The organism is Sphingobacterium puteale, assembly GCF_050986225.1.
In the GTDB taxonomy this organism is placed as follows: Bacteria; Bacteroidota; Bacteroidia; order Sphingobacteriales; family Sphingobacteriaceae; genus Sphingobacterium; species Sphingobacterium puteale.
Window position 1 is genome coordinate 6,286,185 of sequence record NZ_CP158959.1, and the last position, 115,343, is coordinate 6,401,527.

Below are 115,343 nucleotides of genomic sequence, written 5' to 3' on the forward strand. Positions count from 1 at the left end.
TTCTTCCAACTGAACAGAAATTACGGCTCCATTAACAGTAATTTCCTTGGCTTTATAACCGATAGAGGAAACAACCAATACATCTCCAGTTTTGGCTTCCAAAGTAAAATTACCTGACACATCTGACTGTGTGCCTTTTGAGGTCCCTTTTACAGCAATGCTAACCCCAGAAATTGGTTTCCCAGTGGCATCAACCACCTTTCCTTTGATTTGTTCTTGATCTCCTTTCAATTCTTTTAGAAATCGACTCGTTAGCCTATTTTCAGAAGAAAAAGCTTGGGCATGCTGCGTTGTACCGGCCAGGACAATGAGTGAGAAAAACAATTTAGATTTCCCTTTTAATCGCGCAACTGTTTTAAAATCAATTATGCTCATATATAGTATTTATTGGTGTATAAAACGATTTAGCTTATTTAAAAACATATTTATTATAGTTAGCATTCCCTCCCAAAATTTTGAGTTGAAAGCAATGATTCTAGCATTTGTACTAAACAAATGCTGGAATCAGTAAAAACCCGTGTTTAACAATCTTAATTGAATATGATAAAGCAATTAAATTGCCCTTTTCACCTAGCAAAATCGGTTTTGCTATACAGGTAAAAAACGCAAAATCTGCTTTTGAAAATTCGATATGATTCTCTCCTTTGGTTTAGTGTTTAGTTTAAGTGTTTGATTCGGACATTAAGGTAGGTATTTTTAAGTTTAAATCAAAAAAAGTTGTTAAAATAAACAACTTAACCCACAATTGCCTATTGCTATAGGGGTAATAACGATGATAACAGGCATTTTAAACTAATACAATAAAAAATGGATTCATTGAGAAGAATCAAATTTCTAATCAATGAATCCATATAATGACTAAGTTTACTATGCCCTATTGATACCCCGGATTCTGGGTCAATTTATTGTTACGCTGTATTTCATCGGGAGAAATCGGCCATAATAGATCGGATTCTTTAAATACGGCTCCAGATGCGTTCTTCGCTCCGATTAATGGAACAAAGTCCACTTTCCCTGCTTCCGTTGTAGAAATCACAGGGAACATTTTTGTCCGTACAATATCATCCCACATTTTATACTCCAAAGGAAATTCGCGTAGACGTTCTTTCCAACACTCTTTCACAAAGTCATCTGCGGACAATACCTGCAATTCGGAAGTAAACTGTGCAACTGTTTTACCAGCAGTATTCGCACGTGCTTTTACCTGTGCTAAATATCCCGCAGCTTCAGCACTTACGCCTGTCGATTTAGCAATACCCTCAGCAGCAGTCAACAATGCCTCCGGATAGCGGTAAAAATTCCAGTCCTTGGTGCCCCGTCCTGTAGTCAGCAATGCCTGCTCATCCACATAGTACCATATCCCCGCATCCTCCGAAGTCCATTTCTTACCGTTAATCGGATTGGTATAAGACCAGTGGTAGAACTGATTTGGCTGGATTCTTAAGTCATCCTTACTATACACATTCAAAAACTGTTTGGTAGGACCAAAAACACGTTCAAATATCGAATAAGTGGTGAATACGGAAACTGCGGACGAGCTAAAAGCAGTAGCTGTGCGCGCTCCGCTATTAGCAACAAGGTCATCAAATTCTTGTGCATAAATTACCTCATCCAGGTCATCGGTCTTACGAAGTAAGTTGTATGCGCTATTTTGGTCAAGATCAATATTTTGTGTCATTTTATGCGGCGAATTCACCACAATTTTAGCTGCTGTGGCCGCATCAGCAAATTTACCTTGCTGCAAATAAACATCGGCCAAAAGCATTGCTGCTGCATATTTTGTAATGCGATGGCCATCCGCAAATTTTTTAGCTGGTAGCACTTCTACAGCACTTTTTAGGTCTGCCTCTATCAATTCATAGACTTTCGCCGCCTCTGTACGTTCTAAATAAAGTGGATCAGTGAGTTTCTCATTTGGAAGTGTATACAAAGGGAGTGCTCCAAATGTTTTGACAAGATAAAAGTAATTGTAGGCCCTAAAGAATTTCGCCTCAGCCAACAAGGTATTTTTCTTAGTCTCATTGACCATGTTTATTTGCGGGATATATTTTACGCCAGCATTGGCAATATTGATGGCTTCATAAGCCTCATCCCAAATGGTATTCATGGTTGGCGATATTACGTTGGCATTTTGCTGCCGGGTCAGCTCACGCGCAAACAAGGTGACACGCTCTTGCCCCTCATAACTATTCGTAAAATACCCAGTCAAAATGGTATTAATGGATGCCGTAGAACCTAGATAGGAACCTGTTGTAGAATAACGTAATGGTGAACCCCGACGGTAAAGTGCATTTACAGTTGCTTCGGCCTGTCCTTCATTTTCATAATAACTTACTAATGAAAGGTTTGATCGAGGATTTTCTTCTAAAAATTTATTACAGGATGTTGCTACCGCCATTCCAGCCAATAACAACATAATTAATTTAGTCTTCATCTTTTAAATTCTATGCATTAAAATGTAACATTAACACCCAAAGAGAATGTTTTCGCTCTAGGATAGGAGAAAAAGGTCATGTTCTGTCCAAATTTTCCATTCCCCTGTGCAGTAAATTGAGAAGTCATTTCTGGATCATACTGAGAAGTACTTTCCGGGTCGTAACCTTTAAAATCTTTTGACGTGAATAAAAATGGATTATTCGCATTAGCATAGATACGTAGCCTGGACAAGCCCATCCGTTTTAGTACGTCCGCATTAAATGTATAGCCAAATTGTATTAAATTTACACGCACATAAGAACCGTCCGCAACCCAGGCATCGTCCACATTGGTATCCTGACCGGCATGTCCTCCATTGGTCAAATAAATTGCCTGTTGCATGGTATTTGGATTTGAGCCGTTATACGCATCGGTTAAAATTTCCTTCAGGCCATTGGTAATGCCAAAACGGTCGTAGGTAGAATGGAAGAATTGTTGCATAACATCTACCCCCTTAACAAATTGTAGATCCAACGTAAAATCGAAATTCTTATAACGTAAGTTATTCACAAAACTACCTGTCCAATCTGGCAGACCTTTACCGATGATTTCTTTCTCGGTTGTACGTTTTGCACGTCCGATTTGACTTAGCGTAGCATTTCCGGCATCCACATCAGCTTGAGTATATACGCCCAATCTTCTGTAACCGTAAAAACTATTTAAGTTTTCACCAACACGGATAACACTATTTGCACCACCGACCCAATCGTTCTTTAAAATATCTGCATTGTTTTCACCCAATTTCAATACTTTATTTTTGTTGTAGTTGGCGTTCAACGATGCTTTCCAATCAAAATTCTCATTGGTCACAATCGTACCGGTGATCATCATATCCAGCCCCTGATTTTGAACGGAGCCAATATTCTTCATAACGGATTTAAAACCGGTGGCTCTCGGTAGCGGAGTCTCCAACAGTAGATCTGTTGTTTTTCGACGGTAATAAGAAACATCAAAATTTAGGCGATTTTGAAGTAACCCCAATTCCACACCAACATCAAACTGTGCTGTTTTCTCCCACTTTAGATCTTCATTTTCAATCGTGCTGACATAAGACCAGGGCGCGCGTGTATTATTCAATAAAATCGTACCGGCATCTACGATTGCCAACGACCTATAGGGATCAATTTCAGAGTTACCAGTTAATCCATAACTGGTATGTAATTTCAGATTACTAATGGTTTGATTCCCTTTCAAAAACTCCTCATTGGACACATTCCACGCTAAACCTAGTGAAGGAAAAAATGCATATTTATTGTTTTTACCAAATTTAGAGGAACCGTCATAGCGACTAGTTACAGTGGCTGAATAGCGATTATCATACGAATAGGCGGCCCTTAAGAAATACGAATTCATCGCCCAATTATTGTAGAAAGATTCAGGTGTAGCTGGTGTCACACCTAAATTCATTCTATTATATTCATAGAAATCATCCGGAAGACCTTCCGTCCTCATTTTGTCATAGTCATAGGTCTTCTTTTGCCACGAAAGACCTGCCATTGCATTGATCCGATGTTTATCGAATTGCTTATTATAGGTCAAATAGGTCTCTTCCTGCCAATACAAGGTATTTGTATGCGTGCGTTCCGCCCATCCATTCGGCCTGGAAATATTATTCAAGAGCTTTGAAGAGTATCCCTTATAATCTTTCCTATGGTGATCAATCCCTAATTGTGTTTTCAGGTCCAACCCATCGGCCAGATGAAATGTCAGTGCCGCATTTCCAAAAATCTGCGTATTATAACGCAAGCGTTTTTGCAAATCCAGAATGGAAACCGGATTTGCCATTCCTTCAAAACTTAATTTTTCGGCTACCGTAGATGAAGCAGAGTTTGTATAGAGTCCATTTTTATCATAAACAGGATACCAAGGAATCATCTCGATCATGGTACGACGCGCTTCCTGCCCACCGCCGTCTTCCGGTGTATATCGACCCCAGGTATGATTGACCGTCAAGTTGATTGCTGTAGAGAGCCATGTAGTCGGTTTTGCATCATAAGCCATTTTTGCATTTATCCGTTTATTCCAGGTATTGTTCATGATTCCCTGCTGATCCGTATAATTCAAAAATGCGCCGACGGATGACTTTTCATCACCTTGTTGTACATTCAATTGGTGATTATGCGAAATAGCCGTCCGAGTTGCCTCGCGCTGCCAATCTGTATCATACAAGGGATTGCCATTTGCGTCAAAATAATCTGGGTCATTGAACCAATCTTTTTTATTTAAAGACCAGGGCGTCCATTTATCATTCTTGCTTTTCAGTACTTCACTTTGATATTTATTTTCATTTTCAAGACCGATCATAAAGGCATCTATCCATTCCTGTGCATTCAGTAGATCCATGTAACGTTGCGCAGAACTTACGCCTGCTGATCCCTGGTAACTGATTGTTCTGGACCCATCTTTGTTTCCGCGTTTTGTTGTCACCAAGATCACACCATTGGCACCACGCGCACCGTAGATCGCCGCCGAAGAAGCGTCTTTTAGCACCTCAATACTTTCGATATCATTTGGATTCAGCAAATTAAAATCTTCCATGACTACTCCGTCCACGACATACAGTGGGTTGGAAGAAGAATTGATCGTCGCCACACCCCGGATAACGACTCTATTCGCGTTAGCACCCGGCTGGCTGGAATTAGAAAAGATATTGACACCTGAGGCTTTTCCTCTTAGCGCATCCAGAGCACTAAAGCTTTGGTCTTTCATCATATCCGAACCTTTGACCATGGCAATGGAACCGGTTACATCTGATTTGCGCATCGTACCGTAACCGACCACAACGACTTCTTCCAATTGGCTCTGATCTTCTTCCAATTGCACGGTGATGGTAGTACCAGCGACAGTCACCTCTTTCGGCTTATAACCGACAGAAGAGACCACCAATACGTCACCGGATTTAGCTTCCACAGAGAAATTTCCCTGTGCATCCGATTGGGCCCCATTTGAGGTCCCCTTAACTGCTACAGATGCTCCTACAAGAGGTTTTCCGGTAGCATCCAGTACTTTTCCTTTCAATTGCTGTTGCAGCTTACGAACTTCTTTTACCAAGGCTTTACCTTCGTAATTCGCTGAAGCAACTACAGCAGCATTGACTTGTTGAAATGTACCAGCAATGACAGCCAATGAGAAAAATAATTTCGATTTTTTCCCAAGCTGCACAAATGATTTTACGTCAACTGTGCTCATATTAATAGTGATTTGGTTTATAAAAACGTTTTAGCAAAAATACTCTAAACGTCTAGTTTAATTTAGTTTTCCCTGTAATCGATTATAATAAAAGGTTTTAGGGATTAGCCCTTCCCTTATGAATTCTTCCAATTTAACAGTATCGCCTCAAAAATGTCGGTTATAATCCATTTTATCAAGCTCCTATAGGCACAAGAAATGCTAAATCGCTTTTGCTTTTCTTGCAAAAAAAATTGGTATGTTAGTTTGATTTATTCGTTTGGTTTATGTTATTTCTTTTCTTTCTTGATTATGTTTTTGCGTTTTAAAATTTTAGTTTAGGTTGTAAGATAGTATTAAAAATTCAAACAGAGAAAGATTTATTTGCAAAATCTTTCTCCGTTAAAATTATATGTTTCCTTTCTTCATTTCGCTAACCGCATAATCAACCGAACGCGCTGAAAAAGCCATATAGGTCAATGAAGGATTTTGTGTTGATGTCGAAGTCATGCAGGCACCATCTGTCACAAATACATTTTTCACCGCATGCATCTGATTCCATTTGTTCAAGACGGATGTTTTCGGATCATGTCCCATACGTGCACCACCCATCTCATGGATATCGAGCCCTGGAGCCTGCCAATGTGTATCTGGGCGAATATTCGTGAAACCTGCATCGGTAAACATCTCCGTCATGACGGCGATGTAATCTTTTTTCATTTTTTCGTCGTTCTCATCATAATCCACCGCAATCTTTAACAAAGGGATGCCCCAATCATCTGTTTTACTGCCATCCAGGGACACCATACCCGACTCTTTTGGTATGGTCTCGCCCATCATGTGCGAACCTACCTGCCAGATCCCAAGCTTCGGATTTAACAGATTCTCTTTAAGTCCCAAGCCCAGGCCTGAGCGATCAGACTCTTTGCTGCGGGATGCACCGAAACCTGCTGCATAGCCCCGTAAGAAGTCTGTCTCCTGTTTATGCAGGTTACGAAAACGAGGGATGTATCCACCTCCAGCAGGGTTTCTGCCTTCTGCGGTATAATCCAATAGTCCCTCGTATTCCGCATAGATACGCGCACTATAATTATGGAAAGCAACATATTTTCCCAGTACCCCACTATCGTTACCTAAGCCATTTGGAAAACGGTTGGATTTGGAATTCAATAAGATCAGATTGGTATTGATCGCAGCTGCATTGACAAAAATCAATTTTGCATAGAAATCAATCTCTTCTTTCGTATTGGTATCGATTACCCGAACGCCTACCGCTTTTCCTTTTTGCTCATCGTATAGGATAGAGTGAACCACCGAATGTGGACGAAGGGTCATATTTCCAGTCTTCGCCGCCCATGGAATCGTGGTTGCATTGGAACTAAAATATCCCCCAAAAGGACATCCTCTCTGGCAGAGCACCCGATTTTGACATTGCACACGACCTTGTTCGATATGAATCTGGTTGGGTTTGGAAAGGTGCGCACAACGTGCGGAAATCACCTTCCGTTCTGGAAACTTCTTTTGTACCTTTTCCTTAAAATATTTCTCAACGATATTCAACGGATATCCTGGCAGGAATTCACCATCAGGCAATTCCGGAAGTCCATCATGATCGCCGGCGATACCGGCAAATTTTTCCACATAAGCATACCAAGGCGCTAAATCTGCATAACGAATAGGCCAATCTACCGCGAAACCATCCCGTGCTGGCCCTTCAAAGTCAAAGTCAGACCAGCGTTGGGTCTGCCTTGCCCACAACAAGGATTTACCACCCACCTGATAGCCTCTGATCCAGTCGAAAGGTTTTTCCTGTATATAGGGATGCTCTTTATCTTTTACAAAGAAATGTGCGGCATCTTCATGAAAAGCATAACACTTGCTGACAATAGGGTTCTCCTCTTTCACTTTATAAGGCATCTCATTGCGATGTTCAAACTCCCAGGGCATCATATTTGTCGTTGGATAATCCTTAATATGTTGCACATCACGCCCACGTTCCAATACCAGGGTCTTGAGTCCTTTCTCACACAATTCCTTTGCGGACCAGCCACCACTAATTCCCGAACCGATCACTATCGCGTCATAGGTTCTATTTTTTTCACTGTCAATATTTAGATTCGCCATGTTGGATTTATCCATTAATTTTGACCGCACCGTTGTACGGTCCCGGAATAAGCTTATAAATCACCTTATTCTTCATCACATATTCTGAATTCATATAACCTTGGATCGCACGTGATTTAAAGATCTCAAAAAAAGTCTTTTCATCCGTCTTATCGGTCAGGTTGGCCAAGGTATTTTCCGTTTCCTTAGCATTGGCCAGATTAAGTTGCTTTCTTAGTTTATTAAAACCAGAGACAAATTTCTCCTGATTTTCTGGCGACTCACAGTCATCCACCATCTTGACCACAAACAGGTGCAGGTTTAGCTCCTTCCCGCCCGGAGTATCCGATTTTGGGATAAGCACATCCACAAGATCTCCTAAAAATTGTTCATCCTCTGCTGATAATTTCAGCTTATTCAACACAATCGATGCCCCACCATCATTTAGACAGGATGACAAAATTGTCAGTCCGCCTGCGATAATGAAAAATTGCTTTATTGCGGTTCTACGGTTCATAATCTGAGTTCCCTTTACAATTCGGTAATATTACATATATCCGAATAAAATTACAAATGCTAAAACGATTAAATTATATGTTTACCCTTTAATCCAGACCGATAAAAGCCGTTTTACCCCCTCTAAGTTTTCCACAATGTTATCAACATCTGTTAGTCTAGCACGTTCCACCTCCTGTTTGGTTACAGCAATAAGCTGTAAACCAGCATCTAAAGCAGATCTACTTCCAGTTATGGTATCTTCGATCGCAACACAGGAGTATCCTGTTAAGCCCAATTTCGTCAACGCCAAACGATAAGGTTCCGGATTGGGCTTCGGGAACTCCACACATTCTCTTGTCACAAAAAACTCAAAGTAATCCAGCAGTTCATGTTTTCCCAAAACAGTATCCACCGTACTACGGTAACTCGAGGTCACCAAACCTATCCGGATGTTATTCTCTTTTAGATAAACTAAAATATCCCTCGCAAAAGGCATTAACTCAATATCGCTCATATTGGAATCTGCATAAGCAGCACGCGTCCTTTTCCACATGTGTTCCTCTGTCGTATCGTATCCATAGTCTTCGACCAGACGTTTTACGTTATGCGCCAAGGTATGTCCCGCAAAATCACGAATCCAATCGTCATAAGTGATCTCCAGATCAAATTCTTGTTTTAGGATTGGCGCCCAGTTTTTAAAATAGAAATATTCCGAATCAATTAAAGTACCGTCCAAGTCAAACAATACCGCTTGTAGTTTATTCATAGTGTTAAAGATACACAAGTCGGCTGAAAAATCCTATCGAAGCAACCCGCAATAAGTGGAATCAGATATTTCATTGTAAAATGTATTCCAAAAACCGATATACACATGATACTCTGCGTTCAAATTCAGCTCAATTGGCACCTCCATTGAACAATGCCCATCGGCTGCATTTGCAATTGCCAACTTTAGTGAACTCAAATCTCTTAAGCTAACGAATGCCAGATTCAACTTATAGATTTCATCATTATAAGCAGAGTTTGGCGTCCATTCCAAATCTATAAGACCATTATTCAAACTTACCTTTGCATGCTTTGGAGATAGTAGTTCTCCTGCAAATACCTTTAGGTTTTCAAAATTCACAACCGGATTATTATCAGCATCAAATGCCACGACCTCGTTGAAAACATGTTTTTGAGCAAGTTGAAATGCTCCATATCTAGATTCTTTGTCTTTTTTTAACCGATAACCAAAATCGAAGACAGGCTTATTTTCCCTACAAAACTCACCTACCAATTTTAGTTTTTGGCGATGTAATCGCTGTCCTTCAGTCGGAGGTTTATTACTTTTCCTCCTTGCACCTCGAATAATCCATTGTCCTTTGAGATTATATCCATATACCGATCCTACTTTGCCCCGAAAACCACCGTTGGGGCCGTCCTCTAATATTGCCATTTGTTAAGTTCTTGGTTTAATTGTCATTTCTCTGTTTTCAGCTTAACAAATAATTCGTATTATAGTTTTTATTAGTCTAGATTTAAGTTAATATTAGCTTAGATTTAATTTAGGTTTTAGTTAGAAAATACCTAAACTAAACCTAACTAAAACCTAAACAAACCCTAAGTAAAACCTATATTAATAAATAAGCTTATAAGCCTGATATCCTCAGTTGTTGTCGATCATTTTTGGATAAGCTTAGGACATTTGCTAAGTTTGTTTTTTCAAGAAACCGAGCGAGCATATTATGCCCATAAATTCGTTGTTCTCTTGAGAAATGTTCCGATATCATTCAGAAAATAGACACGCATGAAATCTTAATGATTTATTCGGCATGAGTATGATAAATTCATCAATGACTAAAAAGTAGACGATGAATAATTACCATCATAATATAGCGCAAAAAATCTGAAAGCTTCATCGCCTTAAAAGACTTACAAAATGAAAATAATTGCCATCGGCCGAAATTACATCGACCACGCGAAAGAGCTCAATAATCCAGTCCCTGAAAATCCCATCATATTTTTAAAACCCGACACCGCGGTCTTAAAGGACAACAAAGATTTCTATTACCCCGAATTTTCCAAAAACATCCAGTTCGAAACTGAGGTGGTGCTCCGCGTTTGTAAAGAAGGTAAACATGTCACGCCAAAATTTGCGTCAACTTATTACGATGCCATTGGTCTTGGAATCGACTTCACCGCAAGAGATGTACAGCAGGAACTTAAAGCAAAAAGCCTTCCTTGGGAATTGGCAAAAGCCTTTGACCACTCCGCTGTAATTAGCAACATGATCCCAAAGGAAGATCTAGCGGATGTGTATGCGATTGATTTCTCTCTGCAACAAAATGGACAAACGGTGCAACAGGGCAACACCAAGAACATGATTTTTTCCTATGAAGAGCTGATTGTTTATACATCAAAGTTTATCACGCTCCGCAAAGGTGACTTGATTTATACAGGCACACCTGTTGGTGTTGGCCCTGTGGCAATAGGGGATCTATTGGAAGGATATATCGGACAACAAAAAATGTTTAGCTGCAAAATCAAATAGAGGAAGTAGACATGATAAAAAAAACGGCATATTTATTAGGTGTATTGACTTTGTGCGCTAACATTGTCCAGGCACAGGATATTATCAAAAGTCGCAACTACCCGCAAAATTATTTCGTACGTCCGATGAATATTGCTCCACAGGCATCGGGATCATTTGGAGAGTTACGTGCAACACACTTCCATGGTGGAGATGATTACCGAACGCAACAACGCATCAATATCCCCGTCCATGCAGCGGCAGAAGGTTTTGTTTCACGCGTACGGGTACAAATTGGCGGTGGTGGCAACTATGTTTATATTGATCATCCAAATGGGTATACTTCGGTATATATGCATCTGGAAAGCTTTAATTCAGATCTTGCCAACATTATAAAAGATGAGCAGTACAAACAAAAACGCTTTGATGTCGATGTATTTCTAAAACCAGACCAAGTCCCCGTCAAAAAAGGTGAATTTATCGCCAATTCCGGAAACACAGGCGGTTCAGCAGGACCGCACCTACATTTTGAAATCCGGGATACCAAAGCGCAACTGCCTCTAAATCCACAATTATTTGGACTGTTGTTTCCCGATGGTGTCAAACCATTGATCCGTGGTATAACTGTTTATGATCTCGGCCGCGAAATTTTTGACGAGAATACGCCACGTAGGCATCAGACCATCCGATCAGTTGGTGACGGCAATTATAGTTTAGCATCTAGCTCCCCTATTCCGGTCAATGGCAACTTTGGACTAGGCATCAACACCGTAGACAGACGCCGCGGTATTTCTTTTACGTACGGCGTTTATTCGATCGAATTATTTCTTGACAACAAAAATATCAGTACCGTACTATTCGAAGCCATCCCGTTTGACCAGACCCGGGCGATTCAATCTTATGTCGACTACCCCTACCTCAAGAAATCGGGCGTCCGCGTACAGAAAAGCTTCAAAGATCCCAATAATCCTATTACGATCTATAAACACCTGGACAACTTGGGTATGATCGAGTTGAAGGACAATGAAGTCCATGACATAAAATATGTCGTCAAGGATGTGCAGGGCAATAAAAGCGAACTCAATTTTAAAGTACAGAACAACCCGTCTTTAGCGATCAGCCGTAAGCCGGCTGAAGGGCTAAAAATGTTTCATTATGCCGATGAAAACAAATATGAGGCTGAAAATGCACGCGTCTATATGGGCAAAAACATTCTTTACAATGATCTTTATTTTAATTATTCCCAAGGGAGCAAACCAGCTAAGGGTTATTCGGCAACGCATTACATCCACAATGGCTATACACCGGTATTTGGCTATTACAAACTCATGATCAAGCCGGACTATAGCTTACCGGAAAGTTTATACAGTAAGGCACTGATCGTCTCCACGGACGGCGGAGCGCAAGGTGGTAAATATGAAAATGGCTGGGTTGTCGCCAATGTGCGTGAATTTGGCGGGTTCTATGTTGCCGTGGATACGATTGCACCTACTATCACTGCGCGGAACCTGACCGACGGCAAGAATGTATCCAGTCAACGCTCCATAGATTTTACCATCAGCGATAATCTCTCGGGCATAGATACCTTCGATGCCTATATCGACGGAAAGTGGGCTTTAATGAAATATGATCCCAAAACAAGACATCTGTGGCATGACTTCGAATCTAATCTCGGCAGTGGCATCCACAGCTTCAAACTGGAAGTGAAAGACAATAAAGGAAATTTAAAAACATACGAAGCCTCATTCAGCAGATAGTTTAATTCCTGCGGGGAGCTGCCTCCGCCATGGGCTTTTATTCCCTGATCTTTTTGTGATCAAGTATAGCGCCCATGAAGGATTTTTATCGGATAATATCGTATCTTAATGGACTAAATAGATTATATATATGGCAACACTAGAAATAGGACAACAAGCACCGGATTTCAGTGCAAAAAATCAAAATGGTGAAACGGTCCATCTCTCGGATTTCAGAGGTAAAAAAGTAATTCTCTACTTTTACCCCAAAGACAATACGCCAGGATGTACAACGGAGGCTTGCAATTTTAGGGACAACTATCAATCGTTGAAAAAAGAGGGCTTTGAAATTATTGGTGTAAGTGTGGATAATGAGACTTCTCATAAAAAGTTTATCACAAAACACGAGTTACCATTTCAACTTCTTGTAGATGAAGACAAAAGCCTTGTTGAGGCATATGGCGTATGGGTAGAAAAAAACATGTACGGAAAAAAATATATGGGTACGGCACGGACGACCTTTGTGATTGATGAGCAGGGTATCATTCAGCACATCATCAAAAAAGTGGACAACAAGAATGCATCCCAACAGATACGTGATTTGAACATTTAGTGGGCTATGTTGATGTCGGGGTTCGAATGCCATTTTATGACGTCACCTTCATCTGGATCGCAATCTGGATCTAATATCTCATATCTAGAATCTTATATCTAAAATCTAAATACTAATATCTATATTTGCCACTTATGAGCAAACAGACAGACGATTTTTTCAAAAGTGTAGTATCACACGCGAAGGAATACGGTTTTGTATTCCAATCGAGCGAAATATATGACGGATTAAGTGCCGTCTACGATTACGGTCAATTAGGTTCTGAACTTAAAAACAACCTAAAGACTTATTGGTGGAAATCTATGGTTCAATTGCACGAAAATATTGTCGGTATCGATGCCGCAATTTTCATGCACCCGACAACCTGGAAAGCATCCGGTCACGTGGATGGGTTCAATGACCCTATGATCGATAATAAAGATTCAAAAAAGCGTTACCGTGCCGACCAATTGATCGAAGATAAGATTGCACGTTATGAAGCAGATGGAAAAACGGCAGAAGCAGCAGGGCTTTTGGAAGCGTTGAATACTGCATTAAACGCTGATGATCTTGCGGGATTAAAATCAATCATTGAAGAACACAATATCGTTTGTCCGGTTTCAGGCACCAAGAATTGGACTGAAGTGCGTCAATTCAATTTGATGTTTGCCACACAAATGGGTGCCATGGCAGATGGAGCAGATCAGGTTTATCTTCGTCCGGAAACTGCGCAAGGTATTTTTGTTAACTTCCTGAATGTTCAGAAGACGGGTCGTATGAAAATTCCTTTTGGTATTGCCCAGATCGGAAAAGCTTTCCGTAATGAAGTCATCGCGCGCCAGTTTATCATGCGTATGCGTGAGTTTGAACAAATGGAGATGCAATTCTTCTGCCGTCCAGGCACCGAATTGGAATGGTACAACAAATGGAAAGAGACACGTCTAAAATGGCATTTAGCGTTAGGATTTGATCCTGCTAACTACCGTTACCATGACCACGATAAATTGGCACATTATGCCAATGCCGCTGTGGATATCGAGTTTAACTTCCCTTTTGGATTTAAAGAAGTGGAGGGTATTCACTCCCGTACAGATTTTGACCTGAAACAGCATCAGGAATATTCCAAAAAGAAAATGCAATATTTTGATCCAGAGATCAATCAAAATTACATTCCTTATGTTATCGAAACTTCCATCGGATTGGATCGTCTATTTTTAACGGTTTTATGTAATTCATTGGTAACAGAGGATCTTTCTACAGCAGAAAAACAAGATTCTCGTGTGGTATTGAAATTCCCGCCAGCATTGGCACCAGTGAAAGCGGCAATCTTACCATTGACCAAAAAAGATGGTTTGCCAGAGAAAGCACGCGAGATCTTAAATACGTTGAAATTGGATTACAATGTTCAATACGACGAAAAAGATGCAATCGGAAAACGCTACCGCCGCCAGGATGCAATCGGAACACCGATCTGTATTACTGTTGATTACGATTCTTTGGAAGACAATACCGTTACGATCCGCCACCGCGATACCATGGAACAGGAACGCGTAGCAATCGCTGATCTTGAACGGATCTTAAATGATTTAGCGGGCTGGAATACCTTGCTAAAAAAATTGCTATAAATTTAATTTGCCCACTGACAGAAAAAAGCGGTCCAAAAGGCAAACAGCAAAATCCCGAGAGTTGAATTTTGATAAGAGACAACATTGGGAAACAACAAAAAAATAGGTGTATCCAAAAAGATCGGACACACCTATTTTTTATATCTATTCAAATTGGCCTATTGGTTTGATTTTTTAAGGTCAGTATTCTACCACGACATTATCACGCCACTTTTCATTTTTAATCACCTGAAAACCCGGATTTTCACTTATTCCATCGAGCAGTTTTCCTTTGAATAGAAGCTGTACGTTATTCCGAATCTCACTGCTCAGCGCAAATGTACGCGCAAGTTCCCCCTTTCTGAAAATACGCAGCTCGTACTTAACCATCTTATTTTCCGGGACATCGCCCATGAACTGATTAAATACAAAGGTTTTTGAATTATTAGTAAAATTAGGTATGACGCTCAACGTGGTATTATCTGATTTTTCATCCACCACCGTTGTGAAAGGATAATATAGGAAAGCATTATGCTGTTGTTTAATTTGAATACTGTCAACAAGATCCAAACCCTCGGTATCCGTACATTCAAATTTAACTTCACTATAGATCCGGCCCATAGTCAATACCCTTTCAAGGGATTCCGTCACGTCAAAAGTATCCCGTACCGCAAATACTACAGCTGACTGCTCACTGAAAGTATTTGAAACCGAAAGACTCCTCAGGTCTGTCACCGAAGCCGGAATCATTAGCGGTGTACCTGAATTTTTGGATAGCAGGCTCAGGTAATAAGTTCCTTTGGACAAAGCGACATTAAACTTTTCTTTTGCATTGAGTGTCCCCGTCTTCACCAGCAGTTTGGTATTGGCGTCAAAGATGTGGTAGTACAATTTATCAGGCAAAACAGATTGATCGGTCGTTCCCATAATTTTGACATTGTCCATTTTAAAAGTCCCCGTACTTTCGTTGTAGTTACTTCCGCCGTTTCTATTTCCCGCAAATAGCGTTAATTTTAACCAGCATTCCTTAGCTGCAGTTAGCGTAACCGAATGGAGCGATTGCTCCACTGCTAGCTTACCTGAAATAGCAAGATCTGACGGGTAATGAATGGTATCGGCTAAGTTGGTAAATGTAACGCCTTGATTGGTCGAATAGCTCAACACTAAAGCTCGGGGCCCAGTGCCCGAACTATTGGCATCAAAAGTCAGATTTGCCAAAGTAGCAATTCCCGACGCCGGTATCTTGATCAGAATCTCCCTGGCTCCTTTGAAGCTAATGCCTTTTCCGGACGTTGGCCAACCGGCGACATAGCTATAGTCGGTTTTACCATTATTGTAATCGATGGCAGCTGCATCCTCAAGCGCTATAGTTGGGTCAGCGTTACCATTATCAAAATTCCAATGGTAGAGGAGTTGATTTTCTGTGACACTTCCGGTGGCCGACGCACTTTTGGACCTGAGCGAATGCGCTTTCAAGGGGCTTACAATCGTTTCAAAATCTTTGATTTTGAATGTTACTGCGTGTGTTTTTTCATTGCTTTCTTCAGGAGGAAGTTTTGCATTTTTCTTACAGGAGGATGTTACGGCTAGAATCACGATGAATAGGCACGAAAAAATTCCCCATGTAGACTGGGTTTTCGTTTTCATAATATGAATGATTTATAAGTTAACTAACCGGCAGATTAAAATTAACTTATAAATCATTAGTCATCATCATTGTAACTAAAAAATTACTTCCGTTCGATCACTCTTGCAGGTCGTCACCTTATCTACTTTTTGGACAAAAACTTTTCGGACAGTCGCGGAGCGATCGAGAACAAGTTTATTATTTGCACCCGTTGGGCGCACATATTCTCCATTGAACGCATCCCATTCGTAAATCGGGCTACCATCTGCATTCAACCAGATATAGTTATAACGTGTATCCGGTTTTTCCTGTACAGTCAACTGCACCTTATTTTTCTTTTTGTCAATCCTGATACGGACGTCCTTGGGTCTTTCTACTTTGGCCAGTGTTTTCAGTAGGATTTCCGATGGTTGTGAGGCTTTGTCTTTCCAATGTGCGACAACATGATATTTTTTTGATTGCGAAAGATTTCGGATGAAGACATTTGTTCCGGTCCCGATAGGTGTACCGGTCGCTGTCTCATACCAGCAATATTCAAGTCCTGCGATGGGCTTTTTGACTGTAAGTACCTGATCGCCCCCAAAACAGGTTTCCAATGTATCTGTCCAGCGATTGATGGGTTTGGCAAGTGCATTGGATTGAAGCTGATTAAGTTTCCATACAATAGAATCTTTATAGTTTAGATAGCTCGGGTTCCGAAGCAGATCTGTCGTATCCTGAATAATTACTTTCAGCTCATTTGCGCCGCTATGCAGCATTCCGGGATCCAGGTAGATCGAATCTATATTTTGGGCAATGGCTTCATTATTTAGAGACCATATCAGCTTAAATGTATTTGGTGAAGGTTTAGCTAAGCGCAAAGTAAATTTCTGCACACTGTCTAAGGTCAGCACATTATTTAATATTGGTTTTACAGCAATAAAGGGACTCGATTTTCGCTTGATTGAAGCCACGAACTGTTCTTGACAAACGGGACAAAACGGGGCCACAAGGTATTGCATTTTGCAGTATTCATGCGGTCTGAACCAAGTTGACGGAGCTCCTTTCCCGCCATAAGAATAGATACCTACGCCGTCTTTTCCAAGCCAATATTTCCAGGGAACAGCATTTACATCAGCCGTTTGGGAACGATTGACAGATTCGATGGCGTATTGGTTGCCTGCCCAATACTCATCAGCCAGCTGGGCGAAGGAGTGTCCGATCTCATGGACTGCAATATCATTACTTTTGAAATTGACCGTTGAAGTTGCCCACTTTCCGCCCGATCCGCCATAAAATGGCGAGTTGACCAATATGACCACCTGTGTAAAGTTTGGGATATGTGTTTTTAATACTTCTTCAATACGGTCATTCTTTTGAGGTACCACGAGACGGTGCAATCCGCCGTTGTCAAAGCTGCTGCCGAAAATTGTTTTGGGATGCGTAATCGGTACCGCATGATCTCTGGTGAATTTATTATAGCGTTTTGGAAATTTACCGAGATCGGTATCTCCCTGTACGCAGTCACTCGCTTTACAGTCATGGGTGGCGCCGGATTCCTCGGATATCGTCCGAATAGCAAACACATTAAAGAAACTGCTGTATTGTTTAAAAGGCTCTATTGAGAAGAAATAGTTTGTGAACTGTTTGGAATCTGCCGCGTAATCCTCTAGCTGATCTTTTGTGTAGCCGTCGCCCAAAATAACCAGGTTCACGATATTGTTTGCTGTTCCTTGATATTGTAAGGTGTCAATCTTGAAATTTTGAGATTGGGCTGTTGCCGGGATCAGATAGCCTAATAACGCAAGCAGGATAAAAATTAATTTTTTATTCATCGGAGTAACAATCGTTAGACTTCAAAATTAGCGTTTTCACTCCCTTAATTTTTAAATTTTATTGCCGAGTGCTTCTCCGATATTGTCCACTGCCCAGAGTTTCACCAGCAATTTTCTGCCCATTCCACTTAAAATACATTCAGATTTAACAGCCACGGCGCCTAATCGCGCATACGATGCTCATGAACATACTCACTAGGTGAAAGTTTTGTAATCTTTTTAAACACCCTGTTAAAATTGACCACGTTGTTGAAGCCTGTTTTAAATGCAATATTGGAAACGCTTTCAGATGATTCGTCAATCAGCATCTTACAGGCTCGTTCAATCCGGATCTCATTCAGAAAAGTGACGTAAGTCTTTCGGGTATGTTTTTTAAAGTACTTACAGAATGCATGTGGTGTCATGTGCGCGACTGCGGCAATATCTTCAAGGGAGATTTTATCGCCAAAATGCTGAAAGGTGTATTGAAATATTTCATTGATCCGCAAACCTTCGGCATCAGAAAATTTCCTTTGGGGGATACCTGTATATAACGAGGTCCATTGATCGACCTTTTTGCTCAAAAAATTAATCAGCTTGACAAAGGATAACAAGCGGTCTATTCCGGCACTTGTATTGATCTGGACAAATTTATCTTTTAATGCGACAGCATGTTCAGCATCCAATTTCTTACTGACATTGATATGTTCCAAAAAATATTTGACATCATCAAATTCAGGGAAATCCAGAAAAGATTTAAAATGTTCATAATCGAAGAAAATATGTATGGCATGAATACCATCCTTGACATCCTCTCCGGTTTTAAACATATGCGGCTCATCTGCATCAACGATATAGATTTCATCCTCTTCAAAACTGTGTGTAAAGTTGCCGATCATAAAGGTCCCCCGCCCTTTTAAGATATAGGTCAATTGGATTTCTTTATGCCGATGGTAATTACTATAGAAGGAGGGCAAGATATCTTCCTGCACACAAATAGATCCTTGATAAACCACCGGAACCGTAAATTGAACAACTTTCATCGTCTATTGAAATAACAAATATTAAACAGTTAATTCAAATATACCATTTTTTAAGACAATAATTGTTAATTTTTATCCAAAAAACTCCTAGACCTGACCAATGAACTGCTATAAAGTGGGGACTTCGCCAGTGAGCGACAAAATTTTGAAGGACTGTGGATTGATCAACAGCCACCGGCCTTCCTTTGGCGGCCTTTATATGTGCAGTGATTTTATAAGCGAATGGTTTCAACAGCGCTTCTTTTTTGGCTTGTTTGCGTTCCGGGAACAAGCAGCTGCTCCCGGAACAATAAGTAGAAAACAAAGATAGTTAACGAACCTGATAGTCCTTATAGACTCCATTTTCAAATATGCGAACATTTCCTTTTTTTCCTTTTATTCTAAGCGCGATAATTTTTCCATTTTCCCAGCTCATATCAACCGTGTAATTTCCTCTGGCCTTCAGTCCTTTGATCTGTCCCTTAGACCAGGCTTTAGGCAGGGCTGGTAGCAGGTGAATGTAGCCATTGTGGCTTTGCATCAGCATCTCTGCGATACCGGCAGCACCACCAAAATTGCCATCAATCTGAAATGGCGGGTGGGCACAGAATAAGTTAGGATAGGTTCCCGCTCCGACACCCTGATATGTTGTTTCATTGGCAAAAGCAGGTTTGAGCAACTGACGAAGAATTTCCAGGGCATGATCGCCATCTTGTAATCTTGCCCAGAACAAGATTTTCCAGGCTCTGGACCACCCTGTCCCTTCATCTCCCCTTACCGCCAGCGTCTTGCGTGCAGCTTCAGCCCAGGCCGGGGTCGTTTGAGGAGAAATAAATGCCGCAGGATACAGGCCATAGAGATGCGACACATGACGGTGTTTGGGCTCAATCTCCAGATAGTCTTCGAGCCATTCCATCACACGCCCAGATTGACCGACCACTACTGGCGGGGGAATCTCTTTTAATTTTTCCTTCAAACTGGCGGCAAAGCTATCTTTGATCGATAGAATAGAATCTGCCTGAATCACTGCCTGATACAGTTCGCGTACAATCTGATTGTCGATCGTCGGTCCCATCACTACCGCAGCTACCTTTCCGTTGGGCAACCGAAACGCATTTTCCGGTGACACGGATGGTGAAGTCACCCACCAACCTGTTTTTGGATCCTGGACCAAGGTATGGTCATAAAATTGTGCTGCCCCTTTGAGTATCGGGTAGATCTCTTTCAGATATCTTTGGTCGCCGGTAAAAAGATAGTGCTCCCAGAGGTGGTTGCATAACCAGCCTGAGGCTGTACTAGCTCCCCAGGAAGCCTGTTCGCCCGGAGCAGAATAGCCCCAAACATTGGTCATCATATACACGACCCATCCGGGGGCATTATAATAAGCTTTCGCCGTTTGCTCACCTGTTTTCGCTATCCGCTTGATCAACTCAATAAAAGGCTGATGGTATTCACTGAGATTGTTCACCTCCACACCCCAGTGATTCATCTGCGCATTGATATTCAGATGATAATCACCATTCCAGGGCGTCTGGATCTGATGAGCCCATAACCCTTGCAAATTTGGCGGAAGGGCGTTTGAAATTTTCGGTGCCGAACTCGAAATATTCAAATAACGGCCATACTGATAATAAATGGCCGCCAAATCCGGATCCTGCGTTGGATCTTTATAAAAATTTGCGATTCGTTCATTGGTCGGAACACGCATATTTGATTTATTCCCAAAGAGGTTAAGTTCAACCCTGTTAAAAATCTTTTGGTACGCATTCACATGATTACTGTACATTTTATCCACATTGGATAACTGCAAGGCAGCAAGAGTCGTCCGCACGGTAACGTTTGGATCTTGCCCATAATAAGAGGTACTTGCCGTGAAATAAATAGAGAGATTACCCTCCGCAGAAACTTCCAGGGCCTGATCTCTTTTACTGACCTTCAGATTTTTACCCTGCACTTTCAGCAGACCGGAAAATTTGAGGTTTTTGTCCCCTTTTCCATCCGGCAGCGACCCTTCAACCAAAATTCCATCGTCCAACAGGGTGTAACGGTCTATATTTTCCTTCCGCTGGAAAGAAATACCGACCGTCTGTCTTGAATTGCTGTTCTGATTCAATTGAATCACACCGACATTCTTGTCAAAGGAGGTGTAGTAGGTACGTTGAATTTTTGTCTTTCCGATACGAAAAGTAGTCTGTGCTGTCGCCGTGGCCAGATCCAATGATCTTGTATAGTCTTCAATAGAAGAAGATGGCAGTTGATATTGCAAAAGTAGATCTCCGAATAACTGATAACAACCATAAGGAACATTAGCGCCATTTCCCAAGCCTGAACCTTTCCCATTGGTAACAAAGGTTTCATTAACCAATTTTTCGGCTTCGTCATTTTTACCTTCTTTCAATAGAGCCTGTATGGCACTAACATTTTTATATGCGTCGTAGTTATTGGGATCCTCTGGACTCCCGGACCACATACTGATCTCATTCAGTACAATTTTTTCCTTCGCTGGATTACCATCAGGCATCATCCCGATCAACCCATTGCCCAGGGGCAGGGTCTCTTCCCATATTTTGGCCGGTTTATTATACCAAAGACCGAGTGGATTTTGCTGTGCAAACAAAAGCGTGGTCTGCGAGACGCAGACCACGAGAAGCATTAAAATTCTATTTCGCATATAGTTCAAGCTCCGCAATTGTCAGCTCATTACCTTCAATAAATTGCTTTGGTTCAAATTTGATAAACTTGGTATTGTTGTTTGTTTCAAAAAATACCTGTTGCAAAATTGGATTTGCTTTGATATTGGAGAATTCGCCTTCCTTAAGGCTTGTCCACTTTTTGCCATCCGTACTGGTAGATATGACATACTTTGTCGGAATACCGCCATTCTTTTTATCCTGACGTGGAAGGAAACCGATACCCGAGGTAGCATCATTCGTTTCAATGATCAGGACACCTTGATTCCCTACAGTTGCAAAGGTATTTGGGTTGCCGTCGGTAATATAGGCCTTATCGGTCGCCGTCCCTACCTGCAATTTAAAGTCCATTTGTTTTTTAAGCTCTTTTGTATCAAAAGCGAATGGTTCATTATATTCCTTAAATAGTCCGAAATCGCTCAAGGTAATTGCTACCGGAGCATAAATATGTAAGCGTAGGCGTGTCGCTGTGGTTGGCTGCTCAAGTTTTATCAGGCGGTTCGCACCGATACTGGTCGCTCTGCCCAATGGTTTCCAGGTATTATCAGCCCACTGCTCGATAACAACACTGTCGATCCGTTGCCCCAATTTGATGTTTTCACGCAATTGAATAAGATCAAATGTCGCAGCAGACTTTAGTTTGATTTCAAGTGTAGCCGATGTTTTCGCATCGTCTGTTGCCCAATAGCTATAGCGGTCATTATCGGTAATCAACGATGTCGCATATGTTTTGGACTCACCATTACGCGTATTTGAAGCTGTAATGGTTGCACCTTTTGCCAGATTTGTACGGAAAGTTTCTTTGATCTTTTTACCAAAAGCCTGTAGGGATTTCACGTCATTTTCATGAAGTGTACCTGAAGGCATTGGCGCAAGTCCAAGATTCATGCAGGCCCCTCGACCAACGGATTTAAGGTAAATTTCAAACAGCTGATCAGGTGTCTTCACACGACTATTCTGCTCTTGATGGTAGAACCAGCCCGGCCGTTGGGGCACATCACATTCTGCAGGGATCCAATATTTTCCATTCCGGTCACCCGATTCCGCATTATGCGATTCGGTCGCACCGGGTACCGCGACCTTTCCATTGAGTCCTATGGGAGTAAACGTCGCCCACGAAGTTTCGGCGGCAAAGCCATGTTCATTACCTACCCAACGCATATCAGGACCGATATCGGAGAATATCACCGCATTGGGCTGAAGCTTGCGCACAATTGGCCAAGTCTTTTCATGCCATTCATAATACGTTGTGCGGTCAATGATCCGTTTTCCTTCATGTCCACCGTAGTAGCCATCGCCGCCATTTGCACCGTCATGCCAAGAAGTAAACAAAGGACCGTAATTGCTCATCAATTCGGTCAGCTGCTGCCTGTAGGCATCTGCATAAGCCGGTGTACCATAATGTTCATCATGACGGTCCCAAGCGGACAGGTACACGCCGAATTTCATCCCATTGCGATGTGTCGCTTCCATAAAATCTCTGACCATATCGCCCTTCCCATTTTTCCATGGTGAGGAGGCAATACTATAGGAGGTCGTTTTTGTGGGCCATAAACAAAATCCGTCATGGTGTTTTGCGACGCTGATCAAACCTTTAAAACCACCATCTGCTGCAGCTTTGGCAATCTGATTTGCATTAAATGCCGAAGGATTAAATAAAGCCGGCTGTGCATCACCATAGCCCCATTCTTTATTTTGAAAAGTTGTCGGGGTATAATGGATCAAGCAGTAGGTTTCCATCTCCTGCCATTTTAATTGACGTTCGGTCGGTAAAGCCCCATAAGGCTTTAAGGTATCCGGTTTTGCGACATGACCGCCGGAAAGTAAGATGGAGGATAATAAGATTGTGAACATATTCTTTATTATAAGTACTCGAAAATTAGGTTGTAAAGTCCTAATATAAGAAGTTTCATAAAATTATCCGTGTAACATTTGCGTACTCAAAGCGGGCGAAAAAACAGCCCAAAAGCATGCTGGGCAAAAAATTGCCCTTATTGAATCATATCAATCGATTGATATAAAACATTTCCTTAAAAGAGTAAAATAATATCTCACAGTATTATCGTTGTGCTTTTTTTTTTAGTATGATCCATCAAACTGAACTTATTTCAGCGTTGAGGTGAAAACAAAAAATACCGATCTGTTATTTATAGAGGATAAAGAAGTTAGCTGTATTACAGCAGGTGGCTGCATGTCATTTGGGCAAGATTGGCATGATAATTACACGATCTGGGGCATAAAAGGAATGTTTATATAGTATTAAAAATAATTATGAAAGTAAATTTAATGATTTTAACAGTTGCATTGGCGTTTTCAACTGTTGCATGCAACACAACAGGAAAAAAATCTGAAGTGACAGGAACCAGCGACACCGCGACCACGGTTCAAAAACCAAGCGTGGTCGATAATGCATCGCTGGAGGGAACTTGGGAGCTTAAGTCACTTACGACACCCGAAACAGCAGGAAAAGGACTCAAAGACCTCTTCAAAGACAAAGTTCCCTCATTGACATTCACAACCAAAGACCACAAAGTAGAAGGTAACAACGGATGCAACGGCATCGGTGGCACTTATGAAAGTGAGAAAGGCAATTCCATTAAAATCGGGGATAAATTGATCTCTACGATGATGCACTGTGAAAATGCGGCTTACAATGAATTTATGAATGGCTTAAAATCTACGACAAACTTCGATGTCAGAGATAATGAATTGACATTTATCTCAGGCGATATTGTCGTGATGCAATTTGTAAAAAAATAAGATTTTATCCATTGAAAAGTGAGAAAAGGGATGTCTAATGATCATCCCTTTTTCCGTTAATGTTACCCATACCGCTTATAATTTCTTCTTTAACGATCCAATCTACAACTGATTTTACTTTTTGGGTAGTCTTCCCCAGTGAAACACGATGCGAGATTATTAAAAAAGCTGTGGTTCCCATGTCTGTTCTTGTCTTAGCACCCGCTCGCCAGATTCAGCAATAGATATGACCGACTTTTTTAGGTAATTATTTTGAGAAAGGGCTCTTGGTAAAAGTTCTTCCAACACCATGAGCCCTTTTATTCTATTCGGCTTTTGATCATAGTCACTAAATATCTCAACAGACTTATGTGTATAAAAACCATGACTTACAACCAAACTATCAAGATTTCCTGCTGTATTATAATAAAATGTTCTGCTGGATAAGAACTGACTGTCCCTAAACATTTGCTCTTCTTTCAATAAATCATCATTATATCCATACTTGTGGATTATGGGCGTATTGGTATTTTCGAAAATTTTTCGTTCAACGATTTTATTTCCCTGATAGCGCAGTTCTTGTCTATTTGAAAAGGTGATCGCCTTATCAAAACTCTTCTTTTCTAGCGTCACTCGATTTCCTTTTACAACAACATCCCAATAAACATTATCTGTAAAAACTGTTCTGGGTACACCAGCGCTAGGCATAAATGCAAACCCACCAATAATGCTGGTCAGTTGTCGCCCCTTATAACTCAACTTTATTTCGTTTACTGTAGGGGTAGGAATTATAGGTAACTCCAAATAATAAATCGGAATTTCCTTAATCCCTTGGCCTAAATTCATTTCTTCATCTTTTGAACAGGAAACAAAAAGGAAGATTCCAAGGAAATAAAACAAATATATTTTTTTCATAAAATAGGGCATTTCATTGCGAATTATACGAATTTAAAAATTTCATCTCGTAACTTTACACATCATGAAAAAAGATCAATCTAAAATCATACGTGAACAGGTCGATCGTTCAGCACTTCGCGAACATTCGACTCCTTTATACCTCACATCAAGTTTTATCTTCGACAGCGCTGAACAAGGTCGGGCGGTCTTTGCTGGAGAAGAAGATGCAATGATTTATTCCCGCTATGCCAACCCCAATACTTCCGAATTTATCAACAAGGTCTGTATTATGGAAGGTGCTGAAGCAGGTTTATCCTTTGCATCGGGTATGGCTGCAGTATTTGCTTCCTTTGCTGCAATTATTGAAAGTGGCGACCATATCGTTTCTTCGCGAGCAATATTCGGATCTACCCATCAGTTGTTTACAGAGCTTTTTCCACGTTGGGGTGTTACCACAACTTACGTAGATGCGGCTAATCCGGAGGAGTGGGAGAAGGCCATACAGCCTAATACGAAGATTATATTTCTGGAATCGCCATCTAATCCAGGACTTGAATTAGTAGATTTGGAATGGTTGGGCAAATTCAAAGAAAAATATCCGAATATCATTCTTTCGATCGACAACTGTTTTGCGACACCATATCTTCAAAAACCGATTCAATATGGTTTTGATTTGGTGATCCATTCGGCCACCAAATATATGGACGGACAGGGTCGTGTTTTAGGGGGTATCGTGGTTGGGAAACAGGAATTGATCGATAAATTGATGTTTTTTATCCGTCACACCGGCCCAGCATTGTCACCATTTAATGCATGGATTATTTCCAAAAGTTTGGATACCTTGGGTATCCGCATGGACCGTCATTGCTCAAATGCACTTGCACTGGCGCAAGCATTGGAAAATCATCCCGAGATTGAAGATGTAAAATATCCTTTCTTGCCAAGCCATCCACAATATGAACTTGCCAAAAAGCAGATGAAAGCCGGTGGCGGCATAGTTACCCTGGTTGTCAAAGGTGGTTTTGAGCGTGCGAAAGCTTTTGTTGACCAGCTGGAAATGATATTATATACATCCAACTTAGGCGACTCGCGATCAATCGCTACGCACCCAGCGTCTACGACGCATTCCAAATTATCAGAAGACGAGCGTTTAAACCTGGGCATACAACCGGGCAGCATCCGTTTATCTGTTGGCTTGGAGGATCAGGAAGATATTATCAATGATATCTTACAGGCTTTAGAGAAAACCAAATAAGCAAAAAAAGCGTGCTGAAGCACGCTTTTTTTGCTTATTTGGTTTTTGGTATCAAGATATGAGACTCATTCCTCATCTCCAATATTCTCCTATTTAGTTCAATGAAGCAATGGCAGCCGCATAGTTCGGTTCGTCAGCGATTTCCGCTACCTGTTCTTCATACAATACTTTTCCATTCTCGTCCAAGGTAATCACGACACGGCTCAATAGACCTGCTAAAGGTCCATCAGCAATTGCCAATTGATAGGCATCAGAGAAATTCGAATCTTTATATTCGGATAATGTCACCACATTGTTCAAGCCCTCAGCGGCACAAAAACGCCCCTGTGCAAAGGGTAGATCTTTCGAGATACATAGTACAACCGTATTGTCCAATTGCGATGCTTCTTTATTAAATGCACGTACAGAAGCCGCACAGGTCCCGGTGTCCACACTTGGAAAAATATTTAACACAATTTTTTTTCCCTTAAAGTCTGCTAAAGATTTATCGGAAAGATCGCCTGCAGTTAATTTAAAATCAGGCGCCTGCTCACCAACTTGTGGTAAGTTGCCTTTAGTATTCACTGGATTGCCCTTAAAAGTGATTGTAGCCATAAAATATGATTGTTTAATTTTAGTTTCCTTGCACTTAAAGGTACGAGCAAAAAAAATATTACACAACATTTATTAATATTAGCCAAACATTTACTATGTTAGCATTGTATTTTAAAGAGGAACGTTAACCAACAATAAACACTAGTATGAAGAAATTATTATTCTCAATACTTTGTGCATCACCATCACTGCTCTTTGCACAAGGGTCTCAAGTGAATACACAGGGCGTACGGGCATTAGGCATGGCTGGTGCCGGATCTGCGCTTTTCACAGACGAAACAAGTATATTCTACAATCCGGGAGGTCTGGCAAAAATGGACCACAATGCAGTTTCTGCAGGCATATCCGCAGTAATGTATCGATCAGCCTTCAAAGAATCAGGAAGCAATCAAGTGTATAACACGCGCTCGCAAGTGACTCCTCCTTTTTCTGTTTTTGCTACATTTGGGCCAGACAACGCCCGTTGGAAGGCTGGTCTTGGTGTATATACACCTTACGGCGGAGCAGTGGACTGGGGAGACAGTTGGCCTGGAAAATACGAGCTCAACCACCTAAAATTGCGCGCGATTTATATCCAGCCTACCATCAGTTATAAACTTACGGATAACTTCAGCGTAGGTGCTGGTTTTGTTTACAACATTGGCATGGTCGATCTTGCACGGTCGCTACCTCTGTTTTTACCTGACGGATCCTCTGCACATGCCAAATTAACGGGTACGGGTACGGGTATAGGTTACAACGTCGGCGCGCATTACAACTTTGACAACAACGTCGCGATCTCTTTATCTTACCGTTCAAAAGTCGTTACAAAGCTGAAAAAGGGTGATGCCGATTTTACGGTGCCTGATGCTGTTGCAGCCTCGTTTTCCGATACCAAATTCAGCGCAGAACTTCCTTTACCGGCATCACTTAACCTCGGCCTCTCCGTTCCGGTGAGTGACAAGGTAGATATTGTTGCCGACGGAACTTTTATTCAATACAACATTTATAAAAAACTGGTCTTTGATTATGCAGACAATACCCCGCTGCTGCAGGATACTGAACAGATAAAAAATTATAAAAATGCATTTTCAGGGAAAGTTGGGGTGAATTATAAAGCAAACGAAAAGTTGGCTGTACGTGCCGGGGTGGGTTATGTAAAAACACCGGTTGGCAAAGACTATGTTTATGCAGAGACTCCGGACAACGACCGGCTCATGGGTGCGCTGGGCTTGTCTTACGCCATCAACGACAAATTCAGTCTTCACGCAGCTTATGTTTTACAAAAATTGAAAGAGCGCACTGTCACAAGCCCGGTCACACAAATCGAGGGCGCTTACAAGACAAACATTCACGCCCCTTCAATTTCATTCACCTATAAATGGTAATATATTATGAAAAGATTTCAAAAAAATATTAAGCTTTATATTGGTTTTGTGGCGCTGGCATTGGCTGCGTCCTGTAAGCCATCTATCGACCTAGATACCAAAGGTGGAAATCCTGAAAATGTGGATTTCAGCAAATATATTGCTGTCGGTAACTCCCTGACTGCTGGTTACGCCAACAGTGGCCTTAGTCTGAAGGGGCAGGAACAATCTTTCCCAAATATGCTCGCGCAAGAGATGAAAAAAGTAGGCGGAGGAGAGTTTCTACAGCCTTATTTTCCTGCGGAAAACTATAATGGCAGCGGTTTTTTATATTTAAAAGCACTGGTCAATGGTCAACCTGAATTAGGCACCGTAACTGACCATCTTGCCATCCGTGGTCAGACCGAAGACAAAAAACCACTTTACATCAAATACACCGGCCCCATTAATAATCTAGGTGTCCCGGGCATGCGATTGGATCTAGCATTTGTTCAGGGTATGGGTGCATTAAATCCCTATTTTGAGCGTTTGCTACCGGACAATGAAACGGGAACCAAAAAGTATGTAGATTTTGCAACGACCAAAGACCATACGTTCTTTTCCTTCTCATTAGGAAATAACGACGTGCTGGGCTATGCCACAAATGGTGCTGTGACGACCGACGCCACAAATACCCTGATTTCCGAGCAAACATTTGCAGGGCTTTATACCGAATTCATAACCAAATTGACAAGCAAAGAACAGAAAGGGGTTGTCGCTACCATTCCGGACGTGACGGCAGTGCCTTATTTCACGACAGTAACACGTCAAGCGTTACTGGCGGGGGTGAACGCTGCCTTAAAGGAACAGGGGAAAGATCCTTTTAGCGATATTTATATCAAAACAAAGACAGTTACAAGGGCAGCAACGGATAAAGATATGTTTATCTTACCGTTTTCATCGGCAGGTTTATTGGGCCGACAAGACCTCAAAGACCCAGCAACAGGTATTGTAAATCCGTACCCTTATGGTTTATTTATACAAAATCCTGTTGGTGACAATTTTGTCCTGGATGAATCTGAGGCAAAAATGGTCCAAGATCGTATTGTTGCGCTAAACACAACAATCAAACAGGTTGCAGACAGTAAAAAGCTTGCTGTGGCGGATATCTACAGTTTCTTGAACAAAGTAAAATCGGGTTATCAGATTAATGGTATAGCCATCAGCAATAAATATATCACCGGTAATATCTTCTCTTTGGATGGGGTCCACTTAACGCCTATGGGTTATGCCATTATGGCTAATGTTTTTGTTGATGCCATCAATGCGAAATATAGCACTAAATTAGGAAAAGTAAATGTCAGCCAGTATGGCGGTGTTGCCTTACCTTAGTGCTATAAATTAGCCAAAAGGATCTAAAAAAGGTCATTTGAATTGAACATTCAGATGACCTTTTTTTGTAAAACAATGCGTATTTTTGTTATACGAAGTCATTCATCGACTTCAAAAAGTTTTATGTTTGTTTAACATTCATTCGCTTCAAAAGCTGGGTCAGACAAATCTGTATAAGAAGACAACACAATGAAAACCAGTACTTATGGCAATAGAGATGCAAAAACAAATACAATACGCGTAAATAATTATTCTTATGAAAGTCAAATTAAACCGTGTCAATCAAGCTGTGCATTTCGAAGCCAGCAGTGAATTATCTACTGTCAAAGTGAATATCGATGGTTCTGAAGCCATCGGCGGCGAAGGCAAAGGTGTCCGCCCCATGGAATTAGTCTTGATGGCATTGGGTTCTTGTAGCGTTTTTGATCTACACAGTATATTGGTCAAACAACGCCAGCAAATTGACGATATCCAAGTGGAAGTAGAAGGAAAACGTCGCGAAGAAATCCCGCAGATATTCACCGATATCCACATCAACTTTTTCCTAAAGGGGGATATTGATGAAGTGAAAGCCGCAAAAGCCGCTGAATTGGCCGTGAAAAAATATTGTTCGGTACATGACATGCTTGCAGCAGGTGGTATCAATATCACTTATTCGCTAAAAATAAACTAATACTTTTATAATGCCTACGCTTAAATCTACAGATTTTAATTCCATCTATGGGTTTAAGCGTAGGCATTTTTTGTGGGCTAAAGTCTTTTTTGCTCTTCAGTCTTGGTCGGCTGATTACTGCTCTTGATTTTTTGGTTTCCGAAGTGATACCGCAGCGTTACATTGACCTTTCTTGTATCTTGGTAATCGTCAAAATAATTGTCCTGATCGGCATACTTTGACGAGATTCTCATTTTTTCAGTTCTGAAAATATCCATAAACGCCAGATTCACTTCCAGCTTCTTATTAAAAAATTTACGGTTAGTCGTCAAGTAAGTACTGGAATAGCCTGTAATCCGAAATGGCCCCTGAATAGTCGGCGAAGTAAAGCTGTTTCCGAGTTCTACATTCCAGCCGGCATTTTTGTCCAGCACATAGCTTGAACTTATATTCCCATTGCCGATGTAAACGTCATTCTTGTGAAGCACGGCATCAGATCCCATAAAATAATTCTCATTGTACATTCCTTCCAGCTGAAGATTTAATCCCCAGCGGGAGGTCAGCTGAACACTCTTGCCCAGATCTATCCCCGCTCCCTGCCCTTTCTTAATATTGGTATATTGAAAGATCAGCTGATGATTGACATTATCCTGCAAGGCGATTTCCATATTAGGCCATTTCTCAAACCGGTAAAATAGATCTACATTCCAGCTATTCTTTGTCCAGGTGAGGTTGAGGTTATGTACAATGGTAGCCCTTAAACGCGGGTCGCCCTGAAAATAGGAGAACAGGTTATAATAAGATTTCGCCGGATTGAGCCATGAGTAAGTGGGACGGCTGATGCGCTTACCGTAGGAAAACCCAAATTGCTGTTGGTCTGCCAATGCATATTGCATATAGAACGTAGGGAATAGCACAAAATAATCCTTCTTGTTGATATCCTTAGGCTCTGAGACAATACCTTCCAAATCGGTATACTCCCCTCTTAATCCTGCTTTCCAGCTCCATTTCTTCCACCCATAGCTAAACGATGTGTACAAAGCCACATTGCGTTCTTTATAATCAAACAGACTGCTCTTGTCCGGTCGGTGCTGTAGTGTACCGGATTCATCATCTGAAAACAGCAGGTCGCTTGTGGTCTTAACGGCACTAAATTTTCCCCCAAATTCTACTTCCAGCCCCTTTATCTTTCCCGTAACGTCCAGCTGCGAGGAAAAAAGACGATTTTTGCTATCATTATCGCTGATAAAACGTGTGCTCGACGGCTGTTCGCCTTTAAAATCCAATGCCGTCAATACATCTTGATCATTGCTGGCATGGCTTGACGTAAAGTAAGAAGACCAATTGATGCTCCATTTGGGGCTAAGTTTCTTCGTCACCTGTAAATAGAGGTTATTGGTCTTGTTGGAACGTTCGTGATCGTTTGTTGTAAAATAACTGGACTCCTGCACCCGGTCTTTGTTATAGATCACCGTAGGCACTTCATAAATACCATAGGATTTCGGTCCATAGTAACCGTTTAAGCCTGCATTGACGGACCATGTCGAGTCTGGCGTATAGTCCATCGAAAGCACATAGCTATTTTGGCTATTATTGGTATCGAAACGGTCCATTGTGCCTTCCCAAGAGGTCTGTTCCTTGGGATAATACACATAGTTTGTTTCATAACGGGCATAGGTACCGCGCCCAAAATTGTATGTCCCCCGTAGATTGAACTTTTCGTTTCTATAATACTGTGTGAGTCCAAACAACTGTTTCCAGGTCGTACTCCTTTCGGCCAGGGCCAACAGGGTACCCCGATAACCATATAATGTAGATTTGGACAGCTTGATGTTAATGACCGTGCTTCCCTCCGCTTCATATTTTGCCGGTGGATTGGTAATCACCTCAATGGATTGTACATCATTACCGGCTGTGTTTTCCAAATAAGTTTTCAGTTCATCACCACTCAGCATTACCTTACGGTCATTAATAAGCAGCATGATCTTTTTACTTCCCCGCACCATGAGGTCCGAACCGCTGGCCATTACCAGGGGAGTCCGTTTGAGAATATCCCAGGTGTTGAGTGCGGAGAGATTACTATTTTGAACATTAAATTCCAGGCGGTCCAATTTACGGATCAATCGCGGTTGCCGACCCACCACATTCACTTCGGCAAGTTCTTTCGCCTTTGGCAAGAGTGTCAACATCAGGGGACTTTTTATGGTGTCGCTGTAAAAAAATATTTCAAGGAATCCGAAGTTTAAATGCGAGGCTTTCAGATAGTATTTGCTATGCTGCAGCAATGACACTTCAAATTTCCCGGCACGATCTGTTTTCGTTTCGCTGATCTGTTGATAGGTACTGTCCAACAAAACAATGGATGCATCAGCCAGCACCTCATTATTACCATCCCGGATCTGTCCTCCGACCTGTTTCGTCTGTGCCGTCACAAACAATGGTGCTGCAAGCAAAAATAATAAGCATTTCATATTTCGGTATCTAATGTTCCAAAATTGTCCATTAATACAGCTAAACATGGTTAATGAAGAGTTAATGCTGCGTTAAGGTTTATGATCTTCGCTAGGAGAGGTTATATTTGTATATGGAATTGAAACCTAAAAATTACATTATCCTTTTCATCCTATTTTTTGCCATCCTCATTGGCATACAAGGTTATCAATTGTACAATACCTACCGACTCAAACAACGTGAAGTATTCGCTGATGTCAAAAAGAACCTGGACAAACTAGAAGACTCCGATTCTATTTTTGACAACAACCTATTAAGCAAGGATATCGCCCGTGACTATTACATTAAACTGGTTAAAAAGGAGATCACAGCAGATGGTCTAAAGAATTTATATAAAACACACGCGCAGAAAACATCCCCAGCGTTAACAAAATATGTTGACAGCATATTCCGGCCACTGGGCATGTATGTCATCCTCAGGCAGGAAATATTAGGCATTTATTATAAAAATGCAACAACCCCACTGGTTCGTGGGCCCATCACTGTTTATACCACAAAGGGCACTTTTCACAACCCTACAGAATTATCCAGCAGTAAATGGCTTACGGAAAAAACTGAAACGAACAAGATTCAGGATAGTATCCAAAGCAAAGAGATTCTATATGTTTTTTCTGTTCCGCGCAAGACTTCTTTTGAGGTGGTCAATCTCAACTGGATTCTATTTAAGGAGCTAACCTCACTGCTGTTAAGCACCATATTGATCCTAGCGGCTTGTATCTGGTTATTTTACCGGACAATTAACAACCTCAGGAAACAGGATAAACAGATCGCTGTATTGCACAATGTAGTGGACAATATCTCGCACGAGCTAAAAACGCCTATCGCTACTCTTAAAATTGCGGCCAAAACACTCCGAAAATCTCCGGATGATCATATCATAGCGGTAATTGAACGCCAGGTAAGCCGCTTGGAACAGACACTGGATCCGCTGAATGAACATCAAACCGCGACGAGTTTAGCCCCAACAACAGCGAAAGAACTCCAGGCAATTTTTAGTGATTTTCAGCTGTGTAATCCAACTGTCAAACTCATTGTGGAACCAAGTCCCAACTTGCCAATTTGCCTTAACCCAATAGATACAGCGACATTATTTTCAAACTTGATGAATAATGCGGTTAAATATGGTGCCACACAACTAAATATCCGGTTTGAGGAACAAAAGAACTATCTATCCATTCAGGTCAAAGACAACGGACAAGGCATGGAAGAAAGCGAGTTACCCTATATTTTCGAAAAGTTTTACCGTATCCAGAAAGACAATATTCATGATACAAAGGGATTAGGGATTGGACTATTTTTGGTTAGGAATATCGTCAAAAAATATGCGGGAGAGATTAGCGTGATGAGTAAATTGCAGCAAGGTACAACTTTTGTGGTGCAATTGCCCCGCTAATTTATCAGTTCGTTGTCCAATATTGCCAAGCGGCGGCAGAGGTTACCACACGAAGTGCCGCAAAGCAGCACTTGAATAAAGATCGTATTATTAACTTTATAATGGATCAGGGAATAAGGACCAGATATCCGTTAGATGAAACAAAGAAATGAAGAATAAACTATTGTTGGTAGAAGATGATCCGGATTTTGGATTTATGCTCAGACAATATCTGGAGCTTTCAGACTTTCAGGTGGAATGGATTTCACAGCCAAATGAACTCAAAGCAGACTTTCAGCAGCTTGTGAGGTATGATTTAATTATTCTGGATGTGATGCTTCCCCAGGTGAGTGGCTTTACACTGGCAAAACAAATCAATACACTTTTTCCGTCACTTCCTTTTATCTTTTTAACGGCCAAAGAGCAGAAGATCGATAAGTTGACCGGTTTAAAAATCGGTGCCGACGATTATATTACCAAACCCTGTGATCCCGAAGAATTGTTACTTCGTATACAGAATATACTAAAACGCAATCAAAAAAATGTGTCCGCGGGTTCATTTCCAATTGGTTCATACCTATTTTTTCCCGATCAACTGTTGCTAAGTCATGCTATGGAGCAATATCGGCTCACTGAGCGCGAAGCCCAATTACTTTTATTTCTTTGTCAACACAATGGTCAGCTCGTGACACGGGAAGATATCCTTGAAAAGGTATGGGGGAGCGCTGATTTCTTTACGGGCAGAAGCATGGACGTTTTTATCACCCGTATACGAAAATACCTGAGCCATGATCCCAATCTCCGCATCAGTTCGAATCGGGGCGTAGGATTTACCATTCATTTTTGATGCGCAGGTTGCCTCAAAGACGATCCCCCCTGCACTGCATAGCGCATTTTAGTTGTTCGATGCGCTCCGTCGATGCATTCAATAGTATTACCCTCTGAACTCTTCCTTTCGTCTGTTCCATAGTTTCTCTGCCCAACGGCCGACAAACCAGAAAGAAACTGCAAGGATCAAGAAAAACACGGCTCTATTGATATTATCCCACAGATATTCCACATAGCGGGTGTAGATATTCAACACCAAAAAGACAAAGCCCACCTCACGGGTGACATTGTCTTTTGCCTTTAATCCATAAATCACAAGAAATGCCGATACAGCAGTGGACAGCATACCCCAATAAAACATGTGATACTGGCGTACGGTAGTCCATTCATAAAAATCCGAATAGTTGCCAAAAATAGACAGTGTCCACAAAGAAACCATGAGGTAAATCAACCCAATGATATAACTAACTGGTTGAAATATCCACAAACGTTCAAACCGTGGCTGTAACCAAACAGCTGCCGCCGTGATTATAGCGCCGAAAATCGTAAAACGTAGGGGATAATTCATTCCCCAGAATTTAAAACCCCAGTTGCTATGGTAAGCTGTCTCAGTAGCAAACCAAACTCCGAGTGCCAATAACATAAACGTCCAGATCAGCTTGCTATCGAGCTTTACGGCGAGAATTCCGTAGATCGCGACGGACAATAAAAACAAGAGCGAATAATGCATGGTATCCTTATCCAATACCTTCCCCATAAAACCAATGCAGGCTGCCGTTCCGAACACGCCGATCAGCATCATGGTCTCCGTGGACAGGTTCTTGTAGGGATAACGTTTTTTGTAGCGAAAGCCGAGCGTGTAAAAAAGGACAGCAACCGCCGCAAAAAAGAAGCAGAATAAAATATTGGGGGCTTCGTAAAGGGTATCGACGAAAGCAAGAAAAGAAGCATCTGTAAACAACGAAAAAACAGCAAATACCAGGGAGGCCAGTGCAATCCAAAAGGCGTAACGGGCCAATTGTCCCCAATCGAAACTTTTGACGTCGAGGCTATCCATCAGTTCATTGGCCTTTTGTTCATCCAATAAATTTTCCTTCTTCCAAAATTGGACGATATCTTCGATGGATTGCTTTTCCTGTTTGCTGACGTCGTATTTTCGCATTGTTATTGTATTGATATTGTAGAACAAAGAATAAGTAACAAATAATTTAATCCGGCAAATTTTCGACTTACCGAAGTATCTCCTTGTTTTATTTTTATTTTTTTGTTCCTGTACAAACTTACGGCTTACAAGTTGTTATAGCCACCTTAGCCGGCCACAAGATAACAATTACCTTCGTAACTTTCTTAGATGCCTCGGGTTGTCGCAGGATATCCAAATCACATCTATATCACATTTTATTCCAAAAGTCAGATATGCTCGCATAATTCCTTTAAAATCTGTAATTTTGCATGTTTTGCATTTTATCCCTTTTACACGGGTTTTAAGGAGTTTTCATGGCAGTAAAAAGAAGCCCAGATCTGGGCGAACAGAATGAAGTTCAAGTATTTGGAGCGCGTGCGCACAATCTAAAAAATATAGATGTTTCCTTTCCGAGAAATGAATTGGTCGTTATCACCGGCTTAAGCGGTAGTGGTAAATCTTCCTTGGCTTTTGATACCATCTATGCGGAGGGCCAACGTCGGTACATGGAAACTTTTAGTGCCTATAGCCGGCAGTTTCTGGGCGGTATGGAACGTCCCGATGTCGATAAGATATCGGGTTTGAGTCCTGTGATTTCCATTGAACAAAAAACAACGAGCAAAAATCCCAGGTCTACTGTCGGAACAATTACAGAAGTATACGATTTTATGCGCCTTTTGTTTGCCCGTGCCGGGGAAGCATTCTCCTATGTCACTGGCAAAAAGATGGAGCGTATGTCTGACGATCAGGTGATCGAACGTATTTTGGATGAGTTTGAAGGCCAAGCACTCAATATCCTCGCTCCTGTCGTGAAGGGACGTAAAGGTCATTACCGTGAGCTTTTTGAACAAATTCGCAAGCAGGGCTATGTCAAGGTACGTGTGGATGGCGAAATATTGGATTTGGTCCCCAAAATGCAGGTAGACCGCTATAAGATTCACGATATTGAAATTGTCGTTGACCGTCTGAAAATAGAACGTGAAGATAAGAAGCGCCTGCAAACCTCGGTGATGCAAGCCATGAAAACGGCAAAAGGCATTATCAAAGTGTCTACAAAAGACAATCAGGAGCAATTTTATAGCCGTTACCTGATGGATGCTGAATCCGGTATCTCTTATGATGAACCGCAGCCAAACACATTCTCTTTTAACTCGCCCTATGGTGCCTGTCCGACATGTGACGGGTTGGGCTATATTTTTGAAATTGATAAAAATGCGGTCATTCCCGACAAGAAGCTCAGCATCCAAAAAGGAGGCCTGGCGCCGTTGGGGCCCACCCGGGAGAACTGGACGTTTGAAGTGCTTAAAGCCGTAGCCAAAAAATTGGATTTTGCCGTCACAACTCCCTTAGAGAAACTTAATGATGAGCAGATCGACCAGCTTTTGTTTGGCAATAAAGAAGAACCGATCATCGTCACCGTATCCTACGGAAGCTACGGCGCCCGTGAATATCGTGTGGAATTTGAGGGGATCTTCAAAATGCTGGAAGAATTTTCAGGAAAGTCTTCGGATGAAGCCCCTTCGTTGGATGATTTCAGAACCAAAGTTACCTGCCCAACCTGTGAAGGAGCGCGGTTAAAGAGAGAATCGCTACACTTTAAGATCGCAGACAAGAATATCCATGAATTATCAACCCTCGATATTTCTGCATTAAAAGAATGGTTCGATCAGGTGGAAAGCAAACTGGACGAACGCCAGCTGGTCATTGCGACCGAAATACTTAAAGAAATAAGGGCTCGTCTGGGCTTTCTATTGGATGTAGGCTTAAACTATCTGACGCTGGATCGTACGGCCAAAACATTATCAGGCGGCGAAGCACAACGGATCCGTTTAGCGACCCAGATCGGCTCACAGCTGGTCAATGTGCTTTATATTTTGGATGAACCAAGTATCGGACTACACCAGCGGGACAATGAACGTCTTATCAACGCGCTTAAAAACTTGCGTGATATTGGCAATTCGGTTTTAGTGGTTGAGCATGATAAGGACATGATCCTTCATGCCGACTATGTGATTGACATGGGCCCTGCTGCCGGCGTCCATGGCGGCACTGTTGTTGCGGAGGGCCAGCCCAAGGAGATTTTAAAATCAGACTCATTGACCGCGGCTTATCTCAATGGGAAAAAAGAAGTTAAAATTCCCGAAAAACGTCGTGAAGGCAATCACAAAACACTGACGCTTCATGGCGCTACAGGGCATAATCTCAAGAACTTGACCGTAGCGTTTCCGCTTGGCAAATTGATTGTTGTATCGGGTGTTTCGGGGTCTGGTAAATCCAGCTTAATCACTGGTACGCTCTACCCGATCCTGAATAAACATTTTTTCCGGGCCAAAGCAACCCCGCTTCCATTCAAAAAGATTGAAGGCCTGGAACATATTGATAAAGTTATTGAAATTGATCAAAGTCCTATAGGCCGTACACCACGTTCCAACCCTTCGACGTATACGGGTGTATTCTCCGATATACGAACCTTGTTCGTACAGCTCCCCGAAGCAAAAATCAGGGGCTATAAACCAGGTCGTTTTTCGTTCAATGTCAAAGGTGGACGTTGTGAAACCTGTCAGGGTGCAGGCTTAAAAGTAATTGAAATGAACTTCCTGCCCGATGTACAGGTTCCTTGTGAAACATGCCACGGAAAGCGTTATAACCGAGAAACTTTGGAAGTACGCTACAAGGGTAAATCTATTTCAGATGTACTGGACATGAGCATCAATGATGCGGTCGATTTTTTTGAAAACGTACCGAGTATTTACAGAAAAATCAAAACATTACAAGATGTAGGTTTAGGTTATATTACCTTAGGTCAATCGTCTACAACCTTGTCCGGCGGAGAGGCTCAACGGGTGAAACTTGCTACTGAACTCTCCAAGAAAGATACAGGAAATACATTTTACATTCTTGACGAGCCCACCACAGGACTTCATTTTGAGGACGTTAACGTGCTTATGGGCGTAATCAACCGATTGGTAGACCGGGGAAATACCGTGTTGATTATCGAACACAACCTGGATGTTGTGAAGTCGGCTGACTGGGTGATTGATATCGGTCCTGAAGGCGGAAAAGAGGGCGGTCAGGTATTATTTGAGGGAACCCCGGAAAATTTAATTAAAAACAAGAAAAGCGAAACCGCACGTTTCTTAAAATTAGAGATGCAATAGGCATTCATTATTGAGGCTGTGTATTTTTTTGCTCTTATGCATTTATCCGGTCCGGCCTATGCTCTGCTTCAGGATGACCTCCTAGCGCAGATTTTAAATAACACCTGATCGGGCCTTTCTTTGACTGAATTTGGTACACGAGCTAAGCAGCAGATTTCATAAAGGTTTTTCGTAACTTTGTATTATATGTCGGATATTATTCAATTACTTCCAGATAATGTTGCCAATCAGATTGCGGCGGGAGAAGTGGTGCAGCGGCCAGCGTCTGCCATAAAAGAATTGATTGAGAATGCCATTGATGCTGGAGCTGACAAAATCAAACTTATTGTTAAAGATGCAGGCAAGTCGTTGATCCAGGTCATTGACAATGGCTGTGGAATGAGTGTAACGGATGCCCGTCTTTGCTTTGAACGCCATGCGACCTCAAAGATCCGCAAAGCAGAAGATTTATTTGCCATCCGTACCATGGGCTTCCGTGGAGAAGCAATGGCCTCCATTGCCGCGATCGCACAAGTCGAACTAAAAACACGCCGTATCGAAGATGAACTTGGTACTGTAGTCGAAATAGAAGGATCAAAAGTTATCAACCAATATCCAGAAGCTGTCGCTGCTGGAACAAATATTTTAGTTAAAAATCTCTTTTACAACATTCCTGCCCGCAGGAACTTCTTAAAGAGCAACTCCGTTGAAATGCGTCATATCATTGACGAATTTCAACGTATCGCTTTGTCCAATCCACAGATTTTCCTTTCACTGCATAGTGATGGGAATGAAATCTATCATTTACCTGCCGAAACACTGAAACAACGGATTGTCCATATCTTCGGGAACAATTACAACCAGCGCCTTGTCCCTGTAGAAGAGGATACTTCCATTATCAAGGTAGAAGGCTTTGTCGGTAAACCTGAATTTGCGAAGAAAACGCGTGGTGAACAGTTTTTCTTTGTCAATAAACGCTTTGTTCGCGACCCTTACCTGCACCATGCGGTGATGAATGCGTACGAGGATATCATGCAGGCGGAGACCTTCCCGTTTTATGTGTTGTTTATTGATATAGATCCTGCCCGTATTGATATCAATGTACATCCAACAAAGACTGAAATCAAATACGAGGATGATAAAGCAATTTACGCCATCATCCGTTCAGCAGTGAAAAGATCATTGGGACGATATAATATCATGCCTTCTTTGGATTTCGAACAGGAGACCAGCTTCTCCAATCTGATCACAAAGAAATCATTGGATGAGATTATTATTCCGACAGTCACCTTCAATCCTGACTTCAACCCTTTTGATACGGACAAATCCACATCTTCCTATTCCAGATCGGATAGCTATGCCGAAGGCTTTGCCAAAAAAACCGGGGGAATACCAAGCAATTGGGATTCATTATATGAAATCGTGGAAAAGGAAGAGTCTGTACAGCTCCCCCTGCATACGAATTCAGAACAGGAGACGGACCGCCCACAGGCTATTCAGGTGGAAGATAAAACTTCCTCCAAATTGTTTTTTCAGCTGCACAACAAGTATATTGTTTCACAGATTCATTCAGGCTTTATCCTTATTGACCAACAGGCTGCGCACGAACGCATTTTATTTGAGCAGTTTCTGGCACAACTCGATCAGCATAAGGGCCTAAGCCAGCAAAGTCTATTCCCGCAAACAATAGATCTCAATCCTTCGGATAATGAATTGATGAAAGATTTATTGGACGACATCAATGGGTTAGGATTTCAGATTCGTGAATTTGGAAAAAATTCCTATATTATTGACGGAATTCCAGCAGACTTGGGGACAGGTTTTGATGAGATAAAAATGATTGAAAAGATATTGGAAGATTATAAGAATAATCAATCCGAGTACAAGCTGTCAAAAAGGGAGAATCTGGCGAAAAGTCTTGCCCGCAATGCAGCGATCAAACCGGGCACACAGCTTGATAATACGGCCATGGCCGAGCTGGTTGACAAGCTCTTTGCCTGCCAATCACCGAATATTTCCATCTATGGCAACCCCGTGATCGTAACATTTACCTTACAGGAATTGGCAGAAAAATTTGGTAAAAACTAGAAGATAAAACTATATGTTTCAACAATTGACACCCGTTATCAAGAATTTACTGATCGTAAATATTGTATTTTACCTTGGATCACAGTTCGTGCCTATTGCGTATAATTATCTTCCGGTTTTCTATCCGGATTCACCAAATTTTAAAATTTGGCAGGTAATTACCCATATGTTTATGCATGATCAAGTAAGCATCGCGCATATTTTTTTCAATATGTTTTCGCTTGTAATGTTTGGTCCTATGATCGAGCATGTCCTTGGCCCCAAACGTTTTTTGAATTTTTATCTTATTTCCGGTATTGGTGCTTGGTTATTGCAAATGGGCGTTCAGGGGGTTGAAGTCTTTAATGCTACTGGAAGTTTTTTCCCTCTGCATCAGGGGCTGGATATATCAAACTTGGATTTTGCCAGTCAAAACTTAATGAAAGAGATATATACCACCCGTATGTTAGGTGCCTCCGGAGCAATTTATGGTGTTCTATTGGCTTTTGCATACCTTTTTCCAAACATACCGCTTCAATTTTTGTTTATTCCTGTACCAGTTAAAGCGAAATATATGATCGGAGGCTTTATCTTGATCGAAATCTATATGAGCTTGTCCAGACCGGGAGATTCAGTAGCCCACTTGGCTCATGTCGGCGGGGCATTGTTCGGTTATTTGCTGCTCAAATTCTGGAAGGTTAGAAAGGGAATCTATTAATAGCGTGTGTAATGAATAACATTGGTTTAAAAGATTTTTGGAGACAAACGTATAAGACCGGTTCACCGATTCCGGTTGTGATCAGTATACAGGTTTGTTTATTTGTCCTCATCTATTTTCTGGACCTTCTTTTTGAGCTGAAACTTGTCTCACAAAGCTTTTTACAGCCGATTGTACAGCATTTGAGTTTACCCAGCAATTTTTCGATCTTCTTAGCACAACCTTGGTCACTGATTTCATCCAACTTTGTCTATGTACAGCTTTTAAACTTGATTTTTGACAGTCTTTGGCTATATTGGGTTGGCCAAATATTCTTCACCTTCTTAAACAAGAGACAGTTTTTCTTTGTTTATATCGCTTCATGGCTCCTCAGCAGCTCCTTATATGTTGGCTTTGGTACGTTGATACCGCCCCCCACAAGCTTGCATTTAATGGGCGGAGCCCATCCGTTGGCGGCTGTTCTTGCGGCAATTGTAACCTTGGTGCCAAACTACGAATTACGGCTGTTGCTTTTTGGTACGGTTAAATTAAAAATAGTAGCCATTGTCTATTTTGCACTGGAGTTTTTATTTTTCACCCTTGGCAATAGACCTGCAGCGATCTCATATTTTGCGGTCGTATTATTTGGTATGGCTTTTACCTATGCCCTCAGATCAGGAATGGACTGGTCTACACTTTTTCAGAAAAAACAAAAAAGACCTGCAAAAATGAAAGTTGTTGTAGGCAATAATATACCGACAAATCGGAAACATCGTTATGACTTACCCAATCAGGATGAAATTGATGCCATCTTGGATAAGATCTCAGTATCTGGTTACGAAAGTCTGACACACCATGAAAAAGAAACGCTCTTTCGAGCAAGCAATAGTGGCGACAAGGTTGATGGATAGAAGGACTTTTTTAAGAAGAAAACTGGGATTTATAAGCAAAACAATGTTTCTGGCGAATATGCTTGCGATCATTGCTTTGCTCATGAGTTATTCAGCGACTTTCATCAATCCGAAATCCTTTTGGCCCATCGCATTTCTGGGGTTAGGTTATCTCCCCATTCTGCTCGTTAATATTGGTTTTATCTGTTACTGGCTGCTTCGCAAACGAAAAATTGCGCTTTATTCGCTGTTCGCAATATTAATCGGCTGGCCATTTCTAACCAAACATTGGAACATCCGCAAAGAAAATCCGCCAGTACCTCCCGAGACAAGGACGCTCCGCATCATGACCTTCAATGCACATTTGTTCAAAAAGGTCGATGATGAAAAAAAAAGCTTTAAGGCTGACGTCGTGCGTATCATAGATAGCATCTCACCGGATGTCATCTGCTTTCAGGAATATATCAGTAAAATAAAAGGAAAACATGTATTTTCGGAGGAGTTCAAGGACAAACTAGGTTACGACTATTTCTTCTTTGAGCCTAGTTCCAAAAATGACTATGAAGCCTATGGCATGGCTGTATTGTCCAGATTTCCCATCTATGATTCCGGAACAATCCGTGACAATGATTACGGCATCAATCGAATATGCTATGTGGACATCAAAAAACAGGATACGCTAATTCGCATTTACAATATCCATCTACGTTCTTTTGCTCTTCAGAATGAAGACAAGGAGTTTATCCAAAACCTGTCCAATAAGAATGAGAACGACAATAGGGCAACCCGTCGACTGAGCAGAAAACTAAAAAATGCCTTTGAGCTCCGCAGTGAGCAGGCGCATTCCTTAAAAAAACACATGAATGATTGTCAATATCCTTACATTGCTGTTGGTGATTTTAACGATACACCCATGAGTTATTCTGTAAATTTAATTGGGGGCGGCATGTATAATGCCTTTAAAGAAAAAGGAAATGGATGGGGCGTTACACACCATGCTCTTTTGCCGATTTTTCAGATCGACTATATCTTTGCCAGCCCCAAATTTGAGGTCATGAATTATCAGGTCGCGAAACAAAAGCTATCTGATCATTATCCGGTATGGTCAGATCTACGGCTTAAACCTTAGGCATCTGATAGCCTAGCGATTTAAGACCTATTTCTATAAATTTATCCCTTCTGTTTTTTATTTTGTAATAGGCTTCCCGACCAAAATAATATCGTCCGACCAAAGCTTCTATATCCGACTGGATCAGATCATGTAGACTTTTTGCTTCACTTGCGTTAACTGAAATCCTTTTCTGCGCATTCAGAAAGGTGATAAATAAATTAAACTCTGCAGCCGGCAAATGGTAACCACTGATAAAGTTTTCGATGGAATATGCCGGCAGATGTTTTGTAAAACGATCGTACACAAATTCCTCAATTGCATTGGAATGAAAGATCTCGCGATACTTAGCACTTGTTTCATTGGTGTCAATCGGGATATTCACATCGGGTAAAATCCCCCCACCGCCAAAAACCAATTTTCCTTTGCTGGTTGTAAACATCTCCTTTTGACGAAATTCCGTATCCAGTGTCCAGAGATCAAATCCGGTCATGTATTTTGCGGCATCAAAATTAGCACGGCTATATTTACGTTGAATACACCTACCAAGCGGCGTATAATAACGTGCCACAGTCAGATTAACAGCCGACCCATCGGAGAAATCAAACTGTTCCTGCACTAGGCCTTTTCCATAGGATCGTCTTCCAACGACAGTGGCCCGATCCAAATCCTGTAAAGCACCGCTCAGAATCTCACTCGCTGATGCTGTGCTTTCGTTGATCAATATGACAACACGCCCGTCACCAAACTCACCCGGTTTCTCTGAGTAATAATCCTGACGTTGTTCATTGGCTCCTTCAGTATACATCAACAGCCTCTTTTCTTTGAAAAACTGTCCAGCTAAGTCTATGGCCGTATGCACAAATCCGCCACCGTTATTCCTTAGATCCAAGATTAGGTCCTGAGCACCGCTTTTACGCATATCAATCAGCGACTGTTTAAATTCATCTGCGGTCTTATGCCCAAAGCGACGGATCTTGATATAAGCAGTCTTAGGCGCGATCATATAAGACGCATCCAAGCTGGTAACGTTGACCTGGTCACGAATGACTTTCAGCGGATTAACGAGAGTACGTCCATCGCGCTGGATCGAAATAAGTACCGCAGTTCCTTTCTTCCCACGGATCAATTTTTCGATTTCCGCCTCGGGCACCTTTTTCCCCGCCAGATCTTTGTTTCCGATTTTTAGAATACGATCACCGATCCGCATGCCACTTTTCTCGGCAGGTCCCGCAGAGACCATACCCACCACCAGCAGTGTATCCTTTAAACGAAAATACTCCACACCTATCCCATCAAAGGAACCTTCCAAAGTCTCCTGTTTAGCGAGTACCTGATTAGGCCGTAAAAAGGTGGAGAAAGGATCCAAACGGGAGACGACGTGCTCTATTGCTTCGTCCTGCACGGTATCAATGCTGATATTGTCTACGTAGTTTTCGGAAATCAGCTGAATCAAGTATTGTAGTTTGTCTGAGTTGCCGTTGGAACCTAAACTGGAAAAGGTTTTTTTCTGGTTGCTCCCTTGTTCTTCGGCATAATTTTGTCCCAACAGCAAGCCAAGAAGCAATACTGCAGCATATGTAGCAGCTACAAAAATATTTCGCTTAATACTCTTTTGCATAGGAAAAATCCAGTGTTTATAAACAGATAAACTGTGTTTGTGTGTTCATGAAATTACCCCCAAAAGTAACAAGTTTATTCGGTTTTACCCGTACACAGCTGCAGAATTTTACATTAAAAACAAAAAATTGTCGTTGACTGTTCATCATTAAAAACTAGTGCTTTCTGCATTGTCAGAAAACACGAAATAACATGCATGAAACTTGCAAATAAGCTTAAATTTATTTTAGTTTGGACTTGGAAAGGAATTTAAAATATGCACGAAATCGAACCTTATTATAATTGGCGCGACTATTATGTCGCCGCAGAAGACGAACAATCACCATTCTATGGTACGGTCTACAGCGAGTTCGATTTCGACAAACAGATTTACAACTTTTTGCTGCATCCCCAATGGGATGAATTCGGGTCGCTCACCCTCTATCTGAAAGTATTATTTGTCGATTATAATAAACAATATTGCATTATCGAATTGATCGGCGAGTGGAATGATGCCATATACAATGACATTATGTTACTGAAAAGAGAACTTATCGATGTTATGATCAGTCAGGGGATAAAATATTTTATTCTTGTCGGTGAGAATGTGTTGAATTTCCATTCTTCGGATGACTCCTATTACGAGGAGTGGTTCCAGGATATTGACGATGGCTGGATTGCGGGTGTGGGCTTCCGTGATCATGTCGTCCAAGAGTTTCAACAGCAGAATATCGACTATTACATCAATTTTGGAGGAGCACTCAATGAACTATCCTGGCGCACATTAAAACCAAAACAAGTATTTCATCATGTGAATGAATCCTTGACAAAACGCCTTGGTTTTTGAGTATTTAGTATTTAGTAATCGTATTTAGATTTTGGTTTTGCAAGCCGATGGCTTACTAATTGTTTCAATTTTTGATTTTTACCTTTTAATTTTTACTTTTTACTGTATTATCCGTTAACTTTGTGATCGATGTGTTGTGTGCCATGCACGCATACCGATTAATTTTTACGTTTTACTTATACAAAACAATATGTCATTCAGAATTGAAAAAGATACGATGGGTGAAGTTCAGGTACCTGCAGATAAATACTGGGGTGCACAAACGGAACGTTCACGCAACAACTTCAAAATCGGACCGGCAGCTTCTATGCCACATGAGATCGTTGCAGGTTTTGCTTACCTGAAAAAAGCAGCTGCTTTTGCAAACCACGAATTGGGTGTTTTACCTGTTGAAAAACGTGATGCCATTGCAGCTGTATGTGATGAGATTCTTGCAGGTAAACTAGACGACCAATTCCCATTGGTGATCTGGCAAACTGGTTCGGGCACACAATCCAACATGAATGTAAACGAAGTTGTTGCAAACCGTGCTCAAGTATTAGCTGGATATAAGATTGGTGAAGGTGAACCTGTATTGAAAGCAAATGATGACGTCAATAAATCACAGTCATCAAATGATACCTTCCCTACCGGAATGCATATTGCAGCTTATAAAGCTGTTGCCGAAATAACTATACCTGGTGTGGAAAAACTGCGCGATACATTGGCCAAAAAAGCTGAAGAGTTCAAAAATGTGGTTAAAATTGGTCGTACACACTTAATGGATGCGACGCCATTGACATTGGGTCAGGAGATTTCTGGTTATGTAGCTCAATTAAACCATGGTTTAAAAGCTTTAAAAAATACACTTTCCCACCTATCCGAATTGGCATTAGGTGGTACTGCAGTAGGTACTGGCTTAAACACACCAAATGGTTATGATGTGGTTGTTGCGAAATACATCGCTGAATTTACAGGTCTTCCATTTGTCACGGCTGAAAACAAATTTGAAGCTTTGGCCGCACATGACGCTATTGTCGAAACACATGGTGCATTGAAACAATTGGCAGTTTCATTGAATAAAATTGCTAATGATATCCGGATGTTGGCTTCAGGCCCACGCTCAGGTATCGGTGAGATCCTTATCCCAGAGAATGAACCGGGATCATCTATCATGCCGGGCAAAGTGAACCCTACGCAATGTGAGGCCTTAACAATGGTGGCTGCACAAGTAATGGGTAATGATGTTGCCATCACCATTGGCGGTACACAGGGACATTATGAATTGAACGTGTTCAAGCCATTAATGGCAGCAAACTTTTTACAGTCTGCACGTTTATTGGGTGATGCCTGTGTTTCTTTTGAAGAGCACTGTGCTGCCGGTATCGAGCCGAACTACAAACGCATCAAAGAATTGGTTGACAACTCACTGATGTTGGTAACTGCGTTAAACACGAAAATTGGTTATTACAAAGCTGCTGAAATTGCTCAAACAGCGCATAAAAACGGCACTACACTTAAAGAAGAGGCCGTACGCTTGGGGTATGTGACTCCCGAAGATTTTGACGCTTGGGTGAAACCTGAAGAAATGGTTGGAAGTTTAAAATAAGCTGTGGCAATAATTTCAACAAAAAATATATCATCAAAAACATACCTATTGGCTTTTGCCATAGGTATGTTTTTCTTTTTTACTGCTTGCAAATTCAATTCGGATATGCAGGGTGAAGGGGCTTCGTTTTTACAGGGCGAATGGATACAGGACAGTATTCCGGGACAAAGTCAAATGCTGCAATATACATTGGCAGAGTTTAAGTTTACCTGTGATTCGGTTTATGCCACCATGCACGTAAACAATAAGGTACAAACAATCCCGGATAGCTGTTATAAAAATGGTGCCTGGACGGAACACGCCAAAGGGATTTATGTCCTGCGCGGTGACTCGATTATTGTAGACGGTATTTATACCAAAGAAAATGGCAAGCAGAAGATTTCAGGCTGCTATCTTTCGGGGCAATATATCCCGCGTTTTAAAGTAGTCTATCATTCTACTGACTCTGTAGTACTGGAAAGCCGGTTTGACCAACGTCCTATTGTGCTCAGAAAGACCAAGGATATCACCTGTGTGCCTAAGAAGAGATATTAGTATTGAGATATTAGACTTTATTTGTTCAAGCCAGCGACTTACGAGCACCGTCTTTAATCCTTGCTCCTTAATCTGTGTTCTCTATGCAAGCCTTTGGCGGGTCTACTTCTACTTTATCTTGATCGATCGGCTCATCTAAAGGTGATTATTACATCGATGGATAAATCAACATGTAATAAACCGTTTTTTATTTTTACTTTTGCCTATCAACTTCCAACCATCCATATGAACAAAGGAATAATTGCCTTAGCTTTTGGAGGACTTGCCATCGGAATGACGGAGTTCACGATGATGGGAATCTTGCCCGACATTGCTAAGGATTTGCAGATCGAAATCCCTACTGCGGCCCACCTTATTGCCCTATATGCGCTAGGCGTGGTTGTGGGCGCCCCTACATTGGTCTTATTTACGGGTAAATATCCTCCCAAAAAGGTCTTACTCTTTTTAATGCTCCTTTTTTTTATTTTCAACGGTTTATTCAGCATAGCGCCGGGACAGTTTCTGATCAGTCTCTCGCGTTTTATGGCTGGACTCCCACATGGCGCATTTTTTGGTGTTGGGTCTGTTGTGGCCGCAAAACTCGCTCCTAAAGGAAAAGAAGCCCAGGCCATCTCGATCATGTTTACAGGTATGACAATCGCCAATCTGGCGGGGGTACCCTTGGGTACCTATCTCGGTCATCACTATTCTTGGCGCCTGACTTATGGTATTATCAGTATACTGGGCCTGATTACTTTCGCAGCAATATATGCCTGGATGCCAAAAATTGAAGCTTCTAAAGGAAATAATATCTTCAGTCAGCTGAATTTTTTCAACAAAAAAATCGCCTGGCTGCTCATGGCGATTATCGCGATCGGTACCGGTGGATTATTTGCCTGGATCAGCTATATTGCTCCTTTGGCCACACAGGTTTCCGGCGTTCCGGCTGACCGTGTGCCGCTGATTATGATATTGATTGGGGTTGGGATGTTTTTTGGCAATCTGATCGGCGGGAAACTAGCCGATACCATTTCGCCAACAAAAGCAGCAATCGCCAGTTTTTCTGCTATGGCACTGTGCCTGGTTATGGTGTATTTTATCTCACCGATAGGCTGGACAGCCTATCCACTGGCCTTTATTACAGGTTTGGTATCCTTCACTATCGGCTCGCCGACACAACTGATGTTAATTCGGGCCTCCAAAGAGGCTGCAACATTAGCTGCAGCAGGCGGACAAGCAGCATTTAATCTCGGCAATACACTCGGTGCATTTTTAGGGGGAATTCCCATTACATTAAAAATGGGTTACAATACCCCTTCGCTGGTGGGTGTGGGTATGGCAAGTATTGGCGCCCTGTTGACCTTGCTTTATCTCAAGGTTTACGACAATAAGCGTTAACAACTAAAAAAAATCAAATGGCCCGAAGTAGTTACATCAGTGTACTGCGTATCATAGCGATCTTTTTGATTATCCTGATCCATTCTTCTTCGGGCTATTTAAACAGCAATGATTTCGATTCTTTCGATTGGAATTATACCAATTGGATCAACAGCTTCTCCCGTTTTGCCGTCCCCCTCTTTGTCATCATCTCGGGCGCATTGCTTTTGCAGAGAGACGAAGATACAGGTACATGCTATAAAAAGCGCCTGTTTAAAATTATTCCACCGTTTATCTTTTGGACCATTGTCTACCTGGTCTATTATTTTATCCGATACATCGATTTCGAGTATGTGGGTTTTCCACAAGTTATCAACATTGTGTTAATTCGCTTAAAGTCAGGAAGCAATGCACACCTATGGTACCTCTACATGCTGATCGGGCTCTATCTAGCAATCCCTTTTTTGCGAAAAATGATCCGAAACTGTTCAAAAAGAGAAATTGAGATTTTTTTATGCCTGTGGTTTGCTTCGCTGTTTTTCAGCAACAAATGGTTTAATGTATACCTTCCGAATTTTGACCTAACCTTCTTTACAGGCTACATGGGTTATCTCGTCTTGGGTTACTATCTCTACAATTATCCACTCCCCCAGTTAAGATGGTCGAGCATGTTGTTCTTTATAGCCTGCTGTCTGATTACAGGTTGGGGCACCTATTGTTTAAGTCTCGAAAAGGGAGAATTTGACCCCACACTATATAATTATCTGTCGCCGAATATTGCATTAAGTGCAGGTTTTTTATTTGTATTTGTTCAATGTTTAAAACTCCCAGAAAGGTTAAATGCATTCTGGGAATTTATCGACATCCATAGTTTTGGCATTTATTTAAGCCATATCCTATTTTTGAACTATATCCATCCGCTCATTCCCTTAGCCACGCTATGGAAAATTCCGGTTGCGGCAATTCTCACACTGCTCTCAAGTGCTCTGTTGACTTATTGTCTGCGAAAGATTCCATTTGGGAAATACGTCAGCGGCTAGTTCAATTTGATCTGGTGTTTATTTTTCGCCTTCGACTTTATTATAGACATAAAGGTGTGCATTGGGGCCGTCGATCTCCTTCCCATCCTGATCCAACCCGATCAATTTATTTTCACCCACTTTTAACTTCATGTTGGTTTCTTTACCGGTCAGATGTACAACCGAACCGTTATCATGCCACATTACTTTACCCGAATCCTCAACTTTGCTGTTCTTATTGATATATTCACTTACGATCAAGAAAGTGTTGTCATTCTTTAACGTAATGTTGGTTTTGATACCTTCACAGTCAGCACAGGGAATTGTTGCTTCGTATTTGCCCGGCCAATCCAAAGAATTCTGAGACGTATGGGTGGTATCTGCTGTCATCGTTGTATGATCGGATGAATCTGACGCTACCACTTGTTGATTTTCCTTTTTTGTCTGATTGCAGGCGCTCAAAGAAAGTGCTGCGAGGCAAATAAATAATACGGATGATTTCATATTTCTGCTATTTTGAGTTAAATCTACCGGATAACAAGCAATTTCGGCGCCAAGAAAATGTTTATCCGAATCTAAAAAATGCATTGTGGTTAAAATAAAAGAAGCGGTATTCAAAAAGTAAAAATGAAGCTGATAGGAATGGTATCGTTTTTCTAAAATTGTAGGATACCCTGAAAAAGGGGAATAAAAAGGACCGCCCAATCGTTGGACAGTCCGAGTTATATGGTATGCTGTACGACTATACATGCTATAAACGTCATCAATTTATAGCATAATGTGCCTACAGGAATTGCATGTCTTATTTCAGACTAGAATGGCAAATCATCATCATCTGATGAGCCAGACAAATCTACGGGAGCAGGCATATCCGCATACCCCGGAGAAGATGGTGCCGGTGCAGCATTCCCTAATTTTGTAACACGCCATGCCACCAATGAATTGAAATATGTCGTCACGCCGTCTTTATTTGTCCATGGACGGCCACGAAGATTAAAAGATACCTCTACCTCTTCGCCAATAGCCAGGTTATCAAAAATTGAAGTTCTGTCTTGTGTTGATTCAAAACGGATATACTCAACAAATTGTGGGTTTTCGGCATAAGCTACAATCATATCACGTTTTTTGAATGATTCTGTCACTTGTTGTGTCGCTCCTATCTCGTGTACTTTTCCTCTAATTTCCATAATCAAAAAAATAAATATTAAAGCGTAAAATTAAGCAATTTTTGAGGAAGAGTTTAATTAACTTTGTACAAAATATGATGGAAGTTTTCAACACCCCCAATAAAGTTATCATTACGTGCAATAAACGCTTATCGCCGTATTTGCAACAGGAAGTTAAAGAGTTAGGTTTTGACATCGTCAGAGCTTTTCCTACTGGAGTCGAATTGAAAGTCAGTGTAAATGATACGATCAAGCTCAATCTGAACTTGCGTACCGCTTCGCAGATTCTATATTCGTTAAAGGAATTTTCGGCCAACAATCCCACGGAGCTTTACGAAGAGCTCAGCACGATTGCCTGGGAAGAACTGATTCAATTCGATGGCTATTTCTCAGTAAGCTCTAATGTGGACAATGAAACAATCAGTACGCCTCTATTTGCAAATGTAAAGGTGAAAGATGCGATTGTGGATCGTATTAAAGAAAAAAAAGGCATGCGCCCGAATTCTGGTCCGGAAAACAACAAAGCCGTCGTACACCTCTATTGGAAGGATGACCGTGCTGAAATTTTCCTTGATACCTCAGGCGAGACGCTAGCCAAACATGGTTACCGCAAGATTCCGGGCAAGGCTCCCATGTTGGAGGCCTTAGCAGCCTCAACAATTTTTGCTTCAAAATGGGATGGCGTATCCGCTTTTGTCAATCCGATGTGTGGATCCGGAACACTGGCCATTGAAGCGGCATTGATCGCTACCAACAGGAAACCCGGACTTCTGCGCATGAATTACTCGTTCATGCATTTCATCGGTTATGACGAAACTGTTTTCTTTCAGGAGCGTCGCTTGTTAAAAGATCAGATCAATAAAAAAGCAACGCCTCAAATTATTGCTTCGGATATCTCCGAAGAAGCGATCAACGTTTCCAAAATGAATGCCCGAACGGCAGGTGTGGAACAATTAATTTCATTTGAAGTATGCGATTTTGCCGAAACACACGTTCCTAAAGAAGGTGGTGTCATCCTATTCAATCCAGAGTACGGTGAACGTTTGGGTACGCATACCAAGTTGGAAATTACCTACAAACGTATGGGTGATTTTATGAAACAGGAGTGCAAAGGTTATAGAGGCTATATATTTACAGGTAATCCGGATCTAGCAAAGAAAATTGGACTCCGTGCGTCCAGACGTATAGAATTTTATAACGGTAAATTAGATTGTAGATTATTAGAATACGAATTATACGAGGGTACTCGCGAAAAAACAAAAGTATTGTATGAATAACATTATTGAACGCACAGTCGCATTTGTGCAAGATCGTTTGAAATTTGCAGAAGCAGGCCATGATTGGTCGCATATTCAACGCGTATGGAACAATACGAAGTTAATTTTAGAAGATGAAGAAGCTGATGTCATGGTCTGCGAATTAGCCGCGCTCTTGCACGACATCGCGGACAGCAAATTCCATGACGGTGACGAAACAATTGGCCCTCGCGTTGCCGGAGAGTTTTTGGCAAGTCTGGAAATTTCCCCGGAAATTATTGACCATGTCAAAAAAATCATCTTTAACATGTCTTTCAAGGCAAGTTTGGGTGAGGTCTCCTTTCATTCCAAAGAGATGGAAATTGTACAGGATGCCGACCGTCTGGACGCCATTGGAGCGATAGGTATTGCACGTGCATTTAGTTTCGGCGGAAATAAAGGCCGGGAAATGTACAACCCCAATATTCCCGTACAGGAATATAAAGATAAGGAAGCCTATAAACATTCTGAAGCTCCGACAATCAATCACTTCTACGAAAAACTACTCTTGTTGAAAGATAAAATGAATACACAGGCTGCAAAAAGAATTGCTGAACACCGCCACCGATATATGCTCGAATTCCTTGATGAGTTCATGGCAGAATGGAATGGTAAAAAATAAATTACAGTTAACAATAACTAAATATAAAAGTGGTATTTTAGATCTTGTGAATCAGGATAAAAAGTACCACTTTTTTTTATGCTGTAAAAATCAGCTTTCAAACTAACACATATGAAAAAACACATTTTTAGCTGTCTGACGTTGGCTATGGTCATTTCATCGACAACATTATTTGCACAGACCAAAGCAATTGCACATCGTGGGGTATGGAAAAACAGTCATCTTCCTCAAAATTCCATTGCCTCTTTAAAAGCCGCACATGAACTTAAACTTTTTGGATCTGAGTTTGATGTACACCTTACGAAAGATAACGTCCTTGTCGTCAATCATGACAATGATTTTTATGGTATCGACATCGCAACGGCAACGTACACCGAACTACTAGCAAAAAAACATCCGAATGGGGAATCTATCCCAACATTGGAAGAGTATATTAAAGCAGGAAAAAAGTTAAAAGGCTTACGTCTGATCTTGGAGTTAAAAACAAACAAACTCGGTGTAGAACGAACGCTTGAGGCTGCAACAAAGTCTGTTGAAATGGTAAAAAATCTAAAAGCAGAGAAAATAACAGATTATATCGCATTCAGTTTTGAGGCTTGTCAAAAGATTCATGAGCTCGCCCCAAAAGCAAATATCCAATACCTAAATGGGGATAAATCACCTGCTGATGTGAATGCTGCAGGAGTCAATGGCCTAGACTACCATTTTTCGGTCTTCAAAAAGAATACGAGCTGGTTACAGGACGCACATCAATTAGGTATGAAAGTGAATGCCTGGACCGTCAATACCGAAGAAGAAATGAGCAACCTCATTGGACAAAAGATCGATTTCATTACAACGGATGAACCCGAATTGTTGCTTCAGGTATTGAAAAAATAAAGTTATCCCCGAAATCATCAGCAACATTACAAACTGAAGATCGTTTTATTTCCTACAAGTCGAATAGAACAAGTTTAGCCTATGGCTTATTGATACGAGACCCAAGATGGGGAATATAAATGAACTTCGGGATTAAACAACGAACAAAATCGGAATACCACGCAGCCATACACCGATAAGCTCAGGTATTCCAAAATAATTATTCCAATATAAAATCTGATAGTCTCATCACAACTGAAGAACAAATTAATATAGATGAAAAAATTATTTATACTCGCTGCGGCATTATGCTTATCATACCTTTCCTATGCTCAGGATTTTATCGCAGCCACATACAATATAAGACAACGAAATACCGTAGATAGTGGTAATATGTGGACCGACCGTAAAGTGCCCCTGACAAATTTGATCAAGTATCATGGTTTTGATTTATTTGGCGTTCAGGAAGCCTTTCATGATCAGGTTCAGGATCTAAAAATATTGCTTCCGGGATTCGACTATGTTGGTGTAGGTCGCGACGACGGCGCACAGGAGGGTGAACACTCCGCAATTTACTACAATACCAATCGGTTCAAAGCCATAAAAAGCGGTACGTTCTGGCTTTCTGCAACAGATACCGAACATCCGAACAAAGGTTGGGACGCGGCCTTACCACGGATCTGTACCTGGGGAATTTTTGAAGATAACGCCAATAAAAAGCGTTTTATCTTTATGAATACACATTTTGACCATATCGGACGTACAGCGAGAACGGAAAGCGCGAAATTGATTTTGGCCAAAGCAAAAGAATTTGCAAAGGATCTTCCGCTAATCTTAACAGGTGATTTCAATGTGGATGAAAAAGACGAAGCCTATTTTACACTCGCCAACAGTAAAGTGGTCACCGATGTCCACGAACTGTCTCCGCTTAAATATGAGCCGAACTCTTCCTTTAACGGCTGGGGAAAAAGTCTTAGGGCATCTGGCCGTATTGACCATATTTTTATCACAAAGCCTTTCCAGGTAAAAAAATATGGTATCCTGACAGATACTTACATGAGTAAATTTCCTTCTGACCACTTCCCTGTTGTGACAACACTTTCATGGAAGTAGGTCTTATAAAATTAAAACTGCTTTAATCCAACAAATAAAAATGCCCTTTTGGGGCGTTTTTACTTTTAGCCCCTTCCCTTTCGATAATAGGCGCCGCGACAATGTAGGACCTTCGTTGCAGAGTGGGATTGTGGCGCATTTACTACGGATACGGACAATCTCATGGAAATAATAGCCGACAATTTAAACTTTTACAAAAATTAACGGTCGATATCCTTAATTTTGACAGTAAAACATATCATGATGAAATTCCCATTACTATATTGCACCCTATTTGTTTCGGGGCTTTTGTACTCCAACAACAGCGAAGCACAGATCTTTAAAAAGATTAATGAGGCTTTGAACAAGGCAAGCCAAGGTCAAACCGATAGCACAAAAACAACGAATACTTCAACTACCGGGTCTTCGACTTCAAGTTCAAATAAATCGAACCCTTTAGCTTCATTATCAAATAAAGATGCTTCATTGGGTATCAAACAGGCTTTAAGCAACGGTCTTAATCTGAGTATTGAATCGCTGGCAAAAAAAGATGGCTTCTTAGGTGATGCAGCAGTAAAGATTTTGATGCCTGCAGAGGCTCAAAAAGTAGAAAAAACACTTCGTGCAGTCGGTATGGGCAAGCTTTGTGATCAATTTATTCAAAGCATGAACAGAGCCGCTGAGGGTGCAGTAAAAGAAGCCGCTCCAGTATTCGTAAATGCACTGTCTAAAATGACCATCACTGATGCGACCAATATTCTATTGGGTAGTAAGCAAGATGCCGCAACAACATTTTTCAAAACAAATACATCTACCGAATTAACGAACAAGTTTAGTCCGGTTATTCAATCGGCAATGGGCGTGAACAATGTTGACCAATATTGGACACAGCTGACCAGCGCCTATAATAACTTGCCATTAGGCAATAAGGTGGAAACAAATCTGACTGCTTATGTTACACAAAAGGCCATAGATGGTCTGTTTATCAAAGTAGCGGATCAGGAATCGAAAATCAGAAACAATATCGGCGGAAGCAGAAATACAAATATCCTGCAGAAAGTATTTGGCTACGCCGACGACAAAAAATAAGCTAAATCCAGGGTTAGTGCCAAAAAGAGATCAAAGAGGGTAGCGAAATATGACCTCATAGTAAACAAGACTTGTCAGTTTATTGACAAGTCTTGTTTGTTTTTGGCCGAAGCCCGTTAGAATTTGTAAATTTGGTCACCCTTATCATATTAGGGCGATAAAAATGAGCACATTTGAGATTAATAACATAAGTGACTTTTCAGTTTCGGAGAGATTTCAACGCTACGTACAGATTGACACACAATCTGATGTAAATTCACCGACATGTCCATCTACCGAAAAACAGAAAAATCTGGGCAAATTATTGGTAGAAGAACTCTTATCATTGGGTATTTCGGATGCCGCTATGGATGAAAATGGTTACATCTATGCAACCATCCCTTCCAATACGTCCAAGAAAGTTCCAGTTATCTGTTTCTGTTCTCATATGGACACCTCTCCGGATTCTTCGGGCAAAGATGTCAAACCTTTGGTACACTACAATTACCAAGGCCAAGATCTGGTACTTCCTGATGATACGAGCATTGTGATCAAATATGCAGAACATCCCGACTTGGCCAATCAAATCGGAAACGATGTCATTACGGCGAGCGGAACAACATTATTGGGGGCAGACGATAAGGCTGGAATTGCCGAAATAATGGATGCAGCCCGTCTATTGATGAAACATCCAGAGATCAAACATGGAGATATCAAGATCTTGTTCACACCAGACGAAGAAATCGGACGTGGGGTTGATAAGGCAGACTTAAAGCGTCTGGCGGCAGATTTTGCCTACACCATGGACGGTGAAAAAGCCGGTACGATCGAAGATGAGACATTCTCTGCCGATGGAGCAACCTTAACCATCCATGGCGTCTCGGTGCACCCGGGTTTTGCCAAAGGGAAAATGCAAAGTGCTATTAAAATCGCAAGCGCCATCATCGATGCATTACCGAAAGACAGACTTTCTCCGGAAAGCACCAATAAGAAGGATGGTTTTGTACATCCTGTGCATATCAGTGGATCGGTTGAAAAAGCGGAAATCCAATTTATCATCCGAGATCATGCAACAGCTAATCTGAAAAAACATGAAGATGAACTGGAAGCCATTGCAAAATCTATTGTCGAGTGTTATCCAAATTGCACCTATACATTCACTGTAAAAGAGCAATACCGCAACATGAAAGAGGTCCTGGATCAACATCCCGAAATTATGGAGATCGGTATGGAAGCGATTACAAGAGCGGGGATGGTCGCAGAAAGACGAAGCATCCGTGGTGGTACGGACGGGTCACGGCTTTCGTTTATGGGCCTTCCGTGTCCCAATATCTTTGCGGGTGGACATGCATTTCATGGAAAGCAAGAATGGGTATCAGCACAAGATATGGAAAAAGCCGTCAAAACAATTTTGCATGTTGTATCTTTATGGGAAGAAAAAGCATAAGTACATTCTAAAATCAACATATTTTTAATGAAAAACGACGTTTTAAAAGCAATACACTACAGAAGATCGGTATTTCAGGCTTCTTTTACCGAAGAAGAAGTAAGCAAAGAGGATATCCTTAGCATTTTAGAAGCAGCTAATGCTGCGCCAACACATAAACGGACACAGCCTTGGCGTTTTGTGATCTTCCGTAAAGAAGGACTTCAACGTTTGGGTACTGAATTATCGCGCATCTATAAATCGGTTACACCAGCGGAGAAATATACGGAAGCGACGGAGATCACCATGGGCAAAAAAGCAACACAATCAAATGTTGCCATTGCACTTATCGTCAATTACACAGGCGAAGTCCCTGAATGGGAGGAATTGGCTTGTACTGCTGCCGCTGTAGAAAATATGTGGCTCGCTGCACATTCGTTGAATATCGGTGGCTACTGGGCAACACCGGGCTTAATCAATCATTTGGGCGGTTTCCTTAATCTGGAAGAGAACCAAAAATGTATCGGCCTGTTTTATTTAGGACATCATCAATCAGATGCACGCGAACCTGTACGTACGCCTATCGAAGAAAAAATTCGTTGGGAAGAATAAGGCACCGCAACATGCGATAAAATTATTAAGGGCTCGAATCATTCGGGCCCTTACTAGTTATTTTGTTTAATACGGTGAACAAAATACACAATATCGTTCAGTACACTAAACAAATTATCATTTTATGGCTCCATTATAAAGAACCTTGCTGTCGCTCAAGTACGAAGCTCCGGCGCATATTCTAATTGTAGATTACAGCGGCAAAGGTTTATTCCCATAAGTAATTGCACTATGTATATTAATATGCACGCCTTCTTTCGGATTAAGCCACTTGGCTGTGAGTTTATGTTTTCTATTGGACAACTGATATTTATAAAACATTTCGTAACGTCTCTTAATTTCCTTGGCAGGCAATGTTGCTGTTTCGATCAGCTGATCATCTATGGAAAAGGCAACTTTGGCTTCATAGTCATCAGGGCCGTCTACATTTGCTCGAAACACTAGGCCAATACCTTCAAAATTGTATTCGTATGTATCTTTTAATTGCTGTCCCAATAACGACTCCACCTTGACAGGATAATGTCCTTCAAAAGATTTTTCGTAGCGCACAGGTTTGATTTGCTGTTTTTTTATGAGGACATCATCTGTCTGAATCTGTCCACCTTGCTTTTTGATCATCGCGAGAGCATGCTGATAGCTTATATCGTAGATGTTGTTTAACGAGATGCTTGTAAAATCGAAATTGCGATCCAAAACCGGCCTAAGTGGCGACTTCCATTTTTCCGGAATCTGATCATAGCCATACAGTGTACCTAGGATGCCTGCAACGGTTGAAGGATTACAGTCTGAATCCTGCCCGCATCGGGTCGCGATATCGATGCTCTTAAAAAAATCACCATCACCGTATAGTAGTCCGATCACGACATAAGCGCTATTTATTTTCGCATCAATATTATATGGAGCCAATACACCATCTGGTGAGCCAACTTCGTTACTCCATTTTTGCTCACACTCCTGCCAGGTCTTCCGCCAGTCATTCGGATATCGCTTATGCCATTTAATGATATCCGCAATACATTTGTGAAAATCACTCTGTGCAGGAACTGCCGTAAGTGCCTGATCAATTATTGTGGGAACATCTGCGGATGTAAAAGCCAAAGTATACATTGTGGAAATAAATACACCACCATACCAACCATCACCATAATTCATAATATGCCCTACTTTGTCGGCCAATTTTGCCGCTGAAGCGGGCATGCCGGGATACATAAGTCCTATAAAATCGGATTCAATCTGAAAGTCTATATCGTCCGCGTGGGGATTGTTGGTCCAATGCCCCGACTTCGGTGGTTTCAATCCTTGTAGAACATTGTAACGCCCCATCTGGTTTGCCGCCCACAATTGATAACCTTTATTGGCAAAAGCTTCCGCAAAATATGTAGCTGGGGCTTCCACGCCATGTTTATCGATCACTTCAACAAAGGTGAGATCCATGTATATATCATCATAAAGTCCCGGAAACTTATCGTAATAGCCCGAAACAACCTGATCATTCCACGGAATAGGTACAGTATCTGGAATCATTCGCCCTAGGTATTGAAATTCTGTGGGGCCACCATAGGTACAGCCGATCACCTGTCCAGCCCAGCCTCCCTTTATTTTATCCCGCAATGCTGTCTTGGACAGCAATATATCTTTGGATGTTTTAGTTTGTTGTGCCACAGCACTAAATACTGTTCCGGCACAAAAACATAAAATAACATAAAGTTTCAACCATTTAGTTTGTCTCATACTGATCATGCAAATAATAGATTTATAAACGTTTTATCCGAATATTGCGGAAAAAGACCTCAGATCCATGCCCCAAAAAGCCGATGTGTCCATTGCTACGTTTCAGCCCCGGATGATCCAATTTATCCATTGTTCCATTTTTGGTTGCTTCCTTTAGGTCTCCATCCACGATCACCTGCCCGTTTAATGTTATTTTAATTTTTGAGCCATCAACACGGATCTCCTCCTGATTCCATTCGCCAAGCGGTTTTAATGCTCCCCTTTTTGCAGGAATGATACCATAAACAGATCCATGGTACTGATAAGGGGCTAACTCTTTGTATACATCCGCATCATTGTCCAAGACTTGGATCTCCTTGCCAACATAAGCCGCGTCACCTTCCAAGGGGGCATGAATCCCGATTCCATTATTGGCAGCTGGCGTCAATTTAAATTCAAAACGGTAGATGAAATTATCATACTCCTCTTTCGTATAGAGGTTGGTTCCGGCTTTTTTTTCAGGATTGGAACGGATAAAACCATCTGCGGTGATATCATAGGCTTCAGATGGAATCCATTGATCAAAATTCCGTCCATCAAAGAGCATGGTAAAACCTTCTTTTTTTTCTGATTTACTGAGCGTTGAGATCTGCTTTCCAGTAGCTGTTTTTACGGTTCTACCTTGTTGAGCCACGCATAGATTCTGCATTGCAATAAGGATTACAAGAACAGCTAGGGTGGTGTTAAATAACTTCTTCATTTTTTGTATCTATTTGGTTTTTCTCGGTTTTACTTTTCTTATTTCATCTGCTTTTTTCTGCCTTTCAACAATCAGGTCACAGACTTTCTTGTAAATTGCTCTATTTTTGGGATCGGCACTCGCGGCCAGTTTCATCATCGCATCTCCACCTTCATAGTAGGCCATTGCTGCATGTTGGAGGACACCATGTTTCTCAAAAGCGTCTATATAGGCCTGTAGCCTTTTTTCGAAATTAGTTTGTTCTACACGGCTATCAAATTCCATTTCCATACCCATACCATGAGCTTTAGCAAAGTCACAGGCTTCATCCAAACGGCTGTCTGGAATATTTTCTTCAAAAAAGTGGTTAGGCTGCTGATAGGCTGCATCAAAGCCCACTTTTTGCCAATCACCATGACCTTCAGCTTTCCAGTAGGGGATCCAATAGAATTTCAATCCTTTCTGCTTAATATATGCTGCAATGCGCGGGATAAGATGTTGACCATCTGAATTCTGTTCGGCTACCCAGTAAAATCCAGCGAAATCTAACTGGTCTAATTGTGATTTTTTCCAATAGGCCAATGCGGTATCGATATACCATTTACAGGCATCAAAACGATCATCTTCATTGGTAAACGAAAGTTTCCTGCCATTAAGCTCTCCCCAATCTTGTTGTCCAAAAATAGGTTCTGGAAGGGTCAGTACAACTTTGCGACGTTGCGTAGGACGGATCCCCTGCTTACTGAGATCCTTTAATACTTCATTCAGTGCTGGTACTGCCTTTTGCTTTTCAAAATTGCGGTCAAGCAACCAAGCCCATTCTTTTTTTCCGGTATGTTCCTTTTCATATCCTATTGAATAGTCTTTCCCTTTACCGTCTTTGAATTCGATAAAAAGAAAACCGTCAAATAAAAAATCAACTTTTCCCCGCTCTTTTCTATAGACATAATGTGCTATCTGCTCAGGATTCCAATCAGGCCGATGTACACCACCTTGATAGATCAATGCCAGATCAGTAATATAATCTGTCTTCGGAGATGACAACGGCAGATATTGCTGCGCACGAACAATATAAACACAGCATATGATAGCAATCAATGATATGGTTTTTCTCATCTTTTATATAATTATTTTTGAGTATTCTGTTTAATTGACACAAACGGGCACTTCCATTATTTTCAATTCCTAGGGTAATAACATCGAAAAGGTTAATAATACGCAAGAATAATACTGCCCGCATGATCCGCATTCAGGTCAGCCTGCCTACCATCCTGCAGATAGGAGATGCCCTGCCCTTTTTCAACAACCCTATATTTCTTTCCATCGAGTTCTTCGGGCAATTTTAATTTAGACTGCCCCTGTTGCTTACAATCAATAAATAGAAAAATTTCTCCTTTTATTATCCCCATATAAACGAGATTTCTTCTATCATTCACGAGCGGGGTAAACCAATTGTACAATCCGCTCCAGCTGAAAACAGCCCCTTTTCTTACCGGTCTATCGGCAATCTGGTTATGGTAAGTTTTGCCATGGGCCCTAACAAATATTTTATCCCCCGCTGTTAGCGACCAATAAGGATCCCGTTCGGAAAAAGGCATCAAATAACTTGATTGACAGATGCCCGCAACCGAATTTCTTTCGATAAAACGATTGAACGAAGGATATTTATTTTTGTACAAAAACAACTCCTCAGGCTCAGGCTGAAAATCGAAATATGAACCATTGGGCGTCATGACTTCTGTCTCTCCGGCAAACATACTCTGCATGCCATAATACCGCTCTATCACATATTCTTTTGTATTTTTATAAGAATGAGACACTTCTACGTATAGCTGTCCTTTTTGTATGGTATAAGTGATGTCTTCCTCTAATAGTATCTCTTTTAAAGCGAGTTCAATTCCATCAGCTCCTTTTGTGGGTTGAAAAGGATCATAGATCTCATTTTTGACTTTGACAGTAACTATTTCTGCTTCCATGGCATCTCCATCCCGAAGTAGTTTTCCATCTGCATAAAATGCAAAACTGATTGTTTTGGCCGTATTGATAGTTCCTTTCTCCATGAAACTGTGATTTCCTCCTACCCAGCCACCGTCCTTCAACATAACCGGCCCAATATTATCTGAGCTAGTTTCATTGAGTACACGATCGACTTTTCGCTCGGGGTAGGCAAGCGGAAAAAGGGTTAAATTATCCGCTAAACCAACTTTAGAAAAGGTCATCAATTCGTTAAACATGCATTTTTCAAAAACAATAATAATATCATTAGAGGTATCAAACTTAGCGCCGATATACAATTTTCCATCCAGCATTTTTACATATTGCTTTGATGATAACATTTCAAATTGCCTAAGACGGTCCACCTTCAATTTTGAAGACGCCGATGCCTGTATAGAGCTACAGAGCAACAGCATCCCCAAAAACAACAGTTGACTAAAATTGTTCAACACTTTATTTATTATTCCCATGTATTGGCTATATGTTGATAATTTAATTGTCGCTTCACGATAATATCTCCTAATCTGTTTTTCATCTTCTGCATTTCCACATCCTTGCTCAAAGACATATGATACCAGGCTCCATCTCCATCATAGTAAGCGATGGGGAGTTTATTCCAAGCTTTCGCATCATCAAATTTCTCCAGATACTCATAGAATTTCTTCCTAAATTCCGGTTGATCAACACGTCCGTCGTATTCCATCTCAAGCGATAGCTTATTGTCCTGTGCAAACCTGATGGCTCCGGTCAGGATTTCCATAGGCGTCTTCACTTCAAAAAAATAGTTAGGCTGCTGATAAGCGACATCAAATCCAATTTCTTTCCAGAACGGAGAATTCTCAGCACCATAATAAGGTATCCAGCTTAAGGGTTCATTTATTTTCTCCAAATAGGCTTTTACTAACCTAACCAGCTCTTTATCATTATGCTTATCGAAAACAGCCTCATGCGTCCAGTAAAAACCTCCAAAATCCAGGTGTTTTATGTTGCTCTTCCTCCAATGTTCGCGTACTTGATCGATATACCAAATCATAGCCTGCGCCCTATCCTTCACATCAGTAAAATCCAACGATTTACCAGACAATTCTCCCCAGTTTCTTTGTTCAAAAATTGGCAATGGCAGAGCAAAAACTGCTCTACGTCTAAATGGGGGAAAGATTTTATTTTTAGCCAGGCTATCCAGAATATGTTCTACAGCCTTAGGCCCCTCTTGCGGTGCGAAAGTCCTTTCCAATAGCCATTGCCAGTCTTTCTTGGTCGCACCACGGCCGCCTCGCAACCCATTATTATACTCGAAATCCACTTGTTCTCCATTAATTTTTGCCGAAAACTCCAGGAATAAGAAGCCATCGTAAAGCCAGTCCGTCTTTTTTTCATTATTTCGATAAACATAATGCTTCAATGCTTCGGCATTCCAATGAACGCGCTGCGCTCCGCCATGGTAAATCAAAGCCAGATCAACTATCTTTTTAGAAGAAGGTACTTTGGGCGCAGTTATCGTCGCTGAGGACAAAACTAATCCTGCACATATTGTAATCAGATATATAACTTTTCTCATAGCGTTCTTTATTTCAACCGAGATTGACGTTTGACGATAATATCTCCCAATAACTTAAACATCTTCTTGAGTTCCGGATCCGAACTGATGGACAAGCGATACCAAGCTCCCCCTCCCTCGTAATAGGCCACTTCCTTCGTATCCCACACGCCGCCATTCTGAAATTGTTCGACATAATCATAAAAGTGCTTTCTATAACCTTCTTCAGCTACTTTTTCATCAAATTCAAATTCCAGCTGCAATCCATGCTCCTTTGCAAATTCAATTCCTCTTTGCAGGATCCACAGACCTGACTTTAGGTCAAAGTAATAGTTTGGCTGTTGATAGGCTTTGGTAAAACCGATTTTCTGCCAATCTTCGGCACCTTCGGCCCAGTTGTAAGGAATCCATATCAGATCATGCTTTTTCTTTTTCAGGAAAGTGCTCACCTGACTGATCAACTGATCGTCTTGGTTCTTGTGGTCAATGGTCTCATGCAACCAATAAAAACCGCATAATTCCATGTATTTGTATTTCTTCTTTTTCCAGATATGCTCTATCTGATCCACATACCACTTTGCAGCAGCAAAACGATCTTTCAGCAGTCCCAGATCCAACTTCTTACCATTAATACTACCCCAGTTTTTATTGCCGTATATAGGGTTAGGCAGCGCAAAGAAAACTTTACGTTTTGTCGGCGGTGGGTAGCCCAATCTCACCAGGCTATCGATTGTGTGTTCTACAGCATCAGGCCCTCTGCCGATCGCAAAGGTTTCCTTTAATAGCGCATCCCATTCTGTCTGATTCGGCACCGAACGATAGGGAAGCTCTACTCCAAAATCATACTCTTTTCCATTTGCCTTAGTCACTATTTCCAAAAAAAGGAAACTGTCAAACAAGTACTCTGGCTTTCCTTCTACTTCCCGAAACACATAGGGTTTCATCTGTGCTGTAGTATACCGAAGGCGATGGTTTCCTCCATGATAGATCAGTGCTAAGTCTGAGACATTTTCGGCTGTGGAAATCTTCTTTTTGATCGGCTTATGCTGTGCCATCCCTGTATTTACAAAAAGCATAACAGCCCAGCATATTAGATAAGTGGTAAGTTTCATTAAAATTTAGTTTTATTTTATTATTGGTTTAAAGGAATCAAACTTGGGATAGGATCTATTTCAATCTTTTTTGCCGCTCCACTATAATATCTCCTAAAGTTTTAGCCATTTTCTTCGTTTCCGTTTTTTTACTTGCAGACATTTCATACCAGCCACCACCACCATCATAATAAGCGACTTGCTTTTTGTCCCATACTCCTTTCTCTTGAAATTTATCGATATAATCATAAAACCGGGAAGCATATACCTCTTGAGCAATGCGACCATCATATTCAAACTCTAGATCCATATTATAACGTAAAGCAAAATCTATAGCCCCCGTTAAAATTGTCATTGGTGATTTTGGATCAAAAAAATAATTTGGCTGCTGATAAGCCCTTGTAAAACCCTGTTCCTTCCATTCATGGGCACGTTGCGCTCCATAATATGGAACCCAGATAAAATCCCTGTTCATTTCTTTGACCAGATTTCCCACGCGATCTACCAAAAGGTTATCTTGATTATAAGTATCTATGGTCTCATGCAACCAATAATACCCCACAAGTTCGATATATCTGTAGTTTTTCTTCTTCCATCTTTCCTCTACCTGATCAACATACCACTGAGCCGCCTTTACACGATCGTCTACCTTAGAAAGGTCCAATGCTTTATTGTCTACCATTCCCCAAGATTTATTTCCATAAATCGGATTAGGGATAGCGAAGATTACCTTCCGTTTGGTAGGAGGAGCATACCCTTTTTGTACTAGACTGTCTATCGTGTATTCAATAGCATCCGGCCCCCTGTTATTTGCAAAGGTTTCATTTAGCAGCCATGTCCACTCCGACTTACCTGGCACCTTTCGTCCCTCGCCTTCTACACCAAAATCAAACAATTGTCCATTGAGCGTTGTATAGATCTCCAGAAACAGGAAACTATCGTAAAGAAACTCCGGCTTCCCGGCATTATCTCTAAAAACGTAATGTTTCATCTGCTCCGGATTATAAGGAATACGTCCGCTCCCTCCATGGTAAATCAAAGCAACATCCGAAGAGCGGGTTGCTGACGGCAGATTTACCTCTTTTATTACTGGTTTTGGATCTTCTTTCGGTTCAGTAGTGCTATCCTTACTACAACTTATACTACCAAACGTCAATATACCAATGACAGCCAAAACCTTTAAATTCCCGATCATATTCATAACTTTTATTATTAATAATATCTCCAAAATGTAATTTCAGCGAATCCCATATCTGTCTCGCCCATATAATTTGAATAGCAAACGATTCGGATATAACGCATATTCGGAATGTTCGTATCAAAGTTTCCATTATCTCCTGCCAGCCACGCAGCTTGGCTTTCGTCTGTACGGGTAAACCCATATAATTTGGTCCATCCGGCCATATCACCATCTGTTGGCTTGTCCGCCCGGCCATAGATTTCATAACGTTTCATCATCCGATTTTCCAATTGCCAATAATGGTTGATCCGATATCGACTCAGCTGCACCGCTTCTCCCATATCAAACGTAACACGGGCCGGCTCGGTCTTACTTCTCAGATCAGAAGACAAGCTTCTCCAATTTCCATAATCATCCCATTGTGTAGCCCACACCCCATCCCAAGCATTCTCGATCCGATAATTGTCCCCTGGTACCATCGGTGCGTCCCCTGGTAATGACATCGCTTTGAACAAAGTTTTATCCATTGGTTTCTCAAAAAGAGGTTTCCGTTCTATCCAGTCTGTACGAAACGTATCAATGCATAGAGAGTCAGGAAGAAACAAAGTCTGATAGCGGTAAGAACTTCCCTTCTTATATTGGGGAAGATTATATTCTCCCGCGTCCGCAGCAATTCTAACCTTGACCAACTTATTCTCTAAATTGGTGTATTCCAGATCTACCCCACAGCTTTGCACATCCGACTTCCCCCATTTCAGTTGAACAGATTCATTTGTCTGAATTTCCTGATTGAGCAAAACCCGGTTCAATAGGGTAGCTCTATATTTTTCGCCATAGCTACGTCCGGTTATATACTGTGGTACAGAGGGACTACCTAAGCTATTATAGTTGATCAACTCAAAATTATAATTTCCCTCGGGTAGTGGATCAAAAAGATATTCGAGCTTCTGTAAGCCGGCCGTTCGATTGACAGGAATAATGACAGAATCTTTACGGCTATTCATATAGATTACCGTCTTCGTGATATTTGGATCAGTAATTATCATCCAAGTCAACTTTAAGCGGTCAGCTCCTGGCAATACTTTGATGGTATCCCCTTTGGCAGCATAAATAAGTTCCTTACCGCCGACAAGGTCTTTATATTCATCCATCTTACTACAGGCCAAGCATAATAATGCTAAGCCACATATTAACATTAAATTTTTCATCCGTATAAATTATTTATAAGTGTCGATCTCATCGGTATAAATGAGTTCGGTTCACTCGGTTTGTTTTTTCGGTTGTGATGAAGCTATCAGATTTAAAACTTGTCATCGCCCCAAAAAGTAATTTCCGCGAAATTCAGGTTTGCTGTACCCGACCAATTTTCGAAACATTTCACCCGGATATATCGCACAGGGGGTAAATCGGCAGAAAAATCGCCATTGTCTCCTGCGAGCCAAACTTCGGCGTCCTCTGCGGTGTAGGACTCGCCGGGTAAGCCCGAGGGTTTCTTCTGCTCATAACTGGTCATTTTCACCCAGCCGTCCCAGCTACCATCTGTAGGCGCATCTGTCCGTCCCCATATTTCATACCTACGCATACTTTTATCAATAAAACGATAGTAATGATTCACCCGAAAACGGCTCAATTTTGCCTTAACCCCAAGGTCAATGGTGATATGTGTTGGTTGACCATCATTAACAGCATTTGTACTTACATTTAACCAATTTCCATAATTATTTGGGTAGGAAAAATCAGAAGACCAGGTACCGTCCCATGCAAAGCGTTTGGCGATATTCCACTCCGTTGTGTAGATGGGTGAGTCGCCTGGCAACGTGAGGTCTTTAAATAACCCTTTGTCTAGCATCTTCTCAAAAAGTGGAGTCAATGTGAAATATTTTTTTTCTGAGGTATGTCCCCAACGATTACGAACAGATAACGCAAACTTCATCGGCTCGGCTTCCATCCCCCTGAATGTATGATTTCCATTTTTCATTTGTGTATAATATCCGCCTTGATAGAGCTTCCATTCCCCACCTTGCTCAACTTCCAATAGGAATCCCAAGTCAGCCCCAGTCGGATTGTCGAATTTCATATTTACACCACCGAAGTCAGCCATAAACTGCAGACTTTTAAATACCTCTTGAAATGGCGGCGATAAAGGTTTTACCTTAACCTCTACTGGCGCCGATTTAATTTCGGCCTTGCTAACCGCATAAATCTTAACCACACGCTCACTATCATCCGATAAGCCTTCTATCTCAATCTTATTATTGTAGGCAGAGCCCTTAAAATACGCTACCCCCCGACTATCTCCCGTTGGAACCTCAGCCATGACATACTGCAGATTATAATCTTTTGGTAGGTTATAGGTCAAAACAGCTCCTCCCGGTGTCCCTGTAATCTTGATATCCGTCACCTGACCATTTACCTCCCCCTCTTTCTGCACTGGTGTATTAAACTCTTCTTGACATCCATAGGAGAGCATTCCAATGAAGCAAAATAATATTAATATCTTTTTCATGTTTTTCTACTTTTATGTGATTACCAACCGGGATTTTGTACGAGATTCTTATTTTTCAGCAGCTCACTGGTCTGAATAGGCCATAGATAATCTCTTGGTGCGATAAACTGCTGGAGGTGCAAGGTACGGGCCTGATAATACTCTAAATCCGTCTTCTGCATGATACTCCAGCCTTTGACAGGACGATTCTGGAACAATTCTGCTTTTTTCCAGCGGCGCAGGTCCCAGAGGCGGGAACCTTCAAATGCCAATTCAATCTCTCTTTCTTGATGGATAATTTCACGTAAGCCATCTTTAGACGCGAACTTATTCGGACGGGTTGAGTAATTGGTCCAAGATTCCTTCACTCCTTTCAATCCTGAGCGGTCGCGAATGATATCTAAGTAATAAATAGCATCATTTCCATTACCGATTTCGTTTAGACATTCCGCATAGAGCAGATAAAGATCAGCTAGACGCATCTCTGGCCAAGGGTAATTCTCCGTGGTAAACGACTGACTCGTGGGCGTAAATATCCAGCCTACAAATTTTTTAATCCAATAACCAGTCTCATTGTAATACATATCTCTTTGCTTGGCCTGAGGTTGGCCCAGCTTCCCGTGGATCTTCCACGGTGTTTTATCGCTTTTATTTGATGATTGCAACCACAGACCACCATCGAAGCCTAAACTGCCATAAAATCGCGGTTCTCTATCAAAATTAATGGCTGCTGTCTTATAACCGACTTCCAGCCGGTACCTATCTTTTTCTATTGGAGTTTTTAGTTCAAAACGCCCTGCATAATCCCAGGTCTTGTCTTCGTCAATAGGCACTCCATTCTCGGTATAAAAACGTTCAACCATATTTAGGGTCACAGAAAAATATGACCCCGCATAGGTCTGTTTGCCAAATTGCGGATCCATCTCATCGATGGCTGCCTTTTCTTGAATGCCGCGGCTATTGACCTTTCCAGACCTACCCCAGATCAACTCGCTGTTCCACTTTTCGGTAATCGCCGATCGTATATGCATCTGCTTTAATGTCTCCGCACTCATCTCAAATAGACCGGGATTGAATTTATGTAGCTTTACGCCCGCAGCGATATCAATCGCCTCTGAACAGGCATCAGCTGCCAATTTCCATTTGTTTGCATCATAGGCAGTCGGAAATAATAACTGTCCATCCTTATCTTTAAATCCGGTATAATCTGGATTACCGTTAAAGAGCGGGCTGGCTGCTGTAGTTAATGCTCTTGCTTTCAGCATCAATGCTGCTACCCTAGTCACGCGTCCTGCTTCGGTGGCCATCTTGTCAATAGAAACCGGTAGATCAGGAGCAGCTTCATCAATCAATGCTGTAATATAGCCGATGACTTTATCCACAGGCTCACGTTTTACTTTTACGGTTTCCAGATCCACATCCATCGGGAAATTCGTATCAACAATCGGAATCGGTCCATACATTTTAAACAGAAAAAAATGATAATAGGCTTTCAAGAACTTCGCCTCGGCTACCCAGCGTTTACGCATTTGTGGGTCCAGATCCAACATGATCGTCGGGTTGGAGGTATTTTCGATAAAAACATTGCAATCCCGGATCGCTTTAAAAAAATCAAACCCCGAACGGTCCCCATTCCAAGCATTCACGTTAGGATTATCAACATTTTGCATTCCCAATGCAATCTGCCAGGGCCACTGGTAACCTTCATGATTGAAACTCCAGGTCCACACATCGTCTGCGCCAAAAAAATAAATACTCTGACCATCCATAGGAGGCAACCAGGAATAGCAGGTGTACAAATAGCGCTCGCCCTCATATTTATTGGCAAAGGCATGCTCAATAGTCGCGACGTTATCGGGCATAATATCCAAATAATCTTTAAAGCAACTATTCAAAAACAGGGGCATAGACAAACCAACCGCCCAGAGAGCGATCTGTTTTCTAAAACCCAAATATCTCCTTGTTTTAAAAATATTTTTTTTCATCTCTATTTCGATTAATTTAGTTTAAAAACCTATTTGGACTCCAAAATTGAACACACGCTGCACCGGATAGCCTAAGCCATTTCCTCCCATTTCCACATCCCAAAGTTTAAACTTACTCCAAGCCCAAAGATTCATCCCATTGGCATACACACGTAGATTAGACACCCGATAGCGGTCCAATAGTTTTGAAGGCAAATTGTATCCCAATTCTAAGGTTTTCAAACGAACAAAAGCCCCATCTCTCATCCACCAACTGGAAGTCTGATAGTTGTTGTCAATCCCATCAAGCGACAATCGAGGATAGAATGCATACAGATCTGGATTACTCTCCGACCAGTGACTATCCACGATGGACTGCAATAAGCCATTCTGTGTCGAAGACCCGAGAAACGGTGCAATAGCCCCTGCATTAATAAAGAAAGAAGACCGAGCAGACCCTTGCGCTAAAGCACTGATGTCAAAACCCTTATACCCATAGGTAAAACTCAATCCATAAATAATCTCCGGTACAGTAGGATAGCCCAAAGGCACCATATCCATATCCGAAATCCGGCCATCCCCATTGATATCGTGATACTTTAAATCTCCTGCCCGGTAATTCGTATACCAAAACTGCTTTGGTGAATTAGCTACCTCGAGATCATCTACGAAATAGCGATCTGCGACATATCCAAATGTTTGGGAAGTCGAATTACCTATGATTGAGCGGTGCACACCTGCAGGATAGTCTGTTTCTTCAAATTGGGTAATTTTATTGGTCGCATAGGTAAAGGTTCCCTTCACGGTTAGGAAACTATTGTTCATAAAAGATCTGGTGTAATCCAATGTCGCATCAAGCCCCCGACTCCTTACCTCAGCAAGATTTGCCTGTGGGTTAGAAGACAAGCCCATTGTAAGCGGAATATGTGCCCTGGTCTGCAGGATATTGGTACGATGTTCCTTAAATAGATCCAACTCTAGACTAAAACTTTTAAACAGCCCTAGCTCTAGCCCCAAATTGGTTTTATAAGCCTTTTCCCAGCTGATATCATAGCTGGCATACCGGTTGACACTGATCCCCGATTTGCTTTCACTAAAGTTTTGCCCAAATGTATATCCCCTGTCACCGTTGTTCATATTGACATCCGACATATAATAAAAGCGATCTGTATCATATCCGATCTGATCGTTTCCCACAAGACCATAAGACCCACGCAGCTTAATTCTACCTCCAGATCCTTTAAAATCTTTTAAAAACGGTTCCTCACTCAAGTTCCACGCCACCCCTATGGAAGGGAAAAATCCAAAGCGGTTTTTCTCATGGAAACGCTCCGAACCATTATAACCAAAATTAAACTCCATTAAATAACGGCTGTCATAACCATAGGTAAACCGCCCGGACAAGCTAATATTTCGCTTAGGCAGCGACGCCATTAGGCTACCAGCGTTTCCAGTGACATAATCACTCATATAGCCAACCAACATGGCACCAAAATCGTGCTTCTCATTTACAACCTTGTTGTAATTGACCGCTGCCTCCAACCAGTTGTAACTATTGATATCTTTTCCCCATTCCTTATAATCAAGATACTCCCTTCCCTCACCTTCGTTTAATAAGCGAAGACCACGGAAGCCTTCATTGGGATCAATAATAGCCGAATAATAAAAAGGACTGTTTTGTCTAGCTTTGGCAAAATACGACCTACGTTTGGTGTAACCCATGATACGCGCTGTCAGCCCCGGCAAAAGAAAATTAAAGTCTTGATTCAACTCGATTTGAGCCAACATATAGGCTGAACTATTCGTTTCATAACCAGATAGCATAGATGCATACGGATTAAAGTATAGCCCATTACTAGGTGTTTTTGCATTTCCAAATAGTGGATGTTTTTTCAACGGATCATAGCTCGCATCAAATATCGCCGGGAACATCACAGGATTCGATTTTAGAATAGCTTTGAATACCTCACCTCCCCCGGAAACAGGCCCGTTATAATCACTAAAGTTACCGCTCAGACGGAACTTTGCGCGGGTAGAGGGGGTAAATCTCAAGCTAAAATCTGATAACAGCCCGAAAGTTCGTGCTTTCACATTCGTATTAAATCCATTCAGTTCCAACGTATTGAATATCCCATTATCGACATTAGCTGTACCCGACACATAGTAATCGGCTTTGGCTCCTCCACCGCCAATATTAAAGTTCAAACGGCTGTTCAATGTATTATCTTTCACCATTAAACCCATCCAATCATTACTCGGATACAGAAAAGGATCCATCCCTAACCTTGTTCGCTCGATTTTCTCTGCAGAATAGGCCGGAACATCCTGTGGCTTTCTGGTCAGCTTAGCCTCATTGGCCATTTCCATATAGGTAATATTATCCGCGAACTTGAAATTGCGGGAATTGGAAGACAAAGAAGATTCGTAACGCACGTTAAACTTGGTCTTTCCATCATGACCTTGCTTGGTTGTCACCAACACCACACCATTAGCACCTCGCGCCCCAAACAAAGCCGCCGCAGAAGCGTCCTTCAGAATCGAAAAAGAAGCAATATCGTCGGGTTGAATACGTGCAAATTCGTAGGGACTAGACTCAATACCATTGATTAGGATCAACGGATCCTTTTTACCTGTACCATAGGTACCAACACCCCGTATATAAAAATCAGCATTATCCCTACCCGGCTCACCACTTCGCTGATAGGCGATCATACCAGCCACGCGACCAGCAAGCATCGTTGTAAGATTACTCGTCGGGCCTTTCAATTCTTTGGGATTTATTGTCGTAACAGCACCTACCATAGTTGATTTACGTTGTTTACCAAATGCAACAACAGCTACCTCATCCAGTTGCCCACTACTCATCTCGAGCGCTACATTAATTTCCGCATCACCATTGATCGCAACCTCCTTACTATCATATCCGACAATGGTAAAAACTAAATGGCCGTTAGCTGGCGCTGAAATACTGTAACGCCCATTAGCATCTGTCTGCGTAGCGACAGTGCTTTTCTCCTTGACCTTCACACTGACCCCGGCCAGCGCTGTTGATCCGTCTTTGACCGTCCCTTTGATCGTGATGAGATTGCTTTGTCCCCATACAGCACTTATCCACATCACGAACAGCAATACCCAAACAGTTTTCACAAAGTCTTGAAAAAGAACTCTTTTAGTTTGATTTAATTCAGGTTTGTTCATATACATAACGGTTTGCCTAGAAAAGGCATAATTGGTTTTTACTACTCAAATAAAAGATATATTTTTTAAACAAACAAGTATTTTTTAATTTTTTTTAAAAATTAAAAAGAAAACAAAGGGTTTTATTAAAATAAAAAAAGGAAGTAATAAAATAATTTATCAATAAAATCTACTTTGACTGGTATCTATGCGCAAACCGGGCATAGATGAAAATACCTAGATAGCACAATGCAGGTATTATAAAGGCCGTCTCCCAGCCTAAGCTATCTTTGAGGCTCCCCTGGAGGTAGGTAAGTATGGCTCCACCAGTAATAGCGGTTGACAAAATACCGGAAGCCTGTCCAGCGTTTTCACCCATTCCCTCAATTGACAGACTAAAAATCGACGCAAACATCACAGAGTTACAGAACCCGCAGCACAGGAGAAGCAAAACTGACCATAATCCAGCTGTAGCAATCGAAAAAAGTACAGCAATACATCCGAGCGCTGATAATATCATCAGCAGTTTAGAGACTTGAATATAACGTAGATAAAATGCCCCTACCAGCCTTCCAATTAACATCCCGCCCCAATAATACGAGACAAAATAATTCGCACTGGACTCCGACACACCCAATCTATCTGCTGTATAATTTGTTAGAAATGTTCCAATCGCAACTTCAGCACCCACATAAAGGAATAATGCCAATACGCCGAATTTAAGTTTGGGATACAGCCGTAAAGTATCCCCTAACGAAAGCCGGGCTTGCCTCTCATTAATTTGAGCATCTGGAAGCTTAAGCCTCCATATTACAATCGCTATCAGCAGCAGCACCAGAGCAATCATCAAATAGGGAACAACAAGAGCCTGTGAAGAATCGACAGCTCCCTCAATCTTAGACAGGATAAAATGCGCCCCAAACAAAGGTGCCAATGTCGTACCAAGCGAACCAATCCCCTGAATTAGTGTCAATCTAGCCGCCGCCGTTTCTGGCGCCCCCAAAGCTGTAATATATGGGTTTGCAGATACCTGCAACAGCACAATCCCTATTGCCACAACAAATAATGCACACAAAAACAAATGGTATTCATGGAGCAAGGCCGAAGGAAAAAAAAGTATTGCACCAACAGAAGCTAAAAGAAATCCAATGATCATTCCTTTTTTATACCCAATACGCATCAGCATTTTCCCCGCAGGAATGGACACTAAACCATAAGTTAGGTAAAAGTAAAATTGCACCAATGAGGATTGCGCATAATTCAAATGAAAGCCCTGTTTAAAATAGGGAACCAATGTATCATTCAATACAGTCACAAATCCCATCATAAAATAAAGGACGCCTAAACAAATCAGTGCCCCTAAGTATAATCGTTGGTTATTCATAAATAGTATAAATTGGTCAGTAGGCTATTTCTTATATATATTCTTTATTCATCTGGATCCGTTCGGCTGTTTTCCACAATTGAAAAAGTGCACGTGGCACATGAAAAAAACCTTTCCACTTCCCTCCTTTTGCATATAACAAGGGATCTCCATTCCGTTGAAGATAACCAAACATCTCCCCATGTTCTTTATCCACAAAATGATCCCAAATGTAAAGATGCAATCGCTCCACCCATTCCAGACAACGTGGTTCCCCACTCAGTTCGTAGCCTTTAAAAACAGCCACTAATGCTTCTAAATGCACCCACCACAGCTTCTGATCCCATTCCAATTGCTGAGGTGGAAAATTTTTGATATCACGAAAATAGAAAATTCCACCATGTTCCGTATCCCATCCATATTCCAATATATCCAAACTGATCTCAACACACTTTTCAATAAGTGCTTTATCTTCCCATCTACGGGCTATGTCCATGACAAACCACATCGCTTCCAGCCCATGCCCCGGATTGACAAGTCGCCCTTCAAAACAATCTATAAAGTCACCTTCTGGTGAAACATTCTCCAGTATGAGTTTCAAATCTTTCTGGTAAAATATGTCCATCACCTCGCCGACACCCTCCTCTAAAACTTTCTCAACGACTTCCTTTGGCAATAGATGCTCTATTTCGAGCACCAGATTACATAAAATCATAGGTAGCGCAAACCCTTTTAAATCACGGCTTCCAGCTACTCCCTTGGAAAACTGCCCTTTAGGATTATCTTTTCGCTGTAAGATGTGATCAAATGTTGAGGTAGCAATATCTGCATAAGCATCAATATCAGTCGCTCTATGGAGTTGCGCAAATGCCATAGCAGCAAAGCAATCCGAAAAAATACTATAGGCCTCAGTTAATGGCTTTCCATCACGTCGCAAGGAAAAATACCAGTGTCCTAAAGGATTACGTCCATGTTCTATCAAAAACTCCCCGCCTTGTACCGCCATCTCTAGCCATTCATTTTTTGGCGAAACTTCATTATACAACATCGCAAAAGTCCATATTTCACGAGCCTGAAGCCAAACAAATTTGTCGGTATCAAATACCTGCCCATCACGCAACAAACAGGTAAAAAAACCACCATGTACAGTATCACGTGAATTCCGCAGCCAGAACGGCACCACATTTTCCAACAAGTATTCTCTATAAATGTCTATATATTTTTCCATAATAATTTATAATTCGTCCATATCCATCATAAGGACCGAGACTAATCAAGTTCCCTATGCGAAAAGCAAATTAATAAAAAAAAGAATTAACAAAAGTGTTTTTATTAAAATATTTTAATAAAAACACTTTTGTTAAAAAAATATAAAACATATTAGCTCAATTTACAGCAACACAACTATTAATTATAGCATATCTATAGATTAATTACTATAATTGTAAAAATAACACGTGCAGAATGAAATCGATTATTGATATTTTCTCTCCCCTAAAGTCAGATTTAATTACCAATAATGCTGTTCTATATAAAACAGCATTGCTAAAAAGGGATATATTATCGTTTCTGATTATTCAAAATAAAGGCACCATTGCGGAATTATCTCAAGCAACCAAGACAAGCATCCCAAAGATCAATGAGACCATCAACGAATTGATCACGGAGGGTTTGGTTATCGACCATGGAAAGATACTCAATGGTGTCGGAAGAAAACCGAATATCTATGGTCTAAATCCTAATAGCGCTTATTTCCTATCTGTTGAAGTAAATCGGCACAATATTAATATTGCGATCTTGAATTTCGTTGAAGAGATCGTTCATATTGAACGGGATATCCCATTTTATTTACAAAATACACCAGCTTGCTTCGAATCATTGTGTCATCATATTGACACCTTTATCGAAAAACACGCCAATGACAGGCATAAGATCGTCAGTATCGGGTTAAACCTTACCGGCCGTGTGGATCATGTAAGTGGAAATAGTTATAGTTATTTTAATTTTCATTCTACCCCACTTCGGGAGGTACTGACCCAACGTTTTGGCGTACCGGGTTATGTAGAAAACGACACCAGAGCAATGGCTTTCGGAGAATACGCGAAAGGTGTGGTTGAAAACGAAAAGAATATCCTTTTTATCAACTTGGATGATGGTATCGGAATGGGTATTATTATCAATGGCGCCCTCTATTCAGGAAAATCAGGTTTTGCGGGAGAATTTGGCCACATGCCTTTCTTAAACAATGATATCATCTGCCATTGTGGAAAAAAAGGCTGCCTGGAAACTGAAGCTTCTGGTGTCGCCCTAACACTGCAGATGAAAGAAGCTTTGCTAAAAGGCATCTCCTCATCCATCACTGAAAAAGTCAATTCGATAGATGATATTAAATTACAGCATATTATAAGTGCTGCTAAAAACGATGATATTTTAGCGATTGAATTGCTCTCAAAGGCAGGAGAAAAAATTGGAAAGGGCATAGCAATTCTGCTTAATCTCTTTAATCCGGAACTGGTTATTCTCGGAGGGAAAATAGCGACGACAGAGTCTATTATCTTACTCCCGATTCTTTCCTCCATTAACAAGTTTTCGTTGAATCTGGTCAATACGGATACTTCATTTAAGATTTCTACACTTGGGGAAGACGCCGGTTTAATCGGCTCGAGTCTATTGATGCGAAATCGGTTACTGGATTTATCTTAAGTATTTTCTGCCTATCAGCATATAAAGCCCATATACAGATAGGTGAAATAGAAAAGAAGGATAACCTATTATAGGCTATCCTTCTTTTCTATCCCAAAACAATGTGGCGGCTTGATGATATTCGACTGGATAGAATTCTTCATCTCTTTCAGCGGAAAAGTGATTTTCAAGCGGCCTTTTGTTCCCTGCCATTTGCCACCCGACTGAAGAAGCCGTACTGCCTCGTCCACAAGAGCCTGATCAGGAGCGCCTTCCGCGCGAATCTGCTCTGGCAATCCATCTTTACCAATCCTGAAATTAATAATAATCTCCCCTCCATTTCCAGCATCCTTCACCTGATTGTTCAAATATTGTTCAAAGGCTTTCCATCCATCGACGGGAGTCGCATCACCACCATCCAACAGTGGCTCGATAGCCACTAGGTTTTCTGGTTCATTCAATGTGACATCTGTTGTCCGCTCGGCTTTACCATTGAAATGTTTAAAATATAGAAGCGCCAATAAGACAACAAACAAAACACCAGCTGCCGCACCTATGGCCAAACGCTGCCAAGTATAATACTGTGCGTGTCTGGTCGCTATGGTGTTCTCGATCCGACGATTGAGTCGCTGTTGTAACAAGCTCAATTGCCTTGCATCCACTCCATTCTGTAATCGGTACCCATCAATGGCATCCTGCAAAAAAGGATCTTCCAATGCTTCTTTTTCCAGCTGAAACATTTCCTCCTTACTCATCAGACCATGGATGTAATTATGAATTCGCGATAACTGATAATTATTTTCCATTTTCTTTCCTTTCCATACAGATTCTCAGATTGCGTTTTCCATTCTGGATGGCACTCTTGACTTTATTCAGGTCATACCCTGTTAAATCTGCAATATCTTTATAGCACTTTTGTTCCAGATAAAACAAACGTACACATTCTTTCTGTTCCTCATTTAAGGTCTCCATGCAGCCTTCTAGTTTTTCAAAATCCCTTTCTTCCCATTTTGATTCATCATCAATATTGAGTTTCTGCTCGCTCTCAAACAAATTATCCTCAATATCCACCTGTGTCGTTCTTTTGTCTTTGCGCAATTGCATCAAACAGTAATTTTTGCTGTATACGTGCAACCAGCTTTTAAAATTATCGACCTCATAATGACGCAGTTTTTGAATCAATTCTTCAAAAATCTGCATCACCGCATCCTGGCTACGATCAGGATCCTGTAAGTACTTGAAGCATACACCATAAAGCAAGGACATGTAAGGTGAATATAATTTCCCCAGCGCAGACAGGTCCCCTGTTGTTTTATAATGTTGTAATAGCTCTTTTTCGTTCATGCGCAAATCTTTCACCTTAATGATGAATTAAGATACGGTTTTCCATAAATAAAGCAAGCATGGCCCAAGAATTATCGCCAATAAAATTTCTATTGACATTATCTCCTGTTTTGGACACAAAAAAAACCGTCCCCAAATTATTAAAGACGGTCAATGAAAATATATTTATGAATTACGGATTTAATTCCCCTGTTTCCAATTGTAGCGAAGTGTTACGCCATAGGTTCTCGGATCAGCTACAACTCCAGCATATTGACCATAACTACCTGGCGCAGCCAGTAGTTGCTCATAGTAATCTTTGTTTGTCAAATTTCTGCTCCAAACAAAAACCGAAACACCATTTGACCCTCTAAAACCTAGTCTTGCATTCAGCAGTGTATAAGCATCAATGTTCAGGTATTGCGACGGGGATGAGCTTGAAGAGAATTTGGAGCGATGGAAAAGATCAGCACCCAAAAAGTACGAGCCATTGATACCGATCAGTTTGCCGCTTTGATTAACTTCTCCTCCCAATGACCAAGACCATTTGGATACTCCGGGAAGCACTCCGCCCGAAATATCTTTGAAAGCCTGTGGCCCACCAACTTCTTCCAGCGGAACTGGTGCATTTGTAAATTTCACGTATTTCGCATCTGTATAGGCCAGCGCGGCATTCAGCCGCAGAAAGTGGCCAATGTTAATGTTACCGTCGAGTTCCACTCCTTTGACACGTACTTTCTCAGCATTGGCCAAGTAGCCCCGATTCACTCCTGGTTCAGGCGTTTGTACCTGTGTTTGATAATCTTTGATATCAGTCTGGTAAACGGATAAGTTAAGGATCGAGTTGCGTGTTGGGTTAGTTTTCACACCCAACTCTTTGTGACGAACCGCTTCTGGTTTTACTTCAGCTAGATCTAGCAGCACAGCACCATTTGCTGTTGGCAATCCACCGACATTGATTCCAATTGGCTTATAGCTGATGGAGTAAGTTGCATAAGCATTGATTTTGGGGTTGAAACGGTATTTCGCAGACAGTTGTCCTGAAAAATTATCCGCGTCCGCGTTTATATCAAAAGTTTGGTTGGTATAGACCCCATTTTTAAGTGCCAACAGCGCTGGATCGGATGTCTGTAGCCCACCATAGGTCTGTCTATCGTAGTTTGCTTTCTTTTTGTCGTAGTTATAGCGCAGTCCGGGTAAAATATGAAGTTTGGAGGTCACCTCCCAGTCAATCTGTGTATAAGCGGCTAAACTTGTACTTTTGATTCCATATACAGTCTTAATGCCGAAATTGTCAAATAACCCTGGAGTCTCCCATAGGGCGCTCGTAGAGCTTTTCTGGAAGCGCCAGAATGCGGATCCCGTCTCTTCTGTATGCACAGGATCAGTACCAAGGTCCTGCCACAGCCCGAATAAGCCGACCACACCACTCACTTTCTCACTGATTTTGCCAGAATACCTAAATTCTTGCGACCATTGGTTATGCACCGAATTACCTGCGGAAACAGTATAAACAGGAAGACCTAAGTAATCCCGGTCATTGAGTGGCACCCAGGTCCATTTTCGCCAGGCTGAAGTAGATGTCAAGGTACCTCCGCCAATCTTCACATCAGCATTCAGCGCTACACCGCCCAGTTTGTTGTCGGCTTTGGATTGTGTATCGAGGTCGATCTTACGTTCAAATGCACTTTTATAAGGCAGCTCATAGCCTAAATCTTTGATAATGGCATCAAACTGCCGGTAATCAGCCCGCTGAGTGTTGACCACACCGGCAACTGCCCAACCATACCCATCCGGCTTTTGGGAGGAAACGTCCCCCGAAAGCACCAATTTGATATTTTCCGTCGGTGTAAACAACAATTGCCCCCTGAATCCGAGGTTATTGATATCATTGATCTTACGATTGGTGTGGACGTTGAAAAGATTGCCATCCCTTTGTGTACCCGAAAAAGAAGCCCGGGCAGCCAGATTTTTTGCCAGAGGTCCGGAGATAGATGTCTTTGCCTGAATAAAGCCCTGATTGCCATAGCTAACTTCAACATTAGCTTCAGGTGTAAATTGGGGTAGCCGCGAAGTAATGTTAAAGGCCCCCGCAGTGGTATTTTTACCAAAAAGTGTCCCCTGTGGCCCGCGCAATACTTCGATCTGGTCAATATCAATAAAGTCCAGCCAAGTCGCCGCAGGCCGTGCGATGTACACACCGTCAAGATAGAATCCGACACCTGGATCTATCCCATCGTTGGTCAGGCCGTAAGTCGAACCGAGGCCCCGAATGTTCAGGGTTGTATTACGCGCATTGGAAGAGTACAGCTGTACTGTTGGAACAAGTTCTTTTAGTCGATTGACATTAAAAGCTCCGGCATCTTCCAGCGCCGCACCACGGATGATAGAAACAGGAATAGGTACATCCTGCAACTGCTCTTTGCGTCTACGGGCAGTTACGACCACTTGGTCTAAGGCCTCCAAACGTGGGGTCAGTTCGATCACGGTAGGCGACTGGTCCACAACAATCCGCCGGGTCTGATAGCCCACAATGGAGACAATCAGTGAAAAAGGTAGTTTCTGTCCAGTGACAAATTGAAATACGCCTTTGCTATCGGTCTTCACCTGGTGGGTGACTGCTTCAAGCTGTACAGTTACGCCCTGTAGGGGTTCTTTTGTCACCGCATCTACCACAGTACCTGTTAATGAAGCATTTATAATGGGTTTAGGATTTTCTACTTGCGCGTAAGTCTGATAAGATGCCGCTAAAAGCAAGCTAAAAATGACGCTAATTCGAAAAATAGCATTTTTTTTCATAAATTTATTCAGTTTAATAGTGAAAAATAAACAAGTGCCAACGCCAATAGAACTTGTTTCATTGTTAAAACTTTGTTTAAAAAGGGAAGCCTCGGCTTCCCTTTCCTAATATAAGAGAGTGTAAGAGAGAAATTTTAACAACACATTCGTTTTTCACTATTTCCTAGGGTAGTAAAAACTACTTCCAATAAAGTAATCTGTAAGCTTGTTTTTAAAAAGTAATCTTTTTTCATTCTTTCCATAATTAAGTATTCTCATTTTTTGCCAGTCCTCATGACTCACTGTAAATCAGGACGACCGTACAAATATAGAAATATTTTTTAAAAGACTACTAATTTGATAGATTTTATAAATATTTTTTCAAACACGCTAGCTAAGCATTAATTAACAGCACTTTAAATGCTATAAACAGCGAATTAAACACATAAAAAAATTAAAAAACCGTCCCTATACCTATCTGCACATGAGATGTTTTTTAGCTACCTAGCTTCACTTTTTCAAAACAATCGACATAATCTTATTCAGATATCAGGGTCGTGTTGTTAGCGAGAAAACTATGATTTTGCATTTTCTCCGAAAGAATTCGACATGACTGCCCACGGAAGCGATCAAATGAAAAAGGCTTAGAACAAAAAAGTCCGCCAAGGATGGCAGACTTTTACACAAATATTGTTTAATTCCGAAAGTATTCGACTCATTTTTTTCATCTATAAATTATCGAAACAATATCAACGCGATCAACAGGGTCACTAAGACATTAAAAGTCTGCGCGATCAAAAACGCATAAAGAGGTTTCTTGTTATCCTGCACAAAAAGATCTTTGAAATTGGTTTCCAGACCAATCGAAGTAAATGCCAAGGTAAACCAGAGCCCTTGTAAATTTTTCAGACTTCCCTTAACGGCATCCACTTTTTCCGGGGAGATCACAAAGGAAAATAATAGCGATGCAAACACAAACCCAAGCACAAATTTAGGAAAGCGTTCCCAGATAATCTTTAGCGTAGGTTTATCGCGTTTTGTTTCATCATCCACAGATTTTGCATAGGTCCAATAAATACTGATTGCAAATGCTGCAAGGCCCAGCAATACATTCTGCGAGAATTTAACAATTGTACTGATTTTTAACGCTTCTTCTCCAACAAGCGAACCTGACGCGACAACAGCTCCCGTGGTATCTATACTACCTCCTAACCATGCACCGGTTACCTCTTGTGACAACCCCATCCATTCAGCCATATAGGGCATAAAAATCATCATTGGAATTGCGGTGATCAAGACTAGGGAAATCACGTAGGAGAGCTTTTTGCTATCACCTTTAATCGCACCGGAAGTAGCGATGGCTGCAGAGACACCGCAAATGGAAACCGCACTGGACAGCATCAGTGACATTTCCTTGTCTATCTTCATTTTTTTACAGATCCAAAAGGCAAAATACCATACCGACAACACAACAGCCAAAGCCTGGATAAGGCCCAGCGAGCCCGCTTTAAGAATATCGCCAAAGATAACGGTAGTCCCCAGCAAGATCAAACCGATCTTAACATACAGTTCCGTACTCAGGGCTTCTTTAAACCAAGCAGGTAACTTAAAGCAATTACTGATGATCAAACCGATCGTCAAGCTAAAAATAACAGCTTCGAGATTGTATTCTTTCACTGTCGAATTACCGGCTAATATCAACGCAAATACAGTCAGAATAAACACCACCGGAAATACGATCAGCAGATGTTTGACGGATTTACCGAGCAAAAATGCCCCTAGCATACCTGTCACAAAGACGAAGATAAACTGCTGAAAAATCTTGTTGAGATTGGCCGGATCAAAAATTGTGGAGGCCAGTTCGGAAGAATTAGCCCAGGAAAAATTAGGTACAGGCGCAAAAATACCCGAAAGTGCTAAAAAAATGGTAGCGAGTCCCAAAATGACGACTACCCAGTCTTCTGTAAATGCAAATGATCTTGACGATGCCATATATTGGTCAGTATTAAAAGGCTAAATTTACTATAATTGCGGATACTTTTGGTTATTGTAACACAAAAATGGCCGAAGATTTCTCTCCGGCCATACAACCAAAACCAATAATCATTATCAATCAAAAACAATATTTATTTTCTTCTATTAATTTTTTTGCTATTCGCTGGCGTGCATCCTTAATGTTAAATGGTTGCGCTTTGGTGAACCTGCGTAATCCAACGAGCATCATATTCAACTCATCACCTTCACCAAAGGAGTACAAAGCCTCTTTACCCGCAGCATTGATTTTATCGATCGCGCCATACAGATAGATCTTCGCCATATCGGTCGCATATGGCGCTTTTTCGGAACCGTTATGCACAAGCTTTTCTGCACGTAACAGTACAGATTCTGCAATGTAAACGTAACCGATAATGTCTGCAATATTCATTAGGATCTCTTCTTCTTTCGAAAGTGACATCATCAGCTTTTGAACCGCAGCTCCAGCGATCAGCAGGCCTGCTTTCTTGAGGTTGGCGATAATCTTCTTCTCTGCAGCAAATGGCGCATCATCTTCCTCCCCAAAGTCAGGAATAGCCAATAGTTCACTTGCCACCGCCTGCGCAGGTCCCATCAGATCCAGTTCACCTTTCATGGCCCGTTTTAACAGCATATCTACGACAAGTAGCCTGTTCACCTCATTGGTACCTTCGAAAATCCGGTTGATCCGTGAATCACGATAAGCACGCTCCATCGGCGCATCGGCCGAATACCCCATTCCACCATAGATCTGCACTCCTTCATCCACCACATAGTCCAGCATCTCTGAACACCATACTTTGATAATCGCACATTCGATCGCAAATTGTTCCACGGATTTCAATTTTGCTTTCGCTTCATCCATACCGCCCGCAATCAATGCATCATAGGCATCATCAATATTTTGGCCCGCACGATAGGATGCGGATTCCACCGCAAATAGACGTGTCGCCATCTCTGCCAACTTATAGCGAATAGCACCAAATTTAGAAATCGGCAAGTTAAACTGCACACGTTCATTGGCATATTGAACCGCATGATTGATCACCATACGCGCTGAACCATTTGTCGCTGCACCCAGTTTGATCCTGCCGATATTCAGGATATTTACGGCGATCTTAAATCCGTTTTCACGTTCTGAAAGCATGTTTTCAACAGGCACAGGACAGTCATTAAAGAATATCTGGCGTGTAGAGGATCCCTTGATGCCCAATTTATGTTCTTCGGGATTCATGGAGATCCCGCCAAAATCTTTTTCGACGATAAATGCTGTTAAGTTTTTATCGTCATCGATTTTTGCAAATACAATAAAGATATCTGCAAATCCACCATTGGTAATCCACATTTTTTGACCGTTGATCAGATAGTGGGTTCCTTCGGCATTTAGTTTTGCGGAAGTGCGTCCCGAATTGGCATCCGATCCGGCATTTGGCTCCGTCAGACAATAGGAAGCCTTCCATTCGCCTGTGGCGAGCTTGGGAATATATTTCGCTTTTTGTTCCGCATTACCATAATAAAGGATTGGCAAGGTACCAATACCTGTATGAGCAGATAAGGCAACGGCGAAAGAAAAACCTCCACCTACAGCCTCTGCTACAAGCATCGACGTATTGAAGTTCTTGCCAAAACCACCATACTCTTCCGGAATCGACACACCCAGCATCCCCAGCTCACCGGCTTTATCCATCAGGCTAGGCATCAATCCCTCCTCCTGTGCGTCAATACGATCAAGCTTATTTAATACTTCGGTATCTAAGAAATCCAAACAGGTCTGACGAATCATTTTCGCCTCTTCATCAAACTCTTCAGGAATAAAAATAGCTGTATAGGGAGTCTCTCTAATAACGAACTCACCGCCTTTGATTGCTTTATTCTCGCTCATTGTTAATTTAGATTTATGGTGTAATCCGACAGCTGGTTATTGATCGCTCCGATTTACACTATTTTTTAATACTTTTATTCGCTAAACGACCCGCGAATAATATTTTTTATCCGATTTTTTAAGGCACGCTCCTTAGTCCAATAGTTCAAAAATACCTGCCGCACCCTGACCTGTTCCCACACACATCGTCACCATACCATACTTTTTACCACGACGTTTCAGCTCATGCAAAACCTGCACGGTCAGCTTCGCTCCTGTACAGCCAAGCGGATGCCCTAAAGCTATCGCCCCGCCATTGACATTGACTTTTTCTTCGTCAAGTCCCAACTCACGAATAACAGCCAAAGATTGGGAAGCAAATGCTTCATTCAATTCAAACAGATCAATATCTTCTTTTTTAAGTCCTGCCTGTTTCAATGCTTTAGGTATCGCGTAGATCGGTCCGATTCCCATGATGCGCGGCGGCACCCCTGCAACAGCAAAACTGATCAGCTTAGCAATGGGTTTAACACCTAATTCTTTCACTTTAGCCTCAGACATCACCAGTACAAATGCTGCGCCATCCGATGTCTGTGAAGAGTTTCCTGCCGTTACTGAGCCGTTAGCAGCGAAGACAGGCTTCAGCTTACCCAAAGCGTCTAGCGATGTATCTGCACGAGGCCCTTCATCGGTATCCACAACATATTCACGTGTTGCGATCTTCCCATCTTTCAGATAGTTCTCTTTGACTGTGATCGGCACAATACCATCTTTAAGATGGCCATTTTGAATTGCGGCAACAGCCTTTTGATTGGACTTCAGTGCAAAGGCATCTTGATCTTCACGGGATACATTATAATCTTTTGCTACAGCCTCCGCTGTGAGCCCCATACCCCAATACCAATCGGGATGCTCTTTAGCGACAACAGGGTTGGGAACAATCTTCCAGCCTCCGAAAGGCATTCCTGACATCACTTCAACACCTCCGGCGATAATAACATCGGCCATACCTGTTTTGATCTTTGCAACCGCCGTAGCGATCGTCTCCAATCCAGAGGCACAATACCGATTGACAGTGACCCCTGGCACTTTATCTGTATCTAAACCCATTAGGGAAATAAAACGTGCCATGTTCAGCCCCTGTTCTGCCTCGGGCATCGCATTACCGACAATGACATCATCTATATCTTCTTTATTTAAATTCGGCACAGTGGACACAAGATGTTTAATCACATCTGATGCTAAATCATCAGCCCGCATAAAGCGAAATCCTCCTCGAGGCGCTTTACCTACTGCTGTACGAAATCCTGCTACTATGTATGCTTCCATTATTTGAGATATTAGTAGTTAGATATTAGTAGTTAGATTTTTGACCTTGAGCAAAAGCTTTTGTTGAAAAATGTAGTTAATTTTCTGCAATTCCTCCAGCTTGTCCAAAAGCCCCTCTAAATCCTCTTCTGATAAATAACCTAAATTTTTTGATATTATTAACTGTGTTTCGACTTCATATGTAGACGCATGTGCTATTGCTAAAAACTGAACAAACTCTTTATCTGAATTTCTTCCTGCACCCTCAGCAATATTTGAAGGAATAGATACAGCAGCTCTATTTATTTGTGAAATGAGATTAAATCGTTCACAATCCGGGAAAGTGGCTGTAGCTTTATATACTTCAGATACCAACGCAATAGATTTCTGCCAAAGTATTAATTCCTTATAATTATGCATATCTAAATACTATGTACTAAATACTTTTGTCTATCCTAATTCCGCAAAGGCTTTCCTTTTGTCAACATGTACTGAATTCTTTCAAGTGTTTTACGTTCAGCACAGAGTTCGAGGAATGTTTTTCGCTCAAGATCCAACAAATACTGCTCGGATACTTCTGTTGGCGATGACAGGTTGCCACCACACATTACCCAACCCAGTTTTTCTGAGATTTTGCGGTCATAGTCGGAGATATAATTTCCTTCACGCATCGAAGATGCGCCTACATATACAATCCCTAAACCTTGATTGCCCAACACTTTGATATCGTTTCGTGGTGCAGGCTGTACGTAGCCTTCATCCGCCAACTCCAATGCCTTTGCTTTGGCGTCAGCAAGTAAACGTGCACGGTTCATCGTAATTGCAAACTTATCTTTCTGTAGATAACCCAGCTCATAGGCCTCGTAAGCAGAGGTCGATACTTTCGCCTGACCAATGGTCAGGAATTTATCCTTTAAAGTATTCTGAACGATCTGGTCATCTTTAAATTCTTCGGAAGCACGTAATGTAAATTCTTTGGTTCCACCTCCCCCTGGGATAACACCTACCCCCAGCTCTACTAAGCCCATATAGGTTTCGGCATGAGCCTGCACAAAATCTGCATGCATCGAAAATTCACAGCCTCCGCCCAAAGTCATCTGGAATGGTGCTACCACAACTGGAATAGATGAATAACGCAAGCGCATGGAAGTATTTTGGAAGGCTCGAACGGCCATATTTAACTCATCAAAATCCTGCTCTACGGCCATCATGAAAATCATTCCGATATTGGCTCCTGCGGAAAAATTCTTACCATCATTGGAAACAACTAATCCTCGGTATTCTTTTTCGGCAAGATCTATCGCTTTATTCAATCCCTGGATCACATCGCCACCGATGGTATTCATTTTGGTATGAAACTCACAATTGATGATTCCATCACCGAGATCAATAATGGAAACTCCGGTATTCTTCCAGATCGTTTTACTTTCACGGATATGATCCAATACGATCAAATCTTCGGTTCCCGGAATAGGTTTATAGGATTTGGATGTGATATCATAATAATGACGAACACCATTTTCTATCTTATAGAAAGATTCATGTCCCGAATCCAACATTTCATGCACCCAGGATGCTACTTCGCCATCTTGTCCGGGCAAACGCTTCTCTTCAGCTTTGATCCTAGCCAGGGTATCACGCACCCCTAAAGCATCCCATACTTCAAATGGGCCAAGTTCCCAGCCAAAGCCAGCGCGCATGGCATCATCTATACGGAAGAAATCATCTGTGATTTCAGGGACACGGCGTGAAACATATTCAAATAAAGGATAATGCATGGCACGGAAGAGCTCCGCCGCCTTGTCTGTCCCCTGTTCATAGACTTTCATCCGTTTACGAATATCTTCAACTGGCTTGGTCGCCTCTAAAGTGGAAGATTTAACTTTTTGTTGCGAGCCAAATGTTAATGTTTTAAGATCTAAGGAAAGAATTTCAGAATTACCATCAGCGGCTTTTACCTTTTCATAAAACCCTTTTTTTGTCTTTTCCCCGAGCCACTTGTTTTCAACCATCTTACTGATAAAGGCCGGAAGCTGGAAGACGCCTTTTGCCTCGTCTTCAGGCGCATTCTGTGCCAGACCGTTAGCGACATTGACCAATGTATCGAGACCGACAACATCCGCGGTACGGAAGGTAGCCGATTTTGGATGTCCCATTGCAGGGCCTGTATATTTATCCACTTCCTCCACTGATAGACCCAAAGGCTCGACCAGATGGGTCACTGCAAGCATCGAATAAACACCGATTCGGTTACCGATAAATGCGGGGGTATCCTTACACAAGACAACCGTCTTGCCTAACATCTTATCTCCGAAATGAAGGACAAAATCAACAACTTCTGGTTTCGTGTGCGGTGTAGGTATTACTTCCAACAAAGGTAGATAGCGTGGCGGGTTGAAAAAGTGTGTACCGCAAAAATGATCTTTAAAGTCTTCACTACGCCCCTCGGTCATGAGATGAATAGGAATACCAGAAGTATTGGAAGTAATCAATGTCCCCGGTTTACGGAACTGTTCGATACGATCAAAAACAGACTTCTTAATGTCTAAGCGTTCTACAACAACCTCAATAATCCAGTCAGCCTGGGCAATATCTTTGAGGTTATCCTCAAAGTTGCCTGTTTTGATACGTTTTACAAATGATTTGCTGTAAATTGGTGAAGGATTTGTCTTTAAAGCTGTTTCTAAAGAAGTATTGACAATCCGATCCCGAACAGCCTTACTCTCCAACGTTAGACCTTTTGCTTGTTCTGCAGGCAGCAGTTCACGCGGAACAATATCCAGCAACAGCACTTCGACACCAATGTTAGCAAAATGACAAGCAATTCGCGAGCCCATAACACCCGAACCGAGAACTGCCACTTTTCTAATATTTCTGTTCATCATAACATATTTATCATGCACATTCGTACATTTGGTTTAACTTCTATACGATTACTTCTTCCTTATAACTTGTTGCCAACTCATTGAGCTTAGCCAGAGAAGCAATCAATTGATCACGTTCATTTTCCGAAAAATTATCAGCGAGATATTGATTAAAATTGCGTACCACATCTTTGGCAATCCTTCTCTTTTCGCGTCCCAATTCCGTCAGGTATACTTTGACAGAGCGTTTATCCGTTGTACTGGTCTCCCGGTAGATAAATCCCAAAGACTCTAAATTATTCAACACCCGGGACAAACTAGTTGTTTTAACTCCGGTCAAATTCGCAATCTGAGAAACAGGGGTACCCTCTTTGTGGATATTGATTAAAATATAACCCGCTGCCTGGGTAAAACCATACTGTGAAGCAATTTGATTATATTTATTGGCGATTGTCTGCCAGCCTGTTTTTAAAAAATAGTCGATTGTCTGATTTTGGTTCATAGCGTAATCACAAGCGATTTTATTATTATGCTTGCATAACAAATATACTAGTTAAGAATTAGAATAACAAACCTGAAAATGCAAATTTTGTTAATTCTATTTCCGCAACTCCCCTGAGACAAATTTTCTTGCTTTTTTATGACCAAACTAAATGTGGAAAACTTTTAACAACTGAAATACAATCAAATAAAGAAAAACACAAAACTTTTATTAACAACCAATGTGCAATATTCAAAATTAATTGCGTTAAATTTGTCCTAAACAATATTGACATCGTATGGCTTTAGTAAACATACCGCGCTTGGACTTGTTACATTATACACAAGGAACCCAAGAACAACGAAATCAATTTATTCAAGATATTGGCAAGGCTTTTAACGAAACGGGCTTTGTAACGATTGCGAATCATGGTTTATCGAAAGAATTAATTGAGGAATTATATCAGGTCGTCCCAGAATTTTTTGGTTTACCAACGGAGACAAAAGAAAAGTATGAATTTCCTGAGCTTGCAGGTCAACGTGGATACACGGCTAAGGGAAGAGAAAAAGCAAAAGATGCGAAAACTCCAGACCTAAAAGAATTTTGGCAACGTGGTCAAACAATCGTTGGTGAAGAATATTCGAAAGCTGACTTTCCAGATAACCCTGAGGTCGAGGAAATACCTCGCTTTAATGGTGTGACGGCCGAAGTATATAAAAAACTAGAAGACACAGGGCGTGAATTACTGAAAGCAATTGCGACTTACCTGGATCTTGAAGAAAATTATTTTGAGAAATTTGTAATTAATGGAAACTCGATCTTGCGTGCGATCCATTATTTTCCAATTACGGATCCTGATGCATTGGCTCCTGACGCTGTACGTGCAGGTGCGCATGAGGACATCAACCTGATTACACTATTAATCGGTGCTAGCGCAGATGGCCTGGAAGTCCTGACAAAAGATGGCGAATGGTTTCCGATCAAAGCAAAGGGAGAAGATATTGTCATTAACGTAGGCGACATGTTGCAGCGTTTGACCAACAATAAACTTAAATCAACAACGCATCGCGTAGTCAATCCTCCGCGTGAAAAAATGGGCACTTCCCGCTTTTCGATACCATTCTTTTTGCATCCAAAATCTTCGATGAGCTTGGCCTCATTGGACTCATGTATCGACGCAGCTCATCCAAAGGCCTACGAAGATTATACCGCAGGTGAATATCTGGATGAAAGATTGAGAGAAATCGGTCTGAAAATGTAAGGCAAACAAAATCCACCCATGCTGGATTTTTTTCATAAAAAAAGCAGATCGGATGATCTGCTTTTTTATACTGTAAATTATTTCAATCTGTAACCAACTCCCACGTTCATAAAGATATTGTGTAATCCAAAACTGATACTTTCAAAACCAGTTTTCATAATATTGTTGAAACCATAATCAAGTTGGGCCAGCGCAAAAAATTTACGATTAACTGTATATTGAGTACCCAAGCTTAGTCCAATGTCAATATTCCGTACACTTTCTTTAAAATCATAATCGGCATTGTCGACAATAATCTTGTCACCTGTAGGTTGCTCATGTCGTAGATAGCCATTATAGGCTTCCCCATAGAACTCCTTTTTTATGGCAAAAGAAATATACGGACCGGCTTGAACATTCCAACGGCTTGAAAACTGATAGGTTGCCTGAATGGGCACAGATAGATAAAGATTATGTATTTTAGTGGTTATGTCTCCTGTGTAATACCCTCTCAATTCATCTTTTGAATTATTGACGGCATTAAAAGTTGTTTTATATCCTTTTACTGTCGCTTTCGTATCCATTCCCTTACCTTCAAAGGTAAGGCCTAGCGCGACTCCCCATTTGGAATCAATATGATAGTTCGCTTTCGCGCCCACAAAAAATGGAACGTTCGGGCTGTAACTTTTAATCTTCCGAATTTCTCTCGGCAAGGATAAAGGGGCTGCTCCTCCGATCTTGGTACCCAACATGACCTGAACATCTAATTTACCATCCCTAGAATCTATCTCCTGCGCTTGAATAAATGCTGGAATAGAAGCCATTACGGCTAATAAAACTATATATATGTTAATTTTCATTATTTCTTCGTTACAATTTTGAGATCGTCCACGATCAACTTACTACCAACAGCACCGATAAAATTATCACCATATTTACTTGATGACATCACAATAGCAATGCTGTAATCCAAATTGGTGACATCAGATTCGACCACCGGCCCCGAGTATTTAAAGGGCAAAACAAACTTCACAAAGCCGTTATCACCTGTTCCTCCTCCATTTTCAAGTCGGGCGACAGCAACGATGCTCGGGTCGTTCAAAATATTATGTCCTGTCAAATAGGATACCCTTTTTTTAGGATCTGGCTCAGCGGCCATTAGCTTTTTTCGGTTATAGAAAACCGCATAAATATCACATGAATCCTTCATGTTAACAGGTTTCAAATTTTCATCCGTTACATTCGCTCCCGGAGCATATTTATAATACCCTTCTAAAGCCAAAGGAATCTGATTGAAAGGAAGACCGAATTGCGTTGCAGACAGTGGATCCGTCAATACGGGACCTGTATCGAATGACCCTATAAACAGATTCCCAGCTGCGATAGGTTTTTTAACCATTGCCCCAAAAGATCCGGTGAGTTTTGTTTCTAATAAGGCCGCTTTCGCTCCAGAATGCGCTTCTGTAGTGGTCTTCGTCGGATAGGATTCTGGCTCTTTCACTCCACCTCCGAAACTCAACGTAAGTGAGAAACTCGGATTCCCCGAACCCCAGTTATAAAAATCCTGCCCGTCTATTTTATTAAAGAAAATGGTATATTTCTCATCTTTATCAATCGAAACATCTTCAAATCCGTATTCCGTCGGGACAAAGCCGCCATCTGTTTTAACAAGCTTAACGAGGTAATTCTTCGCAAACTGCTGATCTTGTGAAATTACTTTGTAATATACTCCGTTCTTCAATATTTGATCTATTATGGCTTTATTAACATCCTTTTCACCGGCCGGCATTTCCAAAGAATCTTGCAACAGTTCAATAGTAGCACCCGGAGTTAAATCAAACTTCATATCCAACTTTGCAAGATCATGAATATTAGGCTGAAGATAAATAGTGACCTGATTATTCGTAATTACCGGATTTAACAGAAAAATATCATCCTCTGCACGAACCCCAACAATATCAGCTTCCATATTCAGAGCCTCCTCTTTTATGCAACTTCCCAGAGTAAAAAGTAGCATAAAACAAATTACCCAAGGGTAAATTCGTCTTTGTTTCATAAAAAATAGTATTAGTGTAAATATATTTCCAATGCTGTTGATTATGCATTGAAATGACCGCAAAGCTATCATTATAGCGTCCAAGAAAAGTCATTTCGATCACCTTTTCTTTCTAAGCAACTAATTCTTTACAGCTAAAGGGTGGCTATTAACCGCCGTTAAGCTCCTGTCTAACTTTAGCAGGCAAGCTCTCAACAATGAGGCTATAACTATGCAAAATAAGCTCTTCCAATGCGCCGTCGTTCAATTCCCGGTTAGCAATCACGGTGTTCCAGTGCTTTTTGTTCATGTGATAGCCGGGTAAGACGGTTTGATCATACCGCTCTCTGAGTTCAACAGCTTTCTCCGGATCACATTTCACATTGAATCGTAACCCGTCGATCTGATCCAACCCCACCAATAAAAATATCTTGCCGCCCACCTTAAATACCAACGTATCTGGACCAAATGGTGTCTCCTCTGCCACCGGACCAATGGACAGGCAATAATCCCTTAACTCTTCAATATTCATGTTTTATTCGTTTGATTTAAACATTATCAACCATTAACGCTCTTATTTATGTATAAATTTGACAATAATCAATATAAATCTAACAAAACAACAGCTCAGTTGGTGATTAAATTTGTAATAGGTAAAATTACATGAAGAGTCTAAGAGGGCTAAAAAGATCATTAAGACAGCTAGCAGATGAAAAAACTGTATATCAAGATAATCCTACTCACCATTATATCTTTTTCGACACTACAGGTACAATGTAAAAGTATAGACAGTACAAATCAGGACAACATGACGCAGAACAACATCGTTGAAGCTGTTTCGAAGGGACAGCTTACCATAGCAAAAAAACTATTGGAAGCTGGCGCCGATGCAAACCAAAAAGGGAATGATTCCAAGCCGCTATTATTAGTTGCAACTGAAAAGAAAGATCTAGCCATGGCAAAATTGCTTCTTGCGCATGGAGCAAACGTCAACCTTCAGGACAATATCCTAAATAGTCCATTCCTATATGCTGGTGCTTCGGGCTATACTGAACTAGTTAAACTTTACCTCGATCACGGTGCGGATTTCAAGATTTTCAATCGGTACAATGGTACAGCACTTATTCCGGCCTGCGAACGCGGTCATGTGGAGACTGTAAGACTATTGGCTAATACAAAAGGGTTCCCTATAGACCATATAAATAGATTAGGCTGGACCGGATTGTTGGAGGCAATCATACTTGGGGATGGCAGTCAAAAATATGTGGATATTGTCCAGATACTACTGGACGCCAACAGCGATAAAAATATCGCCGACCATGAAGGCATAACCCCGGTTGAGCACGCAAGAAAAAAAGGATTTAATAAAATTGTTGCCTTACTGGAAACGAAAGGCAACGGGCAATAAAGTATCTGCTTACTCCCTGGACTAAGCATTTTCGGCACCGCCTTTTTTGGCACTAATCTTCTATTTCTGCAAAAGTGCCTGAATCTCTTTTTGGATCTCCACTCCCTTATCCGTGTTGTACCATTTTTGAATCTCTTCTTTAATATCAGAGAAATCTTTTCCTTGTTCCTTCAAGCTCAAGAATAGGTCTTGACAGCCCTTTGGTCGGGGTCCCCAGACTGCCAAATCTGCACCCTCCTGATTTCGAATGATTAGAATCGGGATTGATTTTCCGCCGTTTGTTAAATACGAATCTATTAAAAAAGGAGCACTATCACGCAATTGGATATCGACAGTAATATTGGGATTTTGAGCGGCCATTTTGGTAAGCATTGGTACGGAATGTGCTGCATCGCCGCACCAAGGTTCAGTAATAATGATCCATTGTTGTTTTTCCGAAATCGTGTTGACAAACTGCTGAAACGCCTCGCTTGGCTCAAAACGTTTTAACCAACGCCCCATTCTTGTCCAGTTCATTTTAGTGTATTGATAATATTCGTCATCCTGGTAGGTCGGGTGATTTTCAGGATGATTCAATATATCTTCGAATTGTTGCAAATAATTTTCGAACGTCATAACATCAATTTTGTGCAAAGGTAATTTTTAGATCCAACTTTCTCAAAAATTCTATATACCAAAGATTTTACATTCCCCCATAAGATTTCACACTTATTAACAATTAACTAAATTATCTTTGGCAGATACAACCAGTAAATGAAAAGATTAATTCCATTATTTCTATTAATTTTCATAATCAGCACCGCTTATTCCCAAACGAGCATCAAGGGGAAGATTTTAGATAAAGCTGACAATAAGCCTTTGACCAATGCCTCGGTCATCTTGCTAAACAGAGACTCCGTGCTCCGTTATTTTAACAGAGCCAATGAAGAAGGAAAATTTCAGATCAAAAACATCAAACCGGGAAGCTATATAATTCTGGCTACTTATCCCAAATTTGAACTTTATAGTGACACTATTGATGTCAGAGATCAGGACATTGATCTCAACGACATTAAAATCAATTCGCAAAGAAATGTATTGGAGGAAGTTATTATAACACGCCGATTACCCATAACGCTTAAAGGGGACACAATAGAATATGATGCGGCGAGTTTCGCTACCGAGAAAAATGCAAAACTCGAAGATCTTTTTCGAAGATTGCCCGGTTTCACGGTGTCGGGTGACGGCAATATAACCGCTCAGGGCAAAACAGTACAGAAAGTCTTTATCGATGGCGAAGAGTTTTTTGGCTATGACCCTAAAATTGCCATCCGGAATGTCCGCGCCGATGCAGTGGATAAAGTGCAATTGTACGAGAAAAAATCAGAAGAGGCCGAACTTTCGGGCATAGATGACGGTGTTCGTATTCAGACAGTCAATGTCGTATTAAAAGAAAAGGCCAGAAAGGGTATCTTCGGAAATGCGGAAGTATTAGGCGGAACAAAAGAACTCTACGCCGGAAATTTGTTTGCAGCTAAATTCAACCAGACTGAACGCATTGGCATCACCGCCAATCACAATAATATGGGAAGCTCCAATAGCCGTGAAGGCTCTTTACGGATGAACAACCAGATTACAGGCCAACCACTGAACACATCTCTCGGCGCTAACTACGAAAACCAGTTTCTCAAAAAGGCTTTAAAGGTAAATGCCAATTACAATTACAATAACAGCAGCAACAAAAATCAGTCGGAAAATTACAACAAAAACATTCTCCCTGATAACTCGATCTTAGAACGAAATAGCAAAAATTACAACGAAAATAGCGCAAGAAGCAATGGTGTCAGATCCAATCTCTCCATGCGACTGGATTCAACCCAAAATATAGAACTTCAAGCCAACGGAAATTGGTCAAATAATTTCAGTTTTAGCGAGTCAGAAAGTTTCACCACAGATGCTGCAAGAGATTCAGTTAGCTCCTTCAAGGAGAAAAATGAATCAAATACATCGAGCCAGAGCAATAATTTTCGCCTGAATTATAGAAAAAGACTCAAAGCGGGCAGTTCATTAAATTTAATGGTCGGCAACAACTATAATGAATCAACTTCGGACAGCAAGATAAATTCTAAAACTATTCTCTATAAAAGTAGCGACACGACAGATATTAACCAAAATCGACGTATTAACAATAAAGGCAATAACTTTTCTACCTCACTGAATTTCAACAACAGACTAAATGATGCCATGAATTTAGCTTTGGGCTACAGCTTCAATCAGTCAAACAACAGGAATGAACAGATATCAAAAGACATGGCCACTGATGTGAAAGATTCATTATACTCTAAAAATCAGATCGACAACAATACCAACCAGGGCGTCAATGTGCATTTGTCTTATCGAAAGGATAAATTTGAGGTCAATCTCTCCAACCGGACATTCTACAAAAATCAAAAGTTAAGCGATAGTGACCGGGGTATAAACCTTTCAAGGAATTTTTGGGACAACAATCTAAACTTCGATGCCAATTACCGGATTTCAAACAGTAAAAATATCCGGCTGGCCTACCAGAGTTCGAATATCATTCCTTCATTTGATCAGCTACAGCCACTGCAGCCCCAAACAAACCCATTGTTTCAACAGATTGGTAATCCAGACCTCAAACGGGCTGTCAACAACAATATTTCGGCAAATTATAATGCCTTCAGCTTATTGAAGGGAACCAACATTAACGTGAACGGGAATTTCTCTTTTGTCAATAATCCAATTGTGAACAAAACAACGGTCATGGAGAACTCAGCTCAGATCAGTAGCTATGAAAATTTATCCGGCAAATCGAACTGGAACGGCAGATTGAACATCAATCACATGCAACCTCTGGCCAACCGTCGCATTAACTTCAATAAAAGTGCAAACATCAGCTATAACAATAGTTATAGCTACACTAAATTTGAAAGCGGCCAATCCCAAGATGAGTTTCTACTAAACAATTCAAAAAACACCTCTTTCAGCCTTGGATCGAGTTTAAATGAGCAAAATTCAGAAGGATTTGATTTTGACCTCTCGGTGAATGCAGGCCTCAATGCACAACAAAATTCAATAAACACACAATATAACGCAACTAATTTTGAAGGTGGGGCTTCGGGTTATATCAAGTATTTTCTACCGAAGAAATTTAACATCATGACGAACATTTACTATAGCTATACTGGGCCTACTAAACTGTACAAGAAATCAATTAATCAATTTTATACCAACCTGGAACTAGAGAAAAAGGTATTGAAAGACGAAAGTCTGACAGTCAGCCTGAAAGCCTTTGACCTCTTTAATACGTTTAACAATACACGTCGTAATGGCAGTGATACCAATTACTCGGAATCCACCCAACAGGTATTGACGCAGTATTTTTTAGTTGGCGTCAAATGGGATTTTAATAAATATTTAGGAAAAAGCAATGATTAAAACATATTTAACCATTATTATCTGCTGTCTTAGCGGGTTATCTCTCCAGGCACAATACGCCTATTTTGGCAATAGGGGGACCATTAGTTTTGACAAGGTGACGTATACAAAAGCCCGCATGCGACAAATGTCCAATGACATGAGCTCCAAAATGATGGATCGGGGCATGGGCTTTATGGAGCACCTCGATAAGATGCCGGACTCGCACACGGATCGAATGAACCTATACTTTGATGAGAATGCTACCGTACTCATGCCCGAAGAGAGCACAAGTACCGAAAAGCAGAACGGTGATGGCAAAATGCGAGCTCCAAGCATTACTACAGGTGGCCGAGGCGGCAGAAATCAAGGCGGCTCGCGTGGTGGAGGCGGCGGAACCCAACGAGGTATGCTCAGAGGCGGAGCCAGTAAAAATGGAAAAGTACTCTATCAGGATTTAAAAGCCGGGAGAGCAGACATTCAATTGGATATTGACGAGAAATATTTGCTTTCCGAAACCTTGGATAGCATCACCTGGCGCTTTACCGAGGAATTTCGCAATATTGCTGGCATCAACTGCCGAAGAGTAAATGGGGCTACCAAAGACTCCCTTTATCTGATTGCCTACTATGCCGAAGAAATACCGGTCTCTGCAGGTCCTGCCCTGAGCCATGGTCTTCCGGGCATGATATTGGGGCTGGTCATACCTGAGATGCACATCCAATACTGGGCAACAAATATCGCTTATACCAATAATCTTGTTCCCACAGATTGGCGGGACAAAAAATCAAAGCAGATGAAATTGGAGGAATTTTCGGCGCTCTTTGGCAGATATATGCCACGTAATCGTCAAAATGAGTCTGCAAAAAAACGGATCTTGGAGCAACTTGTCTATTGAAAATGTCAGTTTGGCAGTACCTAAGGACAAATTGATGACAAATAGTGATTTTTTTACAAAACATTCGGATTGGCATAAGGGTTGATAATAGAGTGATAGAATTTATTTAAGTAAAAAATTAAAATACAAGATATGTCTAAAATTATAGGAATTGACTTAGGTACTACAAACTCATGTGTTGCCGTAATGGAAGGTAACGAGCCTGTAGTAATTACGAATAACGAAGGTAAGCGTACCACTCCTTCCATTGTAGCTTTCGTAGAAGGTGGCGAACGTAAAGTTGGTGACCCAGCTAAACGTCAAGCAATTACTAATCCACATAAAACTATTTATTCTATAAAACGTTTTATGGGACTTTCATATGATGAGGCCTTAAAAGAAGCTGAACACGTACCTTATAAAATCGTTAAAGGTGACAACAATACACCGCGCGTAGAAATTGACGACCGTAAATACACACCACAAGAGATCTCTGCGATGATTCTTCAAAAAATGAAGAAAACTGCTGAAGATTTCTTAGGTCAAGAAGTAACAGAAGCGGTTATTACAGTACCTGCATACTTCAACGATGCGCAACGTCAAGCAACAAAAGAAGCTGGTGAAATCGCTGGTTTATCTGTTAAACGTATCATCAACGAACCTACTGCCGCTGCTTTAGCTTACGGTTTGGATAAAGCACATAAAGATATGAAAATCGTTGTGTTTGACTGTGGTGGTGGTACACATGACGTTTCTGTGTTAGAATTAGGTGATGGTGTATTTGAAGTAAAATCTACTGACGGTGATACACACCTTGGTGGTGATGACTTCGATAACGTGATCATCAACTGGTTAAATGAAGAATTCAAAAACGAAAACAATGGCTTTGACTTGAAAAAAGACCCAATGGCCTTGCAACGTTTGAAAGAAGCTGCTGAAAAAGCGAAAATTGAATTATCAAGTGCAACTTCCACTGAAATCAACTTGCCATATATCACGGCAGATGCAACTGGTCCAAAACACTTAGTTCGTACTTTATCCCGTGCTAAATTTGAGGCTTTGGCAGCTGACTTGATCAAGAGAACAATTGCTCCTTGTGAGTCTGCTTTGAAAAATGCTGGTTTCAGCAAATCAGATATCGACGAAATTATCTTAGTAGGTGGTTCTACACGTATCCCGGCAATTGTTGACGCGGTAAAAGCTTTCTTCGGAAAAGAGCCTTCTAAAGGCGTAAACCCTGACGAAGTTGTTGCTTTAGGTGCTGCAATCCAAGGTGGTGTATTGACTGGTGAAGTAAAAGATGTACTATTATTGGACGTAACGCCACTTTCCTTGGGTATTGAAACAATGGGTGGTGTGATGACCAAATTGATTGAAGCAAATACGACTATCCCGACTAAAAAATCGGAAACATTCTCGACAGCTTCGGACAACCAGCCATCTGTGGAAATCCACATCTTACAGGGTGAGCGTCCAATGGCAAACCAAAACCGTACGATCGGTCGTTTCCATTTGAACGATATCCCGCCTGCACCTCGTGGAGTGCCTCAAATTGAAGTTACTTTTGACATTGATGCCAACGGTATCATCAAAGTGTCAGCAAAAGATAAAGCAACTGGCAAAGAGCAAAACATCCGTATTGAAGCATCTTCAGGTTTATCTGATGACGAAATCAAACGCATGAAAGAAGAAGCTGAAGCAAATGCGGATGCTGACAAAAAAATGAAAGAAGAAGCTGACAAAGTAAATGCAGCTGATGCCCTGATCTTCTCAACTGAAAAACAATTGAAAGAATATGGAGACAAAATTTCAGCAGATAAGAAAGCTCCTATCGAAGCTGGCTTAACAAAATTAAAAGCAGCTTATGAAGCTAAAAACTTCGCTGATATTGATGCAGCTTCTGAAGAATTGCAAAATGCTTGGAACGCAGCTTCTGAAGAGATGTATGCAGCTTCTCAAGGTGGTGCACAACAACCTCAAGGAGATGCTGGTCAAGCACAAGGCGGAAGCCAACAAGGTGGTGATGACGTAACTGACGTAGATTACGAAGAAGTGAAATAATCACTTTTCCTGATAAAACAAAAGCTCCAGACATGTTCATGTCCGGAGCTTTTTTCTTTTAAGAACAGTCCATTTTTTCAGAAAAATAAAGAACTGCTTATCTATTTTTCTGAAAAAATGGACTGTTACTATTTACGATAATGGCTCAATATACCTTTGTCCAGTGTCGCCCAGATTCCCGCTGGCATAGCTGCTTTTTTCAACGCATTGTTTGTCCAGGTATTACAGGAATAGAACATGCTATAAGCACCCTTCGCTTCGTAAAAGGCATCTGCATCGTCATACTGTGCATCTGTCTCGACCAATATGGGTTTACCTTCACGAAAATCCAAAGAGTCATAGATGTACTTTACCAATGTGCGATATTGTTCCTCACTTATTTTATACCCAAAACACAACTCATTTTCTTGCATGGCATTATAGTAGGTGACATGCATTGCTGATTGGCCCAATCCAAAGGCTGCCACAAAAGCCGTAGATGCCTTAAGGTCTTTCCATTCTGGTGTATCTAAATAAAAACCCTTATCCCCCCAACCTATCCCCATATACTGATAGCCTGTTTTTTTACCGACCGTATTGGCATAAGGAAACACATTGGACCAATCCAGCTCTTTCATAACGACCGGCAACACAATATCCGTGTGTACACCATTGGATTTGACAAACACCTGAATGGCCTGATCTGTAGAAATCTCTTTAGATGATGCGGAGAGTCGGGACAGACAATACTCAGCAACAATATATAAAACACAAAACCCTATAATTCCTAAAATAATGTATCCTAACACCTTAAGTATTTTTTTCATTTAAATCATTCATTTTTTATCATAATCCAACATGTGGGTATAATCTTGGCCACCCCAATGCTTCCATTTCCTACAACACGACTGCCATTCGCAACATCTGCTCGATTAGGCACAAAAAAACCTGTATTGTTGCCAACACAGGTTCAATATAAGCTATTTCTGCTAGCTTTTAAAATAACTTCTCAGGATATACACCATCGGCAACCAATTTAGAAATTGATTCCTGCACGATAGGTTTATCCTCCTTATAGGTCACTCCAAACCATTTTGATGAAGTAGGGATTACTTTAAAATCCGCCAGTTTATGTTTCACCATATAATCTGGAACCGAAGGAATAAAGAACTCTGCCTTTAAATTCTCTTTGTTTTCCTCAACAAAAGCAGGGAACATCGCTTGCGCGACTTCAAATATTTTTGGTGTAAAGCCCCAAAAGTTCATCGATACGCGTGTCTGTGGATCCAAATCGTATTCAACGCCATTTTCCTCATAAACAATTTTACGATCATCGCCCTCACCTTTGTAATAGATATTGGTACGCTCGGTAACACTTTCCATATGTCCAGAAGCACTAACTTCGCAGACACCGCGAGATACATACCCGTAATCAGACATTGTATTTCCGACCTGGAAGCCCATCAATGACATCTGCTCGTCTGAAACTTCAGTCGTTAAAAACTTAGCCATTTTGTCAAAAGAATCCGAACCATAGAAATCATCTGCATTGATCACACAGAATGGTTCGTTCACCTTATCCTTAGCGCTCATGACAGCATGTGCTGTGCCCCAAGGTTTCGTTCTTTCAATGACGTGATTCACGCCGAATTTCGATAAATCAAAATCTTGAAAAGCGTAGTCTACTTCTATTTTACCTTCCAATTTTTTATCAAAAACGTCTTTCATCTTCTCCAGGAATTCTTCCCGAATAATGAATACCACTTTTCCAAATCCTGCGCGAATGGCATCATAGATTGAATAGTCAATAATTGTCTCGCCGTGTGGGCCAAAACTATCTACTTGTTTTAAAGAACCATACCGGCTAGCCATTCCTGCTGCCAAAATCAAAAGGGTTGGTTTACTCATATTTAAATTGTGTTAATAGAACTTCTTTTCGTCCGCAAACTTAGCTAAATTTGCCCTTAATAGCAAATTTAGCTAAGTACCAATCGGTTTCTAAAAATAGCTTATCGGAACGAAAATTATCAAAAAATTAGTATTATTTCTTCTTTAAGAATGCGTTCAATAGCCCTGTTGCCAATTTACCCAAAAGCTTGACCCCTTCTCGTGCAAGCGTCGTTGTCGCTGTACGCTGCGCGGCTTCCAACGGTGTTTGTCTTCTTGATGTCGGCCTGGCGGCTTTGGCGGATTCTTTCTCCGCTGCTGCGCGCTGTTCCTCCTGTTGCACGACCTGCATTTTTTCGTCGATCATCTCAGCCGCCGAACGATTTTCCTGTCTTTGCTGATATTTTACCTTCAGGTCTGACTGATTAATAATCTGATTGATTGTCACATCGTCTGCAGGCCCCATCACAGCACGGGCAGGTACCAAATGGGTCGCCACTACCTCTGTGGGAATACCCTTATCATTCAGCACAGTAATTAAGGCCTGACCGGTACCCAAAGAAGTCAAAATCTGATCAATCTCATAAAAGTCTGATTTGGGATAGGTTTTAACTGTCTTTTTCAGATTTTCGGCATCATTGGGTGTAAAGGCCCGCAAAGCGTGTTGTACACGGTTTCCCAGTTGCGCCAATACGGATTCCGGAACATCTGTCGGAGACTGTGTACAGAAAAACACACCAATACCCTTGGAGCGGATAAGGCGGATAATCTGATCAACTTGCGTTAAAAAGGCTTTGGAAGCCCCGTTGAAAAGTAGGTGCGCCTCATCAAAGAAAAACACCAATTTGGGCTTGTCCAGATCCCCTACTTCGGGCATATTCTTAAATAGCTGGGCGAGTAAGCTCAATAAAAATGTCGAATAAAGCACGGGCTGATCCTGTACATCGGAAATATTGAGCAAACTGATCATACCTTTGCCATCAACTTTCTGAAATAAGTCATTGATATCAAATTCCTTCTCACCAAAGATATGGGCAAGTCCCTGTTGTTCCAAAGCGACGATCTTACGCAGGATCGTCCCCGAACTTGCTGAACTGATCTTCCCATAATCATTCTTGATCTCTTCACTTCCGGGACCATCAGAAAGATAGGTTAATAATTTCTTGGTATCATTAAAATCTATCAATGGCATCTGATGATCTTGGGCATACTTAAACATGGCCGCCAAAACTCCGGTCTGTGTTTCATTCAGCTCCAGAATCCGGCCCAACAAGACCGGTCCAAAATCACCTATCGTAATCCGCATCGGAATTCCTTTGTTGCCCGACAGTGAATACAGTTCTACCGGAAAACTTGCCGGTTCAAAGGGTATCCCGACCGCATTTCCGCGATCCAGTAAAGCTTGATTGGTAACACCGGGAACGGCAAGACCAGAAAGGTCGCCTTTTACATCCAGCATAAATACAGGCACGGAGGCATCCGATAACTGCTCAGCAATCAGTTGAAGCGTCCGCGTTTTCCCTGTTCCTGTGGCACCGGCAATCAGTCCATGGCGATTCATCATCTTCAGCGCCAGATTGACCCTTGCTTCGGCTAAAATTTCACCATTCAAAATACCAGCTCCCAAATATATAAAAGCCCCCTTGGGGTTATAAGAAGCTTGAACCTTCTCGATAAATTGTTCTTTATTTGCCATAGAAAAGGCTTAACATTTATAATTTATAAACACTATTGAAAATTTTCCAAAAAATAATCTTTTCGTCACAATTTCGTGCCAAATTTCATTTTTTATGTACTTTTAATTTGAAATTAACATAGAATTGTTATTTTTACCATGTAAAACAATATCATTAAAGGTACTAAAAAATGTTAAATAAGAGATTTAGATTTGTGGCAGCATTCTTATGTGCGATCATCTTTTTTACAAAGATGGCCATCTCTATATCGCCTATTTTTTCCAATAGTTTAGATCAAAACACGATCCTTCAAATTGTTTTACAAATAGAAATCGAGAACAACAATGGCGCAAGCACAGATACGCTTGAGACTGCCTCAAAATTTTTCAATACAAAAACTGACGAACCCATTGTATTCGAAACAATCCTAGTTGAGAACCAAGGAAAACAAAAGAATTACCTAAAAAACGAGAAAAGCATTTTAGCTTTCCATCCTACGGTTCCAACGCCGCCTCCTAACTGTTAATAAATACATCCTTATGGGATGTATTCAAATTATCCACATGCTGAATCCCAGTATGCGGCCTCTTATTGATTTTTCCTGATAACGCCAATGCAAAAGCATCGAGTGCCCTTCAATCGGTACCCATTGCTATCGCAATAGGCGGCTTTGAGAAAATTTATTATACAGATAAACACAAATTTTATGTTTGGAACTCGTACGTCGGCTTTTCTGAAACTTTCGAAAAGAGACTTAAAATATGATTTCCCTGCTAGTGTTGTGGTGTTTTTGGTGGCACTTCCATTATGTTTGGGAATTGCAATGGCCTCAGGTGCGCCATTGTTTGCAGGATTATTGACTGGTGTAATTGGTGGAATCGTTGTTGCTTCAATCAGTAAATCACCACTCAGTGTAAGTGGACCGGCTGCAGGTCTCACAGTTATTGTTCTAGGTGCAATTCAGAGCTTAGGCGCTTATGAAACCTTCCTTCTTGCGGTTGTCATCGCAGGTGTGGTCCAGGTGATCCTTGGCATTTTAAAGGCGGGTATGATCGGAAATTATTTCCCCTCCGCCGTTATTGTCGGCATGTTGGCCGCTATCGGTATTACCATTATTATGAAACAAATCCCTTTGGCATTGGGATTAATCGAAACACACGCTTTTGAATTGGACAATGGACACGGTATAGGGGCATATTTTGACACCATTGCCTCAGCCATCAATTTTGGCGCATTGATTATCTGTGCCCTATCCTTAGCGATCTTAATTTTTTGGCCAGCGATTCCGAAATTGAATAAGGTGCCAGCACCATTGGTTGTTGTGATCGTTGGCGTAGGCTTAGCCTATCTTTTTCAGGGCTCTTCCTTTCAGCTACTTGACAAACAGTTTGTTCTTGTTCCGATTGTTGGCTCATTTGCTGAATTTACAGGCTTGTTCACTTTACCTGATTTCACGCAGATTGTCAACAAGGATGTTTGGATAGCTGCATTTACCATTGCGATCATCGCCAGTCTCGAAACATTATTGAGTATTGAAGCAGTCGACAAGATTGACCCCTATAAACGTAATACGCCGACTAACCGTGAATTAGTCGCACAAGGAATCGGGAATATGACCAGTGGACTTTTGGGCGGTTTGCCATTGACCTCTGTTATTGTACGCTCATCAGCCAATGTCAATGCGGGCGGAAAGACAAGACAGTCAGCCATCATGCATGGTATTTGGCTACTTGTTGCCATGTTGGCTATTCCGACTATGTTAAATATGATTCCTTTGGCATGTCTTGCTGCCATTCTATTGCACACAGGCTATAAATTGGCTAAGCCGAGTCTATTTACTTCAATGTATCGAAAAGGGCTGGACCAATTCATTCCATTTTTCGTGACTATTGTAGCTATTGTAATGACAGATCTATTAATGGGTGTTGGGATCGGAATCGTAGTGGCTACATTCTATATCCTACGGGCCAATATGAAAAATGCCTTTAAGTATAAGATCGAAAAAGACAACGAAGAAGATAAGGCAGTGATCACATTAGCGGAGGAAGTGTCATTTCTGAATAAGGTACCTATCCAACAGAAACTGTATAGTTTGCCAAAATCAGTCAGTAAGATCCGTATCGATGGGACATTCAGCAAATTTATCGACAAGGACGTGATTGAAGTCATCAAGGACTTCGAACAGAACGCAAAAAGTAAAGGCAAGGAAATCGAGCTTTTACAGGTCGTATATAAAAAATAATTTGTTCCAAATGAACAATAGATTTAGAAATTTGTATTAATATAAAATTGAAAAAACGCCTTTGGGCAAATAGAGAATATGGAAAATAAAGATTTAAAAATAGGATTTGACAATATTATTAAAGGGAACAAAGAGTGGATGGATTTTGTAAAAAATGATACCACAGGACGTTTCCAACAACTTGCAAAAGGTCAAAATCCCGAAATTCTTTGGATTGGTTGTGCAGACAGCCGTGTACCGGCCAATGAATTGACTGGTACAAAACCCGGGGAGGTCTTTGTACACCGCAACATTGCCAATATGGTCATCCACTCAGACATGAGTTTATTGAGTGTACTGGATTATGCCGTCAACGTGTTAAAAGTAAAACATGTTATCGTAGCTGGACACTATGGCTGTGGTGGTGTGGCCGCATCTTTAAGCCGCAATCAATACGGTATCATTGATAACTGGCTTGGTCACATCAAAGATGTATACCGTTTGCATAGCGAAGAGATTGATGGTATCGAAGAGAATGAAAAGAAAGTAGACCGCTTAGTTGAACTCAATGTCAAAGAACAGGTTTTTAATCTTTGTTCTACATCCATCATCCAGAATGCATGGAAAAATGGCCAGGCACTTGCCGTGCATGGTATGGTAATCAATATCGGAACAGGTCAATTGATTGATCAAAGTTGTACTTTTACAAGCAATGAATCCCTTGGAAAGGTATTCGCTTTCAAATAGTAACAAATCGGTAAAAAGGGACGAAGATCGTCCCTTTTTTATTTCACATCATCGCTGCGCCAGCAGTCGTGAGTATAGCGGGTATTTTTCGATTGATTACCTGCTCAGACTAAGCTGAATATCTATCATATCCTAGCTAATATCTCGCTTCTAATAATTAACTTTGTATTATGAGTGAAGAAAAATCATTAAATTTTATCGAGGAAATTGTCGAAGAAGATCTTCGTACAGGAAAACATGGCGGACGTGTATTGACACGTTTTCCTCCTGAACCAAATGGTTACCTCCACATTGGTCACGCCAAATCCATCTGTTTAAATTTTGGATTAGCACAGCAGTATAATGGCAAGACTAATCTACGTTTTGACGACACTAATCCTGTCACTGAGGATACCGAGTATGTTGAAAGCATCAAAAAAGATATTCAATGGTTAGGATTCCAGTGGGCAGAAGAATTATATACTTCAGATTACTTTGAAACACTTTACGGCTACGCTGTTGAACTTATAAAAAAAGGACTTGCTTACGTGGATGATAGCACCGCGGAAGAAATTGCGGCAGCAAAAGGTACGCCGATAGAACCTGGTATTCCAACGCCGTACCGCGACCGGTCTATAACAGAAAACCTGGACTTATTCGCAGATATGCGCGCAGGAAAATATAAGGATGGTGAGAAAGTGCTCCGTGCAAAAATAGATTTGGCCAGTCCAAATATGCACCTACGTGATCCATTGTTGTACCGCATCAAACATGCCCACCATCATCGAACAGGAAATCAATGGTGCATCTATCCAATGTATGATTTTGCCCATGGACAATCGGATTCCATTGAGAAAATCACACATTCGATCTGTACACTTGAATTTATTCCACATCGCCCACTTTACGATTGGTGTATTGAAAAGCTGGAAATTTTCCCGTCCAAACAATATGAATTTGCACGCTTAAACATGACATATACGGTCATGAGCAAACGTAAACTATTGCAATTGGTCAATGATAAGTTTGTTGAAAGCTGGGATGACCCCCGTATGCCAACAATCTCTGGCTTGAGAAGAAGAGGATATACTCCCGCGAGTATTCGTAACTTCTGCGATAAGATCGGCGTTCAAAAGCGTGAAAACATGATTGACGTCAGTCTATTGGAATTCTGCATCCGTGAGGATCTCAACAAAACCGCCTGGCGTAGAATGGCTGTGCTCGATCCGATTAAATTAGTGATCACAAATTATCAAGATGGCCAAGTAGAAGATTTAGTCGGTGAAAATAACCCCGAAGTTGAAGGTGGTGAAGGCCACAGGATCATACCTTTTTCCAAGGAACTATGGATAGAGCGAGAAGATTTTATGGAAGATGCCCCAAAAAAATTCTTCCGTCTTGGTCCTGGGCTTTCGGTTCGTCTAAAACACGCTTACATCGTTACTTGTAACGATTTCGTCAAAGATGAAAATGGAAAGGTAACAGAAGTACATTGTACTTATGTCCCTAATTCTAAATCCGGTGAGGATACTTCCGGACTAAAAGTAAAAGGAACAATCCATTGGATTTCTGTTCCTCATGCAAAGGAAGCCGAAGTAAGATTGTACGACAGGTTGTTCAATGATGAAAATCCAGCAGCAGCTGAAGATTTCAAAGAATCTATCAATCCAGCAAGTTTACATGTGGTAGAACGTGCCTATATCGAGCCAGACTTAGCGAACGCTACTCCTGGTAAAGGATATCAATTTATACGTTTAGGTTACTTTACGTTAGACACACATTCGACTCCAGCACATCTGGTCTTTAACCGTACAGTGACGTTGAAAGATTCCTGGGGAAAAGAAGTAAAGAAAAATGGTTAAGTAAACCAAACGCTAAAAAGCAAAAGGTCGGAAACAATTCCGACCTTTTGCTTTTTATATCTTACAATAACCTACCCCCCCAATCTGTCCTCTCTCTTTTTAAACATACACAGACAACACTGCTTGTCCACATTTGGAAGAATAGCAAATGATAAAGGTACATCTTTTCTGCCAAGCTGTAAATTATTTTATTCAGTTTTTAACTTGATTATCGTCATTCACTCAATGCCCTAAAACAAATAGTTTTACAGCAAACAAATACCATTAACGACATGAAAAAGTTACTATTTCTTGCTTTTGCACTTACACTCGGTGCTTCAAGTTTACAGGCACAGAACAGTCCTGAGCAACGCTGGCAGATGCGTCTTAGAGGAGTCGCGGTAATGCCCAACGAGTCGGCCAATATCAGCACTATTGGTGGCGACATTGCGATCAACACAAAATTTATCCCAGAACTAGATTTCACTTATTTCTTTACCAAAAATATCGCCGCAGAGCTGATTTTAGGAACAACAAAACACAATGTCAAAACCATTGGTTCCGACTTAAGTGCCATTGGAGGGAACCCCTCAGCAAATGTAGATTTAGGTAGTGTATGGCTCCTGCCTCCGACCTTGACAGCGCAATATCATTTTCTTCCGGATGGAGACCTCAGGCCCTATGTAGGTGCAGGGATAAATTATACAATTTTCTATAGTGTAAATGATGGCCCCACGGTCAAGAACGTAAAGTATGAAAATGCTTTTGGATTTGCCACACAGCTCGGTATTGATGTCAAGCTTTCAGAAAAGTATTTCCTGAATTTAGATGCTAAGTATATTCTCTTGAAGACCGATGTTCAAGTGGATGCTTCCAACTTGGCCCCGAACTTATCAATACCGGCGAAAGTTGATATTAACCCTTTTCTTTTGGGGATCGGATTCGGCATGAAGTTCTAGCATTTCTTTAAACTCCCTATATAAAATGAGGCACCTTCTGACGACCAAAGGTGCCTCTGAATTTCTATTCTATGCCATACCATTGCTGATACTGCTTTCTAAGCCCCTCAACACGCGCCAGTCGTTTGCTATCTTTGGCTGCCAATAAGATATCTCGATAACGATCGACTGAGTCCAATGCCGTCTGCATATCGCTCCATTCAAAACCCAGATTTTTTTTATCTAATACCAATTGGTGTAAATAGTCCATATTTTGTGAAACATAGTTCAAATTTCTGTCTACGATATTTCCGGCCAGGTGTCCTTGTCCAGAACGGTATAAGCTGTCAATGATATCCGCATAGTTAATCGCATCCGACATTGCATATACACGATCCGGCAATTGGTCATATGCTTTCTTAGCTACTTTCCCAGCCTGCTTTACCTGCCCTTTTTCCAACAACAAACGGGCCGTCTTTCCAAAAATATCCCGGGCATACATACTGGTAAAGCGAAAGGAGTCTGTATCCAAATAGCTTGCATTTTTGACATTTCCCCAATGATATTTATGCATGATATTATCATATAATGCTTCTACGTTGACCAAAGCAGGTATTTCACCAACAGTCGCCTGCTGGTCATCGGTGGCAGCGACCGGCATCAGCCTTGAAGCAAATCCTTCGTTGACAAGATATTTATCCAGCCCCAGTTTAATATCACCGGGCAGCATATTTGAAAAATAGATCGGCCGATCCCAATGATTATTTTCAAGAAGGGAAAGCAAAGTCAAATCTGATCGACTTAAGTGATCACCGGGGATTTCCCATTCCATCGTTGAAACAACTGCATGCTGTAAATAGGCCGGTACGGCGTTCTTTCTCAACACCTCGGCTTTATCAATAGTGAGTCTGACCTTCTTGGACGGAAAGTAATTCTCCAGATTTCCCGAATTCAGCTGAACTTTATAATCTGGATTATCGGAAGTAACAAATTGCAATAATTGTTGAACATCAACTGCAGCATTCAACTGTCGATCCACGAAAGGGATATAATCCCGAATACCCTTTTTTGTTTTTTCTGCAGGTATCTTTATTGGAAGTCCCGCAGCCTGATAAGTTGGTTTCTTAACCTGCTGCATATACCAATCACCCGTTAAGTAACTCAGTACAACTATTCTTACGTCGGGACGAACACCTTCCACCTCCTGCAAATACCATAACGGAAAGGTATCGTGATCGCCATAGGTAAACAAAATCGCATTTGGCGCGCAGGTTTCAAGGTAATTGCGCGCAATATCCCGCGCCAGGGATTTTTCGGAACGATTATGATCATCCCAGTTTTGATGTACCAGAATCATCGGTCCTCCCAAAAGTGCAAAAGATACCCCTGTAGCCAAAGCATACCGGGTATGAAGGACACGTTTAAAAAGGCGCACCAATGCTATTGCGCCAAGTCCGATCCAAATAGCAAAAGCATAAAAGGATCCAGCGTAAGCATAATCACGTTCACGGGGTTGCAAGGGAGTTTGATTGAGATACACGACAATCGCTATCCCCGTGAAAACGAATAACATAGTCACCACCAAGGTGTAGGGCTTATTGTGTCGGTATAACCAAATCGCTCCTGCTAAACCCAATAATAAAGGCAGGAAAAAATACGTATTTCGGCTAGGATCATTTTGTTGCGATTCAGGAAGGTCATATTGTCCGCCAAGGCGCCAATTGTCCAATGGTTTCAATCCTGAAAGCCAATTCCCATCGGTATATGTTCCATAACCTTGTTTATCATTCTGTCTTCCTGCAAAATTCCATAAGAAATAACGTGCATACATTTCTCCCAATTGAAAATGAAAGAAAAACTTAAAGTTATCAGAGAACTGCGGCTTTTCACCGTCTTTTAACTTGAGATAACTTCTATAGTAAGCTTGATGATTTGCATCCTGACTATAAATACGGGGAAAAAATGTTTCTCGATCAAAATCATACTTATCCACCTGTGTAAATGCCGTATAATTGGACTCATCTTTCCGATAACTGGTTTTACTTTCTACGTCCACAGGTTTCGAATCGTAATAAGGTCCTTTCATCAAAGGTTCCCGTGTGTATTGTTCCCTTCCCAAGTAACCCAAAAACGAAAAGACATTATCTGGTGCATTATTATTGAGGGATGGATTCGCTTTACCGCGGATCAATACCATGGTATAGGAACTATAGCCAAACAGAATAAAACAAAAGGCCAATAAAGCCGTATTTAACGTATACTTCCGGTTTCTATGTGAATAAAAAAGGCCATATATAATAGTACCGCCGATAAGTATGCATAAGAAAAGAATTCCGGCCCCAAACCCCAGTCCGAGCGAATTCACAAACAACAGGTCTATTTTTGAAGCAAAAGCTACCAACCACTGAATGACACCCCAAAGAATTGCTGCCAAAACCAACAAGCCCAATAAGAATGCCGTTAAAACACCTTTCAGATTAATTTGCGAAGTCCTTTTAAAATAGACCACCATGGCTATGGCCGGAATAGCCAACAGATTCAATAGGTGCACTCCGATCGAAAGTCCCATAACAAAAGCAATAAAAATCAACCAGCGGTCGCTTCCATGCTGATCCGCCCGCGCTTCCCATTTGAAAATTGCCCAAAAAACCACTGCCGTACAAAGCGAGGACATCGCGTATACCTCAGATTCCACAGCGGAATACCAAAATGTATCACTGAAGCTGAAAGCCATTGCCCCGACTGTCCCTGCAGCGAAAAGCTGTAGGTAGTAGGGAAAAGTAGGCTGTTGTGGCTTCTTCAAAATTTTCTTGGCTATAGCAGTGATTGTCCAAAACAGAAATGTCACGGTCAAACCACTACAGATTGCCGAACCAATATTCATCCAGTAGGCTATCTTCCCGATATTACCGAATGCGAGATTGGAAAAAACATTCT

89 protein-coding genes (2 of these 89 cut by a window edge) are annotated in these 115,343 nt (G+C 41.3%); 40 read left to right on the forward strand and 49 right to left on the reverse strand.

Annotated features, from left to right (window positions below):
* The 7 genes from ABTV71_RS26075 to ABTV71_RS26105 form a co-directional block, all read right to left on the reverse strand.
* Positions 1 to 375, reverse strand: the beginning of a protein-coding gene (locus tag ABTV71_RS26075; RefSeq protein ID WP_433901594.1) for a SusC/RagA family TonB-linked outer membrane protein. It extends 2,679 nt beyond the left edge of the window; 375 of the gene's 3,054 nt are visible here — the first part of the coding sequence; the start codon lies at positions 373 to 375; its stop codon lies beyond the left edge, outside the window.
* Positions 376 to 874: 499 nt separating this feature from the next.
* Positions 875 to 2,434: a RagB/SusD family nutrient uptake outer membrane protein gene (locus tag ABTV71_RS26080; RefSeq protein WP_433901595.1), complete on the reverse strand. Its 1,560-nt coding sequence runs from the start codon at positions 2,432 to 2,434 to the stop codon at positions 875 to 877.
* A 17-nt stretch (positions 2,435 to 2,451) separates the two neighbouring features.
* A complete protein-coding gene (locus ABTV71_RS26085) occupies positions 2,452 to 5,664 on the reverse strand; it encodes a SusC/RagA family TonB-linked outer membrane protein (RefSeq protein WP_433901596.1) in 3,213 nt (1,070 codons plus the stop codon).
* Positions 5,665 to 6,051: 387 nt separating this feature from the next.
* Positions 6,052 to 7,767: a GMC oxidoreductase gene (locus tag ABTV71_RS26090; protein ID WP_121121242.1), complete on the reverse strand. Its 1,716-nt coding sequence runs from the start codon at positions 7,765 to 7,767 to the stop codon at positions 6,052 to 6,054.
* 7 nt (positions 7,768 to 7,774) lie between these two features.
* Positions 7,775 to 8,263: a gluconate 2-dehydrogenase subunit 3 family protein gene (locus tag ABTV71_RS26095; RefSeq protein ID WP_121120682.1), complete on the reverse strand. Its 489-nt coding sequence runs from the start codon at positions 8,261 to 8,263 to the stop codon at positions 7,775 to 7,777.
* Positions 8,264 to 8,344: 81 nt separating this feature from the next.
* Entirely contained in the window at positions 8,345 to 9,010 is a 666-nt protein-coding gene (locus ABTV71_RS26100; protein WP_121120683.1) for an HAD family hydrolase, read from the reverse strand.
* A 33-nt stretch (positions 9,011 to 9,043) separates the two neighbouring features.
* On the reverse strand, positions 9,044 to 9,682 hold the full coding sequence (locus tag ABTV71_RS26105) for a DUF6266 family protein (protein WP_121120684.1): 639 nt from the start codon (positions 9,680 to 9,682) through the stop codon (positions 9,044 to 9,046).
* Between the two features lie 483 nt (positions 9,683 to 10,165).
* On the opposite strand from ABTV71_RS26105, the gene ABTV71_RS26110 reads away from it, so the two are divergent.
* The 4 genes from ABTV71_RS26110 (at position 10,166) to ABTV71_RS26125 (ending at position 14,709) form a co-directional block, all read left to right on the forward strand.
* A complete protein-coding gene (locus ABTV71_RS26110; protein WP_433901597.1) occupies positions 10,166 to 10,777 on the forward strand; it encodes a fumarylacetoacetate hydrolase family protein in 612 nt (203 codons plus the stop codon).
* An 11-nt stretch (positions 10,778 to 10,788) separates the two neighbouring features.
* Positions 10,789 to 12,513, forward strand: coding sequence for a M23 family metallopeptidase (locus tag ABTV71_RS26115; RefSeq protein ID WP_121120686.1), 1,725 nt, complete (start codon positions 10,789 to 10,791; stop codon positions 12,511 to 12,513).
* 130 nt (positions 12,514 to 12,643) lie between these two features.
* The gene (gene bcp / locus ABTV71_RS26120) at positions 12,644 to 13,105 is read left to right on the forward strand and encodes a thioredoxin-dependent thiol peroxidase (protein ID WP_121120687.1); all 462 of its coding nucleotides are present in this window, start codon (positions 12,644 to 12,646) and stop codon (positions 13,103 to 13,105) included.
* Between the two features lie 134 nt (positions 13,106 to 13,239).
* On the forward strand, positions 13,240 to 14,709 hold the full coding sequence (locus ABTV71_RS26125) for a glycine--tRNA ligase (protein ID WP_433901598.1): 1,470 nt from the start codon (positions 13,240 to 13,242) through the stop codon (positions 14,707 to 14,709).
* 180 nt (positions 14,710 to 14,889) lie between these two features.
* Here the strand turns inward: ABTV71_RS26125 and ABTV71_RS26130 are convergent, their stop codons facing one another.
* The 3 genes from ABTV71_RS26130 to ABTV71_RS26140 all read right to left on the reverse strand — a co-directional run bounded on the left by ABTV71_RS26130 (position 14,890) and on the right by ABTV71_RS26140 (position 19,151).
* Positions 14,890 to 16,335 (reverse strand): hypothetical protein, encoded by a 1,446-nt coding sequence (locus ABTV71_RS26130; protein WP_433901599.1) that lies wholly within the window; start codon positions 16,333 to 16,335, stop codon positions 14,890 to 14,892.
* A gap of 75 nt (positions 16,336 to 16,410) precedes the next feature.
* Positions 16,411 to 18,129, reverse strand: a complete 1,719-nt coding sequence (locus tag ABTV71_RS26135; RefSeq protein ID WP_433901600.1) for a M64 family metallopeptidase — start codon at positions 18,127 to 18,129, stop codon at positions 16,411 to 16,413.
* Between the two features lie 161 nt (positions 18,130 to 18,290).
* The gene (locus ABTV71_RS26140; protein ID WP_121120690.1) at positions 18,291 to 19,151 is read right to left on the reverse strand and encodes a helix-turn-helix domain-containing protein; all 861 of its coding nucleotides are present in this window, start codon (positions 19,149 to 19,151) and stop codon (positions 18,291 to 18,293) included.
* A 100-nt stretch (positions 19,152 to 19,251) separates the two neighbouring features.
* Here ABTV71_RS26140 and ABTV71_RS26145 point away from each other — a divergent pair, with 100 nt between their 5' ends.
* Positions 19,252 to 19,461 (forward strand): hypothetical protein, encoded by a 210-nt coding sequence (locus tag ABTV71_RS26145; RefSeq protein ID WP_433901601.1) that lies wholly within the window; start codon positions 19,252 to 19,254, stop codon positions 19,459 to 19,461.
* Here ABTV71_RS26145 and ABTV71_RS26150 read toward each other — a convergent pair whose 3' ends face one another.
* Both ABTV71_RS26150 and ABTV71_RS26155 read right to left on the reverse strand, forming a co-directional pair.
* Positions 19,462 to 21,801 (reverse strand): glycoside hydrolase family 95 protein, encoded by a 2,340-nt coding sequence (locus ABTV71_RS26150; protein WP_433901602.1) that lies wholly within the window; start codon positions 21,799 to 21,801, stop codon positions 19,462 to 19,464.
* A complete protein-coding gene (locus ABTV71_RS26155; RefSeq protein WP_433901603.1) occupies positions 21,791 to 23,674 on the reverse strand; it encodes an alpha-L-fucosidase in 1,884 nt (627 codons plus the stop codon). The genes ABTV71_RS26150 and ABTV71_RS26155 overlap by 11 nt, the downstream gene beginning before the upstream one ends.
* 417 nt (positions 23,675 to 24,091) lie before the next feature.
* On the opposite strand from ABTV71_RS26155, the gene ABTV71_RS26160 reads away from it, so the two are divergent.
* The gene (locus ABTV71_RS26160; RefSeq protein ID WP_121120694.1) at positions 24,092 to 24,580 is read left to right on the forward strand and encodes an META domain-containing protein; all 489 of its coding nucleotides are present in this window, start codon (positions 24,092 to 24,094) and stop codon (positions 24,578 to 24,580) included.
* A gap of 159 nt (positions 24,581 to 24,739) precedes the next feature.
* Here ABTV71_RS26160 and ABTV71_RS26165 read toward each other — a convergent pair whose 3' ends face one another.
* Complete coding sequence (locus ABTV71_RS26165) at positions 24,740 to 25,474, reverse strand: hypothetical protein (RefSeq protein ID WP_433901604.1); 735 nt, start codon at positions 25,472 to 25,474, stop codon at positions 24,740 to 24,742.
* A gap of 64 nt (positions 25,475 to 25,538) precedes the next feature.
* On the opposite strand from ABTV71_RS26165, the gene ABTV71_RS26170 reads away from it, so the two are divergent.
* Positions 25,539 to 26,711: a trans-sulfuration enzyme family protein gene (locus tag ABTV71_RS26170; RefSeq protein ID WP_108634843.1), complete on the forward strand. Its 1,173-nt coding sequence runs from the start codon at positions 25,539 to 25,541 to the stop codon at positions 26,709 to 26,711.
* A 93-nt stretch (positions 26,712 to 26,804) separates the two neighbouring features.
* Here ABTV71_RS26170 and tpx read toward each other — a convergent pair whose 3' ends face one another.
* Positions 26,805 to 27,305: a thiol peroxidase gene (gene tpx, locus ABTV71_RS26175; RefSeq protein ID WP_108634842.1), complete on the reverse strand. Its 501-nt coding sequence runs from the start codon at positions 27,303 to 27,305 to the stop codon at positions 26,805 to 26,807.
* A gap of 146 nt (positions 27,306 to 27,451) precedes the next feature.
* Here tpx and ABTV71_RS26180 point away from each other — a divergent pair, with 146 nt between their 5' ends.
* The 3 genes from ABTV71_RS26180 to ABTV71_RS26190 all read left to right on the forward strand — a co-directional run bounded on the left by ABTV71_RS26180 (position 27,452) and on the right by ABTV71_RS26190 (position 30,695).
* Positions 27,452 to 28,672, forward strand: coding sequence for an OmpP1/FadL family transporter (locus tag ABTV71_RS26180; protein ID WP_433901605.1), 1,221 nt, complete (start codon positions 27,452 to 27,454; stop codon positions 28,670 to 28,672).
* 6 nt (positions 28,673 to 28,678) lie between these two features.
* On the forward strand, positions 28,679 to 30,022 hold the full coding sequence (locus ABTV71_RS26185) for an SGNH/GDSL hydrolase family protein (protein ID WP_121120697.1): 1,344 nt from the start codon (positions 28,679 to 28,681) through the stop codon (positions 30,020 to 30,022).
* Positions 30,023 to 30,278: 256 nt separating this feature from the next.
* Positions 30,279 to 30,695, forward strand: coding sequence for an OsmC family protein (locus ABTV71_RS26190; RefSeq protein WP_121120698.1), 417 nt, complete (start codon positions 30,279 to 30,281; stop codon positions 30,693 to 30,695).
* Positions 30,696 to 30,772: 77 nt separating this feature from the next.
* Here the strand turns inward: ABTV71_RS26190 and ABTV71_RS26195 are convergent, their stop codons facing one another.
* Positions 30,773 to 33,145, reverse strand: coding sequence for an outer membrane beta-barrel family protein (locus tag ABTV71_RS26195; protein WP_433901606.1), 2,373 nt, complete (start codon positions 33,143 to 33,145; stop codon positions 30,773 to 30,775).
* A 113-nt stretch (positions 33,146 to 33,258) separates the two neighbouring features.
* On the opposite strand from ABTV71_RS26195, the gene ABTV71_RS26200 reads away from it, so the two are divergent.
* Positions 33,259 to 34,578: a sensor histidine kinase gene (locus tag ABTV71_RS26200; protein ID WP_121120700.1), complete on the forward strand. Its 1,320-nt coding sequence runs from the start codon at positions 33,259 to 33,261 to the stop codon at positions 34,576 to 34,578.
* Positions 34,579 to 34,726: 148 nt separating this feature from the next.
* Positions 34,727 to 35,404, forward strand: a complete 678-nt coding sequence (locus ABTV71_RS26205) for a response regulator transcription factor (RefSeq protein WP_121120701.1) — start codon at positions 34,727 to 34,729, stop codon at positions 35,402 to 35,404.
* 87 nt (positions 35,405 to 35,491) lie between these two features.
* On the opposite strand, the gene ABTV71_RS26210 is transcribed toward ABTV71_RS26205, so the two are convergent.
* The gene (locus ABTV71_RS26210; protein ID WP_433901607.1) at positions 35,492 to 36,547 is read right to left on the reverse strand and encodes a DUF2157 domain-containing protein; all 1,056 of its coding nucleotides are present in this window, start codon (positions 36,545 to 36,547) and stop codon (positions 35,492 to 35,494) included.
* 335 nt (positions 36,548 to 36,882) lie between these two features.
* Here ABTV71_RS26210 and uvrA point away from each other — a divergent pair, with 335 nt between their 5' ends.
* From uvrA to ABTV71_RS26235, 5 genes are all read left to right on the forward strand, one after another.
* Positions 36,883 to 39,726 carry an excinuclease ABC subunit UvrA gene (gene uvrA, locus ABTV71_RS26215; protein WP_121120703.1) on the forward strand — a complete coding sequence of 948 codons (2,844 nt, stop codon included), beginning with the start codon at positions 36,883 to 36,885 and terminating at the stop codon, positions 39,724 to 39,726.
* 186 nt (positions 39,727 to 39,912) lie between these two features.
* Positions 39,913 to 41,793 carry a DNA mismatch repair endonuclease MutL gene (gene mutL, locus ABTV71_RS26220; protein ID WP_121120704.1) on the forward strand — a complete coding sequence of 627 codons (1,881 nt, stop codon included), beginning with the start codon at positions 39,913 to 39,915 and terminating at the stop codon, positions 41,791 to 41,793.
* 13 nt (positions 41,794 to 41,806) lie between these two features.
* Positions 41,807 to 42,490, forward strand: a complete 684-nt coding sequence (locus ABTV71_RS26225; RefSeq protein WP_433901608.1) for a rhomboid family intramembrane serine protease — start codon at positions 41,807 to 41,809, stop codon at positions 42,488 to 42,490.
* Between the two features lie 11 nt (positions 42,491 to 42,501).
* Positions 42,502 to 43,380 carry a rhomboid family intramembrane serine protease gene (locus tag ABTV71_RS26230; RefSeq protein ID WP_121120706.1) on the forward strand — a complete coding sequence of 293 codons (879 nt, stop codon included), beginning with the start codon at positions 42,502 to 42,504 and terminating at the stop codon, positions 43,378 to 43,380.
* Positions 43,325 to 44,488 (forward strand): endonuclease/exonuclease/phosphatase family protein, encoded by a 1,164-nt coding sequence (locus tag ABTV71_RS26235; RefSeq protein WP_433901609.1) that lies wholly within the window; start codon positions 43,325 to 43,327, stop codon positions 44,486 to 44,488. Before ABTV71_RS26230 ends, ABTV71_RS26235 begins: the two co-directional genes overlap by 56 nt.
* Here ABTV71_RS26235 and ABTV71_RS26240 read toward each other — a convergent pair.
* Entirely contained in the window at positions 44,478 to 46,088 is a 1,611-nt protein-coding gene (locus tag ABTV71_RS26240) for a S41 family peptidase (protein ID WP_121120708.1), read from the reverse strand. The genes ABTV71_RS26235 and ABTV71_RS26240 overlap by 11 nt on opposite strands.
* 255 nt (positions 46,089 to 46,343) lie before the next feature.
* Here ABTV71_RS26240 and ABTV71_RS26245 point away from each other — a divergent pair, with 255 nt between their 5' ends.
* The 5 genes from ABTV71_RS26245 (at position 46,344) to ABTV71_RS26265 (ending at position 51,431) form a co-directional block, all read left to right on the forward strand.
* The gene (locus ABTV71_RS26245) at positions 46,344 to 46,913 is read left to right on the forward strand and encodes a hypothetical protein (protein ID WP_121120709.1); all 570 of its coding nucleotides are present in this window, start codon (positions 46,344 to 46,346) and stop codon (positions 46,911 to 46,913) included.
* 190 nt (positions 46,914 to 47,103) lie between these two features.
* Positions 47,104 to 48,501, forward strand: a complete 1,398-nt coding sequence (fumC, locus tag ABTV71_RS26250) for a class II fumarate hydratase (RefSeq protein WP_433901610.1) — start codon at positions 47,104 to 47,106, stop codon at positions 48,499 to 48,501.
* Between the two features lie 3 nt (positions 48,502 to 48,504).
* Positions 48,505 to 49,035: a fumarate hydratase gene (locus tag ABTV71_RS26255; RefSeq protein ID WP_121120711.1), complete on the forward strand. Its 531-nt coding sequence runs from the start codon at positions 48,505 to 48,507 to the stop codon at positions 49,033 to 49,035.
* 225 nt (positions 49,036 to 49,260) lie between these two features.
* Entirely contained in the window at positions 49,261 to 50,412 is a 1,152-nt protein-coding gene (locus tag ABTV71_RS26260; protein WP_121121244.1) for an MFS transporter, read from the forward strand.
* A gap of 17 nt (positions 50,413 to 50,429) precedes the next feature.
* Entirely contained in the window at positions 50,430 to 51,431 is a 1,002-nt protein-coding gene (locus tag ABTV71_RS26265) for an acyltransferase (protein ID WP_433901611.1), read from the forward strand.
* A gap of 18 nt (positions 51,432 to 51,449) precedes the next feature.
* Here the strand turns inward: ABTV71_RS26265 and ABTV71_RS26270 are convergent, their stop codons facing one another.
* Together ABTV71_RS26270 and ABTV71_RS26275 are read right to left on the reverse strand one after the other, a co-directional pair.
* Entirely contained in the window at positions 51,450 to 51,914 is a 465-nt protein-coding gene (locus tag ABTV71_RS26270; protein ID WP_433901612.1) for a copper resistance protein NlpE, read from the reverse strand.
* A 308-nt stretch (positions 51,915 to 52,222) separates the two neighbouring features.
* A complete protein-coding gene (locus tag ABTV71_RS26275) occupies positions 52,223 to 52,597 on the reverse strand; it encodes a DUF3127 domain-containing protein (protein WP_077437102.1) in 375 nt (124 codons plus the stop codon).
* Positions 52,598 to 52,674: 77 nt separating this feature from the next.
* Here ABTV71_RS26275 and ABTV71_RS26280 point away from each other — a divergent pair, with 77 nt between their 5' ends.
* From ABTV71_RS26280 to ABTV71_RS26310, 7 genes are all read left to right on the forward strand, one after another.
* The gene (locus tag ABTV71_RS26280; protein WP_121121248.1) at positions 52,675 to 53,853 is read left to right on the forward strand and encodes a THUMP domain-containing class I SAM-dependent RNA methyltransferase; all 1,179 of its coding nucleotides are present in this window, start codon (positions 52,675 to 52,677) and stop codon (positions 53,851 to 53,853) included.
* On the forward strand, positions 53,846 to 54,493 hold the full coding sequence (locus ABTV71_RS26285) for an HD domain-containing protein (protein ID WP_121120713.1): 648 nt from the start codon (positions 53,846 to 53,848) through the stop codon (positions 54,491 to 54,493). Before ABTV71_RS26280 ends, ABTV71_RS26285 begins: the two co-directional genes overlap by 8 nt.
* A 111-nt stretch (positions 54,494 to 54,604) precedes the next feature.
* Positions 54,605 to 55,372, forward strand: coding sequence for a glycerophosphodiester phosphodiesterase (locus ABTV71_RS26290; RefSeq protein ID WP_121120714.1), 768 nt, complete (start codon positions 54,605 to 54,607; stop codon positions 55,370 to 55,372).
* Between the two features lie 255 nt (positions 55,373 to 55,627).
* Positions 55,628 to 56,464: an endonuclease/exonuclease/phosphatase family protein gene (locus tag ABTV71_RS26295; RefSeq protein WP_433901613.1), complete on the forward strand. Its 837-nt coding sequence runs from the start codon at positions 55,628 to 55,630 to the stop codon at positions 56,462 to 56,464.
* 240 nt (positions 56,465 to 56,704) lie between these two features.
* Positions 56,705 to 57,532 (forward strand): DUF4197 domain-containing protein, encoded by an 828-nt coding sequence (locus ABTV71_RS26300; protein WP_121120716.1) that lies wholly within the window; start codon positions 56,705 to 56,707, stop codon positions 57,530 to 57,532.
* A gap of 163 nt (positions 57,533 to 57,695) precedes the next feature.
* Positions 57,696 to 58,958 (forward strand): peptidase T, encoded by a 1,263-nt coding sequence (gene pepT / locus ABTV71_RS26305; protein ID WP_121120717.1) that lies wholly within the window; start codon positions 57,696 to 57,698, stop codon positions 58,956 to 58,958.
* A 27-nt stretch (positions 58,959 to 58,985) separates the two neighbouring features.
* The gene (locus tag ABTV71_RS26310) at positions 58,986 to 59,549 is read left to right on the forward strand and encodes a nitroreductase family protein (protein WP_433901614.1); all 564 of its coding nucleotides are present in this window, start codon (positions 58,986 to 58,988) and stop codon (positions 59,547 to 59,549) included.
* 192 nt (positions 59,550 to 59,741) lie between these two features.
* Here the strand turns inward: ABTV71_RS26310 and ABTV71_RS26315 are convergent, their stop codons facing one another.
* The 13 genes from ABTV71_RS26315 to ABTV71_RS26375 all read right to left on the reverse strand — a co-directional run bounded on the left by ABTV71_RS26315 (position 59,742) and on the right by ABTV71_RS26375 (position 78,018).
* A complete protein-coding gene (locus ABTV71_RS26315) occupies positions 59,742 to 61,280 on the reverse strand; it encodes an ADP-ribosylglycohydrolase family protein (RefSeq protein ID WP_433901615.1) in 1,539 nt (512 codons plus the stop codon).
* Between the two features lie 22 nt (positions 61,281 to 61,302).
* The gene (locus tag ABTV71_RS26320; protein WP_121120720.1) at positions 61,303 to 62,019 is read right to left on the reverse strand and encodes a 3-keto-disaccharide hydrolase; all 717 of its coding nucleotides are present in this window, start codon (positions 62,017 to 62,019) and stop codon (positions 61,303 to 61,305) included.
* A gap of 9 nt (positions 62,020 to 62,028) precedes the next feature.
* The gene (locus tag ABTV71_RS26325) at positions 62,029 to 63,114 is read right to left on the reverse strand and encodes a DUF4855 domain-containing protein (protein ID WP_433901616.1); all 1,086 of its coding nucleotides are present in this window, start codon (positions 63,112 to 63,114) and stop codon (positions 62,029 to 62,031) included.
* Between the two features lie 92 nt (positions 63,115 to 63,206).
* Positions 63,207 to 64,463: a hypothetical protein gene (locus ABTV71_RS26330; RefSeq protein ID WP_433901617.1), complete on the reverse strand. Its 1,257-nt coding sequence runs from the start codon at positions 64,461 to 64,463 to the stop codon at positions 63,207 to 63,209.
* Positions 64,454 to 65,551, reverse strand: coding sequence for a DUF4855 domain-containing protein (locus ABTV71_RS26335; protein ID WP_433901618.1), 1,098 nt, complete (start codon positions 65,549 to 65,551; stop codon positions 64,454 to 64,456). Before ABTV71_RS26335 ends, ABTV71_RS26330 begins: the two co-directional genes overlap by 10 nt.
* Before the next feature lie 8 nt (positions 65,552 to 65,559).
* Complete coding sequence (locus ABTV71_RS26340; RefSeq protein WP_433901619.1) at positions 65,560 to 66,642, reverse strand: DUF4855 domain-containing protein; 1,083 nt, start codon at positions 66,640 to 66,642, stop codon at positions 65,560 to 65,562.
* A gap of 55 nt (positions 66,643 to 66,697) precedes the next feature.
* Complete coding sequence (locus tag ABTV71_RS26345) at positions 66,698 to 67,816, reverse strand: DUF4855 domain-containing protein (RefSeq protein WP_433901620.1); 1,119 nt, start codon at positions 67,814 to 67,816, stop codon at positions 66,698 to 66,700.
* A 17-nt stretch (positions 67,817 to 67,833) separates the two neighbouring features.
* Entirely contained in the window at positions 67,834 to 69,009 is a 1,176-nt protein-coding gene (locus tag ABTV71_RS26350) for a DUF4998 domain-containing protein (protein ID WP_433901621.1), read from the reverse strand.
* A 92-nt stretch (positions 69,010 to 69,101) separates the two neighbouring features.
* Complete coding sequence (locus ABTV71_RS26355) at positions 69,102 to 70,307, reverse strand: DUF5000 domain-containing lipoprotein (RefSeq protein ID WP_433901622.1); 1,206 nt, start codon at positions 70,305 to 70,307, stop codon at positions 69,102 to 69,104.
* A 20-nt stretch (positions 70,308 to 70,327) separates the two neighbouring features.
* Entirely contained in the window at positions 70,328 to 72,271 is a 1,944-nt protein-coding gene (locus tag ABTV71_RS26360; protein WP_433901623.1) for a RagB/SusD family nutrient uptake outer membrane protein, read from the reverse strand.
* 21 nt (positions 72,272 to 72,292) lie between these two features.
* Complete coding sequence (locus tag ABTV71_RS26365; protein ID WP_433901624.1) at positions 72,293 to 75,448, reverse strand: SusC/RagA family TonB-linked outer membrane protein; 3,156 nt, start codon at positions 75,446 to 75,448, stop codon at positions 72,293 to 72,295.
* Positions 75,449 to 75,617: 169 nt separating this feature from the next.
* Positions 75,618 to 76,811 (reverse strand): sugar MFS transporter, encoded by a 1,194-nt coding sequence (locus ABTV71_RS26370; RefSeq protein WP_121120728.1) that lies wholly within the window; start codon positions 76,809 to 76,811, stop codon positions 75,618 to 75,620.
* Positions 76,812 to 76,842: 31 nt separating this feature from the next.
* A complete protein-coding gene (locus ABTV71_RS26375) occupies positions 76,843 to 78,018 on the reverse strand; it encodes an AGE family epimerase/isomerase (RefSeq protein ID WP_433901625.1) in 1,176 nt (391 codons plus the stop codon).
* 236 nt (positions 78,019 to 78,254) lie between these two features.
* Here ABTV71_RS26375 and ABTV71_RS26380 point away from each other — a divergent pair, with 236 nt between their 5' ends.
* Positions 78,255 to 79,493, forward strand: a complete 1,239-nt coding sequence (locus ABTV71_RS26380; RefSeq protein WP_121120730.1) for an ROK family protein — start codon at positions 78,255 to 78,257, stop codon at positions 79,491 to 79,493.
* 68 nt (positions 79,494 to 79,561) lie between these two features.
* Here the strand turns inward: ABTV71_RS26380 and ABTV71_RS26385 are convergent, their stop codons facing one another.
* The 9 genes from ABTV71_RS26385 to ABTV71_RS26425 all read right to left on the reverse strand — a co-directional run bounded on the left by ABTV71_RS26385 (position 79,562) and on the right by ABTV71_RS26425 (position 92,121).
* Positions 79,562 to 80,278: a hypothetical protein gene (locus ABTV71_RS26385; protein WP_433901626.1), complete on the reverse strand. Its 717-nt coding sequence runs from the start codon at positions 80,276 to 80,278 to the stop codon at positions 79,562 to 79,564.
* Positions 80,268 to 80,816, reverse strand: a complete 549-nt coding sequence (locus tag ABTV71_RS26390; RefSeq protein WP_121121253.1) for an RNA polymerase sigma factor — start codon at positions 80,814 to 80,816, stop codon at positions 80,268 to 80,270. The genes ABTV71_RS26385 and ABTV71_RS26390 overlap by 11 nt, the downstream gene beginning before the upstream one ends.
* Positions 80,817 to 80,996: 180 nt before the next feature.
* Positions 80,997 to 83,594, reverse strand: coding sequence for a TonB-dependent receptor (locus tag ABTV71_RS26395; RefSeq protein ID WP_121120731.1), 2,598 nt, complete (start codon positions 83,592 to 83,594; stop codon positions 80,997 to 80,999).
* 714 nt (positions 83,595 to 84,308) lie between these two features.
* Complete coding sequence (locus tag ABTV71_RS26400; RefSeq protein ID WP_121120732.1) at positions 84,309 to 85,565, reverse strand: YeiH family protein; 1,257 nt, start codon at positions 85,563 to 85,565, stop codon at positions 84,309 to 84,311.
* A gap of 121 nt (positions 85,566 to 85,686) precedes the next feature.
* The gene (locus tag ABTV71_RS26405) at positions 85,687 to 87,468 is read right to left on the reverse strand and encodes an acyl-CoA dehydrogenase family protein (protein WP_433901627.1); all 1,782 of its coding nucleotides are present in this window, start codon (positions 87,466 to 87,468) and stop codon (positions 85,687 to 85,689) included.
* A 132-nt stretch (positions 87,469 to 87,600) separates the two neighbouring features.
* Positions 87,601 to 88,776 carry an acetyl-CoA C-acyltransferase gene (locus ABTV71_RS26410; protein ID WP_121120734.1) on the reverse strand — a complete coding sequence of 392 codons (1,176 nt, stop codon included), beginning with the start codon at positions 88,774 to 88,776 and terminating at the stop codon, positions 87,601 to 87,603.
* Between the two features lie 18 nt (positions 88,777 to 88,794).
* Positions 88,795 to 89,175 carry a four helix bundle protein gene (locus tag ABTV71_RS26415; RefSeq protein WP_433901628.1) on the reverse strand — a complete coding sequence of 127 codons (381 nt, stop codon included), beginning with the start codon at positions 89,173 to 89,175 and terminating at the stop codon, positions 88,795 to 88,797.
* Positions 89,176 to 89,210: 35 nt separating this feature from the next.
* Positions 89,211 to 91,640 (reverse strand): 3-hydroxyacyl-CoA dehydrogenase/enoyl-CoA hydratase family protein, encoded by a 2,430-nt coding sequence (locus ABTV71_RS26420; RefSeq protein WP_121121255.1) that lies wholly within the window; start codon positions 91,638 to 91,640, stop codon positions 89,211 to 89,213.
* A 40-nt stretch (positions 91,641 to 91,680) separates the two neighbouring features.
* A complete protein-coding gene (locus tag ABTV71_RS26425) occupies positions 91,681 to 92,121 on the reverse strand; it encodes a MarR family winged helix-turn-helix transcriptional regulator (protein WP_104383719.1) in 441 nt (146 codons plus the stop codon).
* A 277-nt stretch (positions 92,122 to 92,398) separates the two neighbouring features.
* On the opposite strand from ABTV71_RS26425, the gene ABTV71_RS26430 reads away from it, so the two are divergent.
* On the forward strand, positions 92,399 to 93,361 hold the full coding sequence (locus ABTV71_RS26430) for an isopenicillin N synthase family dioxygenase (RefSeq protein WP_121120736.1): 963 nt from the start codon (positions 92,399 to 92,401) through the stop codon (positions 93,359 to 93,361).
* Between the two features lie 77 nt (positions 93,362 to 93,438).
* On the opposite strand, the gene ABTV71_RS26435 is transcribed toward ABTV71_RS26430, so the two are convergent.
* The 3 genes from ABTV71_RS26435 to ABTV71_RS26445 all read right to left on the reverse strand — a co-directional run bounded on the left by ABTV71_RS26435 (position 93,439) and on the right by ABTV71_RS26445 (position 95,907).
* Entirely contained in the window at positions 93,439 to 94,200 is a 762-nt protein-coding gene (locus ABTV71_RS26435; RefSeq protein ID WP_121120737.1) for a porin family protein, read from the reverse strand.
* Complete coding sequence (locus tag ABTV71_RS26440) at positions 94,200 to 95,396, reverse strand: PCMD domain-containing protein (RefSeq protein WP_121120738.1); 1,197 nt, start codon at positions 95,394 to 95,396, stop codon at positions 94,200 to 94,202. The genes ABTV71_RS26435 and ABTV71_RS26440 overlap by 1 nt, the downstream gene beginning before the upstream one ends.
* A 148-nt stretch (positions 95,397 to 95,544) precedes the next feature.
* On the reverse strand, positions 95,545 to 95,907 hold the full coding sequence (locus ABTV71_RS26445; protein ID WP_121120739.1) for an MmcQ/YjbR family DNA-binding protein: 363 nt from the start codon (positions 95,905 to 95,907) through the stop codon (positions 95,545 to 95,547).
* 177 nt (positions 95,908 to 96,084) lie between these two features.
* Here ABTV71_RS26445 and ABTV71_RS26450 point away from each other — a divergent pair, with 177 nt between their 5' ends.
* Complete coding sequence (locus ABTV71_RS26450; RefSeq protein WP_433901629.1) at positions 96,085 to 96,783, forward strand: ankyrin repeat domain-containing protein; 699 nt, start codon at positions 96,085 to 96,087, stop codon at positions 96,781 to 96,783.
* 60 nt (positions 96,784 to 96,843) lie between these two features.
* Here ABTV71_RS26450 and ABTV71_RS26455 read toward each other — a convergent pair whose 3' ends face one another.
* Positions 96,844 to 97,398: a thioredoxin family protein gene (locus ABTV71_RS26455; RefSeq protein WP_121120741.1), complete on the reverse strand. Its 555-nt coding sequence runs from the start codon at positions 97,396 to 97,398 to the stop codon at positions 96,844 to 96,846.
* Positions 97,399 to 97,536: 138 nt separating this feature from the next.
* Between ABTV71_RS26455 and ABTV71_RS26460 the strand changes: the two genes are divergently transcribed.
* The 3 genes from ABTV71_RS26460 to dnaK all read left to right on the forward strand — a co-directional run bounded on the left by ABTV71_RS26460 (position 97,537) and on the right by dnaK (position 103,138).
* On the forward strand, positions 97,537 to 100,221 hold the full coding sequence (locus ABTV71_RS26460) for a TonB-dependent receptor (RefSeq protein ID WP_433901630.1): 2,685 nt from the start codon (positions 97,537 to 97,539) through the stop codon (positions 100,219 to 100,221).
* Complete coding sequence (locus tag ABTV71_RS26465) at positions 100,214 to 101,098, forward strand: GLPGLI family protein (RefSeq protein WP_433901631.1); 885 nt, start codon at positions 100,214 to 100,216, stop codon at positions 101,096 to 101,098. The genes ABTV71_RS26460 and ABTV71_RS26465 overlap by 8 nt, the downstream gene beginning before the upstream one ends.
* Positions 101,099 to 101,230: 132 nt before the next feature.
* Positions 101,231 to 103,138: a molecular chaperone DnaK gene (gene dnaK / locus ABTV71_RS26470; RefSeq protein ID WP_433901632.1), complete on the forward strand. Its 1,908-nt coding sequence runs from the start codon at positions 101,231 to 101,233 to the stop codon at positions 103,136 to 103,138.
* 128 nt (positions 103,139 to 103,266) lie between these two features.
* On the opposite strand, the gene ABTV71_RS26475 is transcribed toward dnaK, so the two are convergent.
* From ABTV71_RS26475 to ABTV71_RS26485, 3 genes are all read right to left on the reverse strand, one after another.
* Positions 103,267 to 103,944, reverse strand: coding sequence for a TIGR02117 family protein (locus ABTV71_RS26475; RefSeq protein WP_433901633.1), 678 nt, complete (start codon positions 103,942 to 103,944; stop codon positions 103,267 to 103,269).
* Between the two features lie 169 nt (positions 103,945 to 104,113).
* On the reverse strand, positions 104,114 to 105,025 hold the full coding sequence (locus tag ABTV71_RS26480) for a nucleotidyltransferase family protein (RefSeq protein ID WP_433901634.1): 912 nt from the start codon (positions 105,023 to 105,025) through the stop codon (positions 104,114 to 104,116).
* A gap of 133 nt (positions 105,026 to 105,158) precedes the next feature.
* A complete protein-coding gene (locus tag ABTV71_RS26485) occupies positions 105,159 to 106,700 on the reverse strand; it encodes a helicase HerA-like domain-containing protein (protein ID WP_121120747.1) in 1,542 nt (513 codons plus the stop codon).
* 170 nt (positions 106,701 to 106,870) lie between these two features.
* On the opposite strand from ABTV71_RS26485, the gene ABTV71_RS26490 reads away from it, so the two are divergent.
* The 5 genes from ABTV71_RS26490 to ABTV71_RS26510 all read left to right on the forward strand — a co-directional run bounded on the left by ABTV71_RS26490 (position 106,871) and on the right by ABTV71_RS26510 (position 112,427).
* Positions 106,871 to 107,206, forward strand: a complete 336-nt coding sequence (locus ABTV71_RS26490; protein ID WP_245971225.1) for a hypothetical protein — start codon at positions 106,871 to 106,873, stop codon at positions 107,204 to 107,206.
* Between the two features lie 180 nt (positions 107,207 to 107,386).
* Positions 107,387 to 108,922 (forward strand): SulP family inorganic anion transporter, encoded by a 1,536-nt coding sequence (locus ABTV71_RS26495; RefSeq protein ID WP_121120748.1) that lies wholly within the window; start codon positions 107,387 to 107,389, stop codon positions 108,920 to 108,922.
* Between the two features lie 78 nt (positions 108,923 to 109,000).
* Positions 109,001 to 109,648 carry a carbonic anhydrase gene (locus ABTV71_RS26500; protein ID WP_108634797.1) on the forward strand — a complete coding sequence of 216 codons (648 nt, stop codon included), beginning with the start codon at positions 109,001 to 109,003 and terminating at the stop codon, positions 109,646 to 109,648.
* Positions 109,649 to 109,818: 170 nt separating this feature from the next.
* The gene (locus ABTV71_RS26505) at positions 109,819 to 111,489 is read left to right on the forward strand and encodes a glutamine--tRNA ligase/YqeY domain fusion protein (protein ID WP_433901635.1); all 1,671 of its coding nucleotides are present in this window, start codon (positions 109,819 to 109,821) and stop codon (positions 111,487 to 111,489) included.
* Between the two features lie 272 nt (positions 111,490 to 111,761).
* Positions 111,762 to 112,427, forward strand: coding sequence for an OmpW/AlkL family protein (locus tag ABTV71_RS26510; protein ID WP_433901636.1), 666 nt, complete (start codon positions 111,762 to 111,764; stop codon positions 112,425 to 112,427).
* Positions 112,428 to 112,491: 64 nt separating this feature from the next.
* Here the strand turns inward: ABTV71_RS26510 and ABTV71_RS26515 are convergent, their stop codons facing one another.
* Positions 112,492 to 115,343, reverse strand: partial view of a protein O-mannosyl-transferase family gene (locus ABTV71_RS26515; protein ID WP_433901637.1) — the 3' portion only. Its footprint extends 178 nt past the window's final position; 2,852 of the gene's 3,030 nt are visible here — the last part of the coding sequence; its start codon lies off the right edge, out of view; its stop codon occupies positions 112,492 to 112,494.

What these genes read in the sequence shown, in the direction of transcription:
- ABTV71_RS26080 (WP_433901595.1), bottom strand. Translation starts at nt 2,434, where the DNA reads ATGAAGACTAAATTAATTATGTTGTTATTGGCTGGAATGGCGGTAGCA.
- ABTV71_RS26085 (WP_433901596.1), bottom strand. Translation starts at nt 5,664, where the DNA reads ATGAGCACAGTTGACGTAAAATCATTTGTGCAGCTTGGGAAAAAATCG.
- ABTV71_RS26090 (WP_121121242.1), bottom strand. Translation starts at nt 7,767, where the DNA reads ATGGCGAATCTAAATATTGACAGTGAAAAAAATAGAACCTATGACGCG.
- ABTV71_RS26095 (WP_121120682.1), bottom strand. Translation starts at nt 8,263, where the DNA reads ATGAACCGTAGAACCGCAATAAAGCAATTTTTCATTATCGCAGGCGGA.
- ABTV71_RS26100 (WP_121120683.1), bottom strand. Translation starts at nt 9,010, where the DNA reads ATGAATAAACTACAAGCGGTATTGTTTGACTTGGACGGTACTTTAATT.
- ABTV71_RS26105 (WP_121120684.1), bottom strand. Translation starts at nt 9,682, where the DNA reads ATGGCAATATTAGAGGACGGCCCCAACGGTGGTTTTCGGGGCAAAGTA.
- ABTV71_RS26110 (WP_433901597.1), top strand. Translation starts at nt 10,166, where the DNA reads ATGAAAATAATTGCCATCGGCCGAAATTACATCGACCACGCGAAAGAG.
- ABTV71_RS26115 (WP_121120686.1), top strand. Translation starts at nt 10,789, where the DNA reads ATGATAAAAAAAACGGCATATTTATTAGGTGTATTGACTTTGTGCGCT.
- bcp (WP_121120687.1), top strand. Translation starts at nt 12,644, where the DNA reads ATGGCAACACTAGAAATAGGACAACAAGCACCGGATTTCAGTGCAAAA.
- ABTV71_RS26125 (WP_433901598.1), top strand. Translation starts at nt 13,240, where the DNA reads ATGAGCAAACAGACAGACGATTTTTTCAAAAGTGTAGTATCACACGCG.
- ABTV71_RS26130 (WP_433901599.1), bottom strand. Translation starts at nt 16,335, where the DNA reads ATGAAAACGAAAACCCAGTCTACATGGGGAATTTTTTCGTGCCTATTC.
- ABTV71_RS26135 (WP_433901600.1), bottom strand. Translation starts at nt 18,129, where the DNA reads ATGAATAAAAAATTAATTTTTATCCTGCTTGCGTTATTAGGCTATCTG.
- ABTV71_RS26140 (WP_121120690.1), bottom strand. Translation starts at nt 19,151, where the DNA reads ATGAAAGTTGTTCAATTTACGGTTCCGGTGGTTTATCAAGGATCTATT.
- ABTV71_RS26145 (WP_433901601.1), top strand. Translation starts at nt 19,252, where the DNA reads ATGAACTGCTATAAAGTGGGGACTTCGCCAGTGAGCGACAAAATTTTG.
- ABTV71_RS26150 (WP_433901602.1), bottom strand. Translation starts at nt 21,801, where the DNA reads ATGCGAAATAGAATTTTAATGCTTCTCGTGGTCTGCGTCTCGCAGACC.
- ABTV71_RS26155 (WP_433901603.1), bottom strand. Translation starts at nt 23,674, where the DNA reads ATGTTCACAATCTTATTATCCTCCATCTTACTTTCCGGCGGTCATGTC.
- ABTV71_RS26160 (WP_121120694.1), top strand. Translation starts at nt 24,092, where the DNA reads ATGAAAGTAAATTTAATGATTTTAACAGTTGCATTGGCGTTTTCAACT.
- ABTV71_RS26165 (WP_433901604.1), bottom strand. Translation starts at nt 25,474, where the DNA reads ATGAAAAAAATATATTTGTTTTATTTCCTTGGAATCTTCCTTTTTGTT.
- ABTV71_RS26170 (WP_108634843.1), top strand. Translation starts at nt 25,539, where the DNA reads ATGAAAAAAGATCAATCTAAAATCATACGTGAACAGGTCGATCGTTCA.
- tpx (WP_108634842.1), bottom strand. Translation starts at nt 27,305, where the DNA reads ATGGCTACAATCACTTTTAAGGGCAATCCAGTGAATACTAAAGGCAAC.
- ABTV71_RS26180 (WP_433901605.1), top strand. Translation starts at nt 27,452, where the DNA reads ATGAAGAAATTATTATTCTCAATACTTTGTGCATCACCATCACTGCTC.
- ABTV71_RS26185 (WP_121120697.1), top strand. Translation starts at nt 28,679, where the DNA reads ATGAAAAGATTTCAAAAAAATATTAAGCTTTATATTGGTTTTGTGGCG.
- ABTV71_RS26190 (WP_121120698.1), top strand. Translation starts at nt 30,279, where the DNA reads ATGAAAGTCAAATTAAACCGTGTCAATCAAGCTGTGCATTTCGAAGCC.
- ABTV71_RS26195 (WP_433901606.1), bottom strand. Translation starts at nt 33,145, where the DNA reads ATGAAATGCTTATTATTTTTGCTTGCAGCACCATTGTTTGTGACGGCA.
- ABTV71_RS26200 (WP_121120700.1), top strand. Translation starts at nt 33,259, where the DNA reads ATGGAATTGAAACCTAAAAATTACATTATCCTTTTCATCCTATTTTTT.
- ABTV71_RS26205 (WP_121120701.1), top strand. Translation starts at nt 34,727, where the DNA reads ATGAAGAATAAACTATTGTTGGTAGAAGATGATCCGGATTTTGGATTT.
- ABTV71_RS26210 (WP_433901607.1), bottom strand. Translation starts at nt 36,547, where the DNA reads ATGCGAAAATACGACGTCAGCAAACAGGAAAAGCAATCCATCGAAGAT.
- uvrA (WP_121120703.1), top strand. Translation starts at nt 36,883, where the DNA reads ATGGCAGTAAAAAGAAGCCCAGATCTGGGCGAACAGAATGAAGTTCAA.
- mutL (WP_121120704.1), top strand. Translation starts at nt 39,913, where the DNA reads ATGTCGGATATTATTCAATTACTTCCAGATAATGTTGCCAATCAGATT.
- ABTV71_RS26225 (WP_433901608.1), top strand. Translation starts at nt 41,807, where the DNA reads ATGTTTCAACAATTGACACCCGTTATCAAGAATTTACTGATCGTAAAT.
- ABTV71_RS26230 (WP_121120706.1), top strand. Translation starts at nt 42,502, where the DNA reads ATGAATAACATTGGTTTAAAAGATTTTTGGAGACAAACGTATAAGACC.
- ABTV71_RS26235 (WP_433901609.1), top strand. Translation starts at nt 43,325, where the DNA reads ATGAAAAAGAAACGCTCTTTCGAGCAAGCAATAGTGGCGACAAGGTTG.
- ABTV71_RS26240 (WP_121120708.1), bottom strand. Translation starts at nt 46,088, where the DNA reads ATGCAAAAGAGTATTAAGCGAAATATTTTTGTAGCTGCTACATATGCT.
- ABTV71_RS26245 (WP_121120709.1), top strand. Translation starts at nt 46,344, where the DNA reads ATGCACGAAATCGAACCTTATTATAATTGGCGCGACTATTATGTCGCC.
- fumC (WP_433901610.1), top strand. Translation starts at nt 47,104, where the DNA reads ATGTCATTCAGAATTGAAAAAGATACGATGGGTGAAGTTCAGGTACCT.
- ABTV71_RS26260 (WP_121121244.1), top strand. Translation starts at nt 49,261, where the DNA reads ATGAACAAAGGAATAATTGCCTTAGCTTTTGGAGGACTTGCCATCGGA.
- ABTV71_RS26265 (WP_433901611.1), top strand. Translation starts at nt 50,430, where the DNA reads ATGGCCCGAAGTAGTTACATCAGTGTACTGCGTATCATAGCGATCTTT.
- ABTV71_RS26270 (WP_433901612.1), bottom strand. Translation starts at nt 51,914, where the DNA reads ATGAAATCATCCGTATTATTTATTTGCCTCGCAGCACTTTCTTTGAGC.
- ABTV71_RS26275 (WP_077437102.1), bottom strand. Translation starts at nt 52,597, where the DNA reads ATGGAAATTAGAGGAAAAGTACACGAGATAGGAGCGACACAACAAGTG.
- ABTV71_RS26280 (WP_121121248.1), top strand. Translation starts at nt 52,675, where the DNA reads ATGGAAGTTTTCAACACCCCCAATAAAGTTATCATTACGTGCAATAAA.
- ABTV71_RS26285 (WP_121120713.1), top strand. Translation starts at nt 53,846, where the DNA reads ATGAATAACATTATTGAACGCACAGTCGCATTTGTGCAAGATCGTTTG.
- ABTV71_RS26290 (WP_121120714.1), top strand. Translation starts at nt 54,605, where the DNA reads ATGAAAAAACACATTTTTAGCTGTCTGACGTTGGCTATGGTCATTTCA.
- ABTV71_RS26295 (WP_433901613.1), top strand. Translation starts at nt 55,628, where the DNA reads ATGAAAAAATTATTTATACTCGCTGCGGCATTATGCTTATCATACCTT.
- ABTV71_RS26300 (WP_121120716.1), top strand. Translation starts at nt 56,705, where the DNA reads ATGATGAAATTCCCATTACTATATTGCACCCTATTTGTTTCGGGGCTT.
- pepT (WP_121120717.1), top strand. Translation starts at nt 57,696, where the DNA reads ATGAGCACATTTGAGATTAATAACATAAGTGACTTTTCAGTTTCGGAG.
- ABTV71_RS26310 (WP_433901614.1), top strand. Translation starts at nt 58,986, where the DNA reads ATGAAAAACGACGTTTTAAAAGCAATACACTACAGAAGATCGGTATTT.
- ABTV71_RS26315 (WP_433901615.1), bottom strand. Translation starts at nt 61,280, where the DNA reads ATGAGACAAACTAAATGGTTGAAACTTTATGTTATTTTATGTTTTTGT.
- ABTV71_RS26320 (WP_121120720.1), bottom strand. Translation starts at nt 62,019, where the DNA reads ATGAAGAAGTTATTTAACACCACCCTAGCTGTTCTTGTAATCCTTATT.
- ABTV71_RS26325 (WP_433901616.1), bottom strand. Translation starts at nt 63,114, where the DNA reads ATGAGAAAAACCATATCATTGATTGCTATCATATGCTGTGTTTATATT.
- ABTV71_RS26330 (WP_433901617.1), bottom strand. Translation starts at nt 64,463, where the DNA reads ATGGGAATAATAAATAAAGTGTTGAACAATTTTAGTCAACTGTTGTTT.
- ABTV71_RS26335 (WP_433901618.1), bottom strand. Translation starts at nt 65,551, where the DNA reads ATGAGAAAAGTTATATATCTGATTACAATATGTGCAGGATTAGTTTTG.
- ABTV71_RS26340 (WP_433901619.1), bottom strand. Translation starts at nt 66,642, where the DNA reads ATGAAACTTACCACTTATCTAATATGCTGGGCTGTTATGCTTTTTGTA.
- ABTV71_RS26345 (WP_433901620.1), bottom strand. Translation starts at nt 67,816, where the DNA reads ATGATCGGGAATTTAAAGGTTTTGGCTGTCATTGGTATATTGACGTTT.
- ABTV71_RS26350 (WP_433901621.1), bottom strand. Translation starts at nt 69,009, where the DNA reads ATGAAAAATTTAATGTTAATATGTGGCTTAGCATTATTATGCTTGGCC.
- ABTV71_RS26355 (WP_433901622.1), bottom strand. Translation starts at nt 70,307, where the DNA reads ATGAAAAAGATATTAATATTATTTTGCTTCATTGGAATGCTCTCCTAT.
- ABTV71_RS26360 (WP_433901623.1), bottom strand. Translation starts at nt 72,271, where the DNA reads ATGAAAAAAAATATTTTTAAAACAAGGAGATATTTGGGTTTTAGAAAA.
- ABTV71_RS26365 (WP_433901624.1), bottom strand. Translation starts at nt 75,448, where the DNA reads ATGAACAAACCTGAATTAAATCAAACTAAAAGAGTTCTTTTTCAAGAC.
- ABTV71_RS26370 (WP_121120728.1), bottom strand. Translation starts at nt 76,811, where the DNA reads ATGAATAACCAACGATTATACTTAGGGGCACTGATTTGTTTAGGCGTC.
- ABTV71_RS26375 (WP_433901625.1), bottom strand. Translation starts at nt 78,018, where the DNA reads ATGGAAAAATATATAGACATTTATAGAGAATACTTGTTGGAAAATGTG.
- ABTV71_RS26380 (WP_121120730.1), top strand. Translation starts at nt 78,255, where the DNA reads ATGAAATCGATTATTGATATTTTCTCTCCCCTAAAGTCAGATTTAATT.
- ABTV71_RS26385 (WP_433901626.1), bottom strand. Translation starts at nt 80,278, where the DNA reads ATGGAAAATAATTATCAGTTATCGCGAATTCATAATTACATCCATGGT.
- ABTV71_RS26390 (WP_121121253.1), bottom strand. Translation starts at nt 80,816, where the DNA reads ATGAACGAAAAAGAGCTATTACAACATTATAAAACAACAGGGGACCTG.
- ABTV71_RS26395 (WP_121120731.1), bottom strand. Translation starts at nt 83,594, where the DNA reads ATGAAAAAAAATGCTATTTTTCGAATTAGCGTCATTTTTAGCTTGCTT.
- ABTV71_RS26400 (WP_121120732.1), bottom strand. Translation starts at nt 85,565, where the DNA reads ATGGCATCGTCAAGATCATTTGCATTTACAGAAGACTGGGTAGTCGTC.
- ABTV71_RS26405 (WP_433901627.1), bottom strand. Translation starts at nt 87,468, where the DNA reads ATGAGCGAGAATAAAGCAATCAAAGGCGGTGAGTTCGTTATTAGAGAG.
- ABTV71_RS26410 (WP_121120734.1), bottom strand. Translation starts at nt 88,776, where the DNA reads ATGGAAGCATACATAGTAGCAGGATTTCGTACAGCAGTAGGTAAAGCG.
- ABTV71_RS26415 (WP_433901628.1), bottom strand. Translation starts at nt 89,175, where the DNA reads ATGCATAATTATAAGGAATTAATACTTTGGCAGAAATCTATTGCGTTG.
- ABTV71_RS26420 (WP_121121255.1), bottom strand. Translation starts at nt 91,640, where the DNA reads ATGATGAACAGAAATATTAGAAAAGTGGCAGTTCTCGGTTCGGGTGTT.
- ABTV71_RS26425 (WP_104383719.1), bottom strand. Translation starts at nt 92,121, where the DNA reads ATGAACCAAAATCAGACAATCGACTATTTTTTAAAAACAGGCTGGCAG.
- ABTV71_RS26430 (WP_121120736.1), top strand. Translation starts at nt 92,399, where the DNA reads ATGGCTTTAGTAAACATACCGCGCTTGGACTTGTTACATTATACACAA.
- ABTV71_RS26435 (WP_121120737.1), bottom strand. Translation starts at nt 94,200, where the DNA reads ATGAAAATTAACATATATATAGTTTTATTAGCCGTAATGGCTTCTATT.
- ABTV71_RS26440 (WP_121120738.1), bottom strand. Translation starts at nt 95,396, where the DNA reads ATGAAACAAAGACGAATTTACCCTTGGGTAATTTGTTTTATGCTACTT.
- ABTV71_RS26445 (WP_121120739.1), bottom strand. Translation starts at nt 95,907, where the DNA reads ATGAATATTGAAGAGTTAAGGGATTATTGCCTGTCCATTGGTCCGGTG.
- ABTV71_RS26450 (WP_433901629.1), top strand. Translation starts at nt 96,085, where the DNA reads ATGAAAAAACTGTATATCAAGATAATCCTACTCACCATTATATCTTTT.
- ABTV71_RS26455 (WP_121120741.1), bottom strand. Translation starts at nt 97,398, where the DNA reads ATGACGTTCGAAAATTATTTGCAACAATTCGAAGATATATTGAATCAT.
- ABTV71_RS26460 (WP_433901630.1), top strand. Translation starts at nt 97,537, where the DNA reads ATGAAAAGATTAATTCCATTATTTCTATTAATTTTCATAATCAGCACC.
- ABTV71_RS26465 (WP_433901631.1), top strand. Translation starts at nt 100,214, where the DNA reads ATGATTAAAACATATTTAACCATTATTATCTGCTGTCTTAGCGGGTTA.
- dnaK (WP_433901632.1), top strand. Translation starts at nt 101,231, where the DNA reads ATGTCTAAAATTATAGGAATTGACTTAGGTACTACAAACTCATGTGTT.
- ABTV71_RS26475 (WP_433901633.1), bottom strand. Translation starts at nt 103,944, where the DNA reads ATGAAAAAAATACTTAAGGTGTTAGGATACATTATTTTAGGAATTATA.
- ABTV71_RS26480 (WP_433901634.1), bottom strand. Translation starts at nt 105,025, where the DNA reads ATGAGTAAACCAACCCTTTTGATTTTGGCAGCAGGAATGGCTAGCCGG.
- ABTV71_RS26485 (WP_121120747.1), bottom strand. Translation starts at nt 106,700, where the DNA reads ATGGCAAATAAAGAACAATTTATCGAGAAGGTTCAAGCTTCTTATAAC.
- ABTV71_RS26490 (WP_245971225.1), top strand. Translation starts at nt 106,871, where the DNA reads ATGTTAAATAAGAGATTTAGATTTGTGGCAGCATTCTTATGTGCGATC.
- ABTV71_RS26495 (WP_121120748.1), top strand. Translation starts at nt 107,387, where the DNA reads ATGTTTGGAACTCGTACGTCGGCTTTTCTGAAACTTTCGAAAAGAGAC.
- ABTV71_RS26500 (WP_108634797.1), top strand. Translation starts at nt 109,001, where the DNA reads ATGGAAAATAAAGATTTAAAAATAGGATTTGACAATATTATTAAAGGG.
- ABTV71_RS26505 (WP_433901635.1), top strand. Translation starts at nt 109,819, where the DNA reads ATGAGTGAAGAAAAATCATTAAATTTTATCGAGGAAATTGTCGAAGAA.
- ABTV71_RS26510 (WP_433901636.1), top strand. Translation starts at nt 111,762, where the DNA reads ATGAAAAAGTTACTATTTCTTGCTTTTGCACTTACACTCGGTGCTTCA.